Here is a 114,614-nt window from a genome sequence, read left to right as displayed (position 1 = left end):
GCCGTGGTGCTGAGCGTGGTCCAGGCGTTCGCACCCGAGGCCGCGCGGCAACTCCACGACGTGCCCGTCGGCGTCGCTGCCATGTGCCTGACCATCTACATGGTGTGCGGCGCGGCGGGCATGGTGCTGGGGGGCTTTCTCGCCGCGGATCCGGAGCGCTGCGAACGCATCGTCGGTATCGGCTTCGGCGCGGCGGCGCTGGTCGCCCTGCTGATCGGCATCGGGCCGGTGCCGGCCTTCGCTGTCCCCGTGCTGTTCGGAGCAATGGGGTTCGCCAGCGGCATCGCGGCGCCGTCGCGCGACCTGCTGGTGAAGAAGTCGACGCCCGAGAACGCCACCGGCCGCGTGTACGGCGTGGTGTATTCGGGCCTGGACATCGGGCAGGCGCTGGCGCCGCTCTTCTTCGGCGCGCTGATGGATCACCACCGGTACGTCGGCGTGTGGATCGGCCTGGTCGTGATGCAAGGCGTGCTGATCACGAGCGCGTTCAACGTCCGGCGGGTGCGCAGGACCGCATTGGCACCCGCCTGAGGCGGCGGTTATGCTTGGGCCATGTACGCCGCGTACTTCGGCCTGAAGAGCCCGCCGTTCTCGATCGCGCCGGACCCGCATTACCTGTTCATGAGCGAGCGGCACCGCGAGGCGCTCGCTCATCTGTTGTACGGTCTGGGCGGGGGCGGTGGCTTCGTGCTGCTCACGGGCGAGATCGGCACGGGCAAGACGACGCTGTGCCGGCTGTTCCTCGAGCAGATTCCGCCCGACTGCAACGTCGCCTACATCTTCAACCCGAAGCTGACGGCCTTCGAGCTGCTGCAGTCGATCTGCGAGGAGTTCCGCATCGCGGTGCCGCAGACGGGCGCGGCGCCGACGGTGAAGGTGTACGTCGACCGCCTGAACGACTTCCTGCTGCAGCAGCACGCGGCCGGCCGCAACAACGTGCTGATCATCGACGAGGCGCAGAACCTCTCGGCCGAGGTGCTGGAGCAACTGCGGCTGCTCACGAACCTAGAGACGCGGGAGCGCAAGCTCCTGCAGATCATCCTGATCGGGCAACCCGAGCTTCGCCAGATGCTGGCGCGGCCGGAGCTCGAGCAGCTCGCGCAACGCGTGATCGCACGTTTTCACCTGGGCGCGCTCACGCCGGCGGAGACCGACCAGTACATCCGCCATCGCATGGACGTGGCGGGCCTGGAGCGGCCGTTTCCCTTCGAGACCCGGGCCATTCGCCGCATCCACGAGATCTCGCGCGGCGTGCCGCGACGCATCAACCTGTTGTGCGACCGCGCGTTGCTGGGTGCCTTTGCCACTTCGCGCGCGACGGTGGATCGCAAGGTGGTGAACCAGGCGGGCGAGGAGGTCTTCGGCCGCCCCGCACTGGCCACGCCGGTGCGCCAGCCCACGGCACTCGTGATCGGCCTCTGGCTGGTGATGGGGGCAGGCCTTTATGCGGCCGTGACCCATCTGCTCGCGCTGGACGACAAAGCCCCGGTGCGGCCTGTAGCCCAAGCGCCGGCGGCGGCGGCGTCGGTGGTCCGCGTAGCGGCGAGTGCGGCCGTGCCCGCTGTCGCCGTGGCTTCGGTACCGGCTGCGCCGCCCGCACCGCCCAGGCTGCTGGCCGATCCCGATGAAGCCTGGCGCGAGCTCGCCGCCGCATGGAAAGCCGACGCGCTCGAAGGCGAGCCGTGCTCCGCGCTCGCGAAGCAGCGACTGCAATGCTTCACGAAGACGATGAACCTGGCGCTGATCCGGGAACTCGGCCGACCCGGCATCGTCACGCTCGACGCGGAAAAGGGCAAGCCCCGCTACGCCGTGCTCACCGCGCTCACGCGCGACACGGCGACGCTGCGGGCGGCCGGTACCGAGCAGACCGTCACGCTCACGGCGCTGGCCTCGCGCTGGCAAGGCGAGTTCGCGACGATCTGGAAGGCGCCGCCCGGCTATTCGCCCGGTGAGCTGCGGGCCGAAACGCTCGACTGGATCGCCGCGCAGCTTGCCGCTGCCGATGGCCGGCCGGCGCCGACGGGCCATGCGGCCTTCGATGCGCAACTGAAGTCGAAGCTGCGGGCGTTCCAGCTGGCGCGGGGCGTGCCGAGCGACGGCCAGCCGGGCCCCATGACCTACATGCAACTCAATCGCGCAGGCGGCGCGGACGAACCACGCCTCGCGATGCAACCCTGACCGCCCATGTCGTACATCCTCGACGCCCTCCGCAAGGCCGATGCGCAGCGCGAAAGCGGCTCCTCGCGCGGCATCCACGCGCACCCCACGCCGCTCGGCCCGTCGGACACATCCAGTGCGCGCCCGCTGTGGTGGTGGGCCGTGGGCGCCGTGGTGCTTGCATTGGTCGGATGGGGCGGCTGGTCCCTGCTGAAGGACAAGGGCGTCCCCGCGACATCCGTCATGGCGAGTGCTCCGCCGGAAGCGGCACCGTCCGCGGGCGCCGTGGTCAGGACCCCGCCGCCCGCGCCCGCACCGGCCGCGGCCATCGAGCCGCCACCGCCTGCCGCCGAGGTGGTCGCGCCGCCTCCGGAGATGCGCGCGCCGCGGCCACGGCAGACCGTCCTCGCTCCCGGGATGGGTGCTCCGCCCATGACGTCGCCCGCACGCATTGCACCGCCGCCTGCTGCGCCGGCGGCGACCGCGGCCGGATCGGCGCCTGTCTCCACGGTATCGGGCCTGCCGCCCGATGCGCCGCGCGTGGCGATCAGCGGCGGCGTCTACTCACCGAATCCGGTACAGCGCATGCTGATCGTCAACGGCCAGGTGTTCAACGAGGGCAGCGAAGTGGCGCCCGGCCTGGCCATCGACGAGATCAAGCCGCGCACGGCGATCCTGAAGTTTCGCGGCGCGCGCTACACGGTCACTTACTGAGCCTGCGGCGGCTGGTAGATCGACCAGTGGCCGTTCTTGAACAGGTAGAGGGCCGATGACACGCGGGCGCCGCCCGCGCCCGCGTACAGCGCCGCCGCGGAAAAGCGCAGGTTGGCGATGGCATCCTCGTCGCCCGCCGAGCCGAACACCAGGCCGCCCCGCTGCGGCACCGCGGCGACGACGCCTTCCGGGTGTTCGCGCAGCACGCCCAGCCAGAACTCGCGGTCCAGGAAATAGCTGCTGGCCAGGTCCGGCGCGCCGCCCTGCACCTGCATCAGGCCGCCCGTCCACGGTTTCGCCGAGGGCGCCCCGTACATCCGTCTCAGGTTGCGCACCGCGACGTCCAACGCATCCTCTGGCGTGAGCTTCAGGCGCTCGAGGTCGTTGGGCGCGGCGCTTTGCAGCGACTGGCCGCCGTCGAACACCAGCCGGATGTGCATGTCGCCGAGGTACTGGTACCAGCTGGTGGCCAGTTCGACGCGGCGCCCGTCCGGCATCTTCGCCGTCACGCGGCCATACGGTTGCAGCGTCTCGTCCTGCTTGTTCTCGCCGCGCGATTCGCGCAGCACGACGATCAGGTTCGACGCCGACGTGTCCATCGTATCGGCGGGCGGGGGCGGCGTGGCGGCCCCTGCGGATACGCATGCGATAGTGGCAGCGACGGTGACGCAAAGCCCCGCAAGGCGCTGGCGAAAGCCCATGTGAATCCCCTCTGGTGTCGGGCCACTGTGCCCGCACGACATTCGCCGCGCAACGGCTCTTTACGTTCGACGCGAAATTTGTCTCACATGCGTGTCGTCGAGTCGGTACGCGGCCACGAATTCGGTTACCGAACTTGCGTTCTTCGACTTTGCAGGCGGCTAGGTCGTCCGTAGCATCGGCAGCTCTTCTTCTTCAAAGCCCATCTTTCTTCAGGAAGTACCCCATGGCACTGCAATCCCCCTTCTTCAACAAGCGCGAGGAAAACACGAACGTGCGCGGCACCACCAGCCCCAATGCCGCCGCCGCGAGCGGCCACACCGGCATCGTCGCGGCCACGGCCGCCCCGGCGACCCCCGCGGCCAACACCGCGCCCGGCAAGGAAGGCGAGAGCAAGCTGACCGTCGGCCCGAACATCAAGCTGAAGGGCGTCGAGATCACCGATTGCGACACGCTCGTGGTCGAGGGTTCGGTCGAAGCCACGATGGATTCGCGCGTGATCCAGATTTCCGAGCGCGGTTCGTTCAAGGGGTCCTGCGAGATCGACGTTGCGGAAATCCGCGGCCAGTTCGAAGGCAACCTCACCGTGCGCCAGAAGCTCACGATCTTCTCGACCGGCAAGGTCACCGGCAAGATCCGCTACGGCAAGGTCGTGATCGAAGAGGGCGGCCAGCTGTCCGGCGAGATCGAGGCGGGTGCCACCGCCACGCGCGCGGCCGACAGCAAGAACCTGCGCGTCGCGAACGCGTAAGTCAAACAGCGGTGTTGTGCCGCTGGATGCAGGTGTCGAGCACTTCGCCGTGCTCGCGCTGCCACCAGTTGCGCTCGGAGAAGATCTCCACCTCGCTGTAGCCGTCGAACCCGGCGGCTTCCACCCAGCCGCGGATGCGGCGGATGTCGAGGACACCGTCGCCCATCATGCCGCGGTCGAGCAGCAGGTCGGTGGTGGGAACCAGCCAGTCGCAGACGTGGAACGCCAGCAGGCGTTCCCGGCCGGCGCGCGCGATCTGTGCCTGCAGTTTCGGATCCCACCACACGTGATAGACATCGCACGCGACGCCGAGCGCGCCGCTGCGTGACGGGTCGAGGGCGTCGCAGATGTCGAGTGCCTGCTCCATCGTGTTGACGCAGGCGCGGTCGGCCGCGTACATGGGGTGCAGAGGCTCGATGGCGAGCGGCATGCCGGCCGAACGCGAGTATTCCAGCAGCGTGGCGATGCCGTCGCGCACCTGCGTGCGAGCGCCGGCGATGTCCTTGCTCTCGGCCTTGCCCGCCATCGCGCCCGGCAGCCCGCCGACCACCAGCACCAGGCATTTCGCATTCAGCTCGCGCGCTTCGTCCACCGCGCGCCGGTTGTCGTCGTGCGCCGCGCGCAGGCCTTCCGGCGTGGACGCGGGGAACATGCCGCCGCGGCAATAGCCCGACAGTTCCAGGCCGTGCGCCTTCACGAGCTTCGAGACGTTCGCGAGGCCCGCGGCCTGCACCTGGTCGCGCCAGGGCGAGATCGCGCGGATGCCGCGCCTGACGCAGGACTCGATGATGTCGGGCAGGGGCAGCTCGATGCCCCCGCTTTTGCGGATCGTCGCCGTGTTGATCGAGAGCCAGCGGTGATCGTTGGAAAAGTCACGCATGTTTTTTCAGCAGCCGCAGCAGGATGGCTGCGTTGTCGAGTTCGCCCTCGCCCGCGGCGACGGCTTCGCGCATCAGGCGCGCGTGGGTTTCGGAAAAGGGCAGGGCCAGGCCGGCTTGTCGCGCGGCAACCAGCATCAGGTCGACGTCCTTGAGGTGCTGGCGCACGCGCGAACGCGGCGCGAAGTCGCGCGCCACCATCAGCGGCCCCTTCACCTCGGCGGCGGCCGACCTCGCCGGCGTCGCCAGCACGAGTTTCAGGAACAACGCGGGTTCGATGCCCAGCGCCTCGGCGAAAGCCATGCCTTCGGCGAGCACCGCGCGATTGAGGCCCAGCACGAGGTTGGTTGCGAGCTTGGCGCGAGCGCCGGCGCCCGCGGCGCCCACATGGATCCGTTGCATCGAGAGGCTAGAGAGCAGGTCGGCGTGGCGCGCGATGACTTCGCCATCGCCGCCCAGCAGTGCGACCGCCTCGCCGGCGGCGATCTGCTCGCTGGAGCCGGAGAGCGGCGACTCGATCAAGTCGATGTTCCGCGCGGCCAGGCGGCTGGCGAGCTGCTCGAGTTCGTCGGGCGAGCCGGTGGAGCAATCGACGACGCCTTCCACGCAATGGCCGGCGTCGAGCAGTGCACCGGGTGACTCGAGCACGTCGATCACACCGCGCGTGTCGAACACGGCCAGGACCACTTCGCTGCAAGTGCGGCCCAGATCCTTCAGCGATTTCGCGACCTCGCCGCCCGCGGCCTTGAACGCATCGCAGGCTTCGGCGCGAACATCGAACCCTGTCGTGCGCCAGCCTTGCTCACGCAGGCGTTTGCCAAGCGCCTGGCCCACGAGCCCCAGCCCGACGAGACCGACGTTGCGTTTGCCCGCCATGTCACGCCCCCAGCGACGAGCCGCCGCAGACGTTGATCTCCTGGCCGGTGATCGCGGCGGCAGCGGGCGACAGAAGGTACGCGACGAGCGAGGCGACCTCTTCGGGTTCGATCAAGCGGCCGATCGGCGGCAGTTGCGGCGTGACGGACTGGCGCTTGGGGTCCTGCAACATGCCCGTGCGCGTCGCGGCGGGCGAGACGACGTTCACCGTCACGCCTTGCGGCGCGAGTTCGATCGCCCAGCTGCGCGCCATCGCAACCAGCGCCGCCTTCGTCGCGGCGTACTGGCTGCGGCCCGGGCTGCCTCGCGCAACGCGGCTGCCCACGAGCACGACGCGACCCATGCGCGCCTGTGCCATGGCCGGCAGCAGCACGTTCGCCAGCCGCGCCGCGGCGTCGACGTGCAAACGCCACATCAGCGCGCCGTGGTCCGGGTCCAACTCGCCGGCGCGTCCGGTGCGCAGCACGCCGGCCGCGTGCACGAAGCCTTGTGCGCCCGATACGGCATGCGCCGCCGCGTCGACGGCCACGCCGCCCGTGAGATCGACCGTGCGATGTTCGAAGCCCCGGGCCTCGAGCGAGGGCGGCGCGACATCCAGCCCCTGCACGTGCCAGCCTTGCGCGATCAACGCCCGCGCGATGGCACGGCCGATGCCGGAGCTCGTCCCGGTCACGACCGCGCGCATCGGCTCACTCGACACGGATGTGGCCTTCGGTGATGATCTTCTGCGACCTCGCCATGTCTTCCTTCTGGAAACGCGCGAAGTCGTCCACGGAACCCGGCGTGAGCACGAGGCCTTGCTGCACGAGCTTGTCGCGCATGTCGGTCGCCAGCGCCTTGTTCACTTCGGCGTTCAGGCGCTTGACGATCTCGGGCGAGACCTTCGCCGGCGCCCACAGGCCGTACCAGCTGTAGAACTCGTAGCCGGGGATCGTTTCGCCGACCGTGGGGACGTCGGGCAGGCTGGCTGCGCGTGCGCCGGAGGTCACCGCGATCACGCGCAGCATGCCGCTCTTGTGGTACTGAAGCGAGCCGAGGATCGGGTCGATGAAGCCGGCGATCTGGCCGCCGATCAGGTCCTGGAAGGCGGGCGCCGTGCCCTTGTAGGGGACGACGGTGTAGTCGATGCCCGTGCTCTTCTTGAGCAGCTCGGTGGCGAGGTGGCCCGCCGAGCCGACCGAGCCGACGGCGAACGTCATCTTGCCCGGGTTCGCCTTGCCGTAAGCGATCAGCGACTTGATGTCCTTGACGGGCAGGTCCTTGTTGATCGCGACCGACAGCGGCGCTTTCGCGACGAGCGCGACGGGAGCGAAGTCGCGAGTGACGTCATAAGGCACCGACTTCATCGTCATCGGCGCCGTCACGAAGGTGGACGCGTTGAACAGCAGCGTGTAGCCGTCCGGCTGCGACTTGGAGACGACGTCGGCGCCGATGATGCCGTTGCCCCCCGGCCGGTTCTCCACGATGAAGGGCTGGCCCAGCTGGCTCTGGAGCTTCTCCGCCAGCATCCGGCCGACCGTGTCGAGCGTGCCGCCGGGCGGGAAGGGAATGACCATCTTCACGGGCCGCGCGGGCCATGTCTGCGCGCCGGCACCGAAGGCGAGGGCCAGGCCGAGCGCCAGCAGGGCGCGTTTCGTTCGATCCATCATCCGGGGTCTCCTTGGGTGGGATTCAGTTCTCGACGCCGTGCAACGCGAGCAGCGTGGTCATGCGTTTGACGGCCAGGTCGGGTTGTTCCAGCAGGTTCGCGCGGTCGGCCAGGCGGAACAGCTCGGCGAAATGCACGATCGACCGGGTGCTCTGCTGGCCGCCCACCATCGTGAAGTGCGACTGGTGGCCATTGAGCCAGGCCATGAACACCACGCCCGTCTTGTAGAAGCGCGTGGGCGCCTGGAAGATGTGGCGCGACAGCCGCACCGTGGGTCCGAGGATCGCGTGGAACTTGTCGACGTTGCCTTGCGCGAGTTCGCCCAGGGCGGCGCTCGCGGCGGGCGCGATCGCGTCGAAGATGCCGAGCAGCGCGTGGCTGCCGGTCTCGATCAGCTCGGCGTAATTGAAATCGTCGCCCGTGTACATGCGCACGGCCGCGGGCAGGCGCGATCGCATGGCGATCTCCTTGTCCTTGTCCAGCAGCGAGATCTTGATGCCATCCACCTTGGACGCGTGCGCGGTGATGATGCCCAGCGCGGTCTGCATCGCCGCATCGACATCCCTGGAACCCCAGTAACCGGCGAGCGCGGGGTCGAACATGTCGCCCAGCCAGTGCAGGACGACCGGCTGCTTCGCCTGGGTGAGGACCCGTTCGTACACCCGTTCGTAATCGGCGGGCGACTTCGCCACGCGTGCCAGCGCGCGGCTGGCCATCACGATCAACTTGCCGCCGAGTTTTTCGATGGCGGCCATCTGCTCCTCGTAGCCGCGGATCACGTCGTCGACCGACTTCACCTCGTCGAGGTTGAGGTGGTCGGTGCCGCAGCCCGAAGCGATGATCGCGCCGGGCACGTCGCGCGCCGCATCGAGCGAGCGGCGAATCAGTTCGAGCGACGTCGGCCAGTCCAGGCCCATGCCGCGCTGCGCCGTGTCCATGGCTTCGGCCACGCCGAGCCCGAGCGACCACAGGTGCCTGCGATAGCCGATGGTCGCGTCCCAATCCACCGCGCACTGCAGCCACGGATCGATCGCGGCTTTGGGGTCCGCCACGACGTGCGCGGCCGAATACGCGATGCGGTTGAACTTGACGCCCTCGGGCGGGCGTACCGGCGTCGTGCCGGTGAGCGTGTAGCGTTCGATGCGCCCGTTGGCCGCGGGCAGGTAGAGCGAGCTCGTCATCGCCGCCTCAGACGTTCAGGGCCGGCACGTCGACCCAGCGCCGCTCGTGCCAGCTTTGCAGGGCCGCCTCGACCAGCTGCACGCCCTTCGCACCTTCGGGCAGCGTCCACTTGTAAGGCGCGTTCTCCACGACGTGGCGGATGAAGTGCTCCCACTGGATCTTGAAGCCGTTGTCGTAGACCTGGCTGTCCGGCACTTCCTGCCACTGGTCGAAGAAGTTCATCGTCTGCTTGATGTCCGGGTTCCACACCGGCCGCGGCGTCGTCACGCGCGATTGCGCGACACAGCTTTGCAAGCCCGCCACCGCGGAGCCGTGCGTGCCGTCGACATGGAAGGTGACCAGGTCGTCGCGGCGCACGCGCGTGGCCCACGACATGTTCAGCTGCGCGATCACCGGCTCGCCGTTGTGGCCCACGAGTTCGGCCGTCGCGTAGGCGGCGTCGTCCGCCGTGGCGACGTACGGCTTGCCGGCTTCGTCCCAGCGTTGCGGGATGTGGGTCGCGGCGATGCAGGAGATGGACTTCACCTCGCCGAACAGGTTGTCCAGCACGTAGCGCCAGTGGCACATCATGTCCAGGATCATCCCGCCGCCGTCTTCGGTGCGGTAGTTCCAGCTCGGGCGCTGGATGGGCTGCAGGTCGCCTTCGAACACCCAGTAGCCGAACTCCAGGCGCAGCGACAGCATGCGGCCGAAGAAGCCGGCGCGACGCAGCATGTCCAGCTTGCGCAGGCCGGGCAGGAACAGCTTGTCCTGCACGGCACCGTGCTTCAGGCCCGATTGCTGCGCGAGACGGGCGATCTCCACGGCTTCATTCAGGTTCGTCGCGATCGGCTTCTCGCAGTAGACGTGCTTGCCGGCGCGGATCGCCTTGGCGAGCAGGGCAGGGCGCATCTGCGTCGTGCCCGCGTCGAAGAAGATGGTGTCGTCGGGGTTCTTGAGCGCCTGGTCGAGGTCGGTGGACCAGCGCTCGATGCCTTGCGACTTCGCCAGGGCGGCGATCTTCTCGGCGTTGCGGCCGATCAGGATCGGGTCGGGCATCACCTTGTCGCCATTGGAGAGCGCGACACCGCCTTCCTTGCGGATCGCGACGATGGAGCGAATGAGGTGCTGGTTCATGCCCATGCGTCCGGTGACGCCGTGCATGATGATTCCGAGACGCTGGGTGGGCATGGGGTTCCTGCGGTGCTTAATTCACTAGATGGTGAATTATAGGTAAAGCTTCGCCGCACACAAGAGGCGAAGGGTGGAATCACGACCTCAGCACGTAGCCGAGGATCACGTCGCACATGTGCGACAGGCGCTCGCTCCTGGCCTTGGTGGACATCAGGTCGCGGCCGAAGATCGCCGAGAGCGTGTAGTTGTTGGAAAGGTAGAAGTACGACAGGCCCGCGATCGAGACATAAAGCTGCACCGGGTCCACGCCGCCGCGGAAGGTGCCTTCGCGCCGGCCGCGCTCGAGGATCTGCCCCAGTGTTTCGATGAGCGGCGAGTTCAGCTCGCGCGCCCGCCGGGACTCGGCGAGGTGCCGGGCCTTGTGCAGGTTCGCACTGTTGAGCAGGGTGAGGAACTCGGGATGCGCGAGGTAGTAGTTCCAGGTGAACTCCACGAGCTTGCGCAGCGCTTCGGCGGGTTGCAGGTCCAGCAGGTGGAGCCTGCGTTCCTCTTCGCGGATGTCGAGGTAAGCCTGTTCCAGCACGGCTTCGAAGAGCTTCTCCTTGTCCTCGAAGTAGTAGTAGATCAGCCGCTTGTTCACGCCGGCGCGTTCGGCAATGCGGTCCACCCGCGCGCCGCCCAGGCCCAGCTCGGCGAACTCGTCGCGTGCCGCCGCTAAGATGGCGCCTTGCGAGCGGTCGGCATCGCGCTGGCGCTCCTCGGCGGCGGGGGCAGTGTCTCTCGTCATGCGCCGATAATTCACCATACGGTTAATAAAGTCAATATGCAGATCGCCGGCCACCTCATCGTCGAATGCCTTGTCGCCCAGGGCGTCACCCACGCGTTCGGGGTGCCGGGCGAGAGCTACCTCGCGGTGCTCGATGGCTTCCACGCGTATCGCGACAGGATCAAGTTCATTGTCAACAGGCAGGAGGGCGGCGCGGCCTACATGGCCGAGGCGCAAGGCAAGCTCACGGGGCGCCCGGGCATCTGCTTCGTCACGCGCGGGCCCGGCGCGACGAATGCGTCCATCGGCGTGCACACGGCATTCCAGGATTCGACGCCGATGGTGCTCTTCGTCGGCGACGTCGCGAGCGACCAGCGCGACCGCGAGGCCTTCCAGGAAGTCGATTACGAGAGCTTCTTCGGCCCGAGCACGAAGGGCATGGCCAAGCGGGTCGAGCGCATCGACGATCCCGACCGCATCCCCGAGTACGTCGCGCGTGCGTTTGCCACGGCGATGAACGGGCGGCCCGGGCCCGTCGTGCTCGTGCTGCCCGAGGACATGCTCACGAAGGCGACGTCGGCGCGGCCCACGCCCCGTGTGGAGCCGGTGCAGGCCTGGAGCGATCCGGGCGCCTTGCGTGAGCTGCGCGAGCTGCTGTTGCGGGCCAGGCAGCCGTTCGTGATCGCCGGTGGCGGCGGCTGGACGGCGCAGGCCGCGCAAGCGCTGCAGCGTTTCGCCGAGAACTGGAAGCTGCCCGTGGGCAACGCCTTCCGCTTCCAGGACACCTTCGACAACCACCATCCGCTGTACGCCGGCGATGTGGGGATCGGCCTCAATCCGAAGCTCGCCGCGCGCATCAAGGAGGCGGACCTCGTCATCGCGATCGGCCCGCGTCTGGGGGAAATGACCACGAGCGGTTACACGCTGCTCACGCCGCCGAAGCCGAAGCAGAAGCTGGTGCACATCCACGCGAGCGCGGAAGAACTCAATCGCGTGTACCAGGCCGATCTCGCGATCAACGCGACGATGAACGCGGCGGCGCGGTCGCTCGAGGTGTTGGCGGCGCCCACCGACATCCCGTGGGCCGCGTGGACCGAAGCCGCCCATGCCGACTACGAAGCGAACCTCGTGCCCCAAAAGCTGCCGGGCGATATCGACATGCCGGCCATCGTCGCCGTCCTGCAAAAGCACCTGCCCGAAGACGCCGTGCTCACGAACGGCGCCGGCAACTTCGCGAGCTGGGTGCATCGCTTTTTCAGGCATCACGGGCTCGCCAAAGGATTCAAGACGCAGCTCGCGCCGACGGTGGGCGCCATGGGCTACGGTGTGCCCGCGGGCATCGCGGCGAACATCGTCAGCGGCCGCACCGCCTTCACGATCGCGGGTGACGGCGATTTCCTGATGAACGGCCAGGAGCTCGCGACGGCCGCGCAGTTCGGTGCGAAGAGCATCATCGTGCTGCTGAACAACGGCACCTACGGCACCATCCGGATGCACCAGGAGCGCGAGTTCCCCGGCCACGTGAGCGGCTCGGACCTCGCGAACCCCGACTTCGCCGCGCTCGCGCGTGCCTACGGCTGGGCCGGCGTGCGCATCGCGAAGACCGAGCAGTTCGAGCCCGAGTTCATCGCGGCGCTCGAGCGCAGGCAGGGCACCCTGATCGAGGTGATGCTCGATGCGGAGGTCATCACCACGCGCGGGACGCTCAGTGCGATCCGCGAGGCCGCGCTGCAAAAGCTCAAAGCGTGAAGCGGAAGCCTTCGACGATGGCGCCGGGTGCCGTCACGCTGCGCAGCGCGCGCTGGCCATAGGTCGAGTTGTCCGGCACCAGTTCGGCGTCGTGCGTCAGCGCCACGAGCCCTTCGCCGAACATGCGCAGCAGCGAATCATCGAATCGCATCACGCCGATCGGCGCCGCGATGCGCCCGTTCTCCACCCAGAAGCAGGCGAAGCGGGTCATCCCGGTCATCCGGCAGGCCTGGCGATCGCTGTAGTTCAGGTAGTGCAGGTCGCTGATGTACACGCCTGTGCCCAATGCTTCGAGCGCGTCGCCGGCAGCGAGGGTGCCGCCGGCCATCGCGAGCGATTCGGGGCTCTCGTAGGAATTGGCGCCATTCGCCGGCACGCCGTATTCGCGTGCGCTGCGAGGCGAGACGAGCGTCTGCGCGACCTCGCCGCCGTTCACGAGCGTCACGGACGCGGGCTTGACGAAACCGTCCGGCTGGAAGCGCGGCGCGATGCCTTCGCCCGCCGCCTCGACCAGCGTCACCGCTTCGTTGAACTTCGCCTGCCCGCGATGCGCGCGGACCAGGGTGCTGACGCCGGTCTGCAGATCCTTATGGCCGAAGCCACCCCAGCTCAAGGTGCCGAGCAGGTCGGCGACGGCGACCGGGCTGAAGTACACGCGGTAGTTGCCCGGCGCGAGCGTCTTCACCGGCCGGCCGAGCAGGGCCAGTTGCTCGCGTGCCGCCGACATGCGCGCGGCGAGCGCCGTCTCGTCCCACATGGTGCCGGCGTACGACGACTTCACCGCCTGGTCACCCGAGCGGTACAGGCACCACTCGAAGTGGAAGCTTTCCACGCGATGCCAGTTGCGCTGGCCGCGGCTGTCGGCGAAGCCGCGGGCGATCGGCCCGCCGGCGTAGAAGCCGACGAGGTCCGTCTCCCTGCCGTGCAGCGCCACAGCGTCGATCACCTGGCGCGCATCGGGCAGGCGGCCGGCCGCATCGCGCTCGGTGTTGTTGATCTCTTCGGGCAGCAGCAGGTACGGGTCCTCGGGCACGAGAGGCAGTTCCTCGATGAGGCGCTCGCGCTGGGCCAGCAGGGCCTGCGTGTCCGCTTGCAGGTCGCCGGACAGGCTGACGCACACCGTGGCCTGCCGCGCGCCGCGCACAACGGATACCGTCCCGTAACGCTGAGCGACGTGGGTGGCCTGCCGCACCTGCGCGTGGTTGAAGCGGATGAAGTCGCTGGCTTCAGCGGCCCAGTGCAGCATCGTGCGGTCGACCGCCGCGTCCTGTACGCAGACGGCCGTCGCGAGCTGTTCGAACTCCCTGCGCATCAGTGGGCTCCCCCGAACACGGCGACCTTCCCGAACTTGCACGCCGGCGCCGCGTGGCCCACGCGGATCACCTGGTTGGGTTCGCCCTTGCCGCAGTACGGCGTGCCCATCACCTCGAACGTGCCCTCGTTGCCGACCATCGCGAGCGAGCGCCAGAAGCTGGACGAGATGCCCCGGTAGTTGGGGCGCTTCACCACTTCGGCGAGCCGGCCCTTGCGGATCATCCGGCCGTATTCGCAGCCGAACTGGAACTTGTTGCGCGAGTCGTCGATGCTCCACGACGAGTTGGTGTGCATCATCACGCCTTGGTCGATGCTCGCGATCATCTCCTCGAGCGTCGACGTGCCCGGCTCGATGTTGAGGTTGCTCATGCGGTCGATGGGCGGGCGGTTCCAGCTGCTCGCGCGCGCCGTGGACACGCCCGAAATGCCCGCGCGCAGTTCCTTCGCGCGCGCCTGCGACACCGTGCCGCCCAGCGGACGCAGCAGGATGCCGTCCTTGATGATCCATTCGCGCTTCGCGGGCGCGCCGTCGTCGTCGAAGGCGAAGCTCGCGAACTGGGCGTGCACGTCGGGCGCGTAGCTCACGTTCAGCAGCAGGCTGCCGTACTGGAAGTGGCCGAACATGTCGAGCGTGACGAAGCTCGTGCCGGCGAAGTTGCGTTCGTCGCCCAGGATGCGATCGAGTTCCAGCGGGTGCCCGATGCTCTCGTGGATCTGCAGCATCATCTGGTCGGGCATCAGCAGCACATCCATCTCGCCCGAGGGGCAGTTGGGCGCGTGAACGAGCTCGATCGCCTCGCGCGCGACCCGCGGGCCATCGGAGAGAAAACGCGCGCGCTCGAGCACCTCGAGGCCGCCCTGCTGGCAGAAGCCGTTGTATTGCCCGGCGGAGCTGCGCACCTGCGTGTCGCCGTCGGCGCTGGCCACGGCCATGATGGTGGGAATGACGAAATCCCAGGTCTGTTCGATGCGTCCGCCGTCCGGCGTGAGGTACAGCTGTTCGGTGTGCATGGTCCACAGGCTCGCCGTGCGGTCGACGATCTCGTCACCGAGGTTGGCGCTGGCGCAGACCTCGCGCAGCATGTCGAACTTCTCGCCCAGCGAGAGACTCGCGGTGGGCCGCTCGTTCGGCGACCGGTACCGGCCCTGCAAGTGCGGCCGGTCCACCTTGCGGTAGTCGAACACGCTGCGGCCCGCACTGGCGCGGGCCAGATCCTGCGCACGCGCGAACGCGGCCCGCAGGCCCGCCTCGGAGATGTCGCTGGTCGCGCTGTAGCCCAGCGCCCCTTCGATGACTACGCTCACCATGACACCGTTGTCGCGCTCACGTTGCGGCGATTGCGGCACGTCGCGCCGCACCTGCAGCTGCTCGGATTGCTGGGTCACCAGTCGCACGGACCAGTCATCGGCCGCGGGCGCGCAGCGCCGGGCCAGTTCCTCGAATGAATGCATGGCGTGATTGTGCAGAAACGAAAAAGGCCGGTTCGCACCGGCCTTGGTGGAAGCGCAGGCGCCTCGTTTACTTCACGTGCTTGCCGATCAGGCCGGCCATCTCGAACATCGAGACCTGGGCCTTGCCGAAGATCGCGCGCAGCTTCTCGTCGGCGTTGACCATGCGCTTGTTCACGTTGTCCTGCAGCTTGTTCTTCTTGATGTAGGCCCACAGCTTGCTGACCACTTCCGTGCGCGGCATCGGGCTGTTGCCCACCACGGCCGCGAGTTGCGGGCTGGGGGTCAGCGGCTTCATGAACGCGGCGTTCGGGGTGCGCTTCTTCGCAGGAGCCTTCTTCTTGGCGGGCGCGGCCTTCTTGGCAGCAGCCTTCTTGGCGGGCGCGGCCTTCTTCGCCGGGGCCTTCTTGGCGGCGGCCTTCTTCGCCGGGGCCTTCTTCGCCGGAGCCTTCTTCGCAGCGGCCTTCTTGGCCGGGGCCTTCTTCGCAGCTTTCTTCGCAGTTGCCATGACTTGATTTCCTTCTAGAAGTTGATTGACCACCTTCGAGAGCGTCCGCCCCCTCCGGCAGTGCGGATGCTACTGGAGAAAAAACGCGTTTCCAAGGGGAAAAAGCGGTTTTCTCCTCTGGCGTCGCGTTTTTCTCACTCTGGAGAAGGCTCGATTTCCCTCTGGGGAGGGAGCCAGAGGCAGAGCCACACGAGGCGGCGAGGGCTCCAGCGCCACTGGCGCATGCTCACGCACTGCGGGAGAAACGGCCATCAACACCGCGCCGCCACACGCTTTTTCACCTGGGCAGCGTGGCGAGCACCACGCCCGCGAGCGCCAGCAGGAAGGCGAAGGCCTGCACACTCGTGAACGGCTCGCCGAGCGCCACCACGCCCACCAGCGCCGCCGCCACGGGCAACATCACCGTGAACACGCCGCCCTGCGATGCGGGTACGACCTTCAGGCCCGTCATCCACAGCCACACCGTCCACACGCTCGCCGCGAGCGAATAGAACAGCAGCAGCACCCATGTCCAGCCCCGGATCGCGCCGAAGTCGAAGTGCCAGGCCTGGTACAGGCCGAACGGCGCGACCAGCGCGAACCCCCACAGGTTGATGAGCGAAGTGATGCGGCGCGGTGAGAGGGCGCCGGTGAGCTTCTTGCCGATCACTGCATAGGACGCTTCGCACACCACCGCGCCGAAGACGAGCAGGTTGCCGAGCCAGTGGCTCGCCGCCGCCCCGCCTTCCTGAGCCGGTTTCGTGAACGCCAGCAATGCGATCCCGCCGGCCGCGCAGGCGACCGCACCCCACACGCGCCCGCTCACGCGCTCGCGCAGGAAGGCCCAGGAGAGCAGGGCGACCACGGCCGGGATCGCGGCCATGATCACGCCGGCCGACACCGCGCTCGTCATGCTGACGCCGAACAGCATGCAGATCGAGAAGAGGAAATTTCCCAGGAAGGATTCGAGGAACAGCAGCCGCTTCGTCTGCGCCGTCATCGGCAGTTCGTTGAAAGGCTTGCGCAGCCAGTGCAGCATCGCCGCGCCGCCGATGCCGAAACGCAGCCACGCGAGCAGGAAGACGGGAATGGCCGCCGCCAGCGGCTTCGAAAGGGCGACGTAGCTGCCGACGAGCGACATGCTCAGGGCCAGGCATGCATACGCGGCAAGGCGCTGGGCCCGGGTGCTCATTCGATGAAAATGGCGGATTCCAAAACGAGGGCGATCATGCCTGAAGGCACGACGCGGCACGTGTTCGTCTACGGCACCTTGCGCCGGGGCGGGCGCAACGACATCAACCGGCTCTCGCCCGCGCCGCGCTACGTCGGGATGGGCGAAGTGAAAGGGAGCCTCTATCACCTCGACTGGTACCCGGGCCTGGCGCTCGGCGGCGAGGAAGCCGTGACGGTGGTCGGCGAGGTGTACGAGGTGACGCCGCAACTCGAAGCCGTGCTCGACGGGATCGAAGGCATCGTGCCCGGCGAGGACAGCGAGTACTTCAAGCGCGACCTGGAGATCGAGGTGGGCGGCCGGCCGATGCAGTGCTTCCTCTACGAGATCAATCCCGTGCGGGTGCAAGGCCGGCAGCGCATCGGGCATGGCGACTGGATCCTGTTTCATTCATCGTGAAATGCCTTTCGCATCGCGAAACTTTGATCTTGCTGCACCGCGCCAAATTTTCTCAATACAAGAAATCATTTCCCGCATCGCGATAATCGCCGGCAAGTCATTGATTTTGAAGGGAAGATTTTTTGTCTTGTATAAGACACAAGAGCTTCACAAGGTCTTGTAGAAGACCTAGAGTTGTCCCCAACGGCGTCGCCCTTCGTCCCGCGGCGGCGCCGACCGGTTTGGCAACAACTTTGGAGTGAACGCATGACTTCCTGGACCCACCTCACCCGCGAACAGCAGATCGCCCAGCTCGAAAGGGACTGGGCCGAGAACCCGCGCTGGAAAGGCATCAAGCGCGGCTACAGCGCCGCCGACGTCGTGAAGCTGCGCGGCTCGCTGGCCATCGAGCACACGCTGGCGAAGCGCGGCGCCGAGAAGCTGTGGAATTCGATCAACACCGAGCCCTTCGTCAACACGCTGGGCGCGCTGACGGGCAACCAGGCCATGCAGCAGGTCAAGGCCGGCCTGAAGGGCATCTACCTCTCGGGCTGGCAGGTGGCGGGCGACGCCAACAGCAACGGCGAGATGTATCCCGACCAGTCGCTGTATTCGGTGGACTCCGTGCCGAAGGTCGTGAAGAAGATCAACAACACCTTCGCGCGCGCCGACCAGATCCAGTGGAGCGAGGGCAAGAACCCGGGCGACGACGGCTGGGTCGACTACTTCCAGCCGATCGTGGCGGACGCCGAAGCGGGCTTCGGTGGCGTGCTCAACGCCTTCGAGCTGATGAAGGCCATGATCGAGGCGGGCGCCGCGGGCGTGCACTTCGAGGACCAGCTCGCGTCCGTGAAGAAGTGCGGCCACATGGGCGGCAAGGTGCTGGTGCCCACGCGTGAAGCCGTCGCCAAGCTGGTGGCCGCGCGCCTGGCTGCCGACGTGATGGGCACGCCCACCATCCTGCTGGCCCGCACCGACGCGGAAGCCGCCGACCTGGTGACCAGCGACGTGGACCCGATCGACCAGCCGTTCTGCACCGGCGAGCGCACGGTGGAAGGCTTCTACCGCACGCGCAAGGGCTTCGACCAGGCGGTGAGCCGCGGCCTCGCCTACGCCGAGTATGCGGACCTGATCTGGTGCGAGACCGGCACGCCCGACCTGAAGTTCGCGAAGGATTTCGCCGACGCGATCCACGCGAAGTTCCCGGGCAAGCTGCTGGCGTACAACTGCTCGCCGTCGTTCAACTGGAAGAAGAACCTCGACGACGCGACCATCGCCAAGTTCCAGAAGGAGCTGGGCGCGATGGGCTACAAGTTCCAGTTCATCACGCTGGCCGGCTTCCACAGCCTCAATTACTCGATGTTCGAGCTGGCCTACGGCTATGCGCGCAACAACATGAGCGCCTTCGTGGACCTGCAGCAGAAGGAGTTCGCCGCGGCCGACAAGGGCTTCACGGCGGTGAAGCACCAGCGCGAAGTGGGCACGGGGTACTTCGACGCCGTGACCACGACCATCGAGGCCAATGCTTCGACGGCCGCGCTCAAGGGCTCGACCGAGGACGAGCAGTTCTTCGACCAGAAGAAGGCGGCCTGACAGGCACACCAAGGGATACCGAGGAGACAAGGGGCCCCGCCGGCGCAAGCCGGCGGGGTTTCTTCTTTCGGGCGTTTCGATTTAGAGTCGGGGCTCATCCACGGAGGGCTCAGGATGGGCGATACCAACGACAGGACGGGCGTCTTCGACGCGAGCAAGCTCAACCAGCAGAAGTGCCCGGACTGCCAGGGCACGGGCGAGATCCGCTTCGACAGCGAGAACATCAACGAAAACTTCGAGGTCGAGAAGCAGGTGGTGATCACGCCGTGCACGCGCTGCGGGAGCTCGGGGTTCATCCCGGCAGGCTAGAATCGGGGCGAGAAAGGCACGATGGGTTATGACACCGCGAACTACCCCGGAAGGTTCCACGACCCTTTAGGAGGTCGGTCGTCGCGCGTGCACTGAAAAGCTCACCCCCCCAGAAAAGCGCGGCTGCCGGTCGCGCTTTTTTGTTTGTGAATTGCCCCTGAACACCATGATCCAGATCACGCTTCCCGATGGTTCGAAACGCGAATTTCCCGGCCCCGTGAGAGTCGCCGAGATCGCCGCGTCCATCGGCTCCGGCCTGGCGAAGGCCGCGTTGGCCGGCAAGGTCGATGGCAAGGTCGTCGACACGGCGTACACGGTCGATCGCGACGCGCCCGTGTCCATCATCACGGCCAAGGACCCGGAAGGCCTGGAAGTCATTCGCCATTCGACGGCGCACCTCCTGGCGTACGCCGTGAAGGAGCTGTTCCCCGAGGCGCAGGTCACGATCGGGCCGGTCATCGAGAACGGCTTCTACTACGACTTCTCGTACAAGCGGCCTTTCACGCCGGAGGACCTGCAGGCGATCGAGAAGCGCATGGCCGAACTCGCCGCGAAGGACGAGCCCGTCACGCGCCGCGTGCTGCCGCGCGACGAGGCGGTGCAGCACTTCAAGGGCCTGGGCGAGAACTACAAGGCGGAGATCATCGCGAGCATCCCCGCGAACGAGGATGTGTCGCTGTACCGCGAAGGCGGTTTCGAGGATTTGTGCCGCGGCCCGCACGTGCCGTCGACGGGCAAGCTCAGACATTTCAAGCTGATGAAGGTCGCAGGCGCCTACTGGCGCGGCGACCACCGCAACGAGATGCTGCAGCGCATCTACGGGACGGCCTGGGCGACGAAGGAGGAGCTGCAGCAGTACCTCACGATGCTCGAGGAGGCCGAGAAGCGCGACCACCGGCGCCTCGGGCGCGAACTGGACCTGTTCCACATCGACGATCACGCGCCCGGTGTCGTCTTCTGGCATCCGAAGGGCTGGTCGGTGTGGCAGGAGGTCGAGCAGTACATGCGCCGCGTGTACCGCGACAACGGCTACCAGGAAGTGAAGGGCCCCCAGCTGCTGGACAAGTCTCTGTGGGAGAAGACGGGCCACTGGGACAAGTACCGCGAGAACATGTTCACGACGGAATCGGAAAAGCGCGACTACGCGCTCAAGCCGATGAACTGCCCGGGCCACATCCTGATCTTCAAGCAGGGCATCCGCAGCTACCGCGACCTGCCGCTGCGCTACGGCGAATTCGGCCAGTGTCACCGCAACGAACCGACGGGCGGCCTGCACGGCATCATGCGCGTGCGCGGCTTCACGCAGGACGACGGCCACATCTTCTGCACGGAGGACATGATCCTGCCCGAGTGCACGGCCTACACGGCGCTGCTGCAGAAGGTCTACCGCGATTTCGGCTTCACGAACATCATCTACAAGATCGCCACGCGCCCCGACCAGCGCATCGGCTCCGACGAGAGCTGGGACAAGGCCGAGAACGCGTTGATGGAGAGCCTGCGCGCGTCGGGCTGCGAGTTCGAGATCGCCCCGGGCGAGGGCGCCTTCTACGGCCCGAAGATCGAGTACACGCTCAAGGACGCGATCGGCCGGCAGTGGCAGTGCGGCACGATGCAGGTCGATTTCTCGATGCCCGAGCGGCTGGATGCCGAGTACGTGGGCGAAGACGGCGCCCGCCACCGCCCGGTGATGCTCCACCGTGCCATCGTGGGCAGCCTCGAGCGCTTCATCGGGATTTTGATCGAGCAGCACGGCGGGGCGCTGCCGGTTTGGCTCGCGCCGGTGCAGGTGGCCGTGCTCAATATCACGGACTCGCAGGCCGATTACGCCCGGGAAGTTGCCAAAACGCTGCGAAATCAAGGGCTTAGAGTCGAGCTCGACCTGCGCAACGAGAAGATTACGTATAAAATACGGGAGCATTCGATGCAGAAGCTGCCTTACATCCTCGTCGTGGGCGAGAAGGAGAAGGCAGCAGGTGCCGTCGCAGTGCGCGCCCGGGGCAACCAGGATCTCGGTGCGATGCCGCTGGCAGCGTTCTCGGAACGCCTCGCCTCCGACATCCAGGCCAAAAGCTGATTTTTGAGGAAATCACGCGGCAGGCGGCGCGCAAAGCGGCGGTTTCGCTATCTTTGTGATAGCAAATTGTTGAACGAGGATTCAAGACCATCGCTACAGAATTTCGCGACCGCCGCCAGCGCGAGGAACGCAAGCACCGCCTGAACCGGGAAATCATGGCCCCGGAAGTCCGCCTGAGCGGACCCAACAACGAGCCCCTGGGCATCGTCAGTTTGCAGGAAGCCCTGCGAATGGCAGGCGAGCTGGATGTGGACTTGGTCGAAATTGCCGCGACTGCCAGCCCGCCGGTGTGCCGGCTGATGGACTACGGCAAGTTCAAGTACCAGGAACAGAAGAAGGCGGCGGAAGCGAAAGCCAAGCAGACGGTCATCGAGATCAAGGAAGTCAAGTTCCGGCCGGGCACGGACGAGGGCGACTACAACATCAAGATGCGCAACATCCGCCGTTTCCTGGCGGAGGGCGACAAGGTGAAGATCACGCTGCGCTTCCGCGGCCGCGAGATCACGCACCAGGAGCTGGGGATGGCCCTGCTGAACCGCATCCGCGACGAGCTGGTCGACCTCATCGTCGTCGAGCAGTTCCCGAAGCTGGAAGGCCGCCAGATGATCATGATGATCGCGCCGGGCAAGAAGAAGCCGGTGGCGAAGCCGGCGCCGGTCGAACAGGCGGCGCAGGCGTGAAGAACAAGGCACCCGCAAGGGTGCATTGAAGGGCGGTGAGAGTCCGCCCGAACAAGTGGCTCGGGGCCATCAAGACGCGAACGATTCGCGGCGCCTCACGAGCACAAATCGAAGAGAAAGCAGGAGCATTCACATGCCCAAGATGAAGACCAAGAGCGGAGCGAAGAAGCGCTTCCGCGTCCGTCCCGGCGGCACCGTCAAGCGCGGCCAGGCCTTCAAGCGTCACATCCTGACCAAGAAGTCCACCAAGAACAAGCGCCACCTGCGCGGCCCCGTGGGCGTTCATGAGACCAACATGGGTCACATGGCCGCCATGCTGCCGTTCGCCGGCCTTTAATCACCACCGACAAGGAGAAATCACATGCCTCGCGTCAAACGTGGTGTAACGGCCCGCGCCCGCCACAAGAAGGTTCTCGCCCTCGCCAAGGGCTTCCGCGGCCGCCGCGGCAACGTCTTCCGCATCGCCAAGGAAGCGGTGATGAAGGCGGGCCAGTATGCGTACCGCGACCGCCGCACCAAGAAGCGCGTGTTCCGCCAGCTGTGGATCGCGCGTATCAACGCCGCGGCCCGCGCCAACGGCCTGACGTACAGCCAGTTCGCCAACGGCATCCGCAAGGCCGGCATCGAGATCGACCGCAAGGTCCTGGCCGACATCGCCGTGAACGACCCGGCTGCCTTTGCGGGCATCGTGGAGCAAGTCAAGGCCAAGCTGGCTGCTTGAGTTCACGACAGCGCTCGCGCTGTTGCAACATGCAAGGACAGGGCTAGGGCCGCAGGCTCTAGCCCTGTTTTCCGTTTATGAATACCACAGAGCTCGAAACCATCGTCGAATCCGCGCGCGCAGCGTTCGCCAGGGCCGGCACGCCCGCCGACCTTGAAAACGCCAAGGCGCAATTCATCGGCAAGTCCGGCCGCATCACGGAGCTGATGAAGGGGCTCGCCGCGCTTTCCGTCGAGGAGAAAAAGACCCGCGGCGCGGCGATCAACGTGGCGAAGCAGTCGATCGAGGGGCTGCTCGCCGAGCGGCGCCAGGCGCTGGCGGACGCCGAGCTCGAGGTGCAACTGAAGGCCGAGGCGCTCGACGTCTCGCTGCCCGGGCGCCAGCGCGAACCCGGCGGCCTCCACCCGGTGAGCCGCACGATGGAGCGCATCGAGCAGATCTTCGCCAGCATGGGATTCGACGTGGCCGACGGCCCCGAGCTCGAAAGCGACTGGCACAGTTTCACGTCGCTGAACAACCCGCCGAACCATCCCGCGCGCTCGATGCAGGACACGTTCTACGTGGACATCAACGGCGACGACGGCATCCCCTACAACCTGCGCCCGCACACCAGCCCGATGCAGGTGCGCTACGCGCAGTCGCACGTCAGGAAGTATGCGGGCCGGGAAATGCCCGAGATCCGCGTCATCGCGCCGGGCCGCACGTACCGCGTGGACAGCGACGCGACGCACTCGCCGATGTTCCACCAGTGCGAAGGCCTGTGGCTGGGCGAGAACGTGAGCTTCAAGGACTTGAAGGTCATCTTCACGGACTTCTGCCGCACGTTTTTCGAGACCGACGACCTCGCACTGCGCTTCCGACCCAGCTTCTTCCCGTTCACGGAGCCGAGCGCCGAGATCGACATCCAGTTCCGGAGCGGCCCGCTCGCAGGCCGCTGGCTCGAGGTGGCGGGCTCCGGCCAGGTGCACCCGCAGGTGGTGCGCAACATGGGCCTGGACCCCGAGAAGTACATCGGCTTCGCCTTCGGCATGGGGCCGGACCGGCTCACGATGCTGCGCTATGGCGTGAACGACCTGCGCCTGTATTTCGACGGCGACATCCGCTTCCTGCGCCAGTTCCGATAAGAAGAGAAGAAGATGCAATTCCCCGAGTCCTGGCTGCGCGAGTTCTGCAACCCGCCGCTCACAGCCGAGCAGATCGCCGAGACGCTCACGATGGGCGGCCTCGAGGTTGAAGAACTGCGCCCCGTCGCCCCGCCGTTCGAGAAGGTGGTGGTGGGCGAGATCAAGGAATGCGTGCAACACCCCAACGCCGATCGCCTGCGCGTGTGCCAGGTCGATATTGGTGATGCGGCGCAAGCGCCGCGGGGGCAGGGCGCGCTGCTGACCATCGTCTGCGGTGCGCCGAACGCGCGCGTGGGCATCAAGGTGCCGACAGCCCTGGTCGGCGCGGTGCTGCCGCCGGGTGACGACGGCAAGCCGTTCGAGATCAAGGTGGGCAAGCTGCGCGGCGTGGAAAGCCAGGGCATGCTGTGCTCCGCCCGCGAGCTGAAGCTGAGCGAGGACCACGCCGGCCTGCTCGAACTCGATGCGGCCACGCCCGTGGGCAAGAACGTACGCGACGTGCTGCAGCTGGATGACCACGTCTTCACGCTCAAGCTCACGCCGAACCTGGCGCATGCGCTGTCGGTGTACGGCGTCGCGCGCGAACTCTCTGCGCTCACCGGCGCGCCGCTGAAGGAGCCGAAGTTCCAGCCCGTGCCGCCGAAGCACGATGCGAAGCTGAAGGTGAAGGTCAGTGCGCCCGAGCTGTGCGGCCGCTTCTCGGGCCGCATCGTGCGCAATGTGGACACGAAGGCGAAGACGCCGCGATGGATGGTCGACCGCCTGGCGCGCTGCGGCCAGCGCAGCGTGACGGCGCTGGTGGACATCTCGAACTACGTCATGTTCGAGTTCGGACGGCCTTCGCACATCTTCGACTACGACAAGATCCATGGCGCGCTCGACGTGCGCTGGGGCAGGCCGGGCGAGCAGCTGAAGCTGCTGAACGGCAACACCGTGACGGTGGACGAGAAGGTCGGTGTGATCGCTGATGATCGCGAGGTCGAGTCGCTCGCCGGCATCATGGGCGGGGACGCGACGGCGGTGTCGGACGACACGCGCAACGTCTATGTGGAGGCCGCGTTCTGGTGGCCCGAGGCGATCCAGGGGCGCTCCCGCCGCTACAACTTCTCGACCGACGCCGGCCACCGCTTCGAGCGCGGCGTGGACCCGAGCCAGACGGTGGAGCACATCGAGCACATCACGCGCCTGGTCATCGACATCTGCGGCGGCGAGGCGGGCCCGATGGACGACCAGGTCGCGAAGCTGCCCGAGCGCAAGCCCGTGTCGCTGCGCGTCGCGCGTGCGTCGAAGGTGATCGGCATGCCCCTGACCGAGGCGCAGTGCCTGGACGCGTTCAGGCGCCTGGGCCTGCCCGCGCAGGCGAAGGAGGGCGTCATCACCGTTGCGCCGCCGCCATACCGCTTCGACTTGGCGATCGAGGAAGACCTGATCGAGGAGGTGGCGCGCATCGTCGGCTACAACAACCTGCCGACGACGCCACCACTGGCGCCGATCACCGCGCGTGTGCGGCCGGAGTCGCAGCGCAGCCGGTTCGCCGTGCGCCGGCAGCTGGCGGACCTCGGCTACTTCGAGACGATCAACTTCAGCTTCGTCGAGGAGAGCTGGGAGAAGGATCTCGCCGGCAATGCCAACCCGGTGAAACTGCTCAACCCGATCGCCAGCCAGATGAGCGTGATGCGCTCTTCGCTCGTCGGATCGCTGTTGCAGGTTCTGAAGTTCAACCTGGACCGTAAGGCCGAACGCGTGCGCGTGTTCGAGATCGGCCGCGTGTTCCTGCGCGATGCGTCGGTGCAGACGACCGACAGCACGGTGCGCGGCGTGCGCCAGCCGATGCGCGTCGCGGCGCTCGCGTACGGCGATGCGGACGGCCTGCAGTGGGGCCGCAAGGAGACCCCGGTCGATTTCTACGACGTCAAGGGCGACCTCGAATCGCTGCTCGCACCGAAGAAGGCGCGCTTCGAGCCAGCCCAGCATCCCGCGATGCACCCGGGCCGCTGCGCCAGCGTGTGGCTGGACGGCCGCAACATCGGCGTGGTGGGCGAGCTGCATCCGCGCTGGCGCCAGCAGTGGGAGCTCGCCCATGCGCCGGTGCTGTTCGAACTGGATCTCGATGCCGTCACCGAGCGCGACGTCCCCAGGTTCGAGCCGGTGCCGCGCTTCCAGCCGGCCGAGCGCGACGTCGCGCTGGTGGTGAAGGATTCGGTGACGCACGACGCGGTGATCGCGGCCGTGCATGCAGCCGCCACGGGCGGGCTCCTGCGTGACGCATTCCTCTTCGACGTGTACAAGCCCCAGCAGGCCGTGCACGGCATTGCGCCCGATGAAAAGAGCTTCGCCCTTCGCTTGACGCTCGCCAGCAACGACGCCACACTGACCGATGAACAGATCGAGGCTGCCGTCCGGGCCATCGTCGTTGAAGTCGCGAGCCGCACCGGCGGCCGCCTGAGGGGATGAGATGCACGCCGTGACAACAAACAAGCCGGAAGACATCATCGAGTTCGCCGTCGAAAGCCTCGAGACGCCCGCTCTCACGAAGGCTCAACTCGCGGAGCTGCTGTTCGAGCAGATCGGCCTGAACAAGCGCGAATCGAAGGACATGATCGACGCCTTCTTCGACCTGATCTCGGCCAGCCTGGTCGACGGCCAGGACGTGAAGATCTCCGGCTTCGGGAATTTCCAGATTCGCACCAAGGCGCCGCGTCCGGGCCGCAACCCGCGCACCGGCGAGGCGATCCCGATCGAGGCCCGCCGCGTGGTCACGTTTCATGCCAGCCACAAGCTCAAAGAACAGATCCAGGGCGCCGGCGACACCGGCGACTAGCCGTCTTCGTGAAATCCGGCGCCGTTCGGGCGCCAAAACGCAACGCCTGTCCGCAGGCTGCTTTGCGCGTCCGCGTTTCTTAGAGTAACCTTGAGCTTTCTCTCCTACAACATTGATTTCAATGGAGAAAGCCCTCCCAGCCATACCGGCGAAGCGCTACTTCACCATCGGTGAGGTCAGCGAGCTGTGTGGCGTCAAGCCTCACGTGCTACGGTATTGGGAGCAGGAGTTCACGCAGCTGCGGCCGATGAAGCGCCGCGGCAACCGGCGCTACTACCAGCACCACGAGGTGCTGATGATCCGCCGCATCCGCGACCTGCTGTACGACCAGGGCTTCACCATCAGCGGCGCGCGCAACAAGCTGCAGGAGATCGTGCAGGTGGAGCGCGACAAGCGCCGCGCCGGCGAGGTGATGCTCGAAGGCGTGGAGGTGATCGAGGTGGAAGATTCGAGCTTCGAGGATTTCGAGGACAGCGCCCCGCCCGAAGAAGAACTCGACCACTTTTCGCAGAAGATCCTGCTCGTGCGCCGCGAGCTGTTCGAGATCCGCGACCTGCTCACTCAAACGCACTGAGTGCGCGGGTTATAATCTGCGGCTCGGCGTGTAGCGCAGCCTGGTAGCGCACTTGCATGGGGTGCAAGGGGTCGCGAGTTCGAATCCCGCCACGCCGACCAAACGATGGAAAGCCCGGGACCTGAAAAGGTCCGGGCTTTTTTGCTTTTGGAGCTCATCCGCGGCTCGCCGCGAATCGATCAGGACAAAGTCGGGATGTTTGTCCCGGTCCAACTCGCGCGCGCACGAGTCAAATTGCTCTCGCGAACGGCGGCCGGGGAGTCCGGCCGGCGGCAGAACGCGACATCGGACAAGGAGACTGACATGGATCGCATCGAAAGACGAGCGCGTGCCTGGAGACGGTCGCGTGCATGGGCAGCAGGCGTCGCCTTCGCGGCCTTCGCATGCGGCGCGCACGCCCAGCCGGAAGTCGCGGGGCAGGGCCCCACCGCCACCGGCGGACCGGTGCCCAAGAACGTCTCGGTGCCGCAGGCGCGGCTGGACGCGGCCGCTCGCGACACCAGCAACTTCCTGCTGACCAACGGCGACTACGCGCAGACGCGCTATTACCCGGCGACCCAGATCAACACGTCCAATGTCGCCCGCCTGAAGCCCGCGTTCATCTTCCAGACCGAGGTGGTCGAGTCGATGGAAACGGCGCCCGTCGTGGTGGACGGGGTGATGTACGTCACCACCTCCTACAACCACCTGTACGCGCTGGACGCGGCCACGGGCAACGAGTTCTGGCACTACAGGCACAAGCAGGGTCCGGTGACCACCTTCTGCTGCGGGCCCAACAACCGCGGCGTGGCCGTGATGAACGACCGCGTGTACATGGCCACGCTCGATGCGAAGCTGATGGCCTTCGATGCCAAGACGGGCAAGGTGCTGTGGTCCACGCAGATCGCGGACCCGGAGGCCGGTTATTCGGAGACCATGGCGCCGGTGGCGGTCGACGGCAAGGTGTTGATCGGCACCAACGGCGGCGAGTACGGCATCCGCGGCTTCGTGAAAGCCTACGACGCGAACAGCGGCAAGGAGCTGTGGACCTTCTACACGATTCCCGAGCGCGGGCACGAGGGCGTCTGGGCGGTCAAGGACGCCACCGGCCGCGACATGCATCGCGACATCGCCGCGGAGAAGAAGGCCCTGGCCGACAAGGGCGGCGACTTCTACAAGACCCTGGGCGGCGGCGTGTGGATGCCGCCGGCAGTGGACCGCGAGACCAAGACCATCTATTTCGTCGTGGGCAACCCCAGCCCGGACCTGTACGGCGCCGAGCGGCCCGGGGACAACCTGTACACCGACTCGATGGTGGCGCTCGACCTCGACACCGGCAAGCTCAAGTGGTACTACCAGTACATCGCGCACGACGTGTGGGACCTCGACGCGGCCTCGCCGGTGATCCTCACCGAGGCCGCCGGCAAGGACGGCAAGATGCGCAAGGTGGCCATCCACGGCGGCAAGACCGGGCACGTGTACGTGCACGATCGCGCCACCGGCGAGCTGATCCGCTTCAGCGAGGCGATGATCCCGCAGGAGAACATGTGGGTGCTGCCGACCAAGGAGGGCGCGCGCATGCTGCCGGGCGCCAACGGCGGCGTGGAATGGAGCCCCATGGCGATCAACCCGCAGCTGCACCTGGCCTATGCCGCGAACCTGCACCAGCCCATGACGTACCACGTCGAGGAGGCCAAGTACCCGGGCGGCAAGCTGTGGCTGGGTGGCGCGTTCAAGGTGATCCCGTCCGAGAAGCAAGCGGGCCGCCTGGTCGCCGTCAATATCGATACGGGCAAGGTCGCGTGGAAGTTCGACACCGAGCAGCCGCTGATCGGCGGCGTGCTGGCCACGGCGGGCGGGCTGGTGTTCAACGGCGAGGGCAACGGCCTGTTCCGCGCCTTCGATGCGAAGACCGGCAAGATGCTGTGGCAGTACCAGTGCGGTGCGGGCGTCAACGCGCCGGCCGTGTCGTACACGGTGAACGGCAAGCAGTACGTGGCCGTGGCCGCCGGCGGCAACACGCAGATCGACTTCAAGCGCGGCAATTCGGTGGTCGTGTTCGCGCTGCCATGACGAGGAAGGGCCGGTGTTGGGTGGCGACGGCGGCCTTGGCCGCCGCTGCGGCGCTGGCGCAGCCCGCCGCGCCACCGACCAAGGCGCAGGCCTGCGCGGCCTGCCACGGGATCGACGGCAATTCCACCAATCCGCTGTATCCCGTGCTGGCGGGGCAGACCTCGCGCTACCTCTACCTGCAGCTGCGCGATTTCCAGGAGGGCCGCCGAAGCAACGAGCTCATGAGCCCGATGGCGGCCGGCCTGACGCGCGACGAGTTGCGCGAGCTCGCCGACTGGTTCGCCGGACAGAAACCCAAGCCCACCGGGTTCAAGCCTGACCCCGAAAAGGCGCGCCTGGGCAAGCTCAAGGCGGACGAGACGCTGTGCACCATGTGCCACCTGGGCGGCTTCGCCGGGCAGAACGAGATCCCGCGCGTGGCCGGCCAGCACCACGACTACATCGTCAAGCAGCTCACCGACTTCAAGCTGCGCAAGCGCACCAACGACGCGGGCAACATGACGAGCGTGGCTGCCACGTTGAACGAGAAGGACATCGAGAACCTGGCGAACTACCTGGCCGGGCTGTAGCGCTCAGTGTGCTGGCGTGTCCAGCAGCGCCGCCACCTCGGCATGACCCGCCTGGCGGGCGATGTCGGCAGCGGTCAGACCGCGATCGTCGCGCAGGTCGCGCCGGGCGCCGCGCGCGAGCAGCAGGCGCACGGCGTCGGGCTGGCCCTGGCCCGCTGCCCACATCAGCGGCGTGAGCTTGTGCTCTGCCGGCGCGTTGATGTCGGCGCCGGAATCGAGCAGCGCGGCCAGCACGTCCGCATGGCCCAGCGCCGCGGCGTAGACGATGGCCGGTTTCTTCATGTGGTCGACCGGCTCGGCGCGCGCGCCCGCCGCGAGCAGGCGGCGCACGACGGCCGCATGGCCGCCATAGCTGGCCCCCATCAGCGCCGTCACGCCTTCGACGGATGCGGCATTGACGTCCGCCCCGGACTTGAGCATCAGCTCCACGATCCGCAGCTGGCCCTTTTCGGCCGCGAGCATCAATGCGGTCTTGCCGAAGCGGTTGCGCGAGTCGGGTGCCGCGCCCAGCGACAGCAGGCGTTCGACGGCGGCCGCATCCGACTGGCGGGCGGCCGCGAGCAGTTGCGCATTCGGGTTGGGGTGGCTGGGCGCCTGCGCCGCCGCCCAGGGCGACGCCAGGGCCAGGCACAGGAGGGCGGATCGAAGACAGGCCATGATGCTCCTTCGGCAATATCGCGCACGCACCGTCACCCCACGACTCTAGCTCGCATCCCTCGCCGCCACACGTGTCAAATCGGCCAAAGAACGCGGGACATTTGTCCCGGACGGCGAGCGCCTTTTTGCCTTCGGGCAACGCGCCACCATAGAATGGCTCAACCATGGCGACCGTCGTCTTTGCAGACCTTGTCGGTAGCACCGGCATCTTCGAGCGGCTCGGCGACGAAACGGCCGGCCGCTTCGTCACGCACTTGACGGCGGCGCTCTCCAAGACCTTCGAGCAGCACAGTGGACGGGTCGTGAAGCTGCTGGGCGACGGCGTCTTCACCGTGTTCCAGTCGGAATCGCACGCCATCGCCGCGTGCCTGGAGATCCAGGCACGCCTGAAGGAGAGGCCCGTGTACCCGGGCGGCCGCGGCAGCCCGGTGCAGATGCAGATGGGCGTGGAGTCGGGCGAGGTCGTGGAGATCGAGGGCGATTGCTACGGTGACGCGGTGAACTGCGCTGCGCGCCTGGCCGACCTCGCCGGCGCCGACCAGGTCCTCACCACCGCGCGCGTGCGCGACGCCTTGCCGTCCGGGCAGCAGGCGCAGATGCGCCGCCTCGGGCCGATGTACCTGCGCGGAAAGCAGGAGGCCACGGAGGTGTTCCGCGTCGACTGGCAGGTCGAGCGCGACACCGAGGCCACGGTGATGGGTGCCTTGATGTTCAAGCCGGGCAAGGACACGGTGCTGGAACTCTCGGGGTTCGGGCAGAGGCTGCACCTGGAACCGCGCGCGGAGAAACTGACCGTGGGGCGGTCGGCCACCGCGACGCTCACGATCAATGACGGCCGCGTATCGCGCGAGCATGCCACCGCGGAATGGCGCGGCGGCCACTTCGTGCTGGGCGACACCTCCAGTTTCGGCACCTGGGTGTACTTCGGCAACCAGGCCGAGCCGGTGGTGCTGCGCCGCACCGAGTGCTACCTGGTCGGCTCGGGCCAGATCGCGCTGGGATGCGAGCGCGAAGCCGAGGGCGCGCCCCTCGTGCAGTTCAACGTCCGAGGCTGACGACCGCGCTCATGACGATGGCGCTCGAAATCCACATCGCAGGCCCGGGCCTCGACGCGACGCGGCGCCTGTCCCCCGGCGACCCCGAACTGGTGCTGGGTCGCGATGCGGAATGCGATGTCTGCCTGCCCGACCCGGAGCGGACGGTGTCGCGCCGCCACCTGGCGTTGTGGGCCGTGGGCGGCGAACTGCACTTCCACGTCGTCTCCACCGTGAACGGCATCGAGATGGCGTTCGGCGAAGCGCCGCCCGGTGCCCGGGGCGTGCTGCCCGGCGGGCAATCGCTCAAGGTCGGCGACTACGTGGTGCACGCCGCGAAAGAGGAGGACCCGTGGGCGGTGCTCGAGCGCGAGGCCTGCGCCGGCGCCACGCAAGCGGCCGCCGTGCCGAAGCACGAAGACGACCCGTTCGGCGACTGGGGCTTCCAGACCACGTTCGGCCCGATGAACGCCGGCGGCGCGCTCGAAGCCGGTTCGCTCGAGGCGGGCGATGTCTCTTCCTTCTTCCGCGGGCTGGGCGTGGACCCGGGCATCATGAGCAAGGGCGAGCTCGAAGCGATGGGCCGGCTCGTGCGGCTGCTGGTGCTGGGCGTGCTGGATCTGCACTCGACCGTCACGGGCATGAGGCAGGACGTCCGGTCCGAGGATCGCACGATGGCCGCTGCGCGTGACAACAACCCGCTCAAGACCGGCTGGCCCGGCGACACGAAGCTGCGCTACCTGTTCGGTGGCCGCCTCGCGGCAGCAGGCGATGTCTCGCAGGAAGGTGCCCTGCGCGAGGTCCTGGCCGAACTCGTGGCGAAGACGTCAAGGTAGAAGCCGGAAGCACTGATTTACCCTTGGCTCCATGGCGAAGGCTGCCGCTAGAATGGGCTTTCAGTTTTCGCGCAGGCGCGCAGTCCCGTGAGTCTCAAGAAACTCGGCCGCTATGAGCTCGTTCGCGTCCTTGGCAAGGGGGCGATGGGCATCGTGTACGAGGGACGCGACCCGAACCTCGACCGCCGCGTCGCGATCAAGACCGTGAAGGTGGAGAACCTCTCCGAGGAAGCCGCCACCGAGTACGAGCATCGCTTCCGCACCGAGGCCCGTTCCGCCGCACGCCTGCAGCATCCCCACATCGTCAGCGTCTACGATTCCGACCGGGACGGCGACAACGCCTTCCTCGTCATGGAATACATCCAGGGCGATGACCTGAAGCACCACCTGGACAGGGGCGTGCGCTACACGCTGGAGCAGTCGCTGCGAATGATCCGCGACCTGCTCTCGGCGCTGGACTATGCCCACAAGCAGGGCATCGTGCACCGCGACATCAAGCCCGCGAACCTGTTGATCGAGCCGGGTGGCCGCGTGAAGCTCACGGACTTCGGCGTGGCCCGCATCCAGGATTCGGGGGAGGCCACGCGTACGCAGGGCAACATGGTCGGCACGCTCAAGTACATGGCGCCCGAGCAGGTGCAAGGCCAGAAGATCGATTCGCGCGCGGACCTGTTTTCGGTCGGCGTGGTGCTCTACCAGCTGCTCACCGACAAGCGGCCCTTCGACGGCGACAACGATTTCTCGATCATCCACCAGATCATCGGCCATCACCCCCCGCCGCCCAGCTCGATCAACCCGCGCCTGCCCACGGCCATCGACGCGGTCGTCGCCCGGGCGCTGACGAAGAGCCGCGACGAGCGCTTCGCCACGGCGCGCGATTTCGCGAGCGCGCTGCAATCCGCCATTCGCCGGGCCGAGGATGTGACGGTCATCCCGGCGCCCAACCCGCTCAGGAATGCCGAAAGCGCGGGCAATGCTTCACGCGGCGCCGTCACGAGCCCGTCCACGGTGACGCAGGAAGTGGAGCTCGTGTACTGGAAGGACATCAAGGACTCCACCGACCCGGAGGAATTCCAGGCTTTCCTCGACCGGTTCCCCGCCGGCATCTACGCCGAACTCGCGCGCCGCCGCCTGCGCAAGCTCACGAGCGGCAGCTCGCCGCCCGACCAGACTATGCTGAGTGGCGCGGACCTCGAAGCCACGCGGCTGCGCACCGGCACCCAGCCATCCGCGGTCGCGCCCGTGGAGCCGCCCGCCGAGGTGGAGCGGACCGTTTCCGGCTTCCCGAGCACGATCCCGCTGGCGGGCGCCATGACCGCCGCTTCGGTTCCGGCGCCGCCGCCGGCAGAGAGCGGTCCCCGCGCACCTGCGCCACCCCTCGAACCTGCGCCGACCCCGGCCGAGCCCGTGCCCATCGTGACGCGCAGGAAGGCGCCACTCGCCGCGGTCGCCGGTGTGGGCGCGCTGGTGCTGGTCGGCATCGCGGCATTCGCTTTCGTGGGGCGGGGCTCGTCGACCGCTCCCGCCAGCGCGGCGGCGACCTCGCTCGCTGCACCGTCACCCGTCCCCGCGGTGGCCGCAACGCCCAAGGCAACGCCCGAGGCAACGACCGACCAGCCGGTCGCGAGCGTGACGCCTGCCGTGGCCGCCAGCGCCGCCGCTGCGCCCAAGCACGTTGCGGCATCCCGACCCGCGGGCAGGGCGAAGCTCGCGGCCTCGGGGCCTGGATCCGAGCTTTCGCACCCGGCCGTTGCCGCTTCCCCGTCCACACGCGGGTCGACGAGGCCCGTGTCCGCGTCGGGCGCCTACGGCGCGGCGGATGCGTGCAAGGACCGCGTCTTCCTCGGGCGCGAACTGTGCCTGGCCGATGCGTGCGAGAAGCCCGCAGCGCGCAACCATCCGCTGTGCGTGCAGTGGCGAGAAGACAAGCGGCTGCGCGAGGGCAACCGGCCCTGAAACCGGGCCCGCGGGCTCAGACGATGTCGATCGTGTGCACGCTGAAGGCGCCCGCGCGGCGATCGGCGAAGTAGCACTTGAGCGTCTCGTGCACGGTCCTGAACGCGATCTCGTCCCACGGGATCTCGTCCTCCGTGAAGAGGCGCGCCTCGATCGTCTCGTGCCCCGGGTCGAACCGGTCCGACAGCAGCTTCGCGCGCCAGTACATGTGCACCTGGCCCACGCGCGGCACGGAGAGTACCGTGATCAGGTCTTCCAGCTCGATCTGCGCGCCCGCTTCCTCGTCGGTTTCGCGCACGGCGCCTTGCGCGGCCGTCTCGCCCAGTTCCATGAAGCCGGCGGGCAGGGTCCACTTGCCCCAGCGCGGCTCGATGTTGCGCTTGCACAGCAGCACCTTGTCGCCCAGGTGCGGCACCGTGCCCACCACGTTCAGCGGGTTCTCGTAATGGATCGTGTCGCAGGCCGGGCAGACGGCGCGTTGGCGCGTGTCGCCGTCGTCGGGCACGCGGTACACGACTGCGGCGCCGCAGTTGCGGCAATGCTTGATGGGGGTGCGAAAGGGGACTGGCACGAGGGGGAAGTATGCCAGCCGCCCCGTCCTCAGGTCTTCGTCGACCTGGTGTGCTTCTCGATCAGCGACTTGGCCGTGTCGAGGAGCTTGCGGCCGTCGAAGCCGCGCTTGCCCATGTCCTCGATCCACTCGACCTCGATCTGGCGCGAGCGGCGGCGGAATTCCTGCGCCTCGGCCGCGCTCACGGTGAAGATCGTGTTGCCGTGGTCCACGGCAGCCTTGCGGCCCGCCACGTCGCCGGCCTGCTGCACCTTGCCCAGCCAGCCGGACGTGGCCATGCCGGAATTCGCGTCGATGACTTTCCTGAGGTCCGGCGGCAGCGAGTTGTACTTCGCCTTGTTCATGCACATCACGAACGTCGTCGTGTAGAGCGCCCCGCCGGCGGGATCGAATTCCGCGTGGTACTTCGTCAGCTCGTGCACCTTGACCGAGGGCACCACTTCCCACGGGATCACGCAGCCGTTGATCGTGCCCTTCGAGAGCGAATCGGGAATCTGCGGCAGCGGCATGCCGACCGGCGTGGCACCGAGGGCAGCCAGCATCTTGTTCACCTGGCGGGTCGGCGCGCGCATCTTCAGGCCGCGCAGGTCGTTCACGGTGTGCACCGGCTTGTCGGCCGTGTGGATCACGCCCGGGCCGTGCACCTGCAACGCGATCACCTGCGTCTCCTTGAACTCGTCCGGCGCCACCGTCTGCACGTATTCCCAGTACGCCTTCGACGTGGCTTCCGCGTTGCTCATGATGAACGGCAGCTCGAACACCTCGACGCGCGGGAAGCGGCCGGTCGTGTTGCCGGGCAGCGTCCAGACCACGTCGACCACGCCGTCGCGCGCCTGGTCATAGAGCTGCACCGGCGTGCCACCCAGCTGCATGGCCGGGTAGGCCTCGAACCTGATGCGCCCGCCCGAATCCTTCTGCACCTTGTCCATCCACGCCTTGTGCATGTTCAGCCAGACGTTGGATGTCGGCGCCATGAAGGTGTGGAACTTCAGCGTGACGGTCTGCTGCGCGAAGCCCGGGACGGCCGGGCCGCCCAGGACCGCGGCCGCGGCGCCCGATTTCAGGAGTGTTCTGCGTCGGATCATTCGTTGTTCTCCATGTGAAGCCTGGACGGGACCATAGCCGGAATCGCCCGGCCGCCCCACCGGGCCATCCCTTATTTCGTCCCGATGAATTGCACCAGCCACAGCGCGATGCCGGGAAAGGCGAGCATCAGCGCGATGCGCACGAAATCGCTGATGAGGAAAGGCAGCACGCCGCGGAAGGTTTCGCCCAGTGGCACGTTCTTCGCCATGCCGTTCACGACATAAACGTTCAGGCCCATGGGCGGAACGAGCAGGCCGAAGGAGACCACCATCAGGATCAGGATGCCGAACCACAGGGCGAGCGACTCCTTGGGCATGCCGAAATCCAGGCTCATCACCACGGGGAAGAAGATGGGGATGGTGAGCAGCACGATCGACAGCTCCTCCGTCACGCAGCCAAGCAGGATGTGCAGGACCACGATGCCGACCATCACCCAGATCGGCGACACGTGCCAGCCCGTGACCAGCTGCACGAGGTGCGTCTGGATCTGCGTGAGCGCGAGCGCGGAGTTGAGCACGTCGGCGCCGATGAAGATCATGAAGATCATCGCCGTGCTCTCGGCCGTGGCCAGGAAGCAGTGGACGAACTTCTTCCACGTCAGCTCGCGCTTGCCGATGGCAGCGAGCAGGGCCGAGCCCGCGCCCACGCCGGCACCTTCGGTCGGCGAGAAGAATCCGCCGTAGATGCCGCCGAACACCAGCAGGAACACGAACGCGACCGGCGCCAGGCCGAGGAAGCTCGCCCACCGGAACGGCGGCGGGTTCTTCTCGAGCTCGGGCGCGTGGCCCGGCACCATCCGCACGTAGATCGCGATCACGATCATGTAGCCGATCATCGCGATGATGCCGGGCAGGGTGGCCGCGAGAAAGAGCTTGGCGATGTTCTGCTCGGTCAGGATCGCGTAGATGACGAGCGGCACCGAGGGCGGGATCAGGATGCCCAGCGTACCGGCCGTGGCGAGCGTGCCGGTGGTCAGACGCCCCGAGTAGCCGTGCCGCTTCATCTCGGGCAGCGCGACGCCGGTGATGGTCGCGGCCGTGGCCACGGACGATCCGCAGATCGCGCCGAAAGCTGCGCTGGCCATGACGGCCGCCATCGCAAGGCCGCCGCGCAGGCGCCCGACCACGGCGGCCGTGAACTCGAAGAGCGACTTGCTGATGCCGCCCTGCGTGGCGAAATGGCCCATCAGGATGAACAGCGGAATCACGGACAGGTCGTAGCTCGCGAAGCGCGCGAACGCCATGCTGTTCATGAAATTCGCGTACGGGCTCCAGCCTGTCTGCGCCACATAGGCGATCGAGCCCGAAAGGAACATGGCGATCGCGATGGGCGTGCGCAGCGCCATCAGCGCGAACATGAGGAGGATGGCGACGAGTGCGAGGGAGATGCCGCTCATGCTCAGACGCCTTCCTCGATGTGGGAAGGCGTCTCGAAGCCGGCGGCGGCTTGCCAGAATGCGATGACGGCCGTGAGCGCGAAGCCGGGCACCATGGGCGCGTAGGCGTACCACTCGGGCACACCGAGCAGCATGGTGGTCGATCCGGCCTGGTAGGAGCTCAGGCCGCCGAGCGCCGCGCGCCAGGAGAGGAGGGCGCAGCACAGGCCGAGCAGGAAGGCGCCGATGCGTTCGAGGACCGCGTTGAACGCGGGCGGGGCTTTCGCGGTGAAGACGTCCACCACGATGTTGCCGCGGTGGAACTGGCACAGCGGCATGAACAGGCCCACCGCCGCGCCGGTGGCGAGCGCCACGAGTTCGAAGTCCCCGGTCAGCGTGCGGCCGACGGTCTCGCGGCCGATGATGCTGCCGCAGGTGATGACCACCATCAGGCCCACCAGGGCGCCCGCGGCGAGCGCGCAGGCCTTGGCCAGGATTTCCAGGACGCGCAATCGACTCTCCTCTTGTTGTTCGTGGTGCGCGTCAGGGGTGGCCCGTCAGCGCGCCGCGGCGATTTTGACCGATAAAGTCCCGACGCCGCTCACACCGCCTTCCAGCACGTCGCCGGGCACGACGGCCGCCACGCCTTCGGGCGTGCCGGTGAAGATCAGGTCGCCGGGCGCGAGCTCCCACGCGGCCGACACATGCTCGATGATCTCGCCGATGTTCCAGATCAACTTGGAGACGTTGCTGCGCTGGCGGTCCTTGCCATTGACCTTGAGCCAGATCTCCGCGTTCTCGACGTCGCCGGCCTGCGCGGCGGGCACGATGGTGCCCATGGGCGCCGACTCGTCGAAGCCCTTGCCGATGCACCAGGGGCGGCCCTGCTTCTTCATTTCGCCCTGCAGGTCGCGCCGCGTCATGTCCAGGCCCACGCCGTAGCCCCAGATGTGCTTCTTCGCGTCGGCCGCCTTGATGTTGCGCCCGCCCGTGCCGATGGCGGCGACCAGCTCGATCTCGTGGTGCAGGTCCTTCGTGAGCGACGGGTAGGCGATCGAGCCCGTCTCGCCCTGCGGGATGGCGACGATCGCGTCGGCGGGCTTCAGGAAGAAGAACGGCGCCTCGCGGCCGGTGAAACCCATCTCCTTCGCATGCTCGACGTAATTGCGGCCGACGCAATAGACCCGGCGCACCGGGAAGCGGTCGCTGCTGCCGGCGACGGGCACGCTGGCGGTCACGGGGTTGAAGACGTAATTCATGGGAGCCTTTCTTCGTGATGGAGGCCCAGTGCTTCCTGCACGGGGCGGTCGGAGTAACTGAACAGCACACAGCCCTGGGCCGACGACAGGCGCGCAGTGTGCCATGAGGGGACGACGAAATGATCGCGCGGCGAGAAGGCGAATCGCAGTGTCTGCCCGCCGCCTTCGATCACCGCTTCGCCTTCGCCTTCGACCACGCTGTACACGGCGCCGTCGGTCTGGCGCCAGGGCTTGCCCGCGAAGCCCGCGGGCAGCTTCTGCATGAAGGTCTGCATGGTGGGCATCGGCGAGCCGCCGGTGAGCGGGTTGACGTAGCGCAGCTTCACGCCGTCCCATTCGTCGACGGGCGCATCGCGTTCGAGCTGTTCCAGCGCCTCGCGGCTGCGCTCGTAGGGATAGCTGAAGATCGGGGAGGTACCGCGGAAGGGGGCGGCGCCGCGCACCGGCGCCATATTGTGGCCGTAGCGGGCGTAGCTGGTGCCTTCGTTGCGCGTGACCACCTGGGAGCGTGCGGTGTTGTTTTCGGCGAAGCCCGCGTCGAGGAAGCGCACCAGGGGGATGTCCAGTCCATCCAGCCAGACCACCGGGACATCCGATTCGTTGCCGTGGTCGTGCCAGGTCCAGCTGGGCGTGATGATGAAGTCGCCCGGCCGCATGGTCGTGCGCTCGCCGTCGACTGCGGTGAAGGCACCGGAGCCTTCGACGATGAAGCGCAGCGCGCTTTGCGTGTGGCGGTGGCTGGGCGCGATTTCGCCGGGCAGGATCAGTTGCAGGCCCGCGTAGAGCGATTGCGTGATGCACGACTGGCCGCGCAGCGCCGGGTTCTCGAGGATCAGCACCCGCCGCACGGCTTCTTCGGCGCTGATGGCCTCGCCCGCACGCATGAGAAAGGGACGCACGTCCTCGTACTTCCAGTGCGCCGCCGCGCACGGGGTCGTCGGCTGTTGCGGAACGAGGGCGTGCAGCACCTCCCACAGCGGTGTGAGGTGCAGCGGTGCCATGTCGCGATAGAGCTGCTGGCGGGTCATCATGCTTCTCCTTGGCCGAGAAAGGCGCCCTCGGCGGCGAGCCGGGATTGAAGGTCGTGCACGTCGACACTTGCCGCCGGCACACCTTGCTTCAAGGCGAAGTGGGCGGCGGTGCCCGCCGCCTGGCCCATCACGAAGCAGGCGCCGGTCACGCGCGCGGCCGATTGGGCTTCGTGGGTCATGGAGGCACAGCGCCCGGCCACCCAGAGGTTGTCGAGCGAGGGTGTGACGGTCATGCGATAGGGCAGCTGGTTGAAGCCGCGCGATCCTTCGGCGGGCCAGCGCCACTGCACGTCGCCCTGCACGTGAAGCTCCAGCGGCCAGCCGTTGACGCCGATGGTGTCGTCGAAATCGGCGCAGTGCACCACATCGTTTTCCGTGAGCATGTACAGGCCCCGCACGCGGCGCGTCTCGCGGATGCCGACCTGCGGCGGGATGTCGACGATGTAGGCGTTCTCGAAGCCGGGCACTTCTTTCAGGAACCGCGCGACGCTGGCGACCTGTTGCCGGCCGAGCAGTTCGGCGTCGCTCAACTCGCGTGCATCGGTGCCGTCCATCGCCCGGCCGCGCGCGTTGGCGAGCTGCGTGACGTTGACGCGCCACTCGATGCCGCTCTTCTGCGGCCGCACGATCGCGCCTTTGCGCGGGAACTTGTGGCGGCCCGCGGCCTCGGCCTGTTCCATCAGCGCGGGAATCGATTTCCACGCTTCGCCGGCGCGCTGCGGATCGACGCCGTTCACGCGGAACATCGTGGAGGGAAAGAGCAGGTGGCCGTGCGCATCGCCTTTCTCCCACTCGGCGCCGGCCCACACGGCCAGGTCGCCGTCGCCGGAGCAATCGATGAAGGCGTGCGCCTTCACGGCGATGCGGCCGGACTTGGTTTCGAGCAGCAGCGCGGAGATCGTGCGCGGCGATTCCTTGATGACCCCGCAGGCGAGCGCATGAAAGAGCACCTGCGCGCCCGCCGAGGCCATGAGGTCGTCGGCCGCGATCTTGTAGGCGGCCGTGTCGTAGGCCTGCGCGGGGATGCGACCCAGGATCATGTGCGGCGCGTTCAGCCCGCCGAGCCGGGCTATGCGCGCCAGCAGGTCGCCGGCCACGCCGTGCACGACCTGCTTCATCTCGCCATGCACGTTGGCATGCAGGCCGCAAAAGTTGGTGACGCCCGCGGCCGTGCCCATGCCGCCGAGGAACCCGTAGCGCTCGACCAATAGCGTGGAGCAGCCCGCACGTGCGGCAGCGACGGCCGCGGCGATTCCCGCCGGCCCGCCGCCGAGCACGACGACGTCGTACTCGCCGAAGAGCGGCGTGTCGCGCGCCGGTTCGTGGACGAAGCCCGTCATGCGAAGAGGTTCCTGGGATCGATGCCTTCGTACATCCATTTCAGGCCCGCGAAGCCCGCGGACTCCTGGCCGCTCTGGAACAGGCGGTTACGCAGCTCGCGCGTGACGCCGCAGGCGTGGTAGATGTCGCCGTAGAAGCGGGCCGTGAGCTGCACGCGGCCCGTTCGCAGGTAGCGGGCCCGCTGGTATTTCTGGAACGCCGTGGCCACGTCGCCTTTCGTGAACGCGATCGCCTCGCCCAGCACGACCGAATCCTCGATCGCCTGGCCCGCGCCCTGCGCGAGGTACTGCAGCATCGGATGCGCGGCGTCGCCCAGCAGCGTGACGCGGCCGCGGCTCCAGTCCTTCACCGGCTCGCGGTCGCACAGCACCCACATCTTCCAGGTCTCGATCTTGCCGAGCAGCTCCTTCACCTGCGGCACGGCATGCGCGAAGCGCTCGTTCAGTTCCGCCGTGTCGCCGAACGTGTTCCAGCCCTCGTCGTACTTGTTGCTGTGGAACACCGCGACCAGGTTGAACAGCTCGCCGCGCCGCAGCGGGTAGTGCACCAGATGCGTCTTCTCGCCGCCCCAGAGCGTCACGTCGTCGCTCCACAGGTGCGTGGGCACGTCTTCGCGTTTGAGCACCGCCCGGTAGGCGATGTGACCCGAGACGCGCGGCCTGCCGTCGCCGACCACCGCCTCGCGAACGCGGCTCCACAACCCGTCGGCGCCGATGAGCGCATCGCCGCGCACCGATTCGCCCGATGCAAGATGCGCGGTCACCGAAACCGGGTCCTGCTCGAAGGACTGCACCTTGCTGGACGTGTGCAGCTCGATGTTCGGCAGCTTCCGGCAGGCTTGCAGGAAGACGTCGTGCAGGTCGGCCCGGTAGATCAGGCCGTACGGATAGCCGTAGGCGGACTTCGTTTCGCGCAGGTCCACGCGCACGACTTCCTCGCCGGTGCGCACGTCGTTCATGCCCATGCCGGGCGGGAAGAACGCCACCGGGTTGATCGCCTCCGTGAGGCCCAGGTAATCGAACATGCGGAAGATGTTCGGGCCCAGCTGGATGCCCGCGCCGATCTCGCCGAAGGCCGCCGATTGCTCCAGCACGGTGACGCGATGGCCGGCGCGTCCCAGCACATAGGCGGCGCAAAGCCCGCCGATGCCGCCGCCAGCAACGAGGAAATTCAGGGGAGCCGCCATGGGAAACGGAGTGGGCCGAAAATGCTAAGAATACATATTATTGCCGTGCCCAGCAAGCCGGCGAGCCCTCGTTACACTGCGCGCCATGCCCAAGAGCTTCGACTTCCGCCATGCGCCGGGCCACCTGATCCGGCGGGCTCACCAGCTGGCCGTGGCAGTCTTCATGGAAGAAACGGCCGACTTCGGCGTGACGCCGGTGCAGTTCGCGATCCTGAACGCGCTGATCGAAGACCCGGGCGAAGACCAGGTGACGCTCGCGGGCCGGGTGGCATTCGATGCCGCGACTTTCGGGTCGGTGATCGGCCGGCTCGAAGCCAAGGGCTGGGTCAGGCGCAAGCCCGACGCGCAGGACAGACGGCGCAAGCTGTTGTGGGTGACGCCCGAGGGCGAACGCGCGGCGCTGGCGATGAAGCGCGCCGTGGCGAAGGCGCAGGCGCGCATCCTGGGGCCGCTGGAGCCTGGCGAGCGCGATCAGTTGCTGAAACTACTCGATAAGCTGGTCAATCGCTCTTCGTCACCAGCGTGAAGTGCTCGACAAGCGGCGGGCTCGCGAAGAACGGCCCGATGAACGAGCGCCATTCCGTGAACAGCGGGCCCTGGCGGAAGCCGACGGTGTGGTCCTCGAGCGTCTCCCAGAAGATCTGCAGGATGTAGCGCTCCGGCGTTTCGATGCAGCGGTTCACCTTGTAGCCGTGCACCCCCTTGGCCTTGGGCAGCACCGTCTGCACGGCGCGCTGGATGGCTTCCTCGAATGCGGCCTGCTGGCCCGGCTGGATGCGGATGTCGGCGATTTCCAGGATCAAGACGTTCTCCTCAATGGCCCCGACAGTGTATGCGTAAGGGGATGCAACACCGGTCCACCTATCCTTCAGTCGGGCGCGAACGCCGGGCGCACGGGCTATCGTGCAAGCCTCCGATCAACTCAACCGGGAAAAGAAGATGAAACGACTCACCACCACCATGTTGTCCGCGGCCACCGCCATCGCGCTGGCCGGCTGCGCAGCCGACGGCACCATGAGCGACACGGGCCGCAACAGCGCGATCGGCGCTGGTCTCGGCGCGCTCGCCGGTGCGGCGATCGGCGGCAATTCGAAGGGGGCACTGATCGGTGCCGGCGTGGGCGCGGCGGGCGGCTACGTCTGGTCGAAGCACATGGAAGAAAAGAAGGCCGCGATGGAGCGCGCGACGGCCGGCACCGGGGTCGCGGTGGCGCAGACGGCGGACAACCGCCTGAAGGTCGACGTACCGGCGGACGCCGGGTTCGCCACCGGCCGCGCCGACATCAACCCGCGGCTGCGCCCGATCCTCGACCAGTTCGCGAGCGGGCTCGCCAGCCAGCCCGGCACCGATGTGCGCATCATCGGCCACACCGACAACACCGGTTCGGACGAGCTGAACGACCGCTTGTCGCTCGCTCGGGCGCAGGCCGTGCGCGACTACGTCGTTTCGCGCGGCGTGCGTCCCGAAGTGATCCAGATCGCAGGCCGCGGCGAGCATGAGCCGGTGGCCGACAACAGCACGGAAGCCGGCCGTGCGCGCAACCGCCGCGTGGAAATCTTCCTGGGCGATCGCGCCAACGTCGCCGCGCGCTGAGCCCGCGAATCAGAGGCGCGAAAAGTATTCGCGCCTCTGGAACTCGTCCTTGTCCTCGGCGGCATCGAAACGCGCGAGTTCCGACTGCTTGATCCGGGTGAAGTAATCGACGAACGTCGTGCCGAAGGCATTCACCAGTGTGGTGTCGGCGCGAAGCGCTTCGAGTGCTTCGCCCAGCGAGGTCGGGAGCATCGTCGCGGCCGTGCCGTAGGGCGCGTCGGTCGCAGCGGGCGGCTGCAATTTGCGCTCGATGCCGTCCAGCCCCGCGTGGATTTGCGACGCCACATAGAGATAGGGATTCGCCGCTGGTTCGCCGATCCGGTTCTCGATGCGCATCGTGCCTGTGCCGGGCTCGCCGATCACGCGCAGCATGGCGCCGCGGTTGTCGCGTCCCCAGACCACGGCCTGGGGTGCCAGCGCGTTGGGCCGGAAGCGACCGAAGCCATTGGCGGTGGGCGTGCAGAACACGGCCATCGCTCGCGCGTGCTCGAGCAGGCCGGCGAGGTAGTGCATGTTCGTGGCGTTCGCGCCGGTTCGCAGGTCCAGCAGTGATTGGTGAAGGTGCCAGCCGCTGGACATGATGTTCGGGAAGGGCGGGCGGCACATGAAGCTGGCGTGAAAGCCCCTGCGGCGCAGCGCCTGCTTCACGGCATTGCGGAACAGCACCATGTTGTCGGCCGCCGTGAGCGCATCGGTGGCGTCGAACACCGCCTCGACCTGGCTGGGCCCCAGTTCGATTTCGAGCGAACACAGCGGCAGGCCCAGGCCCTGCGCCGTGTGCTGCACGATGCGCAATGGTTCCTCGGCCATGTCGAACCAGGCCTCGTTGAGCAGGTTGTAGCCGGGGTGGATCATCGCCACTCCCGGCGGCGGGCCGGGCCATGCGGCCTGCTGCGGATCGAGCTGCGCAACGGTGTCCTGGATGCGGTAGATGTGGAACTCGATCTCCAGTCCGCACTTCATGCCGAGCCCCGCACCGGCGAGCCGCTCGAGCGCGGCCTGCAGGATGCGGCGCGTGTCGAGTTCGACGGGCCGGCCGTCCTGGAACCAGGGCTGCGCCTGCATCCAGCCCGTCGAAGGCGTCCACGGCAATTGGCGAAAGCTGTCCGGGTCCGGGCGCAGCACGAGGTTGCTCGCGAACTCGAAGCCGGGGAGACCGGCTGTACCGCCCGGCTCGAACACCTTGAACGCCGTGCGGTCGGAGGTGTCCTTGAGCATCAGCGTGCTGACCATGCCGACGCCTTCATCCAGCGCGCGGATGGCAGCCCTGGCGGTCAGCGTCTTGCCGCGCGTGACGCCGTGCAGGTCGCACCACACGATCCGCACGAGCTCCAGGCCCGCCGATCCGATCAGACGCGCAACGCGCTGCGCGGCTTCCGTCATGCGGCGACGGGAGTTTTCAACCAGGGCGCGTGCTCGCGCCTGGCGCGCACCTGTTCGCGCCACCAGGCCGGCCATTCGCCCGCCGGTGCGATGCCATCGACCGTGTCGGGGCCGACGAGCGCGCCGGCATTGGCCGGGTCGGCCGCGCCGGGCAGCACGCCCCCGGCCTGCACCGTCTCGATCGCCTTCACCAGCATCCGGCGGTTGGCGATGATCACCTTGTCGCTGGTGCCCAGGCGTTCGCGCGTGCGGTCGGCGATCGGCCCCATGCTTTCGACCGCCCACTGGTCGTGCACGTTGATGTCTTCCTCGCCCATGCCGAGGAAGGTGCGCGTGCGCTGCTCTTCGGGATTGAAGCCCCAGTCGTTGTGGCGGCCGGACTTCGGGATGTAGTCCGGCAGCGAGATGAATTGCAGCCGCTGCGCGCGCATCGCTTCCTTGTCGACCGGGCCCGCGAAGCTGGTGAAGATCGAATACCAGTAGGTATGCGTGTCGTCCACCGGGAGGTGCATCTGCGTGATCGTGAGCGTCTCCGACAGCGGGATGACGAAGGTGTGCGGAAAGATCGCCTGTGTCACGCGCACGTGCGTGAGCTGCTCGGTCATGGGCCGCAGCGCCGTGAGCTGCAGGCCCCAAGGCATGCTCTCGTAGCTGATCTCGGGCCGATGGAACTCGCGCATGATGCGCGTCATCGGCCAGCGCTCGCCGCCGATGTCGCCCGCGGCCGCGCTGCGGAACTGCTTGCCGGCGGGGTTCTCGCCGATCGCATCCAGCGGCTCGTCGGACAGGAACCGGTGCAGGAACGAGGGGTGCGCGGGGTCGATGCCGACTTCGAACGCCTGCAGCCAGTTGCAGTTCCACAAGCCCTTGAAGGCGAAGGTGTGCGACGACGGCGCGGCGAAGCAATCGAAGCCGGGAAAGGGCGGCGGCGTCGATCCTTCCGCGCCCAGCCACGCGAACAGGATGCCGCTCATTTCCACCACCGGGTAATTGCGATGCTTCACGCCTTCGCAGAACTTGCTGCCCGGCGGTTCCGCAGGCGTTTCGAGGCAACGTCCCGCGACGTCGAACTTCCAGCCGTGGAACGGGCAGCGCAGCCCGTCGCCTTCGTTGCGGCCGAACGAGAGGTCGGCGCCGCGATGCGGGCAATTGCGATCCAGCAGCCCCCAGCGCGCCTGCGCATCACGGAAGAGCACCAGGTCCTGGCCGAGCACGCGGACGGCCTTCACGGGCCGCGCTGCCATGCGCGCATCGAGCCTGGGATCGAACTCGTCGACCAGCGCCACCGGTTGCCAGTAGCTGCGCATGACCGCGCCGCATGCGGTGCCGGGACCGATGCGCGTGAGCAGTTCGTTCTGTTCGGCCTTCATCGGATCAGTTTATCCTTGGCGGTGCCATGAAGCTATACAACTACTTCCGCTCGTCCGCGTCGTTCCGCGTTCGCATCGCGCTGCAACTCAAGGGGCTGCCCTACGAGTACGTGCCGGTGCACATCGCCAAGGGCGAACACAAGAAGGAAGCATACGCCGCGATCTCGCCGGCGACCCTCGTGCCCACGCTCGTCACCGATGACGGCGAGCGGCTCGAACAGTCGATGGCGATCATCGAATACCTCGACGAGACGCACCCCGAGCCGCCGATGCTGCCGCGGGATCCCCTGGCGCGTGCGCAGGTGCGGGCGCTGTCGCAGCTGATCGCCTGCGAGATCCATCCGCTCAACAACCTGCGGGTATTGAAGTACCTCGTGCGCGAGATGGGCGTGGACGACGACAAGAAGGCCACCTGGTACCGGCACTGGGTGCGCGACGGCCTGGAAGCGTTCGAGCGTGAACTGGCGCGCTTGCCGCAATCGACCTACTGCTTCGGCGAGACACCGACCATGGCGGACTGCTGCCTGGTGCCGCAGATCTTCAACGGCAAGCGCTTCGACACGAACTTCGACGGCCTCACGCGCACGATGGCCGTCTTCGACAACTGCATGAAGCACCCGGCGTTCCAGCAGGCGCAGCCTTCGAGCTGCCCGGACAACGAGCCCTGATGATGCATCCGGCCGACTGGCTCGTTCCCGACTGGCCCGCGCCGGCGAACGTGCGCGCCGTGTGCTCGACGCGCACGGGCGGGTGTTCGAGCGGCGCGTACGAGAGCCTGAACCTCGGCGATCATGTCGGCGATGACCGCGAGCGCGTCGCTCGCAACCGCGCGATCTTCGAGCGGGCGATCGCTGCACGGCCGGTCTACATGAAGCAGGTGCATGGCACGGCCGGGGTCGTCGCGCTGGATGGACTCAGCGAAGACGGTGTCGAAGGCGATGGCTGCGTGACCCAGGTTCCCGGCGTCGCGTGCACGATCATGGTGGCCGACTGCCTGCCGGTCCTCTTCGCGGCGCAGGACGGATCGCGTGTCGGCGCATCGCATGCGGGATGGCGCGGGCTCGCCGGCGGCATCGTCGAAGCGACGGCTGCGCAGCTTGCGCCGGCAAGCGAGTTGATCGCGTGGCTGGGCCCGTGCATCGGTCCCGAGGCATTCGAGGTCGGGCCCGAAGTGAAAGCGGCATTCGAGGCACACGATCCCGCGGCGGCACGTCACTTCGAGCCGTATGGAGCAGGCAAGTGGCTGGCCGACTTGCCCGCACTGGCGCGCATGCGCCTCCGAGCGCTCGGCGTCACCCGCATGCACGGCAACGACGGCTCGCGCGCGTGGTGCACGGTGGCGAACCCTGCGAGGTTCTTTTCGCACCGGCGGGACCGCGTCAGCGGGCGTTTCGCCGCCGCTGTCTGGCTCGCCTGATACACCGCTCGCAAGACAGGCGGCGCTCCTAGGAGTACAACCCGAACGCAAGGATCGGCGACAGCGAGCGGCTGAATGTTGCACTGCAACATCAATCGTGTGATACTCGGGTTAACCCGGAAAACAAGGGTACCCAGGAGACAAGGATGAATTCAGTGCCGGATTGGGCGCAGAACGCCCAGCAATTCCAGAAGAGCTTGGGCGATCACTGGGTCCAGGCGCTGCAGTCCTTCGGCGGACTGGCAAGCGGCGCTGCGCTGCCGGCGTTGCCCAGCCTCCCGGATTTCCCGCACATCACCTTCTCCCCGGAAAAGCTCGAGGCCCTGCAACAGGCCTACCTGAAGGAAGCCGCCGAGCTCTGGAACACCGGCCTGACGACGAACCTCGCGCGGGACAAGCGCTTCTCGTCCGACGCATGGGCGCAGAACCCCATGGCGGCGTACACGGCCGCGATGTACTTGCTCAACGCGCGCACGCTGCTGGGCATGGTCGAGGCCGCGGAAACGGACCCGAAGACCAAGGCGCGCCTGCGCTTCGCCGTCGAGCAATGGATGGCGGCGTCGGCGCCGAGCAATTTCATGGCGCTGAATGCCGAGGCGCAGAAGAGGGCGCTCGACACCAAGGGCGAAAGCATCGCCAAGGGCATGCAGAACCTGCTGAACGACATCCAGCAGGGCCATGTCTCGATGACCGACGAAAGCGTCTTCGAAGTCGGCAAGAACGTCGCGACGACCGAAGGCGCCGTGGTCTACGAGAACGACCTGTTCCAGCTGATCGAATACAAGCCGCTCACGAAGCAGGTGTACGAGCGCCCCTTCCTCGTCATCCCGCCTTGCATCAACAAGTTCTATATCCTCGACCTGCAGCCCGACAACTCGCTCGTGCGCTATCTCGTGGAGCAAGGCCATCGCACCTTCGTCATGAGCTGGCGCAATCCCGACGAGTCGCTCGAAGGCAAGACCTGGGACGACTACATCGACGAGGGCCCGATCGAGGCGATCGGCGTCGTGCGCGAGATTACGCAGGCCAAGCAGATCAACGCGCTGGGCTTCTGCGTCGGCGGCACCATCCTCGGCACCGCACTCGCCGTGCTTGCCGCGCGCGGCGAGAAGCCGCTGGCTTCGGCCACCTTCCTCACCGCGCTGCTGGACTTCAAGGAAACGGGCGTGCTCGATGTCTTCATCGACGAGAGCTTCGTCAAGTTCCGTGAGATGCAGATGGGCAAGAGCGGCCTGCTCAAGGGCCAGGAGCTCGCGTCCACCTTCAGCTTCCTGCGCCCGAACGACCTCGTGTGGAACTACGTCGTCGGCAACTACCTGAAGGGCGAGACGCCGCCGCCGTTCGATCTGCTTTACTGGAACAGCGATTCCACGAACCTGCCGGGGCCGATGTACGCCTGGTACCTGCGCAATACCTACCTCGAGAACAATCTGGTGAAGCCCGGCAAGGCGACGGTGTGCGGCGAAAAGGTGGACCTGCGCAAGATCGACATCCCGGCCTACATCTACGGCTCGCGCGAAGACCATATCGTGCCGATCGGCGGTGCGTATGCATCGACGCAGGTGCTGCCGGGCAAGAAGCGCTTCGTGATGGGCGCGTCGGGCCACATCGCGGGGGTGATCAACCCGCCGTCCAAGAACAAGCGCTCGTACTGGACCAATGACAAGCTGCCCAGGACGCATGCGGAATGGCTGGCGGGCGCAAAGGAGCATCCCGGCAGCTGGTGGACCGACTGGGCTGCGTGGCTGAAGTCCCACGCGGGCAAGCAAGTCGCGGCGCCGAAGAACTTCGGCCGCGGCAAGTACAAGGTGATCGAGCCCGCGCCGGGCCGGTATGTGAAGGCGAAAGCTTAAGGAGAGACCTGAATGGAAGACATCGTCATCGTTTCCGCCGTGCGCACGGCGGTGGGCAAGTTCGGCGGCACGCTCGCCAAGACCCCGGCGCCCGAGCTCGGCGCGATCGTGATCAAGGAGGCGCTCGAGCGTGCCAAGGTCAAGCCTGAGCAGGTGAGCGAAGTGATCATGGGCCAGGTGCTCGCGGCCGGCGCGGGCCAGAACCCCGCGCGCCAGGCGCTGCTGAAGGCCGGCCTGCCGAAGGAAGTGCCGGGCCTGACGATCAACGCCGTCTGCGGCTCGGGCCTGAAGGCCGTGATGCTCGCGGCACAGGCGATTGCCTGGGGCGACGCGGAGATCGTCGTTGCCGGCGGCCAGGAGAACATGAGCGCCGCGCCGCACGTTCTGATGAACTCCCGCGAAGGCCAACGCATGGGCGACTGGAAGATGATCGATTCGATGATCGTGGACGGCCTGTGGGACGTCTACAACCAGTACCACATGGGCGTCACCGCCGAGAACGTGGCGAAGAAGTTCGAAGTCTCGCGCGAACAGCAGGACGCGCTGGCACTCGCCAGCCAGCAGAAGGCCGCGGCCGCGCAGGAAGCCGGCAAGTTCAAGGAAGAGATCGTGCCGGTCACGATCCCGCAGAAGAAGGGCGACCCCATCGTCTTCGCTGCGGATGAGTTCATCAACAAGAAGACCAGCGCCGAAGCGCTGGCCGGCCTGCGCCCCGCTTTCGACAAGAGCGGCACGGTGACGGCGGGCAACGCGTCGGGCATCAATGATGGCGCCGCAGCCGTGGTGGTGATGAGCGCGAAGAAGGCGAAGGAGCTGGGCCTCACGCCGCTGGCCCGCATCGTGTCGTTCGGCACCAGCGGGCTCGATCCCGCCACGATGGGCATGGGCCCGGTGCCCGCGACGAAGAAGGCGCTGCAGCGCGCCGGCTGGAGCGCGGCCGACGTGAACCTGTTCGAGCTGAACGAAGCTTTCGCCGCGCAGGCGTGCGCAGTGAACAAGGAGCTTGGCATCGATCCTGCGAAGGTCAATGTCAATGGCGGCGCGATCGCCATCGGGCACCCGATCGGTGCGTCCGGCTGCCGCATCCTCGTCACGCTTCTGCATGAAATGAAACGGCGCGAAGCGAAGAAGGGCGTGGCCGCGCTGTGCATCGGCGGCGGCATGGGGGTTTCCCTCGCCGTGGAGCGCGCCTGAAAGAGTACAAGAACAAGTCGCACACACACCCAGGAGCACAACGATGAGCCAACAGAAAGTCGCCTACGTCACCGGTGGCATGGGCGGGATCGGCACCGCGATCTGCCAGCGCCTGCACAAGGAAGGTTTCAAGGTGATCGCGGGTTGCGGCCCGAGCCGCGACTACACGAAATGGCTGAACGAGCAGAGCGCGCTGGGCTTCACCTTCTACGCGTCGGTCGGCAACGTGAGCAGCTGGGAATCCACCGTCGAAGCCTTCAGCAAGGCCAAGGCGGAACACGGCCCCATCGACGTGCTCGTGAATAACGCCGGCATCACGCGCGACCGCCTGTTCATCAAGATGACGCGCGAGGACTGGGACGCGGTGATCGACACCAACCTCAATTCGATGTTCAACGTCACCAAGCAGGTGGTGGGCGACATGGTCGAGCGCGGCTTCGGCCGCATCATCAACATCAGCTCGGTGAACGGCGAGAAGGGCCAGGCCGGCCAGACCAACTACTCGGCGGCCAAGGCCGGCATGCACGGCTTCACGATGGCGCTGGCGCAGGAGCTCGCGAGCAAGGGCGTCACGGTGAACACCGTGAGCCCCGGCTACATCGGCACCGACATGGTCAAGGCCGTGCGTCCCGACGTGCTCGAGAAGATCGTGGCGACCATTCCGGTCAAGCGCCTCGGCGAGCCCGGCGAGATCGCGTCCATCGTCGCGTGGCTGGCGTCCGAAGAAGCGGGCTACTCGACCGGGGCGGACTTCTCCGTCAACGGCGGGCTGCACATGGGCTGACCGCCCGGACACCCAAAGCAAGGCCCGCTTCATGCGGGCCTTGCTTTTTGAGCGTCATCCGTGCTGGCAAAGCCGCATGCGGGCGGACCCCGGCGCGCGGTCGGCTCGTCCGCCTCGCGCACCTGTCGGCGCACTCGGCGGCAAACCTGCACCAGCCGCTCCTGCGGCCCGCGCGGGGCAACTCGTCTGGAGTTGGGGGCGCACCCCCAACTCCAGACTCAAACAATCCCCGCGAGCCAGAAACGAGCGCATCGCTCGATTCGCTGCGCTCTCGCAAGCGATGCTGGGTCCGCAGGAGCAGCCGGCGCAGGCGAGCCGCCCTGATGGCGCGCCGGGGTCCGCCCGCACGCGGCTTTGCTTTAAGCGCCCGGGGTGTCCGGTCGATCGCCAACGGCTGTGTCCAGCAAATCGGTGCGTGGGTGGGCCGTCTCGCGCGATCGGGGCGCTGCGCCTGCGCTGGATGCCTCTTGCGGCGCAGCGCGGCTTGCGAGAGCGAAGCGGATCGAGCCGAGGCGACTGTTTCTGGCTGCGGGAGATTGTTTGAGTCTGGAGTTTGCCGGTGCGCCGGCAAACTCCAGACGAGTTGCTCCCGCGCGCCGCAAGAGGCGTCCAGCGCAGGGACCCGGCCGCCAGGCCGGCGCAGCGACCGCGCGGGACGGCCCGCCCACGCGCCGATTTGCCATCTATCGATCCGTGACGAGATCCTCGATCACGAAGTGCCGGTACTTCTGGGCGTACGAGATCTTCGCGTCCTTCAGCGCATCCATCACGCGTTCGGTGTCTTTCGCCGAGGGCGCCGGCACGAGCAGCGCGTGATGCCCCTCGCGCGCGAGCTCCTCGTAGTGGCGCGCGGTCTCGCCTTCCGTGCCGGGCGAAGGCAGCCCTTCCTCGTGCAGGACGGTGAATGCCACCTTGTCGTGGATGTCCTGCGGCGTGAGCAGGCAGATCGAGCCACCGTCGTAGCCGGAACTGATCAGCTTCCTTTCCGCATCCAGCGCGTCCTGCGCGGTGGGGAACATGAGGACGACATGGCCTGTGGGATAGAACACGCCTCCCAGCGTGAACATCCTCGATTCGGGTGAAAAGGACTTCATGCGTCCAGCTTCCCCCCGGGCCATGGCCTTGTCAATCGGCCGGGAGCCCTTCCTCCAGCCCATCCGTCAGGGCGAGCCGTCTCCGGCATGATGGGACAATCGGGGGCAGTGACTTCCGCCCCGCATCCCGCCCCCGATCACTGGCGCCTGAGCGTCGCCCCGATGATGGACTGGACGGACCGGCATTGCCGGTTCTTCCATCGCCTGCTGACGCGCCGCGCTGTGCTCTACACCGAGATGGTCACCCAAGGCGCGCTCGTGCATGGCGACGTGCCGCGCCATCTGGACTTCGATCCGCAAGAGCATCCCGTCGCGCTGCAGCTCGGCGGCAGCGACACGCATGAGCTCGCCCACAGCGCGCGCCTGGGCGAGCAATGGGGCTACGACGAGATCAACCTCAATTGCGGCTGCCCCAGCGAGCGGGTCCAGCGCGGATCGTTCGGCGCCTGCCTCATGGCCGAGCCGCAGCTCGTCGCCGACTGCGTCAAGGCGATGCACGATGCCGTGAACGTCCCTGTCACCGTGAAGCACCGGATCGGCATCGACAAGACCGAGAGCTACGAGTTCGTGCGCGATTTCGTCGGCACGGTGAGCGAGGCCGGCTGCAAGGTCTTCTTCGTCCATGCGCGCAACGCATGGCTGAAGGGCCTGTCGCCCAAGGAAAACCGCGAGGTGCCGCCGCTGCGCTACGAGCTGGTGTACCGGCTCAAGCGCGACTTCCCGCACCTGGTGTTCTCGCTCAACGGCGGGATCACGGCGGATGACCACGTGCGCGAGGCGCTGGCCAACGTGGATGGCGCGATGATCGGCCGCGAGGCCTACCACAACCCCTGGTGGCTCGCCTCGTGGGATCACGCCTTCTATGGCGACCCCGAGCGGGACATCACGCGCGAGTCGGTCGAGATCGCGATGGCCGACTACATGGCGCGCGAGGCCAAGGCGCATGGCACGCCCTGGTCCAGCATCGCCCGGCACATGCTGGGCCTGCGTAACGGTCTGCCGGGCGCGCGCCGCTGGCGCCAGGTGTGGAGCGACCACAAGCTGCGCGAGTCCGATCCGCATGACGTGATGGCCCTGGCGAACGAGCAGCTGGCCCGGGCGGCCTGAGGCCCCGCTGGCTTGCACCGAGTGACAGGATCCGGCCAAATGCTTTAAACTTAAATTATCTAGGTCTGGAGCAATCATGAAGATCGTCTGCATCGGCGGCGGCCCGGCAGGGCTGTATTTCGCGCTCCTGATGAAGAAGCAGGACCCCCGGCACGAGATCACGGTGGTCGAGCGCAACCGGCCGTACGACACATTCGGCTGGGGTGTGGTGTTCTCGGACCAGACGCTGGGCAACCTGAAGGCCGCCGACGCGCCCACCGCGGACGAGATCCTCGACGCGTTCAACCACTGGGACGACATCGAGGTCCACATTCGCGGTCACCGGGTCCGCTCGGGTGGCCACGGCTTTGCCGGCATCGGGCGCAAGCGGCTGCTGAACATCCTGCAGCGCCGCTGCGAAGGGCTGGGCGTCAAGCTCGTGTTCGAGACCGACGTGCAGGGCGACGAGCAATTTCCCGAGGCCGACCTCGTCATCGCCAGCGACGGCCTGAACAGCCGCATCCGCACGAAATACACGGCCACCTACCAGCCCGACGTCGACCTGCGCAAATGCCGCTTCGTCTGGCTGGGCACGCACAGGAAGTTCGAGGCGTTCACGTTCGCCTTCGAGGAGACCGAGCACGGCTGGTTCCAGGCGCACGCCTACCAGTTCGACGGCGACACCTCGACCTTCATCGTGGAGACACCCGAGGAGGTCTGGCTGAAGGCGGGCATCGACAAGATGTCGAAGGAGGAGTCGATCGCGTACTGCGAGAAGCTCTTCGCCAGGTATCTCGACGGGCACAAGCTGATGTCGAACGCATCGCACCTGCGCGGCTCGGCGCAGTGGATCCGGTTTCCGCGCGTGGTGTGCAAGACCTGGGTACACCACAACGGCCGCGCGCCTGTCGTGCTGATGGGCGATGCGGCGCACACGGCGCACTTCTCGGTCGGCTCGGGGACGAAGCTGGCGCTGGAGGACGCGATCGAGCTCGCGCGCTGCGTCGCCCGATCGAACGGCGACCTGGCGCAGGCCCTGCGCGACTACGAAGCCGTGCGCAGTGTCGAGGTGCTCAAGATCCAGAACGCCGCGCGCAACTCCACCGAATGGTTCGAGAACGTCGCGCGCTACGTGAACCTGCCGCCGGAGCAGTTCGCGTATTCGCTGCTCACGCGCAGCCAGCGCATCAGCCACGAGAACCTGCGGCTGCGCGACAGGGACTATGTCGAGGACTACGAGGACTGGATCGCCGAACGCGCTGGCCTGCAGCGCGCGCCTGCGCAGCAGCCGGTGCCGCCGATGTTCACGCCCTTCACCGTGCGCGGCGTGACGCTGAAGAACCGGGTCGTGGTGTCGCCGATGGCCCAGTATTCGTGCGTGGACGGCGTGCCGGGCGACTACCACCTGGTGCACCTGGGCTCGCGGGCGATGGGCGGGGCGGGGCTCGTGTTCGTGGAGATGACCTGCCCGACGGCCGACGCGCGCATCACGCCCGGCTGCCCGGGCCTGTGGAACGAGCAGCAGCGCGATGGCTTCAAGCGCATAGTCGACTATGTGCATCGGTGGTCGGACGCCAGGATCGGCATGCAGCTCGGTCACGCGGGCCCGAAAGGCTCGACGCGGGTGCCGTGGGAAGGCGAGGACCAGCCGCTCGCCTCGGGCAACTGGCCGCTGATTTCCGCTTCCCCGGAGCAGTACATCGATGGCGTGAGCGACTGGTCACGCGCCATGAACCGCACCGACATGGACCGCGTGCGCGACGACTTCGTTCGCAGTACGCGCTATGCGGTCGAGGCCGGGTTCGACTGGCTCGAGCTGCACTGCGCCCACGGCTACCTGCTGTCGAGCTTCATCTCGCCGCTCACGAACCTGCGCACCGACGAATACGGCGGCTCGCTCGAGAACCGGCTGCTTTACCCGCTCGAAGTGTTCGAAGCCATGCGCGCCGTCTGGCCCCAGCACCTGCCGATGTCCGTGCGCATCTCGGCCCACGACTGGGTGGAAGGCGGCATCACGCCGGATGACGCGGTGGAGATCGCGAAGATGTTCAAGGCGGCGGGCGCCGACATGATCGACTGCTCCTCGGGGCAGGTGAGCAGGAAGCAAAAGCCCGTGTACGGCCGGATGTACCAGACGCCGTTCGCCGACCGCATCCGCAACGAGGCGGGCATCGCGACGATCGCCGTCGGCGCGATCTCCGAAGCAGACCACGTCAACAGCATCATCGCCGCCGGCCGGGCCGACCTGTGCGCGATCGCGCGGCCGCACCTCGCGAATCCGCAATGGACCCTGCTGGAGGCCGCGAAGATCGGCTACCACGACCTGCGCTGGCCGGTGCAGTACCTGTCGGGCAAGTCGCAGCTCGAACGCAACCTCGAACGCGAAAAACAGATGGCGGCGCAAGCCGCGGAGACAGCGAATGAACGATTCAACTGAACGCGCCGACGATCGTGTGTCGCCGGCGCTGGTCGCGGGCAACCGCAAGCAGCTCGCGGGCTACCGCGCCACGCATTTCAAGTGGGAAGCGAGCGGCGCGGTCGCGACGATCACGCTCGACCGGCCCGAGCGCAAGAACCCGCTGACGTTCGACTCGTACGCCGAACTGCGCGATTTGTTCGGTCAATTGAAGTACGCGACGGATATCCACGCCGTCGTGATCGTCGGCGCGGGCGACAACTTCTGCTCCGGCGGCGATGTGCACGAGATCATCGGCCCGCTGGTGAAATTGAAGGCACCGGAACTGCTGATGTTCACGCGCATGACGGGCGACCTGGTGAAGGCGATGCGCGCCTGCCCGCAGCCGATCGTCGCCGCGATCGACGGCGTCTGTGCCGGCGCCGGCGCGATCATCGCGATGGCGTCCGACCTGCGACTGGGCACGGCGCGCAGCAAGACGGCGTTCCTGTTCAACCGCGTGGGCCTCGCCGGCTGCGACATGGGCGCGTGCGCGATGCTGCCCCGGATCATCGGGCAGGGCCGGGCGAGCGAGTTGCTCTATACCGGCCGCTCGCTCGGCGGCGAGGAGGCGGAGCGCTGGGGATTCCTGAACCGGCTCGCCGAACCCGGTGCCTTGCTCGCCGAGGCGCAGAAGCTCGCCGCCGACCTGGCGCAGGGACCGACCTTCGCCAACGGCATCACCAAGACGATGCTCCACCAGGAATGGGCGATGACGATCGAGCAGGCGATCGAAGCCGAGGCGCAGGCCCAGGCCATCTGCATGATGACCGAGGACTTCACGCGGGCGTACGACGCCTTCGTCGCGAAGGGCAGGCCGAAGTTCGAGGGCAACTGACATGGCCGACGAGAGCTACCTCGACTGGCCGTTTTTCGAAGAGCGGCACCGGCAACTCGCGCGCGAGCTCGACACCTGGGCGGCGCGGAACGTGGCCGACCACCATGGCGGCGATGTCGATGATCAATGCCGCACACTCGTGCGCAAGCTCGGGACCGCGGGCTGGCTGCGACACGCGGTGGGCGAGAAGATCGACACGCGGGCGATCTGCCTGATCCGCGAAACGCTGGCGCGCCACAACGGCCTGGCGGACTTCGCCTTTGCCATGCAAGGATTGGGCAGCGGCGCCATCACGCTGCAAGGCACTTCCGGGCAGAAGGCGCGGTACTTGCCGCGAGTCGCCAAAGGCGAGGCGATCGCCGCTTTCGCGCTCTCCGAGCCGGAAGCCGGATCGGACGTGGCCGCGATGCAGTGCAGTGCCCACATCGACGGCGATCACGCGGTGATCAACGGCGAGAAGACCTGGATCTCCAACGGCGGCATCGCGGACTTCTACGTCGTGTTCTGCCGCACGGGCGAGGCGCCGGGCGCGCGGGGCATCTCCGCCTTCATCGTCGACGCGGGCACGCCCGGCTTCGAGATCGCGGAGCGAATCGACGTGATCGCGCCGCACCCACTGGCGCGCCTCAAGTTCACGAATTGCCGCGTGCCTCTGTCGCAACGCGTCGGTGAGGCGGGGGAGGGCTTCAAGGTGGCGATGCGCACGCTCGACGTGTTCCGCACGTCGGTCGCCGCCGCGGCGCTCGGCTTCGCGCGCCGCGCGCTCGAGGAGGCGCTCGCGCGCGCGACCACGCGCAAGATGTTCAACCAGTCGCTGGCCGACTTCCAGCTGACGCAGGCGAAACTCGCGCAGATGGCGACGACGATCGACGGCTCCGCGCTGCTCATCTACCGCGCGGCCTGGCAGCGCGACCAGGGGCGCGGCGTGACGAAGGAGGCCGCCATGGCCAAACTCACGGCCACCGAAGGCGCGCAGCAGGTGATCGACGCCGCCGTGCAGATCTTCGGCGGCATGGGCGTGCAGAGCGACAACGTGGTCGAGCGGCTGTATCGCGAGATCCGGCCGCTGCGCATCTACGAAGGCGCCAGCGAGGTGCAGCAACTCATCATCGCGCGCGAACTCTTGAAAGAAGGCCAGCCATGAGCCACGAAGCGATCCTCCCGGCCGGCTGGCCGCGGCCCAAGGGCTATGCGAACGGCGTCGTGGCGACGGGCCGCATGCTGTTCATCGCCGGCATGATCGGCTGGGACGCACAAGGCGTGTTCCATACGGACGACTTCGCCGGGCAGGCCCGGCAGGCGCTGCGCAATGTCGCCGATGTGCTCCGCGAAGCGGGCGGTCGGCCCGACAATATCGTGCGTATGACCTGGTATGTGACCGACAAGCGCGAGTACCTGGCCGCCTCCGGGGAGATCGGCCGGGCCTTCCGCGAGATCATCGGCTGCTACGACATCGCGATGACGGCGGTGGAGGTGAAGGCGCTCATCGAAGATCGCGCGAAGGTGGAGATCGAGGCGACGGCGGTTCTCTCCCAATGAGGGAGCGCAGCGCCTGGCCCATGCTGCTGGTGCTGATCAGCGGCTTCGCGCTCAGCCAGGCGTTCCGCACGGCTGCCGCAATCATGGCGCCTGCACTGTCGCAGGCGTTCCAGCTTTCCAAGCAGCAACTGGGCCTGTTCGCGGCGGCCTTCCACTTTTCGTTCGCGGGCCTGCAGCTCTTCATGGGCATGGGCATCGACGTTTATGGGCCGCGCAAGACCATCGTTACGGTCTTTCCGCTGGCGATTGCCGGTGCGCTGGTCACCGCATCCGCGCAGGACTTCGGCACGCTGGTGCTCGGGCAGGTCCTGACCGGTATCGGGTGCGCGCCGGCCTTCCTCGTCTGTACCGTGTTCATCGCGCGCCACTTCCCGACCGGGCGCTTCGCCGCCGTCAACGGCGCGGCGCTGGGCATCGGCTCGGTGGGCCTGCTGCTCACGGGCACGCCGCTCGCGTGGGTGATCGAGCGGTTCTCGTGGCGCTGGGGCTTCATCGCACTCGCGGCGCTGGCACTGCTCGCGTGGATTGCGATCTTCCTGTTCGTGCGCGAAGGATCGGCGGCCCCGGAGCGGCACAAGCTGGACGTAGCTGCGGCTCTGCGCGGCTACGGCGAGCTCTTCCGCCTGCCGCACACGATCGGCATCTTCGCGCTGGCGCTGACGACCTATTCGTCGTTCATGACCTTGCGCGGCCTGTGGCTGGCGCCCATGCTGATCGACCGGCACGCCTTCAGCCTCGTGGAGACGGGCAACGTCGCCATCGCGATCTCCGTCATCGGCATGTTCGCCGCGCCGCTGTTCGGCCGGCTGGACCCGGGCGAAGCGCGGCGCCGCCAGTGGATCGTCACGTTCGCGCTCGCCAACGCCGCCTGCTTCGCGGTCATGGCCTTCAGCCCCGGCGCTGCGGTCGAGGTCGCGCTGGCCATGGCCGTGGGCCTGATGTCCGGCTTCGGCAGCCTGCAGTACGCCGACGTGCGCTCGGCCTACCCGCCGCACATGACCGGCCGCGCCATGGCCGTGTTCACCATGGCGATGTTCCTCGGCGTCGCCGTGATGCAATGGTTCACCGGCGGCGTGGCGTCCGCCGCGAGTGCCATGCACATCGAACCCTATGCCGCGGTGCTGGGCGCCATCGCGACTTCGCTGTGCCTCGGGTGCACCGCATTCCGGGCGTTGCCGGCGCCCGCGACTAAACTCGTGAAATCCTAGGAGAACATCATGGCTGCCAAAGCCGCCTTCAATTGGGCCGACCCGCTGCTGCTGGATGCGCAGATCACCGACGACGAACGCGCCGTGCGCGACGCCGCGCATGCCTATTGCCAGGAGAAGCTCGCGCCACGCGTGCTCGAGTCCTTCCGCAACGAAACGACCGACCCGGCGATCTTCCGTGAGATGGGCGCGCTGGGCCTGCTCGGCCCGACCATCCCCGAGCAGTACGGCGGCGCGGGCCTGAACTACGTGTGCTACGGCCTGGTCGCGCGCGAGGTCGAGCGCATCGATTCGGGCTACCGCTCCATGATGAGCGTGCAGTCGTCGCTCGTGATGGTGCCGATCTTCGAATTCGGCAACGAGGCGACCAGGCAGAAGTACCTGCCGAAGCTGGCGACCGGCGAGTGGATCGGCTGCTTCGGCCTGACCGAACCGAACCATGGGTCGGATCCCGGCAGCATGATCACGAGGGCGCGCAGGGCGGACGGCGGCTACAAGCTGACCGGATCGAAGATGTGGATCACCAACTCGCCGATCGCCGATGTCTTCGTGGTCTGGGCCAAGGACGACGAGGGTTCCATCCGCGGCTTCGTGCTGGAGAAGGGCTGGAAGGGCCTGACGACACCGAAGATCCACGGCAAGGTGGGCCTGCGCACCTCGATCACCGGCGAGATCGTGATGGACGACGTGTTCTGCCCCGAGGAGAACGCTTTCCCCGAAGTGCGGGGACTCAAGGGCCCCTTCACGTGCCTGAACTCCGCGCGCTACGGCATTGCCTGGGGCGCGCTGGGGGCTGCGGAGGACTGCTGGCATCGCGCCCGCCAATACGTGCTCGATCGCAAGCAGTTCGGCAAGCCGCTGGCGGCGAACCAGCTGGTCCAGAAGAAACTCGCCGACATGCAGACCGAGATCACGCTCGGCCTGCAAGGGTGCCTGCGCCTCGGGCGCATGAAGGACGAGGGCACGGCGTCGGTGGAAATCACGTCCATCATGAAACGCAATTCCTGTGGCAAGGCGTTGGACATCGCCCGCACCGCGCGCGACATGCTCGGAGGCAACGGCATCAGCGACGAATTCGGCGTGGCGCGCCACCTGGTGAACCTCGAAGTGGTGAACACCTACGAGGGCACGCACGACGTGCACGCGCTCATTCTCGGAAGGGCGCAGACGGGGATTTCGGCGTTTTGATTTGTCTTGTCGCCGTGGTAGCCTTTTCGGCACTCAACACTGGAGTGCACCATGGGACTTCTGGATTCGCTCGGCGGCCAACTGGTCAGCGCGCTGCAACAAGGGCAGGGTGGAGGCCAGCATGGCGGCCTGATGGATGTCGTGATCGGCCTTGTGAACAACCCGCAGACGGGCGGCCTCGCGGGGCTGGTCGAGAAATTCCAGGCCGGCGGGCTCGGCGACGCCGTTTCGTCCTGGGTCGGCACCGGCCAGAACCTGCCGGTATCGGGCGACCAAATCGCCTCGGTACTCGGCAACGGGCAGCTGCAGGAGATCGCGCAGAAGCTGGGCCTGGATCCGAACATGGTGTCCGGCCAGCTTGCGCAGATGCTGCCGCAGGTGGTGGACAAGCTCACGCCGAACGGCCAGTTGCCCGACACGGGCAGCCTCGGCGGCCTGCTGGGCGCGCTGACCGGCCGCGCGACCTGAGCGAGACGCGGGTGGACCGCGCTACGCCGCGGCCTTCAATCCGTTCCTGAAATGCTCCTGCATCCGCTTCATCGCGGCGCGTGAATCGCGCTGCGCGATCGCCTCCATGATCGCGCGGTGTTCGAGCATCGATTCCTTGACCCGGCCGGCCTTGAGCAGGGAATTGTGGCGATTGAGCTTCATCACCTTGCGCAGGTCGGCCACCATCTGGTCGCGCCAGCGATTGCCGGCGAGCTCCAGCAGCCGCATGTGGAAGCGCTCGTTGATCGCGAAGAACCTGTCGCGATTGTTCTGCGCGGCTTCCAGCTCCTTCTGAAGCTGCTGCAGCTCCTTCACCTGCTCGTCGGTGGCCTTGTGCGCCACCACGCCCGCGGCATCGCTCTCCAGCAGCGAAAGCAGGTGGTACACGTCGGCCAGGTCCGTTTCCGAGACTTCGGTGACGTAGGCACCGCGTCGCACCTTCATCGTCACCAGCCCTTCGGCCGCCAGCACCTTCAGCGCCTCGCGCAGCGGCGTGCGGCTGATGCCGAACTCCTGGGCGATCTTCACCTCGTCGATCCAGCTGCCCGGCTCCAGTTCGCGCCGGAAGATGCGCTGGCGCAATTGCTCCGCGACCTCCTCGTAGAGGGCGCGCGGCGCCAGGGTGACCGGGGACATGACAGCAGAAGCCATGGCGCGATTCTACGGACCTTCGCATTCTTTATCAATAATTATGAATGCGGTATGATGCAACCATGAACCAGCCCAGCCCCGAATTCGCTGCCGCCGACCTCGATGCGTGGCGCAAAGCCGCGGCCAGGTCCGCGCCTGGCGGCAACGTCGCCGCGCTCGACTGGCCCACGCCGGACGGCATCGCCGTGAAGCCGCTCTACACGAGCGAGGACACCCAGGGCCTGCCCTACGCGAACACCTTGCCCGGCTTCGAGCCCTTCGTGCGCGGTCCGCAGGCGACGATGTACGCGGCGCGCCCGTGGACCATCCGCCAGTACGCGGGCTTCTCGACGGCCGAGGAGTCGAACGCGTTCTATCGGAAGGGGCTCGCCGGCGGCGGGCAAGGCGTGTCGGTGGCGTTCGACCTCGCCACGCATCGCGGCTACGACAGCGACCATCCGCGCGTGAAGGGCGACGTCGGCAAGGCGGGCGTGGCGATCGACTCGGTCGAGGACATGAAGATCCTGTTCGACGGCATCCCGCTCGACAAGGTCTCGGTGTCGATGACCATGAACGGCGCCGTGCTGCCGATCCTCGCGGGCTACGTGGTCGCGGCGGAAGAGCAGGGCGTTGCGCAGGACAAGCTCTCGGGGACCATCCAGAACGACATCCTCAAGGAGTTCATGGTCCGCAACACGTACATCTACCCGCCGCAGCCCTCGATGCGGATCGTCGGCGACATCATCGAGTACACGGCGAAGAACATGCCGAAGTTCAACTCGATCTCGATCTCCGGCTACCACATGCAGGAGGCGGGCGCGAACCAGGCGCTGGAACTCGCCTTCACGCTCGCCGACGGCAAGGAGTACGTCAAGACCGCGATGGCCAAGGGCCTGGACGTCGACGATTTCGCGGGGCGCCTGTCGTTCTTCTGGGCGATCGGGATGAACTTCTATCTGGAGATCGCCAAGATGCGCGCGGCGCGCCTCTTGTGGTGCCGGATCATGAAGGGCTTCGGCGCGAAGAACCCCAAGAGCCTGATGCTGCGCACGCACTGCCAGACCTCGGGCTGGTCGCTCACCGAGCAGGACCCGTACAACAACATCGTGCGCACGACCATCGAGGCGATGGCGGCGGTGTTCGGCGGCACGCAGTCGCTGCACACCAACTCGTTCGATGAAGCCATCGCGCTGCCCACCGAGTTCTCCTCGCGCATCGCCCGCAACACGCAGCTCATCATCCAGGAGGAATCGCACATCACGAACGTGATCGATCCCTGGGGGGGCAGCTACATGATGGAGAGGCTGACGCAGGAGATGGCCGACGCGGCCAGTGCCATCATCGAGGAGGTCGACGCGATGGGAGGCATGACCCGCGCCGTCGATTCCGGTTGGGCGAAATTGAAGATCGAAGCCGCCGCCGCCGAGAAACAGGCGCGCATCGATTCGGGCAAGGACGTGATCGTCGGCGTCAACAAGTACAGGCTCGAGAAGGAAGATGTGCACGACATCCTCGAGGTCGACAACAACAAGGTGCGCGAGCAGCAGGTGGCGCGCCTGCAGAAGATCCGCGCGACGCGCGATGCCGCGAAGGTGCAGGCCGCCCTCGCCGCGTTGACCAAATGCGCGGAATCGGGCGAAGGCAACCTGCTGGACCTCAGCATCCAGGCGATCCGCCTGCGTGCGACGGTCGGCGAAGTGTCCGACGCATTGGAGAAGGTCTTCGGGCGCCATCGCGCCGATACGCAAAAGGTGACCGGCGTGTATGCAGCTGCCTACGACTCGGCCGAGGGCTGGGACAAACTGAAGAACGAAATCGAGGGCTTCGCGCGCGAGCAGGGCCGCCGTCCCCGCGTGATGATCGCCAAGCTCGGGCAGGACGGGCATGACCGTGGCGCGAAGGTCGTCGCCACGGCCTTCGCGGACCTCGGTTTCGACGTCGACATGGGCCCGCTGTTCCAGACGCCGGAGGAATGCGCGCGCCAGGCGATCGAGAACGACGTGCATGCGGTGGGTGTCTCCACGCTGGCCGCGGGCCACAAGACCCTGGTGCCGGCGATCATCGACGAGCTGAAGAAGCAGGGCGCGGATGACATCGTCGTCTTCGTCGGCGGCGTGATCCCGCAGCAGGATTACGACTTCCTCTACGAAGCGGGTGTGAAGGGCATTTACGGACCCGGCACGCCGATCCCCGCGAGCGCGAAGGACGTGCTCGAGCAGATCCGGAAAGTGCAGAAAGCGTGAGCCTCGCCGAGCAGATCCTCGCGGGGCCGGGTGCTGCCCAGCGCCGGGCCATCGCGAAGGCCATCACGCTGCTCGAATCCACGCGCGCCGACCATCGCACCCAGGGCGACGAGCTGCTGACCCGACTCCTTCCGGCGAGCGGCAAATCGTTCCGCCTCGGCATCAGCGGCGTGCCGGGGGTGGGCAAGAGCACCTTCATCGAGGCGCTGGGCCTGTACCTGATCGGCAAAGGCCATCGCGTCGCAGTCCTGGCGGTTGATCCTTCTTCGAGCGTCTCGGGCGGTTCGATCCTCGGCGACAAGACGCGCATGGAGCATCTCTCGGTCAACGAGAACGCCTACATCCGCCCCAGTCCCTCCAGCGGCACGCTGGGTGGCGTGGCGGAGAAGACGCGCGAGGCGATGCTGGTGTGCGAGGCCGCCGGCTACGACATCGTCATCGTCGAGACGGTGGGCGTGGGCCAGAGCGAAACGGCGGTCGCGGGCATGACCGACATGTTCGTGCTGATGCAGCTGCCCAATGCGGGAGACGACCTGCAGGCGATCAAGAAGGGCGTGATGGAGCTGGCGGACCTGGTCGTCATCAACAAGGCGGACATCGACGCCGATGCGGCCACGCGCGCGCAGGCCCAGGTCACGAGCGCGATGCGCATCTTCACGCAGCAGGGCCGCGCGCGCGAGTGGTCGCCGCAAGTCATCCAGCTCAGTGCGTTGAAAGGCGACGGGCTGGACCGTTTCTGGCAGGCCGTGACGCAGTTCCGCGAGGCGCGCACGGCCAGCGGCCAGCTCGCGGCGCGCCGCCAGCACCAGGCGCTTGCATGGATGTGGGAACGGATCGACGCGGGCCTGAAGCACGATTTCCGTGAGCAGCGGGCCGTGCGCTCGCTGCTGCCGCAACTCACGAGCGACGTCGAGGCCGGGCGTGTGCCGGCCTCCGCGGCCGCGCGCCAGCTGCTGGACGTGTGGCGAAACCAATAACGAAGGACCCGGAGAGACTCATGCACGACATCCTCGAGCAACTGGAGAAGAAGCGCGAGGCCGCCCGCCTGGGCGGCGGCGTGAAACGCATCGAAGCCCAGCACAAGAAGGGCAAGCTCACCGCTCGCGAGCGGCTGGAGCTGCTGCTGGACGAAGGCACGTTCGAGGAATGGGACATGTTCGTCGAGCACCGCTCGGTGGACTTCGGCATGGCCGAGAACAAGATTCCCGGCGATGGCGTGGTGACCGGCTACGGGATGATCAACGGCCGGCTGGTGTTCGTCTTCAGCCAGGACTTCACGGTGTTCGGCGGCGCGCTGTCGGAAGCGCATGCCGAGAAGATCTGCAAGGTGATGGACCAGGCCATGAAGATCGGCGCGCCGGTCATCGGCCTGAACGACTCCGGCGGCGCGCGCATCCAGGAGGGCGTCGCATCGCTCGGCGGTTACGCCGACGTGTTCCAGCGCAACGTGATGGCCTCGGGGGTGATCCCGCAGATCAGCATGATCATGGGCCCGTGTGCGGGCGGCGCCGTGTACTCGCCGGCGATGACCGACTTCATCTTCATGGTGAAGGACTCGAGCTACATGTTCGTCACCGGCCCGGAAGTGGTGAAGACGGTGACGCACGAGGAGGTCACGGCCGAGGAGCTGGGCGGCGCGATCTCGCACACGACGCGCAGCGGTGTCGCCGACCTCGCGTTCGAGAACGACGTCGAGGCGCTGCTGATGCTGCGCCGCCTGTACAACTACCTGCCCCTGAACAACCGCGAGAAGCCGCCGATCCGCCCGAGCAACGATCCGGCCGACCGCATGGACATGTCGCTCGACACGCTGGTGCCCGACAACCCGAACAAGCCCTACGACATGAAGGAGCTGATCGCGAAGACGGTGGACGACGGCGATTTCTTCGAACTGCAGCCCGATTACGCGAAGAACATCATCGTCGGCTTCGGGCGCATGGAGGGCCAGACGGTGGGCATCGTCGCCAACCAGCCGCTGGTGCTGGCCGGCTGCCTGGACATCAAGAGCTCGATCAAGGCGGCTCGCTTCGTGCGCTTCTGCGACGCCTTCAACATCCCGGTGATCACGTTCGTCGACGTGCCGGGTTTCATGCCGGGCACCAGCCAGGAATACGGCGGCATCATCAAGCACGGCGCGAAGCTGCTCTACGCGTATGCCGAATGCACGGTGCCCAAGGTCACCGTGATCACGCGCAAGGCCTACGGCGGCGCCTACGACGTGATGAGCTCCAAGCACCTGCGCGGCGACGTGAACTTCGCGTGGCCGAACGCGGAGATCGCGGTGATGGGTGCGAAAGGCGCGGTGGAGATCATCTTCCGCGAGGACAAGGGCGACCCGGCCAAGCTCGCGGCGCGCGAGGCCGAATACAAGGCGCGCTTCGCCAATCCCTTCGTCGCCGGCGCGCGCGGCTTCATCGACGACGTGATCCTGCCGCACGAAACACGCAAGCGCATCTGCCGCTCGCTCGTGATGCTGCGCGACAAGAAGCTCGAGAACCCGTGGCGCAAGCACGGGAACATTCCCCTGTAAGAGGACCCACCATGTTCGACAAGATCCTCATCGCCAACCGCGGCGAAATCGCCTGCCGCGTGATCAAGACGGCGAAGAAGATGGGCATCAAGACGGTGGCCGTCCATTCCGAAGCCGACAAGGACGCGCGCCACGTCGAGCTGGCCGACGAAGCCGTGCACATCGGCGCCGCGCCCAGCCGCGAGTCGTATCTGCGGATGGACAAGATCATCGAGGCGTGCAAGCGCACCGGCGCGCAGGCGGTGCACCCGGGCTACGGTTTCCTCTCGGAAAACGAGGAGTTCGCGAAGAAGGTCGAGGAAGAAGGCATCGTCTTCATCGGCCCGAAGCACTACTCGATCGCGGCGATGGGCGACAAGATCGCTTCCAAGAAGCTGGCGAAGGAAGCCCGCGTCAATACCATTCCGGGCTGGAACGACGCGATCGAATCGGCCGAACAGGCGGTGAAGATCGCCCGTGACGTCGGGTACCCGGTGATGATCAAGGCGTCGGCCGGCGGCGGCGGCAAGGGCCTGCGCGTGGCCTTCAACGACAAGGAAGCCCGCGAAGGCTTCGACTCCTGCCGCAACGAGGCGCGCAACAGCTTCGGCGATGACCGCGTCTTCATCGAGAAGTTCGTCGAGGAGCCGCGCCACATCGAGATCCAGGTGCTGGGCGACGCCCACGGCAACGTGATCTACCTGAACGAGCGCGAGTGCTCGATCCAGCGTCGGCACCAGAAGGTGATCGAGGAAGCACCTTCGCCCTTCATCAGCGACGAGACGCGCAAGGCCATGGGCGAGCAGGCCGTGGCGCTCGCGAGGGCGGTGAAGTACCAGTCGGCGGGCACGGTGGAGTTCGTGGTCGGCAAGGACCAGTCGTTCTACTTCCTCGAGATGAACACGCGCCTGCAGGTGGAGCACCCGGTGACGGAATGCATCACCGGGCTCGACCTCGTCGAGTTGATGATTCGCGTTGCGGCCGGAGAGAAGCTGCCGATCGCGCAGGCTGATGTGAAGCGCAACGGCTGGGCGATCGAATGCCGCATCAATGCGGAAGATCCGTTCCGCAATTTCCTGCCGTCCACGGGCCGGCTCGTGCGCTTCCAGGCGCCGAAGGAATCGATGTGGGCCTCGGACACGGAGCACCTCGACGGGGTGCGCGTGGACACCGGCGTGCAGGAGGGCGGCGAGATCCCGATGTTCTACGACTCGATGATCGCCAAGCTGATCGTGCACGGCACGGATCGCAACGACGCGATCGCGAAGATGCGCGAGGCGCTCAACGGATTCGTGATCCGCGGCATCTCGAGCAACATCCCGTTCCAGGCCGCGCTGCTCGCGCACCCGAAGTTCGTGGCCGGCGACTTCAACACCGGCTTCATCGCGGAGCATTACGGCAAGGGCTTTCACCCGGAGGACGTGCCGCATGCCGATCGCAACTTCCTCGTTGCGGTCGCGGCCTACGTGAACCGGCGCGCGCTGCAACGCGCGGCCGGCATCAGCGGGCAGATGCGCGGCCACGAGTACAAGGTCGGCGAGGATTTCGTCGCGGTGATGCTCGACGGCCAAGGCGGGTACGCTCGTCAACCGGTGAAGGTCGGCGACTTCCAGGCCGTGTCCGGCTCGAGCGTGGTCGAAACGGGCGGCAAACGCTACGAAATCTGTAGCAACTGGCATCTGGGTGCGGCGCGCATCCGGGGGACCTGCAACGGCCAGCCGTTCACGGCCCAGGTCGAGCGCGGCCTGCCCAGGAACCCGCTGGCCATGCGGATCATGCACAACGGAACGCGCCTCGATGCGATGGTGCTCACGCCGCGCGCGGCCGATCTGCACGCGCTGATGCCGCACAAGCCGCCGGCGGACATGAGCCGCTATGTGCTGTCGCCGATGCCCGGGCTGTTGGTCGACATCGCCGTCCAGCCCGGCCAGAAGGTGCAGGCGGGCGAACGGGTCGCGGTGATCGAAGCGATGAAGATGGAGAACGTGCTGTTCGCCGCGGCGGATGGCGTGGTGGCGAAGGTCCTGGCGGGCAAGGGCGAAAGCCTCGTGGTGGACCAGCCGATCGTGGAGTTCGAATGATGGATCGGCCTTTCAAAGTCCTCGGCATCCAGCAGGTCGCCATTGGCGGTCCCGACAAGCAGCGCCTGGCGAAACTCTGGGTCGACATGTTCGGCCTCGAAGTCACGGGCACCTTCCGCAGCGAACGCGAGAACGTGGACGAGGACATCTGCGCGATGGGCGCGGGGCCCTTCAAGGTGGAAGTGGACCTGATGCAGCCGCTCGATCCGGACAGGAAGCCGGCGGTGCACCAGACGCCGCTCAACCACATCGGCCTGTGGATCGACGACCTGCCCAGGGCCGTCGAGTGGCTCGCGGCCCAGGGGGTGCGCTTCGCGCCCGGCGGCATCCGCAAGGGCGCGGCGGGCTTCGACATCTGCTTCGTCCATCCCAAGGGCAGCGAGGAAAGCCCGGTCGGCGGCGAAGGCGTGCTGATCGAGCTGGTCCAGGCGCCCCCTGAAGTCGTTTCGGCGTTTGCCCGGCTGGCTTCGGCCGGCAGCTGAGCAGTCCCGGGGTAACCCTAGCATCGTCTTTTTGCGCGCCGGGCGTAGACTGGCCCGCGAGGCTCGGCATGCCCGGCTTGGGCCTCGCAGCGCGAGGAGACAAGCTTGCAGCGCACAGCCAACGCTAACCCGGCGTACTTCCACAAGGTCGTCGATTGCCAATGGGCGTGTCCGGCCCACACCCCCGTTCCCGAATACATCCGCCTGATCGCGCAGGGCCGCTACAGCGACGCCTACATGGTCAACTGGGTGTCCAACGTCTTCCCCGGCATCCTCGGGCGAACGTGCGACCGGCCCTGCGAGCCGGCGTGCCGCCGCGGGCGGGTGGAGGACCACAACCTCGCGAAGCCGGAGCCGGTGGCGATCTGCCGCCTCAAGCGGGTGACGGCCGACTTCAAGGATGAGGACGACGTCGCCTCGCGCATGCCGAAGGTGGCGCCGGCCAATGGCAAGCGCATCGCCTGCGTGGGTGCAGGTCCCGCGTCGCTGACGGTCGCGCGTGACCTCGCGCCGTTGGGCTATGAAGTCACGGTGTTCGACGGCGAGGCCAAGGCCGGCGGCTTCATGTGGACGCAGATCCCGCGCTTCCGCCTGCCCGAATCGGTGATCGAGGAGGAGACCGGCTACATCCTCGACATGGGGGTGAAGTTCGTCGCCGGCCAGCGCATCGAGTCGATGAAGGCTCTGATGAGGCAGGGGTTCGACGCGATCTTCGTCGGTTGCGGCGCGCCGCGCGGACGCGATCTGGACATCCCCGGCCGCAAGGAAGCGGCGAAACACATCCACATCGGCATCGAGTGGCTCGCGTCCGTGTCGTTCGGCCATGTCGACAAGATCGGCAAGCGCGTGATCGTGCTGGGCGGCGGCAACACGGCGATGGACTGCTGCCGCTCCGCCCGCCGCCTCGGCGGCGAGGACGTGAAGGTGATCGTGCGCAGCGGCTTCGAGGAGATGAAGGCCTCGCCGTGGGAGAAGGAAGACGCGATGCACGAGGGCATCCCGTTCATCAACTACCACGTGCCGAAGGCGTTCGTGCATGACAACGGCAAGCTCAAGGGCATGACCTTCGAGGTCGTACGCGCCGAGTACGACGACAAGGGCAACCGCAAGCTCGTGCCCACGGGCGAGCCCGATCCGTTCTTCGAGTGCGACGAGGTGCTGGTGGCGGTCGGCCAGGAGAATGCTTTCCCCTGGATAGAGCGCGACTGCGGCGTCTCCTTCGACAAGTGGGGCCTGCCGGTGCTGCACAAGGACACCTTCCAGTCCACCATGCCGAACGTGTTTTTCGGCGGCGACGCGGCCTTCGGGCCGAAGAACATCATCACGGCGGTCGCGCACGGCCATGAGGCAGCGGTCTCGATCGATCGGCTGCTGAACGGCGAGGACCCGGCGGTCCGGCCCGCGCCCTTCGCCAACCTCGTGTCGCAGAAGATGGGCATCCACGAGTGGAGCTACGACAACGACCCGACGCTCGATGCGCGCTTCAAGGTGCCGTGGGCCAAGGCCGAGAAGGCGCTGGCGAGCATCAAGGTCGAGGTGGAACTGGGCTTCGATCCCGCGACGGCCTTCAAGGAGGCGCACCGCTGCCTCAATTGCGACGTGCAGACGGTGTTCACGGACAACCTGTGCATCGAGTGCGACGCCTGCATGGACATCTGCCCGATGGACTGCATCACCTTCACGCAGGACGATCCGGAACCCGCACTGCGCCAGCATCTGAAGGCGCCCGCGCTCAACCTGGCACAGGACCTGTACGTGTCCGGCCAGCTGAAGACCGGGCGGGTGATGGTGAAGGACGAGGACGTCTGCCTGCATTGCGGGCTCTGCGCCGAGCGCTGCCCCACCGGCGCGTGGGACATGCAGAAGTTCCTGCTGAAGACGACGCAGGCCGGGCCCGCCGGCCGCAACAAGGCGAAGGAGGGAGTCGCGGCATGAAACCCATCGAAGCGATCAACGATTTCGTCGTCAAGTTCGCGAACGTCAACGGCTCGGGCTCGGCGAGCGCGAACGAGCTGTTCGCCAAGGCGATCCTGCGCATGGGCGTGCCGGTGAGCCCGCGCAATATCTTCCCCAGCAACATCCAGGGCTTGCCCACGTGGTACGAGGTGCGCGTCACCGAGCAGGGCTGGCTGGGGCGGCGCGGCGGCATCGACATGATGGTCGCGATGAACCCGCAGACCTGGGATGCGGACGTCGCGGAGATCGATCCGGGGGGCTACCTCTTCTACGACAGCACGCGGCCGCTGCCGCCGTCGAAGTTCCGCGAGGACATCAACGTGATCGGGATGCCGCTCACCGAGATCTGCAACGCGGTCTACACCGATGCGCGCCAGCGGCAGCTGTTCAAGAACATCGTGTATGTCGGCGCGCTGTCGGTGCTGCTGGAGATCGACCCGCAGGTGATCGAGAAGCTCTTCGGCGAACAGTACAAGGGCAAGGAGAAGCTGCTGGCCTCCAACGTGCAGGCGCTGCATCTCGGGCGCGATTTCGCGAAGGAGCACCTGAAGTGGCCGATCGGCCTGCGGGTGAAGCGTGCCGACAAGGTCGGCAACCGCATCTTCGTCGACGGCAACAATGCGGCGGCACTGGGCTGCGTGTACGGCGGCGCCACGGTAGCGGCCTGGTACCCGATCACGCCGTCGTCCTCGTGCGCCGAGGCATTCCAGAAGCACTGCATGAAGTTGCGCGTGGACCCTGCCACGGGCCAGAACAAGTTCGCGATCGTGCAGGCCGAAGACGAGATCGCGTCGATCGGCATGGTGGTGGGCGCCGGCTGGAACGGCGCGCGCGCCTTCACCGCGACGTCCGGGCCGGGCATCTCGCTGATGACCGAGTTCATCGGCCTGGCGTACTTCGCGGAGATCCCGGTCACGATCATCGACGTGCAGCGCGGCGGGCCTTCGACCGGCATGCCCACGCGCACGCAGCAGGCCGATATCCTCGCCTGTGCGTATGCGTCGCACGGCGACACCAAGCACGTGCTGCTGTTCCCCGAGGACCCCCGCGAATGCTTCGACCATGCGGCCGCGGCGCTGGACCTGGCCGAGCGGCTGCAGACCCCCGTGTTCGTGATGACCGACCTCGATATCGGCATGAACCAGCGGCTGTGCGAGCCGTTCCAGTGGGAAGAGGGCCGGCAGTACGACCGCGGCAAGGTGATGACGGCGCAGGAGCTCGAAGCCGGCAAGGATTTCGGCCGCTACAAGGACGTGGATGGCGACGGGATTCCCTGGCGCACGCTGCCCGGCGCGCACCCGACCAAGGGCTCGTACTTCACCCGCGGCACCACGCGCGACCCGTACGCGCGCTATTCCGAGCGCGGACCCGATTACGTCTACAACGTCGATCGGCTGCTCAAGAAATTCAAGACGGCGGCGAAGCTGGTGCCCCAGCCCGTGGTCCGCGTCGCGCAGGAGCCGTCCCGGCTGGGCGTCATCTACTTCGGATCGACGAGCCCGGCGATGGACGAGGCGCTGGAGGTGCTCGAGTCCGAAGGCGTGCACCTGGACGCGATGCGGCTGCGGGCCTTTCCGTTCCCGGACAGCGTGGCGAAATTCATCGCCGCTCACGACGCTGTCTTCGTCGTCGAGCAGAACCGCGATGCCCAGATGCGCACGCTGCTCGTCAACGAGCTGGAGATCGACCCCAAGAAGCTGGTGAAGGTGCTGCACTTCGACGGCACGCCGATCACGGCGCGCTTCATCACGAGGGCCATCCTGCAGCACGCGCGGGTGGAAGACAAAGTGGAGAAAGTGGCATGAGCCGCACGGCCGCTCCGAAGGCTCATAGCACCGCAGCACGCAGTGCGGAGGTTTCACAATGACCTACATCGCCAAGCCGCCGCTGCGCCACCCGACGCTGGAGACGAACAAGGTCGGCTACACCCGGCGCGACTACGAGGGCAAGATCTCGACGCTGTGCGCGGGTTGCGGGCACGATTCGATCTCGGCCGCGATCATCCAGGCCTGCTGGGAGCTGGACATCGAGCCGCACCGCGTCGCCAAGCTGTCGGGCATCGGCTGCAGCTCGAAGACGCCCGACTATTTCCTCGGCGCCTCGCACGGGTTCAACACCGTCCACGGCCGCATGCCGTCGGTGCTGACGGGCGCGAACCTCGCCAACCGCGAACTGCTTTACCTCGGCGTCTCGGGCGACGGCGACTCGGCGTCCATCGGGCTCGGGCAGTTCGCGCATGCGATGCGGCGCGGCGTGCGCATGGCCTACATCGTCGAGAACAACGGCGTCTACGGGCTCACCAAAGGGCAGTTCTCGGCGACGGCGGACCAGGGCAGCAAGAGCAAGAAGGGCGTGGTCAACAGCGACAGCCCGGTGGACCTGGTCGGCATCGCGCTGCAGCTCGGCGCGACCTATGTCGGCCGCGGATTCTCGGGCAACAAGGCGCAGCTCGTTCCGCTCATCAAGGGCGCGATCACGCACGGCGGCGCCGCGTTCATCGACGTCATCAGCCCCTGCGTGGCCTTCAACAACCACCCGGGCAGCACCAAGAGCTACGACTACGTGCGCGAGCACAACGAGGCGGTGAGCCGGATCGACTTCATCACGAGCCGCGAGGAGATCGTCAGCGAGTACGCACCGGGCGAGGTGGTCGATGTGCGCCAGCACGACGGCACGATCCTGCGCCTGCGCAGCCTGCACGCCGACTACGACCCGACCGACCGCGCGGCGGCGATGGCCTACATGCAGGAGCACCAGGCCCGCGGCGAGGTCGCGACCGGACTGCTGTATGTCGATCCACTTGCGACCGACCTGCATACGGCGTTGAATACGAGCAGCAAGCCGCTGAACGGGCTGGGTGCCGCCGAGCTGTGCCCGGGAACCGCGGCGCTGGAGAAGATCAACGCGTCCCTGCGCTAGAAGGAGGTCATCATGGCCGAGCGCACCGTTTTCCAGTCGATCCCGCAAAAGCACGTCCTGACGGTGCCGCCGCAGGCGACGGTGCGCCAGGCCGCGTGCGTGATGACGCGCGCCAACTGCGGGAGCGTGCTCGTGATCGAGCCGCCCGATGTGCTGCTGGGCATCGTCACCGAGCGCGACCTGATGACCCGCGTGCTGGCGCGCGGCCTGGATGCCGACTTCGCGACGGCACGCGAGGTGATGACGCCGCAGCCGACCTGCGTGCCGCCCGACATGCGCGTGTCGGATGCGCTGGTGATCATGCTGGAGCGTGGCTTCCGGCACCTGCCCATCGTGCAGGGCACGCGCATCCTGGGCGTGTTCTCGATCCGCGACGCACTGCCGCGCGAGCTGGGCGCGGCCTTCGCGATCTCCGAATTCAACGAGCAGTTGAATGACGCGCTCGGATGAGCGTTGCTGTGCCCCGGGTGCTCGCACCAGGCGGTGCCCGTCAGTCCTCATCTAGAAATCGGCCAGCCGGGCACCGCCTGGCGCGAGTGACGCGCGGCGCTTGATCGACCCTCTCCGAATACCAGCGATGCAGGGTTGACCGCCAACCCGGAGCACGAGGGCGTAGCGGACGGTCAGCTGCGCTTCGCGCGGGCCCGAGCGAGCGCGGCTTCGATGACGGCGCGCTTGCGGTCCAGCTCCGGACCCTCGGCCTGCTTCGTGAGCTCCGGCAGATTGGCGAGCTTCTCGCGGGCCTTGGCTTGCAGCCGCTCTTCGTGTTCCTGCGCCTCGCGCGCAAGCCGTTGCCGCCGCCACTCATAGCGCTCCAGAGCCTCGTCCGCCTGGGGCTGCGACCATGCGGCCCAGCCCGTGCGCTCGCCCGTCACGTTCTCGAGCGAGATGCAATCGACCGGGCACACCGGCACGCACAGCTCGCAGCCGGTGCAGTACGGCTCGATCACCGTGTGCATGCGCTTGTTCGTGCCGAGGATCGCGTCCGTCGGGCAGGCCTCGATGCACAGCGTGCAGCCGATGCACCAGTTCTCGTCGATCACCGCAACCGTGCGCGGGCCTTCGAAGCCGTTGGCGGGATTCAGCGGCATCGGCTCGCGCCCCGTGAGCTGCGCGAGGCGTACGACGCCTTGCGCTCCGCCCGGCGGGCACTGGTTGATCTGCGCCTGCCCGTCAGCGATCGCCTGTGCGTAGCCGGCGCAATCCGGGTAGCCGCAGCGCGTGCACTGCGTCTGGGGCAGGGCGGCGTGGATGCGTCGGGCTTCGGGCGTCACTCAGGCCGCGAGGGCCGTGCGGCGGGATTTCTTCGCCGGCGCCTTCTGCGCGCCGCCCACCTGCGGGCCATCGTTGAACTGCTTGATGAAGTCGCGCACCTGCGGGTACACGATCTCGCGCCAGCGGCGGCCGCTGAAGATGCCGTAGTGGCCGGCGCCCTTCACCTCGATGTGCTTCTGGCGCGACTTCGGAACGCCGACGCACAGCTCGTGCGCGGCCTCGGTCTGGCCGGCGCCGGAGATGTCGTCCAGCTCGCCTTCCACCGTCAAGTGCGCCGTGGTCTTGATGTCTTCCGGCCGCACGCGCTCGAGCTCACCGTCCTCGCTGATCACGTCCCAGCTGCCGTTCACCAGCGCGAACTCCTGGAAGACGATGCGGATCGTGTCGAGGTAATAGTCCGCATCCATGTCCAGCACCGCGTTGTACTCGTCGTAGAACTGGCGGTGCGCCTCGGCGCTCGCATCGTCACCGCGGATCAGGTTCTTGAAGTAGTCGTAGTGCGAGGACAGGTGCCGGTCCGGGTTCATCGCGACGAAGCCGGTGTACTGCAGGAAGCCCGGGTACACGCGACGGCCCGCGCCGGCGAAGTTCGGCGGCACGCGGTAGATCACGTTGTTCTCGAACCATTCGTAGCTCTTGTTCATCGCCAGGTTGTTCACGGCCGTCGGCGACCTGCGCGCATCGATGGGGCCGCCCATCATGGTCATCGTGAGCGGCGTGACTTCGCCGCGCGACGCCATCAGGGACACGGCTGCAAGCACCGGCACCGTGGGCTGGCACACGCTGATCACGTGGCAGTTGCCGTAGGTGTTCTGCAGGTGCCGGATGAATTCCTCGACGTAGTGCACGTAATCGTCGAGGTGGAACTCGCCCGCTTCGAGCGGCACATCGCGCGCGTTCTTCCAGTCGGTGATGTAGACCTTGTGGTCCTTGAGCATCGTGCGCACGGTGTCGCGCAACAGCGTGGCGTAATGGCCGGAAAGCGGCGCGACGATCAGCACGGCCGGCTGGGCCTTGAGCCTGTCCAGCGTTTCGGGATCGTCCGAAAAGCGCTTGAAGCGGCGCAGCTCGCAGAAGGCTTTGTCGATCTCGACGCGCTCGTGGATCGCGATGTCCACGCCATCCACGTCCACCGTCGTGATGCCGAACGCCGGCTTGTCGTAGTCCTTCCACAGCCGGTACACCAGGTCGTAGCCGGCGGACAGGCGCTGGGCGAAAGGGGTCTGCCCGAGCGGAGTGAGCGGGTTGCTGTAAAGCTTCGACGCCGCCTGGGCGAAGTCCGCGAAGGGCTCCATCAGGTTGCGGTTCGCTTCGTAGATCTGGTAAAGCATGATTCGGGCCCCGTCCTTGTGCAGTGCAATATAGCACCGGCACCCGCCTGACGGGTGAGGTGAAACCACCAATCCGGGCGTCAGCGGCTCGTCAGAGGACGGCCGCGATCGCCTTGGCGACGTAATCGATGTTCTTGCCGTTGAGCGCGGCCACGCAGATGCGGCCGCTATCGACGCCATAGACGCCGAAATCGCTGCGCAGACGCTCCATCTGCTGCTTGTTCAGGCCCGAGTAGCTGAACATGCCGACCTGGTCGACGATGAACCCGAAGTCCTGCTTCGCGCCGGCCGCCTTCAGCTTGTCGACCAGGGCGTGGCGCATCTGCTTGATGCGCGTGCGCATGCCGGCCAGCTCCTGCTCCCACTGGGCTCGCAGCTCAGGCGTGTTCAGCACGGTGGCCACCACCTGGGCGCCATGCGTCGGAGGGTTGCTGTAGTTGGTGCGAATGGCGATCTTCAGCTGCGACAGCACGCGCGCAGCCTCGTCCTTGTCGTTGCAGAGCACGGACAGGCCGCCCACGCGCTCGCCGTACAGGCTGAAGCTCTTGGAGAAAGAGGTCGCGACGAAGAAGCCCAGGCCCGCGGCGACGAACTTGCCGATCACGGCGCCGTCTTCGGCGATGCCCGAACCGAAGCCCTGGTAGGCCATGTCGAGGAAGGGCACGAGCTTGCGCTGCTTGACCGCGGCGATCACCTGGTCCCACTGCCCCGGCGCGAGGTCGTAACCGGTGGGGTTGTGGCAGCAGGCGTGCAGCACGACGATCGTGCCTTCGACCGCCACGCTGAGCGCGGTGAGCATGCCGTCGAAATCGACACCGCGCCTGGCCGCGTTGTAGTAGGGGTAGGCCTCGACCGGGAAGCCGGCCTGCGTGAAGAGGGCGCGGTGGTTTTCCCAGCTCGGGTCGCTGATCAGCACCTTGGCCTGGGGGTTCACCTTCTTCAGGAAATCGGCGCCGATCTTCAGCCCGCCCGTGCCGCCCAAGGCCTGCACCGTCGCCACGCGTTTGGCCTTGACCGGCTCGCTTTCGGCCCCAAATACGAGGCCTTGCACGGCGGCGTCGTACGCAGCGATACCGTCGATCGGGAGGTAGCCGCGCGCCTTGGGCGCGTCCATCATCTGCTTCTCCGCGGCCAGCACGCAGGCCAGCAGGGGGAGCTTGCCGTTCTCGTCGTAATACACGCCGACGCCCAGGTTCACCTTGTTCGGGTTCGGGTCGGCGTTGAATTGCTCGTTGAGACCCAGGATCGGGTCGCGCGGGGCCATTTCGACGGCGGAGAAGAGGGACATTGGCTTCCTTGAGATGTCAGTAGATGCGTGCACGGCGGGCCGGCGATGCGTTACGCTGTCCGGCTGCCCTCGATTTTAGGGGAAACCCGTAGCCAAATGCCCGAGCTTTCCGAAGTCACCACCGAGAGAACGAACCCAGGCGAGTTCGTCACCTTTCCCGGCTCGCCTTTCGAGCTGTTCCTGCCGTACCCGCCGGCGGGCGACCAGCCCACGGCCATCGAAAAGCTCGTCGAAGGCGTGAACGACGGCGAGGTGTTCCAGACCCTGCTGGGAGTCACGGGCTCGGGCAAGACCTTCACCATGGCCAACGTGATCGCGCGGCTCGGGCGGCCGGCGATCGTGTTCGCGCCGAACAAGACGCTCGCGGCGCAGCTCTATGCCGAATTCCGCGAGTTCTTCCCGCGCAATGCCATCGAGTACTTCGTCAGCTATTACGACTACTACCAGCCGGAGGCCTACGTCCCCCAGCGCGACCTGTTCATCGAGAAGGACAGCTCGATCAACGAGCACATCGAGCAGATGCGGCTGTCGGCCACCAAGAGCGTGCTGGAGCGGCGCGACACGGTGATCGTCGCGACGGTCTCGGCGATCTACGGCATCGGCGCGCCGGAGGACTACACGCAGATGCGGTTCATCTGCCGGGTGGGCGACAGGATCGGCCAGCGCGACATCATCGGCCAGCTCATTCGCATGCAGTACACGCGCAACGAGCAGGACTTCGCGCGCGGCACGTTCCGCGTGCGCGGCGACACGATCGACGTGTTCCCGGCCGAGCACAGCGAGCTCGCGGTGCGCATCGAGCTGTTCGACGACGAGATCGAAGCGTTGCAGCTGTTCGACCCGCTCACGGGCCGCATCCGCCAGAAAGTGCCGCGTTTCACGGTCTATCCCTCCAGCCACTACGTCACGCCGCGCGAGAAGACGCTGGCGGCCGTGGAAACCATCAAGATCGAACTGGACGAGCGCCTGAAGGAGCTGGTCGCGGCGGGCAAGTTGGTCGAGGCGCAGCGGCTGGAGCAGCGCACCCGCTTCGACCTCGAGATGCTCAGCGAAGTGGGCCATTGCAAGGGCATCGAGAACTACACGCGGCACCTGTCGGGCTCGCCGCCGGGCGCGCCGCCGTCGACGCTCACCGACTACCTGCCCAAGGACTCGATCATGTTTCTCGACGAGAGCCACCAGATGATCGGGCAGCTCGGGGCGATGTACAACGGCGACCGCGCGCGCAAATTGACGCTGGTCGAGTACGGTTTCCGCCTCCCGTCCGCGCTGGACAACCGGCCGCTGAAGTTCGAGGAGTTCGAATCGCGCATGCACCAGGTGGTCTTCGTGTCGGCGACGCCGGCGGAATACGAGCGCACGCATGCGGGCCAGGTGGTGGAACAGGTCGTTCGGCCCACGGGCCTGGTCGATCCCGACGTGGAGGTGCGGCCGGCGACGCACCAGGTCGACGACGTGCTGCAGGAGATCCGCATCCGCACGGAGAAGAACGAGCGCGTGCTGATCACGACGCTGACCAAGCGCATGGCGGAGCAGCTCACCGATTACCTCGCCGACAACGGCGTGAAGGTGCGCTACCTGCACAGCGACATCGACACCGTGGAGCGCGTGGAGATCATCCGCGACCTGCGCCTGGGCCAGTTCGACGTGCTGGTGGGCATCAACCTGCTGCGCGAGGGGCTGGACATTCCCGAGGTGTCGCTGGTGGCGATCCTCGACGCGGACAAGGAGGGCTTCCTGCGGGCCGAGCGCTCACTGATCCAGACGATCGGCCGCGCCGCCCGCCACGTGAGCGGCAAGGCGATCCTGTACGCCGACCAGGTCACCGAATCGATGAAGAAGGCGATCGGCGAAACGGAGCGCCGGCGCGCCAAGCAGATCGCGTACAACGAGGCGCACGGCATCACGCCCCGCGGCATCGTGAAGCAGGTGCGCGACCTGATCGATGGCGTGTACAGCGCGGCCGCGAGCAAGGAGATGGAGAAGCAGGAGCTTCAGCGCGCAATGGTCGAGGACATGTCCGAGAAGGACGTGGCGAAGGAGATCAAGCGGCTCGAGAAGCAGATGCTCGAGCATGCGCGCAACCTCGAGTTCGAGAAGGCCGCGCGGGTGCGCGACCAGCTGGCCGTGCTCAAGGAGCAGGCCTTCGGCGCCGTCGTGCATGACAACGTGGTGCCCATCCAGGCCGGCAAGAAGGCATGAGCGACCGGGAGCCGTTCTCGATCCTGATGGTCTGCATGGGCAACATCTGCCGCAGCCCCACGGCCGAGGCGGTGCTGCGCCACATGATTCGGGAGGCAGAGCTCGCCGATGCCGTGCGCATCGACTCGGCCGGCACGCTGGACTACCACGCCGGCGAGCCGCCGGACGCGCGAAGCCAGCAGCACGCAGCACGGCGCGGCTATGACTTGTCCCAGCTGCGTGCCCGGCAGGTGCGGGCCGAGGACTTCGAGCAGTTCGACCTGGTCCTGGCGATGGACTGGCAGAACCTGCGCGAGCTCGACGAGCTGTGCCCACCTCAGCACAAGCACAAGCTGAAGCGGCTGATGGAATTCGCGCCATCGGGCGCCCACGATGTCGTGCCCGACCCGTACAGCGGCGGGCCACAGATGTTCGAGCGTGTTCTCGACCAGATCGAGCAGGCCTGCCGCGGCCTGCTGGTCTACCTGCGGGGCCGGCTGGCGGCTGCCTGACAGCGCGGTCCATTACCCGAGCGTCCCGTCGGGTTTTCTGGTAAACTTGACGAAAACAGTCAGGAACAACCGGAAAGAGGATCGGGGAAAACCCGAAAGAAATCTTGGCCTTGCCATGTGGCTGGGCCGCAAGGAGCTTGCATGAGACTCACCACCAAAGGCCGCTTTGCCGTCACCGCGATGATCGACCTGGCCCTGCGCCAGAACAACGGTCCCGTCACGCTGGCGGCGATCAGTCAGCGCCAGCAGATTTCGCTGTCTTACCTGGAGCAGCTGTTCGGCAAGCTGCGCCGTCACGAGCTGGTCGAATCCACCCGTGGGCCCGGCGGCGGCTACACGCTCGGTCGCAAGGCCACGGACATCACCGTGGCCGACATCATCGTGTCGGTCGATGAGCCCATCGATGCGACGCACTGCGGCGGCAAGGAAAACTGCGGTGCCGATGGTGGCCGCTGCATGACGCACGAGCTGTGGGCGCAACTCAACCAGCGTATGGTCGAGTTCCTCGATTCCGTGACGCTGCAGAAACTGGTCGACGACCAGCTGGCCAAGGGCATCCAGATCGAAGACAAGCCCGCCGTGAAGCGGGCGATCTCGCCGCAGCCCGTGGTCAAGCCGATCCGCGTGAACGCGCCGAACTCGGTCTTCGCGCTCGGAAACTCCTTCGCGAAGAGCTGAGCGCGATCAATCCCGTCTCTGGAAGAACCCTGAAAAACTGATGGACATGACCCCGCATTTCCCCATCTACATGGACTACGGCGCGACGACGCCGGTGGACCCGCGCGTCGTCGACGCGATGATTCCGTGGTTGCGCGAGCACTTCGGCAACCCGGCGTCGCGAAGTCACGCCTGGGGCTGGGAAGCGGAAGAAGCCGTCGAGAAGGCGCGCCAGCAGGTTGCGGACCTGATCAATGCGGACCCTCGCGAAATCGTGTGGACTTCCGGCGCGACCGAATCGGACAACCTGGCCATCAAGGGCGCCGCGCATTTCTACAAGACGCGCGGCAAGCACCTGATCACCGTCAAGACCGAGCACAAGGCTGTGCTCGACACGATGCGCGAGCTGGAGCGCCAGGGCTTCGAGGTGACCTACCTCGAGGTGAAGGAAGACGGCCTGTTGGACCTCGACGCGCTGAAGGCCGCGATCCGGCCCGACACCATCCTGATCTCGGTGATGTACGTGAACAACGAGATCGGCGTGATCCAGGACATCCCCACGATCGGCGCGCTGTGCCGCGAGAAGGGGATCATCTTCCACGTCGATGCCGCGCAGGCGACGGGCAAGGTGCAGATCGACGTCAGGAAGACGCCGATCGACCTGATGAGCCTGGCCTCGCACAAGACCTACGGACCCAAGGGCATCGGCGCGCTGTACGTGTGCCGCAAGCCCCGCGTGCGGATCGAGCCGCAGATGCACGGCGGCGGCCACGAGCGCGGCATGCGCTCGGGTACGCTGCCCACGCACCAGATCGTCGGCATGGGCGAGGCGTTCCGCCTGGCCAAGCTCGAGATGGCGAAGGACGGCGAGAAGGCGCATGCGTTGCAGACGCGCCTGCTCGAAGGCCTGAAGGACATCGAGCAGGTGTTCATCAACGGCAGCATGGAGCCGGGACGCCGGGTGCCGCACAACCTGAACATCAGCTTCAATTTCGTCGAAGGCGAATCGCTGATCATGGGCATCAAGGGCGTGGCGGTGTCGTCGGGCTCCGCCTGCACGTCCGCGTCGCTGGAGCCGAGCTACGTGCTGCGCGCGCTGGGGCGCAGCGACGAGCTCGCCCATTCGAGCCTGCGCATGACCATCGGCCGCTTCACGACCGAGGAAGAGATCGATTACGCCGTCAAGGCCATCCGCGAGACCGTCGCTCGCCTGCGCGAACTCTCTCCGTTGTGGGAGATGTACCAGGACGGCGTGGACATCTCCACGATCCAGTGGACGGCGCATTGACGCACAGAAGTTAGGAGAACAGACATGGCTTATTCCGAGAAGGTCGTTGATCACTACGAAAACCCGCGCAACGTCGGTTCCTTCGACAAGGGCGACGAGACCGTGGGCACCGGCATGGTGGGCGCGCCGGCCTGCGGCGACGTGATGAAGCTGCAGATCAAGGTGGACCCGAGGACCGGCGTCATCGAAGATGCGCGCTTCAAGACCTACGGCTGCGGCTCGGCGATCGCGTCCAGCTCGCTCGTGACCGAGTGGGTGAAGGGCAAGACGCTGGATGAAGCCGCTACGCTGAAGAACAGCCAGATTGCCGAGGAACTCGCGCTGCCGCCGGTGAAGATTCACTGCTCGATCCTGGCCGAAGACGCGATCAAGGCGGCCGTCGCCGACTACAAGAAAAAACATGCGGCCTGACCAATCGGTCCGTCTGGAAAAGATGGCGATCACCTTGACCGAGGCGGCGGCGCGCCACGTCACGAAGTACCTGGCCAAACGCGGCAAGGGCTTCGGCGTGCGCCTGGGCGTGAAGACCACCGGCTGCTCGGGCCTGGCCTACAAGCTCGAGTACGTCGATGAGCCCGCCCCCGAGGACCTCGTGTTCGAGCAGCACGGCGTCAAGGTGCTGGTCGATCCCAAGAGCCTCGCCTACATCGACGGCACGCAGCTGGACTTCGTGCGCGAGGGCCTGAACGAGGGCTTCAAGTTCAACAACCCGAACGAGCGCGATCGTTGTGGCTGCGGAGAGTCGTTCCGGGTGTGAATCTCCAGGCCAGTGATTACGAGCTCTTCGGCCTTCCCGAACGGTTCGCGCAGGACGCTTCGACCATCGACGCGCGCTGGAAGGAGTTGCAACGCGAGGCGCATCCCGACCGTTTCGCGGCGCAGGGCCAGGCTGCGCAGCGCATCGCGATGCAGTGGTCGGTGCGGATCAACGAGGCCTACAAGCGCCTGAAGGACCCGCTCAGGCGGGCCGCCTATCTGTGCGAGCTGCGCGGCTCGCCGATCGAGGCGGAGAACAACACGGCGATGCCGCCCGAGTTCCTGGTGGAGCAGATGGCGTGGCGCGAGGAGCTGGACGAGGCGCACGACGCCGAGGACCTGGACCGGCTCGACGAGGAACTGCATGCCGCACGGCGCGAAGCGCTGCAGCGCATCGAGGAGGCGCTGGACCGCGAGCACGACGCACGGGCTGCGGCGCAACAGGTGAGAGCCCTCATGTTCATCGAGCGTTTCGGCCACGACGTGCAGGCGCGCTTCGAGCAACTGGGACAATAGAGGCGATGTCGCTCCTGCAGATTTCCGAACCCGGCCAGTCGCCCGACCCCCACCAGCGGCGGATTGCCGTGGGCATCGACCTGGGCACCACGCACTCGCTCGTCGCAGCCGTGCGCAATGGGGTCGCCGAATGCCTGCCGGACAACGATGGCCGCGTGCTGCTGCCGTCGGCCGTGCGCTATCTCGAGCACGGCAAGCGCGAGATCGGCTACGACGCGCTGCAGTCCCAGTCCGATGACGCAGAGAACACGATCGTGTCGGTCAAGCGCTTCATGGGGCGGGGTCTGGCGGACATCGCGAACCGCGACAAGTTGCCCTATCGCTTCGTCGACAAGCCGGGGATGGTGGTCCTCGACACGCGCGAAGGCGAGAAATCGCCCGTCGAGGTGAGCGCCGAAATCCTCGCGACGCTGCGTTACCGCGCCGAGGACACGTTCAACGACGACCTGTACGGCGCGGTGATCACCGTGCCCGCGTACTTCGACGATGCGCAGCGTCAAGCCACGAAGGACGCGGCAAAGCTTGCCGGCATCAACGTCCTGCGCCTGATCAACGAGCCGACGGCGGCGGCCATCGCGTATGGCCTGGACAACGCCTCCGAGGGCGTTTACGCCGTGTACGACCTGGGCGGCGGCACCTTCGACATCTCGATCCTGCGCCTCACGAAGGGCGTGTTCGAGGTGATCGCGACGGGTGGCGATTCGGCCCTGGGCGGCGACGATTACGACCGCGCGCTGGCGGATTGGTTGCTGGCGAAAGCGGGCGTTCCGGCGACCCGTGCGCGCGACAAGTCGGCCGTGAAGGTCGCGGCGCGCACGGCCAAGGAGAAGTTGTCGGGCGAAACGTCTGTCGTCGCGCACATCGACGTGGACGGCCGCGGGTACGACATCGAGGTACACCGCACTGATTTCGAGTCGGTGACGCGCGAGCTCACGGCGCGCACCATTGCCGCCGTGCGCAAGGCGTTGCGCGATGCCAAGCTGTCGAAGGACGAGGTCAAGGGCGTCGTGCTGGTCGGCGGCGCCACGCGCATGCCGCAGATCCGCGCGGCCGTGGCACAGTTCTTCGGCCGGGAGCCGCTGACCAACCTCAACCCGGACGAGGTCGTGGCACTGGGCGCCGCGATCCAGGCCAACCAGCTCGCTGGCAACAACGCTTCGGGCGACCTGCTGCTGCTCGACGTGATCCCGCTCTCGCTCGGCATCGAGACGATGGGCGGGCTGGTGGAGCGCATCGTCCACCGCAACGAGACCATTCCCACCGCCAAGGCGCAGGACTTCACCACCTACAAGGACGGCCAGACCGCGATGGCGATCCACGTGGTGCAGGGCGAGCGCGACCTGGTGCAGGACTGCCGCAGCCTGGCGCGGTTCGAGCTGCGCGGCATTCCGCCGATGGCCGCCGGCGCGGCCCGCATTCGCGTGACCTTCACGGTCGATGCGGACGGCTTGCTGTCCGTCAGCGCGAAGGAACAGGCCAGCGGCGTCGAGGCGCGCATCGACGTGAAGCCTTCGTATGGCCTGTCGGACGACGAGATCGCGCGCATGCTCAAGGACAGCTTCGCGACCGCCGAGCAGGATATGAAGGCGAGGGCGCTGGCGGAAGCGAAGGTCGAGGCCGAGCGAATGCTGCTGGCGACCCGGAGTGCACTCGGCGCCGATGGCCACCTGCTGACGCCGGAAGAACGGGCCCATGTCGACGCGTTGATGGCATCGCTGCGCGCCATCGCCGAGAACTCCACCGAGGCGGAAGCGATCGAGGCAGCTACGCAGGCCTTGGCCAAGGGCACGGAAGAATTCGCGGCAAGACGCATGAACAACAGCATCCAGAAAGCGCTGGCGGGCAAGAACGTGGAAGCGATCTGAACATGGCCACCATCAAGATCCTTCCGCACGCCGAATACTGTCCCGAGGGCGCCGAAGTCAAGGCGCCGCCGGGCACGTCGATCTGCGAGGCGCTCCTGGACAACGGCATCGCGATCGAGCATGCCTGCGACATGAGCTGCGCCTGCACGACCTGCCACGTCATCGTGCGTGAAGGTTTCAATTCCCTGAACGAGATGGACGAAAACGAGGAAGACCTGCTCGATCGCGCCTGGGGCCTGGAGCCGAACTCGCGGCTTTCGTGCCAGGCGATCGTCGCGCAGAAGGACCTGGTCGTCGAGATCCCGAAGTATTCGATCAACCACGCGAAAGAAAAGCACTGACGCGGCCATAATCGCGCGGTGCGCCAGATCGTCCTCGACACCGAAACCACGGGCCTTTCCGCCGAGGCCGGCGACCGGATCATCGAAATCGGCTGCGTCGAGCTCGTCGCCCGCAAGCTCACGGGCAACAACAAGCATTTCTACCTGAACCCGGAGCGCGACAGCCACGAGGATGCGCTCAAGGTGCACGGCATCAGCAACGAATTCCTGCGCGACAAGCCGAAGTTCGCGCAAGTCGCCGACGAACTGCTCGAATACCTCGCCGGCGCGGAAATCATCATCCACAACGCGGCATTCGACGTCTCGTTCCTGAACAAGGAGCTGGAGTTGCTCGGGCGCAGCCCGATCACGGGCCTCGTGGGCCGGGTGACCGACACGCTGGCGATGGCCAAGGAGCTGTATCCCGGCAAGCGCAACAGCCTCGATGCGCTGTGCGACCGGCTCGGTGTCGACAACTCCGGCCGCACGCTGCACGGCGCGCTGCTGGATGCGGAGCTGCTGGCCGACGTCTACATCAACATGACGCGGGGCCAGGACGCGCTGCTGATCGACGTGGCCGCGGACAGCGCGATTGCCGGCATTCACACGCGCGTGGACCTGCGCCAGTTCACGTTGCCCGTGCTGCTCGCGAACGACCAGGAGTCCGCGGCGCACGAAGAGGTGCTGAAGCAGTTGGACAAGGCGAGCGGCGGCAAGACCCTGTGGCGGAATCCTGCCCAGCCTATGGCATAATGCGGGGCTCTCGCGCAAGCGAAACGGGTGATTAGCTCAGCGGTAGAGCACTGCCTTCACACGGCAGGGGTCACATGTTCGATCCATGTATCACCCACCATAAAAATCAATAACTTACGGCACCTTTAGGTGCCGTTTTCGTTTGCGGTACGGAAACCGTATGGAATCGAGCTACTGGTTTGACCGCTGCAGTGGTCCAAGCCCGGTGGCCCGTAAAGGGCGCGTTGAGGTCGGTCCACGATGACCAAGCCGCTTTCGACCCTGTTGCGCCCGACGCTCAGCGCAGTGGGGGACGAGATGTCATTCGCTGGCCTCGAGCGCATGCAGCTTGCCGGCCGCAGGCGATGAGTGATTCAGCGATGGAAGTGCAAGCCGATGACATTCGTGAACGTGCAGCGGCCACAGGCGAAATGCCTGGCTGAGACATGGCGTTGGGTGTGAAGGTGCGCACGACGTCGACTGGGCAGCGGATTGTCGTCAAGGCAGCGGCCAAGTAGCGCTCCTCAGCGCTGCCGCGACATGTGGGGTTCGCGACGCAACGCCCGCTGAGCGGCCCACCAAAGAGGCAAAGGCTTTCCGGGGGAGGCTTTTGAAAGTCAAGCATTTGTCTGCGTTGGTGGCCCCCGACTCAGACGAAAATCGGTACAGGAACTAGAGATCGAGGCTCCCTAGGCAGAGGGTGCAGTGGGAGCAGATGCTGCACTTGTTGAATCAGTTTTAGCACTCGTTCCTCGCACAGTGCTCAGAGCCTTCTCGGCCAATTTCAGGATGCTGTCCTTGAAGTTGGGTACTGTCTGTAGAGCGTCCCGAACTGTCGGCGAGTTAATCGCTTCATGTGCGGGGCTCCCGTAATCGCTGTGATCGGTTACTAGTCTCAGCGGGGGTTCTTCAAGGCGAGTTAGGGCAGAACTGAACAAGCGTTTCTCAAGTTCCTGGTCTAGTCGCGCGGCCTCGCGCCTATAGCCCTCATAAGCTTTGGCGACAGATGCCTTGAAGCCATAGTCCTCAGCCAAACGGAACCGCTGCGCGATCTGTTTCGTTGCCACCCAACCGAACCACAGAGGTGCTCCGACGCTGAGGAGGGACAAGATCGCCTGCATGAGGATGATCCCCCACTTCGGGTCTGTGCCCGCCATCGAGTCCGATAGAACCTTCACTCGCTCCGCACCGAGATATGTGGCGGCAATAAGCGCGGCGAGGAGTCCTAGTACCCATACCCACATCGAGAATGCGATCTTGAAGGCTCGCTGATCGAATGCAGCTGCGAGACCCTTGGTCGTAGTGATTCGGTACGCCTGCTCACACTGCTCGACCAGTTTCGCGGCTTCTTCTTCTTTTGCCTTTACTTGCGCCGCGAGCTGAGTGACCTCCTTGGCTCGCTCGTCTAGTTTCCCATACAGCTCAGCCGCGTCACTGGCAAATCTATCAACCTTTTTTCGCGCCTCGGCTAGATCGTGCAAGTCCGTCGGGAGATGTTCGGCCGCTTCTGTCGCGGCCTCGATCTGGGAGATCTGCGCGCGCAGACGTTCGGCATCAGGCGCGAGCGAGTCGATAGTGGCTTGATAAGTCCGAAGGCGACGAGCCATCGGCGCAGGCATCGCCCTGTTTTCAGGATTCGGTGCCCAGCCGACTAAAGGCCTCAATAACCCCGTGAGGCCGACAAGCGTCTCAACATAGGGTGGAATAGCTTGAATCCCGTTCCCGTTGAACATGTGCGGAACGGTGTCGGTATGGAGCAACTTCAAGCGTCGCGGAAAATCTTCCAAGGTCGTTGCAAGCGGCTCGTCCACATCTTCTGAGCCAGCATCCCGGATGCTTTGGGCGAGCCCCGAGGCTAGCGCTGCGAGATCATGACGTGTCAGAGCAGGGTACTGCCATCCCTGAACTTCCTTAAGCGTTCGATTTTCGGTCCAGGAAGCGAGCACGCGTGCAGATAGTTCGTCGAGCGCATCGCATAGAGTTTCAAGATTCGGATCCACTACCGCCCCCCTTTTTTTCGCCCCCGGCCAAGTAACACGGGGGCCTACAAATACAAACACCTTGATGGTAGAGGATCGCGAGCCGTAGGTCATCCGCAGCTTGTAGGGACTCCGGCGTCGCGATGGAGGATCTCGCGCGGCCCGCGCACGAAACTGCTGATGGTGCAACCGGAGCCACGAAGCGGTACTTGCGCTGGTTCGTAGGCGACGCTCGGGCGGCTTGCGGTGATTCGCGGGAAAGAGGCGCACTGCTGGCGGCAGTAGCAGAAAGGAAATGGGCACCGCGCAGGTGCCCATTTCTAGTCATGTTTGGCTCCCCGACCTGGGCTCGAACGACGGACCTACGGATCCGCCCTGCCGCTTACTGCAAGCGGCCAGGGCGGATCCGCACCAACCGATGGCAGATCCGCCGTCTGCGGCTTGACCAAGGCAGGCCAGGCGCGACACTCCCGGCATGTACGAATTCACTCCCTGCCTCCTGCCAGCAGGGATGGCGAGAGCGCCCATCTCTGAGGCGTCGTGCGAGTACGCACAGAGTACGGTGCTGCCGGGTGAGTCTGCCCCATCTGCTCGAACAGTTCGACGATGTTCGGGTCGAGACCCGTTGGCAGCCATCTCGACGCATCCAGAGTTAGATTGGCGCGGCCGCCCCCCAGGCGGGAGATGCAATTCCGGTACAAGCCGCAGCAGTCGCCAAACTCCACTCGGCTGTCAAAGCGGGAGGTGGTCGAGCGCTTTGAAAAATTCTGAAGGCCTCATCTCCAAGGCACGAATGATCTTGAAGATGTTCAGCAAGGCCAGGTTGTGCTCGCCGCGCTCAATGCCGCCCATGTAGCTGCGATCGATACCACACAGGTCTCCGAACGCCTCTTGCGAGTAGCCCCGCTTCTGCCTGGCTGCTCTAACAGCGCTGCCAAAAGCCACGAGCTCCTTGCGCCTGCTCTTCGCTTCGGGGTCCCGGGATGCCATCCCGAATCATTGGCCGTTGCGCGTTAAATAACCACGGGCTATCATTACACGGGATATAGTTACCTGTACACCATCATGACGAGCGAAGCGACCTCCGAAAATCACGCTACTCCGGCAGCAATACTGTGGGGCCGTCACATAGTTGGAATCGTCGCAGTGTCTGCCGCAGCCCACGCGGTGACATACGGCCAGCTCCTTGGTTCGGCGGGGCTTGATTGGATCATCAAGCTCGGGCTTCTTCTCGCGAGCGCAGCCGCCGGGGCCGGCCTATGGCACCTGTTCTTCACGGAAAGAAGCAGGGGGCACTTTCCAGCAAATTGGGCGCGCCTCGCCTGGGTTTTTGTGGTGCTGGTGGCCATAGGCGATTGGAAATCCACCGAACCACGGATTGCCCGCCAATCGGCCTTTGGTCACGAACCCCTCGGCGCTTCCGCTCACGCAACGCCAGCGAGAGGAGAACGAAAGGTCGACGAAGTGCGCCGCCTGAAACCGGCGTATCAAGGCCTCTCAGATGCAGAAATTGTTCGCGCCGTGTCGATGGAATATCCAGACGTTCCGATTGAGAAGATCGCTGCCGATCTCGGAGTTTCTATGCCACCGAATCGGTGAGTAGCCCGAGACGCCAACTCTTGAGCCGCAGTGGGATCCAGGGAACCAGCATTCCCGGCCTGCCTTGAGCGATAGGGAAACCTTGAAGCCCAACGGCCTTGCGTGGCGAGCATTCCCCGCGCAGGGGACGCATTCGAAAAGCGGAACTCGATCGCGTCAGGGTTTGATCACGAACGCCCAATCCGAATACGTCTGGGCGTTCTCAAACCGCTCATACGCTGCCGCAAACCCCGCCGCCCTCAACGGTTGCTGCGACGATCGGCTGCGCACTCCGATGATTCCTCCCGGGCCAGCCACAACGTCCCAGTCCGCAGCTCCCGTCATCGGATCCGGATGTAGCCGGCGCAAATGTTGGCGCGGCGTTGCAAAGCGCTGATCCACAAGCAATGCCTCCAGCGAAGGTGGCAGGCTGCGCGAACCACCCGGCGGAACGGTGTTGTAGTAGGCCAGGATCGCCCGGCGGAACTGGTCGCCAACGAATAGCAACTGTTCTTCCTTCTCGCGCCGGCGAGCTTGCTGGTAGGAGCTGACGAGGCTGCTGGCCGCCAATGTGGTCACCAGGATGAACACCAGCATGGCCAGAAGGACGAGGCCCGAGGAGCCGGAGCGCGGCGCTCGCTGCATGGCGTTCACCAGTCCGCCACGCGGCTGCCATCCAGCGCTGTCTTCGCAGACCGCGAGGCCACATCGAACACATCGCTGCCACCCGTGAAGTCGTCCGGGGATGCACCGTAGCTGCGCGTGCGCCAGGTCTGCGCATCGGAGGCCGATGCGTCTTCGAAAAAGGGATCGCGCGGCAGGCGCCGCAGGAACATGACGGGTGTCGAGTTCGCCGCGAAGGCCGCCGATCGCGGCACGCCCGTGACCAGGACGTCCAGGCTGCGCGGGTAGCCGGACGAACCGGTGGGTTTGTCGATCAAGCCTGAATCCGCGGCGGCCTTGTATTCGTCCAAGGCATGACGGATGGTGCGAAGTGCGACCCGCAGCTGTGCCTCTTTCGCGCGCTGCTCCATGACGGTCGCCATCGGCAGGACGATGGCCGCGGCGATCCCCACCAGTGCGAGCGTGACCAGCAGCTCGATCAGGCTGAAGCCGCGCTGATTCATGGGGTGCTCGAGGCAGCAGGCATCGCGGCGGGCGCGGCCACGTCGTACACGCCGGCCTCGCCCGCTGGCGAGGCCACGGCAGTCCATCCGTCCGTGCCGGACACCGGGTCGCGCGGGACGGCGCGCAGGTAGCCGCGCTGCACCAGCTCGGGCAATTCCTTCGGATAGCGGCCCTGGTCGGCCCGGAACTTGTCGATGGCGTCACGCAAAGTCGACAGGTTCTGCGCGCGCACTTTTTCCTTGGCGGTCTCGGTGCTGCCAAGCAAGCGCGGCACGGCGATCGTGAGCAGCAGCGCGATGAGTGCGAACACGATCAGCAGTTCGATCAGCGTGAAACCTCGCGTTCTTCGCACAGGCTCACCTCGACGCCGGAGATCTCGGCACCATGGCCGGAGGCGGCGGCAAGGGCGAGCCGGCGGGTGCGTACGTCCCACCTGGTCCCGCTGCGGGTGCTGGCGTCGGTGCTGGATTGAACAGCACGCCATTTGCCGCTCCTGGTTGCGCACCCGCGGAACCGGGCATAGGCAACGGGGCGGGAATGCCAGCGGGCGCCGCGGCCGCTCCCCCCTGCGCCGGCACGTATTTCAGCTGCGACAGCGGCTCGGCGAGGATCGGCTTGTCGCGCAGAACGTTCAAGGTCCCCGAGAACATGCTGCGCGCTTCCGGCGACCGGTCCGGCAGGTTGCGCACGATGCGAGGGGTGATCGCCAGGACGATCTCGCTGTTCGTGCTGGAGCCCTCGTTGTTCCCGAAGAGCCGCCCCACGATCGGCAGGTGTCCCAAGCCCGGAATTTTGGACGCCGTGTTGCGGTCCTGGTCGGTGATCAGGCCGCCCAGGATCTGGGTCTCCCCATCCTTGAGCCGCAGGTTGGTATTGGCGTTGCGCGTGCCGATCTGGTAGGAGCGGCTGCCTTGGCTGTCCGTGAACTCCGCGGCGATGTTGCTCACCTCGAGCGAGACCTTGATGCCCACTTCGTTGTCGGCATAGACCTGTGGCTCGAACTCCAGCTTCAGGCCCACATCCTGGTAGCTCACGCTGCCCGTGACGACCGACGAGCCGGTGGTCAAGGGCGTGACGGTATTGGTGATCGTGGGCACGCGGTCGCCGATCATGATCTTGGCCTTCTCGCGATTGCGCGCGCGGATGCGTGGACTGGCCAGCAGCTTGGCGTCGATGTCCTGCAACTTGAAATTCAGCGTGGCCGCCAGCGGGGTCACCAGCAGGTCGTTCGTGCGCAGCGCCTTGAGCGCACCCAGCGTGAGCGAGCCGGCGCTGCCCGGCGTCGAGACCGTGAAGGTGGTGGGCGGCTGGATGCCCAGGTTGCTGCTGCGCGTGCTGCTCACTTCCAGGATCTCGACCTCCAGCATGATTTCCGGGTCGGCCACGTCGTGTACGGCGATCAGTTTGGCCGCCAGATTGAGCTTTTCCGGGGTGTCGCGGATCACGAGCACGCCGCTGCGCTCATCGGCCGCCACCTCGCGCAGCTTGAGCATGGACTTCAGCATGGTGCTCAGGTAGCGGATGTCGGCATTCGTGATCTGGAAGGAGCGGATCGACAGGTCCTCGTACTCGGCCTTCTTGGAGTCGGTGGAGGGGTAGACGATCACGGTGTTGCCGTTCATCAGGCGCCGCTCCAGCTGGTTCTGCATCAGGATGAAGTCGATCGCGTCGGCGACGGCGATGTCCTTCACGAAGATAGTGACCGGCACGTTGGGCTTGACCTCGCGATCGAGCAGCACGTTCAGTCCGGTGGCGCGCGACAGCGACTCGAAGACCGTGCGCAGTGGCGCATTGTTGAACTGCAGCGTGACCGGTTTTTCCAGCAGGGGCTTGGCCGCCAGCGCCTTGGCGCGTTCGATCTCGCTGGCGCTCAGCGCGTCCGCGGCGGCTTCCTTCAGCTTGCGTGCGCGAGCGTTGTCCGCATGGGTCTCCAACACCTGCCTGGCCCGGTCCAGAGCGAGTTCCGCCTTGCCTTGCGTCAGGTACGTTTCGCCATCGGCCAAGAGCTTCACATTGCGAACGTCCTGCGGAATCTGGGCCAAGCCTGCCAGCGCCTTGGCGTTGCCGCGGTCCATCTTGGCGGCCCGCTCCAAGGCCGCCTGGGCTTCGGCAAGCTTGCCCTGGTTGCGCAGGGCCTGCGCATTGGCGAGCACGTCCTGCACGGTGTCCTCTCGGCGCAGCAGGTAGTCGAGCTTGTATTCCGCGTTGGTTGGCGCCAGGCGCGTGGCCTTCTCGAGCGACTCGATGCCTTCGTCGGGCTTGTCCACCTTCAGCTGCAGCTGGCCTTTGGCGTGTTCGTAGCTGGCGCAGCTGGCCAGGGCGGCCGCACAGGCGGCGGCGAGGATCGTCGGAAACGGCGCAGGAAGGCGCGGGAGATGGGGCATGGTGTTAGGGAGCGAGCGGCAGCGACTGGCGCTGCATCAACGGCAGGTAGGTGAACTCGATGCGCTGTGGCGTGATCGATTCCACCCGGTAGGTATTGCCCAGCGACTGTCCCGCGCGCACGACGAGCAGCTCTTCGCGCTGCTGCAGAAAGGCCACGGGCTGGCCCCCGGTGACATCCGCGCCCGCGAGCGATCCGATCGCCACAAAGGGCAGCGGTGGCGCCATCGGCGCCGGAGGAGGTGGCGGCGGGGGCGGTGCGGCGACCACTTGCTTCACTTTCCTGGACGGCGGCTTGGCAGCGGGAGCGATGGGCGCGCCGAGCGCGGCCGGTGCACCCAGGTTCAGCGTCCCGAAGGGATTGAAGGCCACTTGCGCATCGAGCCTGACGGGCTGCGCGGGCGGTCCCGGCAATTGAGCAGCTTGAGGTGAGGACGCCGTCTTCGCCGCCGCACGTACGGCGGGCGCGACCACCTCGTCATCCAGGTCGGCGGCATGGGGTGCGCGCAGGGCCACGCCCACGCCGAATGCGGCGATCGCGGCCGCTGCGGCGATGCCGGCCTTCTGCCATTTGGCCATCCCCGTCACGGGCCCGTCCCCGAAGCTTTGAGCGCCGATTCGCCCGCGTCCATGCGATAAACCAGGGCCAGCTTGATCGTGGCCTGGATCTTCGGGGCGGGCTGGGTGGCCGCCGATTGTTCGATCTGGATCTCTTCCAGTTGCGAGTGCGGCAGCGATCGCAGCAGCTCGGCGACGAAGGCTTTGATCCCGGGGTACTCGCCCTCTGCGTGAAGCACCACGTGCTTGAGCAGCGCACCAGCGGGCCGATTGGCTTCGGACTGGTAGTCGACGGCGGTGAGGGACAGGCGCTTTTCGGCGGCGAGCTTGAGCAAGGCGCGCACATCCCCCAAGTACATCCCGGCCGGCGGCGCGTCGATCCCCGTTGAGAGATCGGCCCCTGGCGAAGTCTGGTTGGCGATCGCGGGAGTTGGTGCCGCGGAGCCCGCGGTAGCGATGCGACCCGCTTGCTTGTGCACCCATGCCGCGCCGCCCAGCATGGCCAGTCCCAGGACCATGGCCACTCCCGCCGCCAGCAAGGGCCAGCGCACGGGGCGGAAGGCGAAGAGGTCGCCGCGGATCACGGCAGCGGCTCCCAAACCAGCGAGATGCGAAAGCGCGCGACGGGCGTGGTGCCGCTTTGCGCCAGTTGCTGGCTGGTGAGCACGGCATCGCGCACGTGCGGCTCCTGCTGCAGGGCCTCCACATACTCCAGCAGGACATCGTTCGAAAGCGCCAGGCCCGTGATGCCGACTTCCGCCCCGCCCGCTTCGTTCTTCGCAGGGGTCAGCGAGGTGATCGTCACCCGGCCCTCGACCTTGCGTGCCGCATGCTCGAGAGCATCGAACAGGCTCGACCAGGACAGGCGCAGCTTGCGCTGCAGCTCCTGTTGCGCGCGCAGCTTCTCGCGGCTGGCCGGATCGTTGGCCCGTTCGCGGGCCGCAGCATCGACCTGCGCCTGCGCACGCTGAGCCAACTCGCGTGACCTCGCCCCCTCCTTGGCGCCGTGCAAGGCGACGAGGCTGCGCTGGAGCATCGATGCCGCGAATGCGGCGAAGAGGATGCTCAACGCGAACAGCAGCCAGGCCGCACGGGTGGGACGCCGTGCGGCCGGGGCGATGTCGAAGGGGTCGCGTGTCAACATGGTGGCTGCGTCACTCGGATACCACCGGCGGCCAATGCACACTGGTGCGGCCCGCGGGCCCGCCAGTCTCCGACTCGAGCCGCGCCACCATGGCATCCAGCTCCTCGTCCGCATCAATCGCAGGCGGCAGCCAGCCTCGCCACGTTGCCACCAGACCGCGAGCCCGGAAGCGCAACAGCTGCACGCAGGGGTGACGGGCGGCGGCACCGTCTTCCGTCCAGACCACGGTGAGGTTGTCCGCGTCGGCGGCAGGTGACATCTGCTTCACCGCGTCGATGGCGGCAAAAACCGCCGGTCGGCAGCTTGCCAGCCGGGCGGCCGCATCCTTGCACGCACGCTCCAGGTCCTCGGCGATGGCGCGTGCCACGCATGACACGAGCACCTGGCGCGGATCCGCCAGGGCACGCCAGCGGATGACCTGGTCGCTCGCAGTGACATGCAGCATTTCGGCAGCCCAGGCATGCACGAGGCTTTCCTGTTTCGCTGCGGGGATGGAGACCAGCCCGCCGTCCTGGTCGATGATCATCATCGCGACCCGGGCGTGGTCGGCACCCAACTGCGCGTGCACGTCCAGCGTGTCACGCGGGTTCTGCGCTCGCGACAGCGCCAGCGCTTCCGACAAGGCGCTGCGCCAATCCCCGCCGTGAACCGGCACCCGAAATTCGTGAGCCCCGCGTGCGAGCACGTGCGAACCGGTGAGAGAAATGGACAGTGGCCGTCGCATGTCATTCGGCGGGGGCCACCCGGTCGATTTCTTCGGTCGTCGTGACGCCGCGTGCGGCCAGCGCTTCGGCCGCCTCGCGCAGAGAGCGGAAGCCGCCCTCGCGCGCATGACGCTTCACCGCGGAGATCGGCGCGTGCTGCACCAGCAGGTCTTTCATGTCGTCGTCGATCGCCAGGGTCTCCGCGATCGCGATGCGGCCCTTGTAGCCGGTGCCACGGCAGGTGGGGCAGCCCACCGCCTTCATTGCGCCGGCACGCGGCTGCGCGCAATCCTGGCACAGCGTGCGCACCAGCCGTTGGGCCATGATGCCGGTGAGCGCCGCCACCAGACTGTAGCTGTCCACGCCCATGTTGGAGAAGCGCCCGATCACGTCGAAGACGTTGTTGGCGTGCACGGTCGTGAACACCTGGTGCCCCGTGAGCGCGGCCTGCACGGCGATCTGCGCGGTCTCGCTGTCGCGGATCTCGCCGACCATGATCTTGTCGGGGTCGTGGCGCAGGATCGAGCGCAATCCCTTGGCGAAGGTCAGGCCTTTCTTCTCGTTCACGGGGATCTGCAGCACGCCGGGCAGCTGGTACTCGATCGGGTCTTCGATCGTGATGATCTTGTCCAGGCCGGTGTTGATCTCGGTGATAGCGGCGTACAGGGTCGTTGTTTTGCCGCTGCCGGTCGGGCCCGTGACCAACAGCAGGCCATAGGGCAGTTTGGAGCCGCGGCGCACGAAGGCTTTCACTTCCTCATCCAGCCGCAGGCTGTCCAGCGTGAGCGACTGGAACTGACCGGTTAGATGCTTGCGATCCAGCACCCGCAGCACCGCGTCTTCGTCGGTCACGTTCGGCATGATGGAGACCCGGAAATCGATCTCGCGCTGGTCCAGCACCACCCGAAAACGTCCGTCCTGCGGGACGCGCCGCTCGGCGATGTCCAAGTCCGCGAGCACCTTGATGCGCGAGATCACCTGCTGCGCGGTCTCCAGGCTTTCTACCCGGCGGATCGGCTGCAGCACGCCGTCCAGGCGATACTTGATCTGCAGCGCCTTGTGCTGCACCTCGAGGTGGATGTCCGAGGCGCCAAGCTTGAGCGCGTCGTACAAGGTGGAGTCCACCAGCCGCACCGTGGGGTTCTGGGCGGACTGGATCGATGCGAGCGACAAGACGAGAATCTGCGAGGGCGCCGAAGCGCTGTCGGCGGGCTCGTCCAGCGCCAGCGAATCCATCGCGCGCAATCCCTCCTCGGCACCCGTAAGAAAGTCGGCAAATGCGTCGCGCGCAACGACAGCGCGAATCAGCCGGGCGGGTGCCGCGCGTTCGAGGAGGGGCTCGAACCACATCTGGGCCTGCAGCCCCAGATCCTCTTCACGAATGAAGTAGAGCGCATTGTCAGATTCGGTGGCGCGTGCCTGGCGCGCGATCACGCCGCCGCGAGCCCGGCACTGCGCCAGACCCGCCAATGCGAAATCAGGCGTCATATTCCCCAGATCGGCCGCGGTGAGCTGCAGTTCGGCCATGCGCGTCAGGAAATGCTGGCCGCCAGATCGAAGATCGGCAGGTACATCAGCAGCACGATGCCGCCGATCAGGATGCCGAACACGATCATCAGCACCGGCTCGATCAGACGCGTGACGATGTCGATGCTGCGTTGCAGGGAGCGCTCGTAGCTGTCGGCGATGCGATCGAGCATCTCCGACAAGGCCCCGCTTTTCTCGGCCACCGTCAGCATGCTGGTGGCCATGGCATCGGCCAGGCCGCAGCCGGAGAGGGCGGCGCTGATCGAGGCGCCTTCGCGGATGCGCGAGAGTGCCCCGCCCAGGCGCTCACGGTCGGCGGGGCCGAGCAGGTCGGCGCCGAGTTCCAAGGAGCGGTGCAAGGGGATGCCGCCGGAGGTGAGGATGGCCGTGGTGCGATACAGCTGCAGGTGCTGGAACTCGCGGGCCACCTTGGCGACGCCCGGAATCCTTTGGGCCCAGCGCCTGCGGGCCTGCGGATTTCTGGCCTGCGAGATGAGGAACAGGGCGAGGGTCACCGCCAGGGCCAGCATCACGGCCGGCACCGCCGGGTGCGCATCGGCGAACTGGCCCCATCCCAGCAGGAGCTTGGACAGCAACGGCAGCTCGCGGCCCTGGCTGTCCAGCAGTTTCGAGAAGCGCGGCACCACGATCCCCAGCAGCAGGAGAACAACCAGCGAGCCCACGGCGAGTAGCAGCATCGGATAGACCGACGCACCGATCACGCGATCGCGGACCGTGCGCAAACTCTCTTGATGCCTGGCATAGCGGAACAGGCCGACCGCCAGGTCACCGGTTTGTTCACTCGCGGCAACCGTGGCGACGAGCAGCTCGGGGAAGGCGCCGCTTTGCTGCAACGCGCCTGACAAGCTCAGGCCATGCGACATGGCCTCAGCCAGCTCCATCAGGATGGCCTGCTTGCTCGTCGCCGATTCCTTTCGGGCCAGCGCCAATACGGAGTCGCGCACCGGCACACCCGCCTGGATGAGCGTGGCCATGTCCTGGGCGAAGGCGAGCACGTCGATGCGCTCGCGCGGTGAATGCACGAAGCGAGTCCACCAGCCGATGCGCCGGCCCGCAGTCTCGAGGCGCGCGCATTCGATGACGACGCCCGCGTCACCGGCCAGCTGCCGCGCTTGTGCCAGCGTGGTCGCTTCGATCTGCCGCGTGGACATGCGGCCCTGACGGTCCAAGACGACAGCCGTGAAGAGAGAACTGTGCGTCTCGTTCATCACGCTCAATTGGGCGCCAGCAGCGAAATGTCCTTCGCCTCGCCATCTCCCCCGGGCTGGCCGTCGGCGCCATAGGAGATCACGTCCGCATCGCGTCCGGTTTGCGAGAGCTTGTAGATGTAGGCGTGGCCCCAGGGGTCGGGCGGCACGGCCTTCTTCAGGTACGGGCCTTGCCAGTTCGCGACGCCCGGTGGCGCGGTGATCAGGGCTGCGAGTCCCTGCTCGTTGGCGGGCAGGCTGCCCACGTCCAGGCGGTATTGCTCCAGCGCCTTCTCGAACGCGTCGAGCTGGGCGCGGGCAATCTTGGTCTTGGACTTCTCCAGGGTGTCGAAGTAGCGCGGTACGACCAGGCCAGCAAGCAGGCCGATGATCACGACGACGACGAGCAGTTCGAGAAGCGTGAAGCCCGCAATGCGCGGCCAACGAGGGATGCCCCGCTTGCGGCGGTAAGAGGCCGGAAAGTTCATCTGTCGTCGCTTGTTGTTCGCCGCTACGCGCATTGCGCGGGTAGCTTCCCCCTGGTATCCATCGCATGCAAGGGCGGCCCCTCGCACAAGGCGCCGAATATACCTGCGCCTTCGCCGCGCCGTAAGCGGACCGTCGTCGTGTGTTCAAAACGCGACATGAGCCATCAGGGTGAGTGCATTTGCTTGCACGCTCGCTAACAATGGCGCCAGCCCAACTGCCTGGGCCGCGCTCACGAACTACAGAAGAAGAGGCAGGGAGGAAAATCCGATGTTCACGCTTTTGCGTGCGTTCTTCACGCACGCGGTCAAGTACGTTCGTCGCGCCATCGGCGCGTCAGCCGAATGCAACGGGTCAATCAAGAGCTTCCGCTTACCGGCCTTAGCGTTCCTGTCACTCGTCCTCGCCGGCCCTGCCTTGGCCGACTTTGCTGCGTCGGCAGTGGATAGCGCCCAGAGACCCGTTCAGCCGCCTTTCTGTGCCAATGCCGATTACGGCCTGCAACCGAATCCGGGGAACCCGGACTTCACCACCACGAAATACTGTGTGCCACTTGCGGCGGCTGGAACGGCCTACGCCTATGACTACGAATTTGGTTGGTCACAGGCATCGGCGGTTTATGGCTGGCCGGGGGTGTCCTTCCCTTGCGGCAATGCCAGCTGCCCAACTGGCAACGCCAAGTTCGGCGTTGGCGTGATCTGGGTTGGCTGCCCGGCCAACGCGTCGATCGTCGCGGGCGACCAGTGCCACTGCAACAGCGGCTATACGGACAACACCCAGACGCACAACTCATGTTCTGCTCTGGTGGTGACCGAAGAAGCCTTGGCTCCCCAGTCCTGCACGACCTGCTTCGGCAACCCGATCTTTCCGCTCACGGGCGTCAAGCGCGAGCCTGTCCACACGGGAGTTGTGATCGGCGGCGTGGAACTCGTGCTGCTGTACGACTCCTCCACCGGGCTGCGCCCGCCGGTGGAGGGCAATGCCACCGCGCTTTCTGAGCCCCCGGCCTTCGGGGCACTGTGGAAGTCGAACTTCCACCAGAAGCTGCAAATCGCGGTCGGTGCCACAAGGGCGCTGCTTTCGCTGGGAAACGGTCAGGTTCTGACCTTCACGGGTGATGGCGCCGGCAACTACTCTGCCTACGGGTACAACAGGGACAAACTGACGACCATCAGCGGCGGCTGGCGGCTTGCCCGAACGGACGGAACGATCGAGACCTTCGACTCCAATGGCAACTTGGCAACTCTGATCAGGCCTGAAGGTGAAGTACTGAGCTTCTCCTACTCTGGTGCCCAGCTTCAGAGCGTTCAAAGCAGTGAAGGCCGCATGCTGCTGTTCACATACACCGGTAACCTGGTCACGTCTATCCGCGGCCCCGATGCGCGCGCCACTGCCGTGGCTTACGACGCGAACGGAAATCTGACTTCGCTGACCTGGCCGGACAGCCGCACCAAGACCTTCCTCTACGAAAACGCCGCACTTCCATGGGCCTTGACCGGGGTGGTCGATGAGAACAACTCGCGGTATTCGAGCTTCACGTACGACAGTTCCGGCCACGTCCTGAGCACGGAACACTCGGGCGGGGTGGACAGGTATTCGGTCAGCTATGGCGCCAGCGCCCCTGTCTGGGTGATCGCCGATACCTTCGACAGTGCGAGCAACACGGTCTATCGCAAACACAGCTGGCAGCCGCCGAGCGGCACCGTGCTGACACGACCGAACGGAGAGTCATCGAGCCTTGACGCGCAAGCGGTCATCGGTGTTCCATCCGTGACCTCGGAGTTGCAAGCAGCCGGCTCCGGCTCGCAGCCTGCGAGCACCAGCACGACTTACGACGGCAGCGGCAACGTCGCGTCCCGCGTTGATGCAACGGGCGTGCGAACCTGCTACATGTACGATTCAAACAACCGGGAAGTGGCGAGATTCGAAGCCGCTACGGTGACATGCGACCAGGCAACAGCTGCCAACTCGCGTCTGATCACCACGAACTGGCATCCGGACTGGAAGCTGCCCACGGTGATCACCGAGCCGCTGAAGAAGACCACGATCGTCTATCACGGCCAGCCCGATCCCTTCAACGGCAACGCTGCGGCCAGCTGCACCAGCGCACCCAATCGCGCCGACGGCAAACCCGTTCCGCTCGTGTGCAAGCAGGTCGAGCAGGCGCTGCTTCCCGTCAGTGGTGGCGCCGGTGCCTCCGTGGATCCCTATTTCGACGAAGTCGTGCTGCTGCTGCACGCAGACGGCACCAACGGATCGACTTCCATCACCGACAGCAGCCCGGTTCGAAACCCGATCACCGTCAACGGCGGCGCTCAGCTCACGACTTCGCAGTTCAAATACGGCACGGCTGCGGCAAGCTTCAACGGCACCAGTGCGTGGCTGCGCGCGCCCCAGTCAGCAAACTTCCAGATATTTGGCGGAGATTTCACGGTCGAATGGTGGGCCAATTTCGCCGGCGTGACATCCACCGGGATCATGGTGCAGTTGGACGCAGGCGCCACGAATCGCGCCGTCGTCGGTCTATCCACGGGCAATCTCGTGCTCTATACGGAGATCGGCGGGAACTACGGTTTCCGAATCTCTGCGCCTGTGTCCTCTGACAATACCTGGCACCACATTGCCTTGACCCGCTCGGGCGGCACGATCACGCTCTGGATGGACGGGACTGCCATCGGCTCGACGACTACTTGGCTGCTGCCTACCGGCAATCTTTACTGTTCGATCGGATCGGACGCGAACGTCGGTGGCCACACATACTTCAAGGGCTACATCGACGACCTGCGCATCACCAAGGGCGTCGCGCGCTACGCAGCGAACTTCACGCCGCCTGCGCAGAGTTTTCCCGACCAGGACGGAAGCATGCGCACCGTGGATACGACGGTACCGGCGCGAGTGAGCACCTATACCTATGACGCGGGCGGCCGTGTTCTGACCGAGACCGATGCCAAAGGTCACTCGACAAGCCGCGCCTACTTCAACGACACCGTCCTCTCGGGCAACTATGACCTGAACTTCGACAAGGTGAAATTGCTGCTGCACGGTAACGGCTCGAACGGATCCACTTCGATGGTGGACAGCAGCCTGCGCAGCCAGACGGTGAGTGTCTTCGGCAACGCGAGTATCAGCAGCGCACAAAGCGCGTTTGGTGGAGCGGCGATGGCATTCGACGGCACCGGCGACTATCTGCAGGTCACCAACAGCTCCGACTTTGCAATCACCTTCGGCGACTTCACATTGGAGGCCTGGATTTACATCACCGGCGATGCACCGGCAAACAGCAGCGGAACCCGTGACATGGGTTTGATGACGGGCAACTTGGCGTCAAGTGGCGTGTCATACAACGCCTGGACGTGGGGCATCGGTGGCACCGCCTCATCCAGCGGCACCTCTATCGGCTTCTCAAGCACTGATACAGGGGGCAATTGGGCCGGAGCCGGGGCGAACTACACGTTTGCCAAGAACACGTGGTACCACATTGCCACGGTGCGCGGCAGTGCGGGAATTCGGCATTACGTCAACGGCGTGCAATTGGCCAACAGCTCCGATTCCATTGGTACGGCGACCCGGACAACGTACGGCACGACGGTTCCAGTCACCGTGGGGCGCACGGGGTACACCGGCAATCTGGGCGAGTTCAACGGCTACATCGACGATTTGCGCGTGAGCAAAGGCATTGCTCGCTATACAGCCAACTTCACGCCACTTGCGGCGCAGCTTCCCGACACTGGCCCGGACATGAACGCGGTGGGTCACACGGTGGGGGACCTGCAGGGCGTGACGAACGCGGCCGGTCAGGTGACGCAGTACACCCTGTACGACCCGGCAGGGCGCGTGCGGCAGATGGTCGATCACAAGGGCATCACCACCGACATCACCTACACGCCGCGTGGCTGGATCAGCACCGTGAGCGTGACTCCTCCCGGCGGTTCGGTTCGCACGACCACCTACACCTACGACGGTGTTGGCCAGATGACGGGGGTGAGCTTGCCCGACGGCACGAGCCTGGCGTACAGCTACGACGCGGCGCACCGCCTGACGGGAGTGACGGACACGCTGGGCAACAGCGTGGCGTACACGCTGGATGCAGCGGGCAACCGCACGGGCGAGGACCTGCGCGATGCGACTGGCGCCTTGCGCCGCTCGATCGCCAGATCGTTCGATGCCTTGAACCGGCTGCAGCAGGTCACGGGCGCTGCCCAATAACGAGGGGGAAAGAACATGATGCAAGCAATAAGGCGCGCCGGCCGACAGCTTCACCGGGCGGCGTGCAGTATCAGGGAACAGGGCAGTACACGGGAGTGGAGTGCGACCGCTCTCAGCCCTCGACCCCAACGGGGTGACAGGCAGTTCCCCGACAGTGCCGTCATTGGCGAGCCGGCGGTGCAATGGCTGAGGCGCTGCGATACGAGCGCCTCGACCGCGGCTTCGGGTCCGGCGCTGTCTTCCTCGAAGGGCTCGTCGCCGTCCGTGGTGCCGTCCAGCACGATCAACACCAGCAGCGCGCAATTCAATTCCCGCGAAGCGCCCGGTGTGGCGTCACTGTGCGTCGCGGATCAGACGCTTCTGGTGCTGGGGCGGTCGGCTAGGTTTGAGTTTTCGCGCGTGTGCCCTGCGATGGCGCGGCTCGGGGTGGTGCTCCACGGCATCGCGTTCTTGGTGGCAATGAGGATCCTGTTTAGGAGGACAGCGTACGCGGTCGGGGTCGCTGCGCTTTTTTCGTTACTGGTGTTGTCGGGCCCCGCTTTTGCTGTAGTGCCGATGGCGCTATACCCGGACGAGGCGGGCGTCACGTATGCGGCGGCGCAGGCGTACAACACCTGTCAGAATTTTCCGAGGCCACCAGGGGCGACGAAGGACTGCCAAGGGCCGTCGCGTTGCGAGGGCGTGTGTACGCTCTACCCCGGCACGGGTCAGGTGGGGGCGCATCAGACGGGCGTTGGCTACAAGTGGACTAACTGGTACGTGCCGGAGCCGGCCTACTCGGGAATCTTGGTGAACTATGCGTACAGCTGCCCTCCGAATTCCTCGGCGTCGGGCTCATCGTGTACCTGCAACACGGGCTACGCAGAGGATTCGACTCACACGACGTGCGTCGCCTCGTCGCCGACCCTATGCACTCCCGCAGTCATTTCAGACTTCAATGCGAGCTGCGTGAGCACGGGCAATTACGTGGCTTCGTTGGAAGCGACCTGCGTGGCCAACGCTGGCGGAAGTCACTATGGGTGCGGCTACTACCCTTGGCCATCTCGGGTGCGCCAAATAGAGAGCGGCTACGCGTGCGAGGTCTACTGGATCCGCTCTCCGTCGGGTGTCGAAAGCCCGGTACCCGAGAGCATTAGCACGTATTCCACGTTGAGCTGCGGCTGTCCGGCGGGCAAGGTGAAGGGCATTGCTGGTGACGACAGGTGCGTCGATCCACCAAAAAACTCGGGGCCAACGTGTCCGTCAACGCCAAATCCGATCAACATCGCGACTGGCAACAAGTGGCTGAGCGAGCAGGACCTGGAGATTGGCGCGCTCAAACTCAGGCGCTACTACAACAGTGATCCGAACAACGTGGACTCCATGTTTGGAGCGCGCTGGTCGGGAGACTACACGCAGCGGCTCACAGTGCAATCGGCGATGGTGGCTGCCCACCGCCCTGAAGGCAAGGCTTACGCCTTCACAGTCTCGGGCTCCACGTTAGTTCCCGATGGCGACGTATCTTTCCGGCTGTATAGGGAAGTCGATGCCAGCGGCAATTTGACTGGCTACAGGCTGGACGCGCCCGATGGCACCATCGAAAAGTATGACGCGACCGGCCATCTACTGTGGATCACCGATGTGCGCGGGCAGAAGGTCTCGCTGGTCTACGACTCGGATAACTTGCTCCTAAGGGTCGTTGACGAGGCGAGCGGCAGGCAGCTGCGTTTCGCCTACGACACTCGCCGGCGGGTGACCACGCTTAGCGACTCCATGGGTCGACAGGTAAGCTACTTGTACGACGGAGATGGGAACCTCACAGCCGTAACCTATCCTGACAACAGGACTCGCACGTACTACTACAACGAATCAACCTACACCGGTGGTGCAAATCTGCCCAACGCGCTGACAGGGGTCGGCGACGAGAATGGCAGCCGATTTGCCACCTACACCTATGACAGCAGTGGGCGCGCCGTAAGCGAGAGTCTCACCGGTGGCGCGGCGAGCTACCAGCTCTCATTCAACGGCAGCAGCACAACCGTCACGGACGGCAACGGCGTGCCGCGCGAGTACGGTTTCCAGACAGTCCTTGGAGTTCCTCACGACACCGGCAGGTCATCGCCCGCCGGTAGCGGCTGTGGCGCAGCATCATCCGCAGCCACTTACGACGCGTCCGGCAACGCGCTCTCGCGCGACGACTTCCAGGGAAGCCGCGTTTGCTATTCGTATGACAACCGGAACCGCGAGACCGTACGCGTCGAGGGCCTGGCCAATACGGTGGACTGCGCCACCGTCACCCCCACCAACGCCACGCTGCCCGCAGGAGCACGCAGGATCGCAACAAGCTGGCACCCGGACTGGAAGCTGCCCACGGCGATCACCGAGCCGCTGAAGAAAACGACGATCGTCTATCACGGTCAGCCCGACCCCTTCAACGGCAATGCCACGACCAACTGCACCAGCGCGCCCAACCGCGCTGACGGCAAGCCGGTCCCGCTCGTGTGCAAGCAGGTCGAACAGGCGTTGCTGGCCAGCGGCTCCGTAGATGCGTCCGTGTCTGCCGCAACAACGACCTACACATACGACACGGCGGGGCGCGCGCTGACGGCCACGGACGCGAGGAGCCACTCCACCGCTTATAGCTATTACCCAGGCACTTCGTTTGCGGGCGCGGGTGACAGCGACTTCGACAAGACCGTGCTGCTTCTGCACGGCAACGGCGCGAACGGATTGACAACAGTCACTGATAGCAGCAGCAGCAAACAAGCGGTCACGATTGCAGGTAATGCGAAGATCAGCACCGCCCAGAGCATGTTCGGCGGAGCGTCCATCGCCTTCGACGGAGCGGGCGACTATCTGACCATCCCCTACAACGCGGATTTCTCGTTCGGCAGCGGCGACTTCACCATCGAGACCTATGTCTTCAAAAACGCCAACAACAGCAACACGAGCAGGATCTGGAATCCAAGCGGCGATTACTACGACGGCGTATACCTCAACATCGACGCGTCGGGCAACTTCGTGGTCGCCGCCTCGACCGCGTGCAGCAGCTGGAATTACGTGTCGGTGGTTGCCAATCTTGCCAATGGCCAGTGGTATCACCTTGCGTTCGTGCGCAGCGGCGGGTCGCTGTTCGCGTTCGTCAATGGAACGAAATATGTGGTGACCACTGCCTTGGGGACGACCGCGCTGTGCGCGGATACGGTGCACGCGCGTGTGATCGGCGGCCAAGGTGGTGTGAACCGGGCATTGAACGGCTACATCGACGAGTTTCGTATCACCAAGGGAGTCGCGCGGTACACGGCGAGCTTCACGCCGCCTGCTGCGGCGTTTCCGGACACAGGCCCGGATATGAACGCGGTAGGCCACAAGGTGGGAGACCTGCAAACCGTCACGAACGCTGCGGGCCAAGTGACGCAGTACACCCAGTACGACCCGGCGGGCCGGGTGCGGCAGACGGTCGATCCGAAGGGCATCACCACCGACATCACCTACACCCCGCGCGGGTGGGTGAGCACCGTGACGGTGACCCCGCCTGGAGGTTCAGCGCGCACCACCAGCTACAGCTACGACGGTGTCGGCCAGATGACGGGGGTGGCGCTTCCCGACGGCACGAGCCTGGCGTACAGCTATGACGCGGCGCACCGCCTGACGGGCGTGACGGACACGCTGGGCAACAGCGTGACGTACACGCTGGATGCGGCGGGCAACCGAACGGGCGAGGACCTGCGCGATGGCACGGGCGCGCTGCGCCGCTCGATCGCGAGATCGTTCGATGCCTTGAACCGGCTGCAGCAAGTCACGGGCGCTGCCCAATAACCGAGGGGTAAAGAAGAATGACTCGAACCATCCAGGGCGCGCTCGTGCGCGCAAGAATCGGCGCACGAGGGGTGCTGCTGGCCGGCTTGGCCCTGCTGGCGTTGAACGCGCTGGGGCAGACCACCAGCAGCACGGTGCTCACCAGCAGCGCCAACCCGGCCGCCTACGGCCAGAGCGTCACCCTCACAGCCACCGTGACGGGCGCCACCCCCACCGGCAACGTCGACTTCCTGGATGGCAGCACGGTACTGGGGAGTAGTAGCGTGAACGCCTCCGGCGTGGCGACCCTGGCGACCAGCACCCTGGCCGTAGGCAGCCACAGTCTCACCGCCAGCTACGCGGGTGATGCCAACAACACTGCCAGCACCTCCGCGGCGCTTGCCCAGACCATCAACAAGGCGGCCAGCACCACCACGGTCGCCAGCAGCGCCAACCCGGCCATCTACTCTCAGAGCGTCACCTTCACCGCCAGCGTCACGGGCGTGGCCCCCAGCGGCAGCGTCACCTTCAAGGACGGGGCCACCACGCTGGGCACCGGCACACTGGCTGGCAGCGGCAACACCCTCACAGCCAGCTTCGTGGCCAGCAGCCTGGCCGTGGGCAGCCACACGATCAGTGCGGTGTACGCGGGCGATGCGAACAACGCCACCAGCACCTCGGCCAACCTCACGCAAACCATCAACAAGGCCAGCCCGGCCATCGCCGTCGTCTCGGGCACCAACCCCTCCACCTACGCCCAGAGCGTCACCTTCACCGCCACCGTCACGGGCGGGGTGAGCCCCACCGGCACGGTGACCTTCAAGGATGGCACCACCAGCCTGGCCACCCAGACCCTGGCCGCAGGCAGCGCCAGCTACAGCAGCGCGGCCCTGGCCACCGGCAGCCACAGCATCACGGCCGTGTACAACGGCGACGCCAACAACAACACCGCCACCTCGGGCGCGCTCACGCAGACCGTGAACAAGGCCGCCGCGGGCAGCGCCTTGAGCACCAGTGTGAACCCCTCCGTCTGGGGCCAGAGCGTCACGCTCACGGCCACGGTGACCGGCGCCAGCCCCAGCGGCACCGTCAGCTTCAAGGACGGCGCCACCACCTTGGCCACCCAGGCCTTGAGTGGCGGCGCAGCGAGTTACACCACGCGGCAGCTCGCGCTGGGCGCGCACAGCCTCACCGCCGTGTACTCGGGCGACGCCAACAACACCGCCAGCACCTCCGGCGCCGTCACGCAAACGGTGAACCAGGCCACAACGACCTTGGCCCTGACCGCCAGCCCGGTGAGCGCCACGGTCGGCGAGAACGTCACCCTCAGCGCCACGCTGGGCGGCAGCTACAGCGCCACGGGCAGCGTCACCTTCAGCGACGCCGGCGCGGCGCTGGGCACGGTGAGCGTCGCGGGCGCCGCCGCCAGCTTCAGCACGGCGGCCCTGGCCCAGGGCAGCCACACCCTCACGGCCACTTACACGGGCGATGCGAACCACAGCGCCTCCAGCTCCTTGGGCGTCACCGTCACGGTGGGCACGCGAGGCGCGATGGTGTGGCAATACGGCTATGACGCGATGGGGCGCATCAACACGCAGGTGGACCCCAACAGCCAGACGAGCTACTTCTACTACGACAGCCTGGGCCGGCGCATCCGCAACCAGCAGCCGGCCAACACGGGATCGAGCAGCCCGACGCTGATCGACTTCGGCTGGGACGGCATGGACACGCTCACCAGCGTGATCGACCCCCGAAGCCTGACCACCACCTACACCGTCACCGGTCTGGGCACCGTGACCAACCTGGCCAGCCCCGACAGCGGCTCAAGCGGCTACACCTACGACGCCAACGGCAACGTGCTCACCCGAACCGATGCTCGCGGCAAGGTGACCAGCTACAGCTACGACAGCCTGGACCGCATCACCGGCATCAGCTACCCCACCGGAGCGGCCACCACCTTCGAGTACGACGGCGGCGCGGCCAAGCCGGCCAACGAAGCCGGCGAGCTCACCAAGATCACCGACGAATCGGGGCAGACCGTCTACACCCATGACGCGATGGGGCGCCTGAGCACCAAGACCGTGACCATCGGAACCAGGACCTTCACCGTGAGCTACGGCTGGGGCGACAGCGGAAGTGCCCTGGACAAGCTCACCTCCATCACCTACCCCAGCGGCAACAGGATCAACTACAGCTACGGCAGCAACGGGGCGGTGAGCGCCATCACGGTGAACGCGGTGAACCCCAGCGGAGTAGGCCAAAGCGGCACGGCCCAGACGCTGCTGACAAGCCTCGCCTACAACGTGGACGGCCGCGCACAGAGCTGGCTGTGGAGCGACGGCAAGCAACGCACGATCGGCTACGACAGCTACGGGCAGGTGGCAAGCTACACGCTGGGCGACCCGAGCGGCAGCGGCACGGCCGCAGGAGTGCTGCGCACGCTCGCGCGCGATGCGGCGGGGCGCATCACCGGCTACACGCACACCAACAACGCCGTGAGCCAAGCCGCGCTGGACCAGGGCTTCGCCTACGACAACCTCGATCGCCTGACCAGCCACACGCTGAGCAGCACCAGCTATGCCTACAGCTACGACGCCACAGGCAACCGCACGAGCAAGATCGTGGGCGGCACCACCTACACGAATACCATCGATCCCGCGAGCAACAAGCTCACGCAGGTGCAGGATGTGACCGGAACCGTGAGCGTCGCCTACGACAGCGCGGGCAAAGTGACGGGCGACGGTGCCAACACCTACGGCTACAGCGACCGCGGGCGCATGACGAGTGCGACCACCCCCAGCGGCAGCGTCAGCTTCACCTACAACGGGCTGGAGCAGCGCGCGAGCAAGACCAGCACCGCCGGAGCGAGCTATTACGTGTACGACGAGCAAGGGCAGCTGCTGGGTGAGTACGACGCCAGCGGCAGCCCGATCTACGAGACGGTGTACCTCGAATCGACTCCCGTGGGCGTGCTCAAGACGACAGGGACAGCCAGCAACAGCACGCTGGCGGTGACGATCTACAACGTCTCATCCGACCAGATCGACACGCCGCGCGTGATCACCCAGCAGGATCACCAGATCGTGTGGAGGTGGGACACCGCCGAGGCCTTCGGCGCAACGGCGCCCGACCAGAACCCCAGCTCCTTGGGAACCTTCGCCTACAACCCGCGCTTCCCGGGGCAGGTGTTTGATGCAGAGACCGGGCTCAACCAGAACTGGAATCGCGAGTACAACGCGCGAACGGGAAGGTACATTGAAAGTGATCCGATTGGACTGGAGGGTGGGATCAATACGTTCAGCTACGTCAGGAACAATCCGACCTGGGCCGTTGACCCGCGAGGTTTGTTCGATCTACGCGACTGGCTTCCAGCAGATGCGCCCTTGTCGAAAATGGGAAATGCCTTTGGAGCGGAGGCGGCATACATCATCGGATCGCTGACCGGCGATAAACATCTGGCTGATGCCGGGATGGAAGGTCTTCAGTGCAGCCGTGCTGACAATATCGATCTTCTCGTATTGATGATGTCAATGGGGCGCGGCGGGCGAAAACTAGGCCCGATCACAGATGCTGCTGGCCCACACACCGTGTGGAAGACCGACAGCATGGGAAGAATCACTCGGCACGAGACATACGTTCCCAACGAAAATCCATTAGATCCGAATGACTGGGTAAAGGCACAAAGCACAGACATTACAGGCGCAGCGCACTTCAATAAGACCACGGGCCAGTATGTGCCAACACCCCATACTCAAGGTCCGAGAATCGAGGGCGGCGTTCGCCCAGCGTATCCCAGTGAACTTCCCCGCAACTAGGAGACTCCGCATGAAAGTACTTCAAGAATTGACGTCCTGGTTTGCGAGCCAATGCGATGGCGATTGGGAGCACACCTACGGAATAAAGATTGCGACTCTGGACAATCCCGGCTGGGAGGTGCGAATTGACCTTACTGACACCAACCTAGCGGGAAAGCGCTTTGATCCCGTTGAGCGCAATGGAGCCGAGGACGATTGGATTCGCTGCCGCTTGGAGGGCGCATCGTTCGCGGCCTATGGCGGGATCTACAACCTCGAAGAAATGGTTCGCGTGTTCTTGCGATGGGCGGAGGAAAGCGAGCAGCCGCAGGAACGCGAGTGACCGCCGTGGAGATCGTGTATGGCTCGTTTGTGCTCCTGCACTTCAGAACTGGAATCGCGAGTACAACGCGAGGCTGGGGAGGTATGCACAAAGCGACCCCATCGGGCTTGAGGGCGGTATCAACACGTTCCTCTATGTTGGCGGGAGCCCCCTGTGGGCTGTTGACCCTGAAGGCCTCGTTGAAGTTTATCGGTCAGGTGGTGTGACCTTCAACGCATATCCCGGTCCTCCCGCAGGTGGCAACGAGCATGCGCGCGCGGGCGCAGGCGAGGCCTATCACATGCACATGCGGGATAGCCAAGGAAGAGAGGCGCGTATGTCTACCGAAACTTGGACGCCGCTGACCGAGGAAGATGATCGAATCTTCCGCAGCAGCAAGCAGATGCAAAAGGCTTGTGAAGACCTGACCCAAGGCCAGAAGAAATTCCTCGACAGGGTGAATCGACAAGTGTTCCACCGCGGTATGCCTACGATCAACCAGCAGCTGAAGATGATGGAGATGCGTAGCGGCGGTAGATTCCGAGCTGGTGGTGGGACCGAGTAGCAGGGCATGAGTCGATCGGAGCAATTTGCTGCGGCGATGGAAGCCTATGACCAGGGCCGCACTTCGGATGCGCTGCGGCTGATGGAAAGCTGCGCGGCTCAAGGTGATCCCATTGCCTGCTATCTCACAGCGCTTTGGTATCACGACGGGGAAGGAGCTGCACCAGACGCGAAGAAGAGTGAACATTGGATGAAGGAGCTGAGGCGTCTTGCGGAAGGCGGTGATGCGGAGGCTCAGTGGGAATTGAGCAGCCACTACCGATGGGGGAATCTGCTTCCTGTCGATCACGCCGAAGCGAACGACTGGCTTGAGCGCGCAGCCGGAAACGGCTGGGGTGACGCGCAGCATCACCTTGCGTGGTATCTCGAAACCGGCCAATACGGCTACGCCGTGGACCGCGAAGCTAGTGAGATGTGGTATCGGCGCGCGTTCCAGCAGGAGCATCCTGAGACGCTCTACACCTTCGCGCTGCGCGAGTTCAAGGACGGCAAGATCACAGAGAAGGCGATTGCCTTGCTGACCAAGGCAGCCGACAAGGGGTTCAAGCAAGCGGCTCACGTGCTGCGTGAGCACAGGCATTGAACTCTCTCGAGAGAAACCCTCTCGCTAACTCCTTAGCCGCTAAGGCTGGAGTTCAAGCGCGGCCGATGCCGCAAGCATCCAACCGTATACGAAGCAACGCAGGTGAGTGCAGGCAAGATAAAAGGACGCGGCACTGCGGCGCGTCGAAAGCCAGTCTGCACGTGGGTTGGGCGCGGCACCGCAGTTTGCCCGCTGCGTGCCGTCGCTGTGCGCAAAGCGTGATGGCATCGAGCTTGCCCGCGTGCCGTCTACGATGCGCTACGCCGGAGTTTGATGGTGTGGCCGTGGACGAAGCGTTGCAGGCGGACGCGCTGACCGCGCGCCGCTGAACGCCAGACGCGCGAGACGCACTGGCACCTTGACCGCTCTCGTCACGCAGCTTGCGAGTCCTGGGCGATCGAGCGGTGCGGGCGTGCTGCAAGCTGCGCGCCGTCGCTACACCCGGGCCGCGTTCGAGCGGAGTTGGTGTGCCGGCGCCGAGAAGTCAAAGCCAGGCGCTTCGCGCAGCATAGGAATGCAGGCTGGTCCGGGCATCGAGCCCGGCCCAACCTGGCAGGCGCCGCGGGGTGAATTGCGCGAAGCGCAATTCAACATAACGGGCGATTGCCATCAAGTGGCGCCAGTCGCGCGCAGAGCGCGCTTGGTGTCGCCACCTCGGCACGCGGCGCGTCGCGCCGCTTCGCCGGCCCTTCGGGTTGATGGCAATCCCCGTTATGTCTTGCGCCCCGCGTCGCCTGCGCGCGCGGTCAGCAGGCTCACGCGGTGTAGCCTGCTCACCGCGCGCTCGAAGGCATTGGTCAGTGCGGTATCGGCTGCGCCGAAACCGCAGGTCACATAGCCAGCGCGCCTGCGGCGCGAGCATCACGAACACAATGCCCGCCCACCCCGGGCCGCGCTCTGCGCAGCGGCTCGCCGTCCTCGCCGCCGCGCTGCGCGCGGCCCTCCCCAAGAGCGCTACGCGCGGCTTCGCCGCGCTCGCGGACAGCCAGCAGCTAAGAGGAAAAGCGATCCCCGGCCAGCGTGCGCGCGTCGGGCAGAATGTGCCTCTAGGAAAAAATTTGCTCACCCAGGGAGAGCCGTCTTCGTCTTAGCCGCCCAACTCGTTGATGCGCCTCAGGAAAAGTCCTGCGGTTACGGTGCGCTCGTGTCGGAGGCAATGCTTCAGAACTGGAATAGAGAATATCAATCCAGGTGGGGCCGGTACGTCGAATCCGATCCGATTGGCCTCGGCGGCGGCGTCAACACGTTCAGCTATGTCAGGGGCAATCCAACCTGGGCCGTCGATCCGCGAGGGTTGTTCGATCTGCGCGACTACCTTCCCAAAGATGCGCCGCTGTCGGCAATGGGAAATGCGTATGGTGCTCTGGGTGCGTACCTCATTGGTTCACTGACTGGGGACAA

Annotated in this window: 105 protein-coding genes, 2 tRNA genes and 1 pseudogene (2 of these 108 cut by a window edge); 66 read left to right on the top strand and 42 right to left on the bottom strand. The window is 66.2% G+C overall.

Going from position 1 to position 114,614, the window contains the following annotated elements:
* The 3 genes in view from AC3EF3_RS11020 to AC3EF3_RS11010 are tightly spaced (at most 21 nt apart) and all read left to right on the top strand, a layout consistent with a single transcriptional unit that may run on beyond the window.
* On the top strand, window positions 1-531 hold the final stretch of the coding sequence (locus tag AC3EF3_RS11020; RefSeq protein ID WP_488532194.1) for an MFS transporter. 699 nt of this gene lie to the left of the window's left edge; only the last 531 of its 1,230 coding nucleotides appear in the window; its start codon lies beyond the left edge, outside the window; it ends in the stop codon at window positions 529-531.
* A 21-nt stretch (window positions 532-552) separates the two neighbouring features.
* The gene (locus AC3EF3_RS11015) at window positions 553-2,178 is read left to right on the top strand and encodes an ExeA family protein (protein ID WP_488532193.1); all 1,626 of its coding nucleotides are present in this window, start codon (window positions 553-555) and stop codon (window positions 2,176-2,178) included.
* A 6-nt stretch (window positions 2,179-2,184) separates the two neighbouring features.
* On the top strand, window positions 2,185-2,871 hold the full coding sequence (locus tag AC3EF3_RS11010; protein WP_488532192.1) for a general secretion pathway protein GspB: 687 nt from the start codon (window positions 2,185-2,187) through the stop codon (window positions 2,869-2,871).
* Here AC3EF3_RS11010 and AC3EF3_RS11005 read toward each other — a convergent pair.
* Window positions 2,865-3,470: a hypothetical protein gene (locus AC3EF3_RS11005; protein ID WP_488532191.1), complete on the bottom strand. Its 606-nt coding sequence runs from the start codon at window positions 3,468-3,470 to the stop codon at window positions 2,865-2,867. The genes AC3EF3_RS11010 and AC3EF3_RS11005 overlap by 7 nt on opposite strands.
* A 326-nt stretch (window positions 3,471-3,796) precedes the next feature.
* Here AC3EF3_RS11005 and AC3EF3_RS11000 point away from each other — a divergent pair, with 326 nt between their 5' ends.
* Window positions 3,797-4,321 carry a bactofilin family protein gene (locus tag AC3EF3_RS11000; RefSeq protein ID WP_488532190.1) on the top strand — a complete coding sequence of 175 codons (525 nt, stop codon included), beginning with the start codon at window positions 3,797-3,799 and terminating at the stop codon, window positions 4,319-4,321.
* Between the two features lies 1 nt (window position 4,322).
* On the opposite strand, the gene AC3EF3_RS10995 is transcribed toward AC3EF3_RS11000, so the two are convergent.
* From AC3EF3_RS10995 to AC3EF3_RS10965, 7 genes are all read right to left on the bottom strand, one after another.
* Window positions 4,323-5,201: a sugar phosphate isomerase/epimerase family protein gene (locus AC3EF3_RS10995; RefSeq protein WP_488532189.1), complete on the bottom strand. Its 879-nt coding sequence runs from the start codon at window positions 5,199-5,201 to the stop codon at window positions 4,323-4,325.
* Window positions 5,194-6,075 (bottom strand): NAD(P)-dependent oxidoreductase, encoded by an 882-nt coding sequence (locus tag AC3EF3_RS10990; protein WP_488532188.1) that lies wholly within the window; start codon window positions 6,073-6,075, stop codon window positions 5,194-5,196. Before AC3EF3_RS10990 ends, AC3EF3_RS10995 begins: the two co-directional genes overlap by 8 nt.
* A gap of 1 nt (window position 6,076) precedes the next feature.
* On the bottom strand, window positions 6,077-6,760 hold the full coding sequence (locus AC3EF3_RS10985) for an SDR family NAD(P)-dependent oxidoreductase (protein WP_488532187.1): 684 nt from the start codon (window positions 6,758-6,760) through the stop codon (window positions 6,077-6,079).
* 4 nt (window positions 6,761-6,764) lie between these two features.
* The gene (locus AC3EF3_RS10980; RefSeq protein WP_488532186.1) at window positions 6,765-7,724 is read right to left on the bottom strand and encodes a Bug family tripartite tricarboxylate transporter substrate binding protein; all 960 of its coding nucleotides are present in this window, start codon (window positions 7,722-7,724) and stop codon (window positions 6,765-6,767) included.
* Between the two features lie 22 nt (window positions 7,725-7,746).
* A complete protein-coding gene (locus AC3EF3_RS10975) occupies window positions 7,747-8,904 on the bottom strand; it encodes a dihydrodipicolinate synthase family protein (protein ID WP_488532185.1) in 1,158 nt (385 codons plus the stop codon).
* 7 nt (window positions 8,905-8,911) lie between these two features.
* On the bottom strand, window positions 8,912-10,075 hold the full coding sequence (locus tag AC3EF3_RS10970; RefSeq protein WP_488532184.1) for a Gfo/Idh/MocA family protein: 1,164 nt from the start codon (window positions 10,073-10,075) through the stop codon (window positions 8,912-8,914).
* Window positions 10,076-10,154: 79 nt separating this feature from the next.
* The gene (locus AC3EF3_RS10965; protein WP_488532183.1) at window positions 10,155-10,805 is read right to left on the bottom strand and encodes a TetR/AcrR family transcriptional regulator; all 651 of its coding nucleotides are present in this window, start codon (window positions 10,803-10,805) and stop codon (window positions 10,155-10,157) included.
* 36 nt (window positions 10,806-10,841) lie between these two features.
* On the opposite strand from AC3EF3_RS10965, the gene AC3EF3_RS10960 reads away from it, so the two are divergent.
* The gene (locus tag AC3EF3_RS10960; RefSeq protein WP_488532182.1) at window positions 10,842-12,533 is read left to right on the top strand and encodes a thiamine pyrophosphate-binding protein; all 1,692 of its coding nucleotides are present in this window, start codon (window positions 10,842-10,844) and stop codon (window positions 12,531-12,533) included.
* On the opposite strand, the gene AC3EF3_RS10955 is transcribed toward AC3EF3_RS10960, so the two are convergent.
* The 4 genes from AC3EF3_RS10955 to AC3EF3_RS10940 form a co-directional block, all read right to left on the bottom strand.
* A complete protein-coding gene (locus AC3EF3_RS10955; protein WP_488532181.1) occupies window positions 12,523-13,845 on the bottom strand; it encodes a metallopeptidase TldD-related protein in 1,323 nt (440 codons plus the stop codon). The genes AC3EF3_RS10960 and AC3EF3_RS10955 overlap by 11 nt on opposite strands.
* Window positions 13,845-15,299: a TldD/PmbA family protein gene (locus tag AC3EF3_RS10950; RefSeq protein WP_488532180.1), complete on the bottom strand. Its 1,455-nt coding sequence runs from the start codon at window positions 15,297-15,299 to the stop codon at window positions 13,845-13,847. The genes AC3EF3_RS10955 and AC3EF3_RS10950 overlap by 1 nt, the downstream gene beginning before the upstream one ends.
* A gap of 67 nt (window positions 15,300-15,366) precedes the next feature.
* Window positions 15,367-15,804, bottom strand: coding sequence for an SWIB/MDM2 domain-containing protein (locus AC3EF3_RS10945; RefSeq protein WP_488532179.1), 438 nt, complete (start codon window positions 15,802-15,804; stop codon window positions 15,367-15,369).
* A 277-nt stretch (window positions 15,805-16,081) separates the two neighbouring features.
* Window positions 16,082-16,975, bottom strand: coding sequence for a DMT family transporter (locus AC3EF3_RS10940; protein WP_488532178.1), 894 nt, complete (start codon window positions 16,973-16,975; stop codon window positions 16,082-16,084).
* Between the two features lie 36 nt (window positions 16,976-17,011).
* On the opposite strand from AC3EF3_RS10940, the gene AC3EF3_RS10935 reads away from it, so the two are divergent.
* From AC3EF3_RS10935 to AC3EF3_RS10870, 14 genes are all read left to right on the top strand, one after another.
* Window positions 17,012-17,413, top strand: a complete 402-nt coding sequence (locus tag AC3EF3_RS10935; protein WP_488532177.1) for a gamma-glutamylcyclotransferase family protein — start codon at window positions 17,012-17,014, stop codon at window positions 17,411-17,413.
* 246 nt (window positions 17,414-17,659) lie between these two features.
* Window positions 17,660-18,985, top strand: a complete 1,326-nt coding sequence (gene aceA / locus AC3EF3_RS10930; RefSeq protein WP_488532176.1) for an isocitrate lyase — start codon at window positions 17,660-17,662, stop codon at window positions 18,983-18,985.
* 114 nt (window positions 18,986-19,099) lie between these two features.
* On the top strand, window positions 19,100-19,294 hold the full coding sequence (locus AC3EF3_RS10925) for a hypothetical protein (protein ID WP_488532175.1): 195 nt from the start codon (window positions 19,100-19,102) through the stop codon (window positions 19,292-19,294).
* A gap of 166 nt (window positions 19,295-19,460) precedes the next feature.
* On the top strand, window positions 19,461-21,368 hold the full coding sequence (gene thrS / locus AC3EF3_RS10920; RefSeq protein WP_488532174.1) for a threonine--tRNA ligase: 1,908 nt from the start codon (window positions 19,461-19,463) through the stop codon (window positions 21,366-21,368).
* Between the two features lie 89 nt (window positions 21,369-21,457).
* Window positions 21,458-22,048 (top strand): translation initiation factor IF-3, encoded by a 591-nt coding sequence (gene infC, locus AC3EF3_RS10915; RefSeq protein WP_488533774.1) that lies wholly within the window; start codon window positions 21,458-21,460, stop codon window positions 22,046-22,048.
* Between the two features lie 133 nt (window positions 22,049-22,181).
* Window positions 22,182-22,385, top strand: coding sequence for a 50S ribosomal protein L35 (rpmI, locus tag AC3EF3_RS10910; protein ID WP_325547273.1), 204 nt, complete (start codon window positions 22,182-22,184; stop codon window positions 22,383-22,385).
* A 24-nt stretch (window positions 22,386-22,409) separates the two neighbouring features.
* The gene (gene rplT, locus AC3EF3_RS10905; protein ID WP_488532173.1) at window positions 22,410-22,769 is read left to right on the top strand and encodes a 50S ribosomal protein L20; all 360 of its coding nucleotides are present in this window, start codon (window positions 22,410-22,412) and stop codon (window positions 22,767-22,769) included.
* Window positions 22,770-22,846: 77 nt separating this feature from the next.
* A complete protein-coding gene (gene pheS, locus AC3EF3_RS10900; RefSeq protein ID WP_488532172.1) occupies window positions 22,847-23,893 on the top strand; it encodes a phenylalanine--tRNA ligase subunit alpha in 1,047 nt (348 codons plus the stop codon).
* Between the two features lie 12 nt (window positions 23,894-23,905).
* Window positions 23,906-26,347, top strand: a complete 2,442-nt coding sequence (pheT, locus tag AC3EF3_RS10895) for a phenylalanine--tRNA ligase subunit beta (protein ID WP_488532171.1) — start codon at window positions 23,906-23,908, stop codon at window positions 26,345-26,347.
* Between the two features lie 37 nt (window positions 26,348-26,384).
* Window positions 26,385-26,714, top strand: a complete 330-nt coding sequence (locus AC3EF3_RS10890; RefSeq protein WP_488533773.1) for an integration host factor subunit alpha — start codon at window positions 26,385-26,387, stop codon at window positions 26,712-26,714.
* 121 nt (window positions 26,715-26,835) lie between these two features.
* Window positions 26,836-27,288: a MerR family transcriptional regulator gene (locus AC3EF3_RS10885; protein ID WP_488532170.1), complete on the top strand. Its 453-nt coding sequence runs from the start codon at window positions 26,836-26,838 to the stop codon at window positions 27,286-27,288.
* Between the two features lie 24 nt (window positions 27,289-27,312).
* Window positions 27,313-27,389: transfer RNA gene (locus tag AC3EF3_RS10880), tRNA-Pro, on the top strand.
* 202 nt (window positions 27,390-27,591) lie between these two features.
* A complete protein-coding gene (locus tag AC3EF3_RS10875) occupies window positions 27,592-29,340 on the top strand; it encodes a PQQ-dependent dehydrogenase, methanol/ethanol family (RefSeq protein WP_488532169.1) in 1,749 nt (582 codons plus the stop codon).
* Complete coding sequence (locus AC3EF3_RS10870; RefSeq protein WP_488532168.1) at window positions 29,337-29,909, top strand: c-type cytochrome; 573 nt, start codon at window positions 29,337-29,339, stop codon at window positions 29,907-29,909. The genes AC3EF3_RS10875 and AC3EF3_RS10870 overlap by 4 nt, the downstream gene beginning before the upstream one ends.
* A 3-nt stretch (window positions 29,910-29,912) precedes the next feature.
* Here the strand turns inward: AC3EF3_RS10870 and AC3EF3_RS10865 are convergent, their stop codons facing one another.
* Window positions 29,913-30,566, bottom strand: a complete 654-nt coding sequence (locus AC3EF3_RS10865) for an ankyrin repeat domain-containing protein (protein ID WP_488532167.1) — start codon at window positions 30,564-30,566, stop codon at window positions 29,913-29,915.
* 164 nt (window positions 30,567-30,730) lie between these two features.
* On the opposite strand from AC3EF3_RS10865, the gene AC3EF3_RS10860 reads away from it, so the two are divergent.
* From AC3EF3_RS10860 to AC3EF3_RS10850, 3 genes are all read left to right on the top strand, one after another.
* Window positions 30,731-31,621 carry an adenylate/guanylate cyclase domain-containing protein gene (locus AC3EF3_RS10860; RefSeq protein WP_488532166.1) on the top strand — a complete coding sequence of 297 codons (891 nt, stop codon included), beginning with the start codon at window positions 30,731-30,733 and terminating at the stop codon, window positions 31,619-31,621.
* 11 nt (window positions 31,622-31,632) lie between these two features.
* Entirely contained in the window at window positions 31,633-32,436 is an 804-nt protein-coding gene (locus AC3EF3_RS10855; RefSeq protein ID WP_488532165.1) for a type VI secretion system-associated FHA domain protein, read from the top strand.
* Between the two features lie 87 nt (window positions 32,437-32,523).
* Window positions 32,524-34,392, top strand: coding sequence for a serine/threonine-protein kinase (locus AC3EF3_RS10850; protein ID WP_488532164.1), 1,869 nt, complete (start codon window positions 32,524-32,526; stop codon window positions 34,390-34,392).
* Between the two features lie 16 nt (window positions 34,393-34,408).
* Here the strand turns inward: AC3EF3_RS10850 and AC3EF3_RS10845 are convergent, their stop codons facing one another.
* From AC3EF3_RS10845 to AC3EF3_RS10810, 8 genes are all read right to left on the bottom strand, one after another.
* Window positions 34,409-34,963, bottom strand: coding sequence for an NUDIX hydrolase (locus AC3EF3_RS10845; protein WP_488532163.1), 555 nt, complete (start codon window positions 34,961-34,963; stop codon window positions 34,409-34,411).
* 29 nt (window positions 34,964-34,992) lie between these two features.
* A complete protein-coding gene (locus AC3EF3_RS10840; protein WP_488532162.1) occupies window positions 34,993-36,048 on the bottom strand; it encodes a TRAP transporter substrate-binding protein in 1,056 nt (351 codons plus the stop codon).
* Between the two features lie 71 nt (window positions 36,049-36,119).
* Window positions 36,120-37,445 carry a TRAP transporter large permease gene (locus AC3EF3_RS10835; protein ID WP_488532161.1) on the bottom strand — a complete coding sequence of 442 codons (1,326 nt, stop codon included), beginning with the start codon at window positions 37,443-37,445 and terminating at the stop codon, window positions 36,120-36,122.
* Window positions 37,446-37,447: 2 nt separating this feature from the next.
* Window positions 37,448-37,936, bottom strand: a complete 489-nt coding sequence (locus AC3EF3_RS10830; protein WP_488532160.1) for a TRAP transporter small permease — start codon at window positions 37,934-37,936, stop codon at window positions 37,448-37,450.
* Between the two features lie 45 nt (window positions 37,937-37,981).
* Entirely contained in the window at window positions 37,982-38,683 is a 702-nt protein-coding gene (locus tag AC3EF3_RS10825) for a fumarylacetoacetate hydrolase family protein (RefSeq protein WP_488532159.1), read from the bottom strand.
* Window positions 38,680-39,714: a gentisate 1,2-dioxygenase gene (gene gtdA / locus AC3EF3_RS10820; RefSeq protein ID WP_488532158.1), complete on the bottom strand. Its 1,035-nt coding sequence runs from the start codon at window positions 39,712-39,714 to the stop codon at window positions 38,680-38,682. The genes AC3EF3_RS10825 and gtdA overlap by 4 nt, the downstream gene beginning before the upstream one ends.
* On the bottom strand, window positions 39,711-41,054 hold the full coding sequence (locus AC3EF3_RS10815; RefSeq protein WP_488532157.1) for an FAD-dependent oxidoreductase: 1,344 nt from the start codon (window positions 41,052-41,054) through the stop codon (window positions 39,711-39,713). Before AC3EF3_RS10815 ends, gtdA begins: the two co-directional genes overlap by 4 nt.
* Entirely contained in the window at window positions 41,051-42,241 is a 1,191-nt protein-coding gene (locus AC3EF3_RS10810) for a 3-hydroxybenzoate 6-monooxygenase (RefSeq protein WP_488532156.1), read from the bottom strand. The genes AC3EF3_RS10815 and AC3EF3_RS10810 overlap by 4 nt, the downstream gene beginning before the upstream one ends.
* Window positions 42,242-42,326: 85 nt before the next feature.
* Here AC3EF3_RS10810 and AC3EF3_RS10805 point away from each other — a divergent pair, with 85 nt between their 5' ends.
* A complete protein-coding gene (locus AC3EF3_RS10805; protein ID WP_488532155.1) occupies window positions 42,327-42,767 on the top strand; it encodes a MarR family winged helix-turn-helix transcriptional regulator in 441 nt (146 codons plus the stop codon).
* Here AC3EF3_RS10805 and AC3EF3_RS10800 read toward each other — a convergent pair.
* Window positions 42,742-43,044, bottom strand: coding sequence for an antibiotic biosynthesis monooxygenase family protein (locus tag AC3EF3_RS10800; protein WP_488532154.1), 303 nt, complete (start codon window positions 43,042-43,044; stop codon window positions 42,742-42,744). The genes AC3EF3_RS10805 and AC3EF3_RS10800 overlap by 26 nt on opposite strands.
* A 136-nt stretch (window positions 43,045-43,180) precedes the next feature.
* Between AC3EF3_RS10800 and AC3EF3_RS10795 the strand changes: the two genes are divergently transcribed.
* The gene (locus AC3EF3_RS10795; protein ID WP_488532153.1) at window positions 43,181-43,834 is read left to right on the top strand and encodes a YiaD family glycine zipper/OmpA-like lipoprotein; all 654 of its coding nucleotides are present in this window, start codon (window positions 43,181-43,183) and stop codon (window positions 43,832-43,834) included.
* Window positions 43,835-43,843: 9 nt separating this feature from the next.
* Here the strand turns inward: AC3EF3_RS10795 and AC3EF3_RS10790 are convergent, their stop codons facing one another.
* Both AC3EF3_RS10790 and AC3EF3_RS10785 read right to left on the bottom strand, forming a co-directional pair.
* Window positions 43,844-45,217 carry a glutamine synthetase family protein gene (locus tag AC3EF3_RS10790; RefSeq protein ID WP_488532152.1) on the bottom strand — a complete coding sequence of 458 codons (1,374 nt, stop codon included), beginning with the start codon at window positions 45,215-45,217 and terminating at the stop codon, window positions 43,844-43,846.
* Complete coding sequence (locus AC3EF3_RS10785) at window positions 45,214-46,587, bottom strand: Rieske 2Fe-2S domain-containing protein (protein WP_488532151.1); 1,374 nt, start codon at window positions 46,585-46,587, stop codon at window positions 45,214-45,216. Before AC3EF3_RS10785 ends, AC3EF3_RS10790 begins: the two co-directional genes overlap by 4 nt.
* Window positions 46,588-46,613: 26 nt before the next feature.
* Here AC3EF3_RS10785 and maiA point away from each other — a divergent pair, with 26 nt between their 5' ends.
* The 5 genes from maiA to phbB all read left to right on the top strand — a co-directional run bounded on the left by maiA (window position 46,614) and on the right by phbB (window position 51,835).
* Window positions 46,614-47,255, top strand: a complete 642-nt coding sequence (maiA, locus tag AC3EF3_RS10780) for a maleylacetoacetate isomerase (RefSeq protein WP_488532150.1) — start codon at window positions 46,614-46,616, stop codon at window positions 47,253-47,255.
* A gap of 2 nt (window positions 47,256-47,257) precedes the next feature.
* A complete protein-coding gene (gene pgeF, locus AC3EF3_RS10775) occupies window positions 47,258-48,004 on the top strand; it encodes a peptidoglycan editing factor PgeF (protein WP_488533772.1) in 747 nt (248 codons plus the stop codon).
* A gap of 146 nt (window positions 48,005-48,150) precedes the next feature.
* Complete coding sequence (locus tag AC3EF3_RS10770) at window positions 48,151-49,857, top strand: PHA/PHB synthase family protein (RefSeq protein ID WP_488532149.1); 1,707 nt, start codon at window positions 48,151-48,153, stop codon at window positions 49,855-49,857.
* 12 nt (window positions 49,858-49,869) lie between these two features.
* Window positions 49,870-51,051, top strand: coding sequence for an acetyl-CoA C-acetyltransferase (locus tag AC3EF3_RS10765; RefSeq protein ID WP_488532148.1), 1,182 nt, complete (start codon window positions 49,870-49,872; stop codon window positions 51,049-51,051).
* A 43-nt stretch (window positions 51,052-51,094) separates the two neighbouring features.
* A complete protein-coding gene (gene phbB / locus AC3EF3_RS10760) occupies window positions 51,095-51,835 on the top strand; it encodes an acetoacetyl-CoA reductase (protein ID WP_488532147.1) in 741 nt (246 codons plus the stop codon).
* Between the two features lie 683 nt (window positions 51,836-52,518).
* Here the strand turns inward: phbB and AC3EF3_RS10755 are convergent.
* Complete coding sequence (locus tag AC3EF3_RS10755; RefSeq protein ID WP_488532146.1) at window positions 52,519-52,929, bottom strand: RNA-binding protein; 411 nt, start codon at window positions 52,927-52,929, stop codon at window positions 52,519-52,521.
* A 90-nt stretch (window positions 52,930-53,019) separates the two neighbouring features.
* Here AC3EF3_RS10755 and dusA point away from each other — a divergent pair, with 90 nt between their 5' ends.
* From dusA to AC3EF3_RS10715, 8 genes are all read left to right on the top strand, one after another.
* A complete protein-coding gene (dusA, locus tag AC3EF3_RS10750; RefSeq protein WP_488533771.1) occupies window positions 53,020-54,036 on the top strand; it encodes a tRNA dihydrouridine(20/20a) synthase DusA in 1,017 nt (338 codons plus the stop codon).
* A 76-nt stretch (window positions 54,037-54,112) separates the two neighbouring features.
* Window positions 54,113-56,452 (top strand): bifunctional salicylyl-CoA 5-hydroxylase/oxidoreductase, encoded by a 2,340-nt coding sequence (locus tag AC3EF3_RS10745; RefSeq protein ID WP_488532145.1) that lies wholly within the window; start codon window positions 54,113-54,115, stop codon window positions 56,450-56,452.
* Window positions 56,436-57,308 carry an enoyl-CoA hydratase family protein gene (locus tag AC3EF3_RS10740; protein WP_488532144.1) on the top strand — a complete coding sequence of 291 codons (873 nt, stop codon included), beginning with the start codon at window positions 56,436-56,438 and terminating at the stop codon, window positions 57,306-57,308. The genes AC3EF3_RS10745 and AC3EF3_RS10740 overlap by 17 nt, the downstream gene beginning before the upstream one ends.
* A 1-nt stretch (window position 57,309) precedes the next feature.
* The gene (locus tag AC3EF3_RS10735) at window positions 57,310-58,452 is read left to right on the top strand and encodes an acyl-CoA dehydrogenase family protein (RefSeq protein ID WP_488532143.1); all 1,143 of its coding nucleotides are present in this window, start codon (window positions 57,310-57,312) and stop codon (window positions 58,450-58,452) included.
* On the top strand, window positions 58,449-58,847 hold the full coding sequence (locus AC3EF3_RS10730) for a RidA family protein (RefSeq protein ID WP_488532142.1): 399 nt from the start codon (window positions 58,449-58,451) through the stop codon (window positions 58,845-58,847). Before AC3EF3_RS10735 ends, AC3EF3_RS10730 begins: the two co-directional genes overlap by 4 nt.
* A complete protein-coding gene (locus AC3EF3_RS10725) occupies window positions 58,844-60,055 on the top strand; it encodes an MFS transporter (RefSeq protein WP_488532141.1) in 1,212 nt (403 codons plus the stop codon). The genes AC3EF3_RS10730 and AC3EF3_RS10725 overlap by 4 nt, the downstream gene beginning before the upstream one ends.
* A 9-nt stretch (window positions 60,056-60,064) precedes the next feature.
* Window positions 60,065-61,243: an acyl-CoA dehydrogenase gene (locus AC3EF3_RS10720; protein ID WP_488532140.1), complete on the top strand. Its 1,179-nt coding sequence runs from the start codon at window positions 60,065-60,067 to the stop codon at window positions 61,241-61,243.
* Between the two features lie 51 nt (window positions 61,244-61,294).
* A complete protein-coding gene (locus tag AC3EF3_RS10715; protein WP_488532139.1) occupies window positions 61,295-61,711 on the top strand; it encodes a YidB family protein in 417 nt (138 codons plus the stop codon).
* Window positions 61,712-61,732: 21 nt separating this feature from the next.
* Here the strand turns inward: AC3EF3_RS10715 and AC3EF3_RS10710 are convergent, their stop codons facing one another.
* Window positions 61,733-62,368: a GntR family transcriptional regulator gene (locus AC3EF3_RS10710; protein ID WP_488533770.1), complete on the bottom strand. Its 636-nt coding sequence runs from the start codon at window positions 62,366-62,368 to the stop codon at window positions 61,733-61,735.
* 77 nt (window positions 62,369-62,445) lie between these two features.
* On the opposite strand from AC3EF3_RS10710, the gene scpA reads away from it, so the two are divergent.
* From scpA to AC3EF3_RS10665, 9 genes are all read left to right on the top strand, one after another.
* The gene (gene scpA / locus AC3EF3_RS10705; RefSeq protein WP_488532138.1) at window positions 62,446-64,605 is read left to right on the top strand and encodes a methylmalonyl-CoA mutase; all 2,160 of its coding nucleotides are present in this window, start codon (window positions 62,446-62,448) and stop codon (window positions 64,603-64,605) included.
* On the top strand, window positions 64,602-65,582 hold the full coding sequence (gene meaB / locus AC3EF3_RS10700) for a methylmalonyl Co-A mutase-associated GTPase MeaB (RefSeq protein WP_488532137.1): 981 nt from the start codon (window positions 64,602-64,604) through the stop codon (window positions 65,580-65,582). Before scpA ends, meaB begins: the two co-directional genes overlap by 4 nt.
* A 20-nt stretch (window positions 65,583-65,602) precedes the next feature.
* Window positions 65,603-67,135 carry an acyl-CoA carboxylase subunit beta gene (locus AC3EF3_RS10695; protein ID WP_488532136.1) on the top strand — a complete coding sequence of 511 codons (1,533 nt, stop codon included), beginning with the start codon at window positions 65,603-65,605 and terminating at the stop codon, window positions 67,133-67,135.
* A gap of 11 nt (window positions 67,136-67,146) precedes the next feature.
* Window positions 67,147-69,195: an acetyl-CoA carboxylase biotin carboxylase subunit gene (locus AC3EF3_RS10690; protein WP_488532135.1), complete on the top strand. Its 2,049-nt coding sequence runs from the start codon at window positions 67,147-67,149 to the stop codon at window positions 69,193-69,195.
* Complete coding sequence (locus tag AC3EF3_RS10685; protein WP_488533769.1) at window positions 69,195-69,677, top strand: VOC family protein; 483 nt, start codon at window positions 69,195-69,197, stop codon at window positions 69,675-69,677. The genes AC3EF3_RS10690 and AC3EF3_RS10685 overlap by 1 nt, the downstream gene beginning before the upstream one ends.
* Before the next feature lie 105 nt (window positions 69,678-69,782).
* Complete coding sequence (locus AC3EF3_RS10680) at window positions 69,783-71,612, top strand: FAD-dependent oxidoreductase (RefSeq protein WP_488532134.1); 1,830 nt, start codon at window positions 69,783-69,785, stop codon at window positions 71,610-71,612.
* Entirely contained in the window at window positions 71,609-73,438 is a 1,830-nt protein-coding gene (locus AC3EF3_RS10675; protein ID WP_488532133.1) for a 2-oxoacid:acceptor oxidoreductase subunit alpha, read from the top strand. Before AC3EF3_RS10680 ends, AC3EF3_RS10675 begins: the two co-directional genes overlap by 4 nt.
* Window positions 73,439-73,496: 58 nt before the next feature.
* The gene (locus tag AC3EF3_RS10670) at window positions 73,497-74,552 is read left to right on the top strand and encodes a 2-oxoacid:ferredoxin oxidoreductase subunit beta (protein ID WP_488532132.1); all 1,056 of its coding nucleotides are present in this window, start codon (window positions 73,497-73,499) and stop codon (window positions 74,550-74,552) included.
* A 12-nt stretch (window positions 74,553-74,564) separates the two neighbouring features.
* On the top strand, window positions 74,565-75,002 hold the full coding sequence (locus AC3EF3_RS10665; protein ID WP_488532131.1) for a CBS domain-containing protein: 438 nt from the start codon (window positions 74,565-74,567) through the stop codon (window positions 75,000-75,002).
* 173 nt (window positions 75,003-75,175) lie between these two features.
* Here AC3EF3_RS10665 and rsxB read toward each other — a convergent pair whose 3' ends face one another.
* The 3 genes from rsxB to AC3EF3_RS10650 all read right to left on the bottom strand — a co-directional run bounded on the left by rsxB (window position 75,176) and on the right by AC3EF3_RS10650 (window position 78,446).
* Window positions 75,176-75,826, bottom strand: a complete 651-nt coding sequence (rsxB, locus tag AC3EF3_RS10660) for an electron transport complex subunit RsxB (RefSeq protein ID WP_488532130.1) — start codon at window positions 75,824-75,826, stop codon at window positions 75,176-75,178.
* Window positions 75,827-77,158, bottom strand: coding sequence for a polyhydroxyalkanoate depolymerase (locus AC3EF3_RS10655; RefSeq protein WP_488532129.1), 1,332 nt, complete (start codon window positions 77,156-77,158; stop codon window positions 75,827-75,829).
* A 91-nt stretch (window positions 77,159-77,249) separates the two neighbouring features.
* Window positions 77,250-78,446, bottom strand: coding sequence for an amino acid aminotransferase (locus AC3EF3_RS10650; protein ID WP_488532128.1), 1,197 nt, complete (start codon window positions 78,444-78,446; stop codon window positions 77,250-77,252).
* A gap of 96 nt (window positions 78,447-78,542) precedes the next feature.
* Between AC3EF3_RS10650 and uvrB the strand changes: the two genes are divergently transcribed.
* The 11 genes from uvrB (at window position 78,543) to AC3EF3_RS10595 (ending at window position 87,394) form a co-directional block, all read left to right on the top strand.
* Window positions 78,543-80,648, top strand: coding sequence for an excinuclease ABC subunit UvrB (uvrB, locus tag AC3EF3_RS10645; protein WP_488532127.1), 2,106 nt, complete (start codon window positions 78,543-78,545; stop codon window positions 80,646-80,648).
* Complete coding sequence (locus AC3EF3_RS10640) at window positions 80,645-81,139, top strand: low molecular weight protein-tyrosine-phosphatase (RefSeq protein WP_488532126.1); 495 nt, start codon at window positions 80,645-80,647, stop codon at window positions 81,137-81,139. The genes uvrB and AC3EF3_RS10640 overlap by 4 nt, the downstream gene beginning before the upstream one ends.
* Before the next feature lie 141 nt (window positions 81,140-81,280).
* Window positions 81,281-81,817 (top strand): Fe-S cluster assembly transcriptional regulator IscR, encoded by a 537-nt coding sequence (gene iscR, locus AC3EF3_RS10635; RefSeq protein WP_488532125.1) that lies wholly within the window; start codon window positions 81,281-81,283, stop codon window positions 81,815-81,817.
* Between the two features lie 40 nt (window positions 81,818-81,857).
* Entirely contained in the window at window positions 81,858-83,084 is a 1,227-nt protein-coding gene (locus AC3EF3_RS10630) for an IscS subfamily cysteine desulfurase (protein ID WP_488532124.1), read from the top strand.
* Window positions 83,085-83,108: 24 nt separating this feature from the next.
* Window positions 83,109-83,495: a Fe-S cluster assembly scaffold IscU gene (iscU, locus tag AC3EF3_RS10625; protein WP_488532123.1), complete on the top strand. Its 387-nt coding sequence runs from the start codon at window positions 83,109-83,111 to the stop codon at window positions 83,493-83,495.
* Between the two features lie 22 nt (window positions 83,496-83,517).
* Entirely contained in the window at window positions 83,518-83,841 is a 324-nt protein-coding gene (iscA, locus tag AC3EF3_RS10620; protein WP_488533768.1) for an iron-sulfur cluster assembly protein IscA, read from the top strand.
* Entirely contained in the window at window positions 83,838-84,356 is a 519-nt protein-coding gene (gene hscB, locus AC3EF3_RS10615) for a Fe-S protein assembly co-chaperone HscB (protein ID WP_488532122.1), read from the top strand. The genes iscA and hscB overlap by 4 nt, the downstream gene beginning before the upstream one ends.
* Before the next feature lie 5 nt (window positions 84,357-84,361).
* Window positions 84,362-86,221 (top strand): Fe-S protein assembly chaperone HscA, encoded by a 1,860-nt coding sequence (hscA, locus tag AC3EF3_RS10610; RefSeq protein WP_488532121.1) that lies wholly within the window; start codon window positions 84,362-84,364, stop codon window positions 86,219-86,221.
* A 2-nt stretch (window positions 86,222-86,223) separates the two neighbouring features.
* Complete coding sequence (gene fdx, locus AC3EF3_RS10605; protein WP_488532120.1) at window positions 86,224-86,562, top strand: ISC system 2Fe-2S type ferredoxin; 339 nt, start codon at window positions 86,224-86,226, stop codon at window positions 86,560-86,562.
* Window positions 86,563-86,580: 18 nt separating this feature from the next.
* Entirely contained in the window at window positions 86,581-87,294 is a 714-nt protein-coding gene (gene dnaQ, locus AC3EF3_RS10600; RefSeq protein ID WP_488532119.1) for a DNA polymerase III subunit epsilon, read from the top strand.
* Window positions 87,295-87,319: 25 nt separating this feature from the next.
* Window positions 87,320-87,394 (top strand) — tRNA-Val (locus tag AC3EF3_RS10595).
* Between the two features lie 568 nt (window positions 87,395-87,962).
* Here AC3EF3_RS10595 and AC3EF3_RS10590 read toward each other — a convergent pair.
* Window positions 87,963-89,366, bottom strand: a complete 1,404-nt coding sequence (locus tag AC3EF3_RS10590) for a hypothetical protein (RefSeq protein ID WP_488532118.1) — start codon at window positions 89,364-89,366, stop codon at window positions 87,963-87,965.
* A 618-nt stretch (window positions 89,367-89,984) separates the two neighbouring features.
* Window positions 89,985-90,242 (bottom strand): helix-turn-helix domain-containing protein, encoded by a 258-nt coding sequence (locus AC3EF3_RS10585; RefSeq protein WP_488532117.1) that lies wholly within the window; start codon window positions 90,240-90,242, stop codon window positions 89,985-89,987.
* Between the two features lie 156 nt (window positions 90,243-90,398).
* On the opposite strand from AC3EF3_RS10585, the gene AC3EF3_RS10580 reads away from it, so the two are divergent.
* Window positions 90,399-90,851, top strand: a complete 453-nt coding sequence (locus tag AC3EF3_RS10580) for a hypothetical protein (RefSeq protein WP_488532116.1) — start codon at window positions 90,399-90,401, stop codon at window positions 90,849-90,851.
* 156 nt (window positions 90,852-91,007) lie between these two features.
* Here the strand turns inward: AC3EF3_RS10580 and AC3EF3_RS10575 are convergent, their stop codons facing one another.
* The 11 genes from AC3EF3_RS10575 to gspG all read right to left on the bottom strand — a co-directional run bounded on the left by AC3EF3_RS10575 (window position 91,008) and on the right by gspG (window position 99,969).
* Complete coding sequence (locus tag AC3EF3_RS10575; RefSeq protein ID WP_488532115.1) at window positions 91,008-91,484, bottom strand: type II secretion system protein; 477 nt, start codon at window positions 91,482-91,484, stop codon at window positions 91,008-91,010.
* Complete coding sequence (locus AC3EF3_RS10570) at window positions 91,481-91,957, bottom strand: type II secretion system protein (protein WP_488532114.1); 477 nt, start codon at window positions 91,955-91,957, stop codon at window positions 91,481-91,483. The genes AC3EF3_RS10575 and AC3EF3_RS10570 overlap by 4 nt, the downstream gene beginning before the upstream one ends.
* On the bottom strand, window positions 91,954-92,310 hold the full coding sequence (locus tag AC3EF3_RS10565; RefSeq protein ID WP_488532113.1) for a competence type IV pilus major pilin ComGC: 357 nt from the start codon (window positions 92,308-92,310) through the stop codon (window positions 91,954-91,956). The genes AC3EF3_RS10570 and AC3EF3_RS10565 overlap by 4 nt, the downstream gene beginning before the upstream one ends.
* A gap of 4 nt (window positions 92,311-92,314) precedes the next feature.
* On the bottom strand, window positions 92,315-94,342 hold the full coding sequence (locus AC3EF3_RS10560; protein ID WP_488532112.1) for a secretin N-terminal domain-containing protein: 2,028 nt from the start codon (window positions 94,340-94,342) through the stop codon (window positions 92,315-92,317).
* A gap of 4 nt (window positions 94,343-94,346) precedes the next feature.
* A complete protein-coding gene (locus AC3EF3_RS10555; protein ID WP_488532111.1) occupies window positions 94,347-94,919 on the bottom strand; it encodes a hypothetical protein in 573 nt (190 codons plus the stop codon).
* 5 nt (window positions 94,920-94,924) lie between these two features.
* Window positions 94,925-95,482 (bottom strand): hypothetical protein, encoded by a 558-nt coding sequence (locus tag AC3EF3_RS10550; protein ID WP_488532110.1) that lies wholly within the window; start codon window positions 95,480-95,482, stop codon window positions 94,925-94,927.
* Complete coding sequence (locus AC3EF3_RS10545) at window positions 95,479-96,042, bottom strand: PilN domain-containing protein (protein WP_488532109.1); 564 nt, start codon at window positions 96,040-96,042, stop codon at window positions 95,479-95,481. Before AC3EF3_RS10545 ends, AC3EF3_RS10550 begins: the two co-directional genes overlap by 4 nt.
* 10 nt (window positions 96,043-96,052) lie before the next feature.
* The gene (locus tag AC3EF3_RS10540; RefSeq protein ID WP_488532108.1) at window positions 96,053-96,664 is read right to left on the bottom strand and encodes a hypothetical protein; all 612 of its coding nucleotides are present in this window, start codon (window positions 96,662-96,664) and stop codon (window positions 96,053-96,055) included.
* 103 nt (window positions 96,665-96,767) lie between these two features.
* A complete protein-coding gene (locus tag AC3EF3_RS10535) occupies window positions 96,768-98,273 on the bottom strand; it encodes a GspE/PulE family protein (RefSeq protein WP_488532107.1) in 1,506 nt (501 codons plus the stop codon).
* Window positions 98,274-98,278: 5 nt separating this feature from the next.
* Window positions 98,279-99,445, bottom strand: a complete 1,167-nt coding sequence (locus AC3EF3_RS10530; RefSeq protein WP_488532106.1) for a type II secretion system F family protein — start codon at window positions 99,443-99,445, stop codon at window positions 98,279-98,281.
* 62 nt (window positions 99,446-99,507) lie between these two features.
* Entirely contained in the window at window positions 99,508-99,969 is a 462-nt protein-coding gene (gene gspG / locus AC3EF3_RS10525) for a type II secretion system major pseudopilin GspG (RefSeq protein WP_488532105.1), read from the bottom strand.
* Between the two features lie 268 nt (window positions 99,970-100,237).
* Here gspG and AC3EF3_RS10520 point away from each other — a divergent pair, with 268 nt between their 5' ends.
* From AC3EF3_RS10520 to AC3EF3_RS10485, 8 genes and pseudogenes are all read left to right on the top strand, one after another.
* Complete coding sequence (locus tag AC3EF3_RS10520) at window positions 100,238-104,173, top strand: LamG-like jellyroll fold domain-containing protein (RefSeq protein WP_488532104.1); 3,936 nt, start codon at window positions 100,238-100,240, stop codon at window positions 104,171-104,173.
* Window positions 104,174-105,121: 948 nt separating this feature from the next.
* Entirely contained in the window at window positions 105,122-107,971 is a 2,850-nt protein-coding gene (locus AC3EF3_RS10515) for a LamG-like jellyroll fold domain-containing protein (RefSeq protein ID WP_488532103.1), read from the top strand.
* 17 nt (window positions 107,972-107,988) lie between these two features.
* Window positions 107,989-111,765 carry an Ig-like domain repeat protein gene (locus AC3EF3_RS10510; RefSeq protein ID WP_488532102.1) on the top strand — a complete coding sequence of 1,259 codons (3,777 nt, stop codon included), beginning with the start codon at window positions 107,989-107,991 and terminating at the stop codon, window positions 111,763-111,765.
* A gap of 10 nt (window positions 111,766-111,775) precedes the next feature.
* Entirely contained in the window at window positions 111,776-112,087 is a 312-nt protein-coding gene (locus AC3EF3_RS10505) for an immunity 53 family protein (protein WP_488532101.1), read from the top strand.
* Window positions 112,002-112,253, top strand: a pseudogene (locus AC3EF3_RS10500) (RHS repeat-associated core domain-containing protein); the annotation flags it as partial. The gene AC3EF3_RS10505 and the pseudogene AC3EF3_RS10500, both read left to right, overlap by 86 nt.
* Before the next feature lie 36 nt (window positions 112,254-112,289).
* Complete coding sequence (locus AC3EF3_RS10495) at window positions 112,290-112,631, top strand: hypothetical protein (RefSeq protein ID WP_488533831.1); 342 nt, start codon at window positions 112,290-112,292, stop codon at window positions 112,629-112,631.
* Window positions 112,632-112,637: 6 nt separating this feature from the next.
* Complete coding sequence (locus AC3EF3_RS10490) at window positions 112,638-113,213, top strand: tetratricopeptide repeat protein (RefSeq protein WP_488532100.1); 576 nt, start codon at window positions 112,638-112,640, stop codon at window positions 113,211-113,213.
* Between the two features lie 1,156 nt (window positions 113,214-114,369).
* On the top strand, window positions 114,370-114,614 hold the 5' end (the start) of the coding sequence (locus AC3EF3_RS10485; protein WP_488532099.1) for an RHS repeat-associated core domain-containing protein. The gene runs 358 nt beyond the window's last position; 245 of the gene's 603 nt are visible here — the first part of the coding sequence; it begins with the start codon at window positions 114,370-114,372; its stop codon lies off the right edge, out of view.

The organism is Ramlibacter sp. GS1-15 (assembly GCF_057785015.1).
Note: the sequence above shows the minus strand (reverse complement) of the source record. Positions and strands in the feature narration are given on the sequence as shown.

Coding starts and splice junctions, on each gene's coding strand:
- AC3EF3_RS10970 (WP_488532184.1), bottom strand. CDS start 10,075: ATGCCCACCCAGCGTCTCGGAATCATCATGCACGGCGTCACCGGACGC.
- phbB (WP_488532147.1), top strand. CDS start 51,095: ATGAGCCAACAGAAAGTCGCCTACGTCACCGGTGGCATGGGCGGGATC.
- AC3EF3_RS10755 (WP_488532146.1), bottom strand. CDS start 52,929: ATGAAGTCCTTTTCACCCGAATCGAGGATGTTCACGCTGGGAGGCGTG.
- uvrB (WP_488532127.1), top strand. CDS start 78,543: ATGCCCGAGCTTTCCGAAGTCACCACCGAGAGAACGAACCCAGGCGAG.
- AC3EF3_RS10490 (WP_488532100.1), top strand. CDS start 112,638: ATGAGTCGATCGGAGCAATTTGCTGCGGCGATGGAAGCCTATGACCAG.
- AC3EF3_RS10765 (WP_488532148.1), top strand. CDS start 49,870: ATGGAAGACATCGTCATCGTTTCCGCCGTGCGCACGGCGGTGGGCAAG.
- AC3EF3_RS10530 (WP_488532106.1), bottom strand. CDS start 99,445: ATGTCCACGCGGCAGATCGAAGCGACCACGCTGGCACAAGCGCGGCAG.
- AC3EF3_RS10590 (WP_488532118.1), bottom strand. CDS start 89,366: ATGACCTACGGCTCGCGATCCTCTACCATCAAGGTGTTTGTATTTGTA.
- AC3EF3_RS10740 (WP_488532144.1), top strand. CDS start 56,436: ATGAACGATTCAACTGAACGCGCCGACGATCGTGTGTCGCCGGCGCTG.
- AC3EF3_RS10980 (WP_488532186.1), bottom strand. CDS start 7,724: ATGATGGATCGAACGAAACGCGCCCTGCTGGCGCTCGGCCTGGCCCTC.
- AC3EF3_RS10815 (WP_488532157.1), bottom strand. CDS start 41,054: ATGACGGGCTTCGTCCACGAACCGGCGCGCGACACGCCGCTCTTCGGC.
- AC3EF3_RS10885 (WP_488532170.1), top strand. CDS start 26,836: ATGGAGAAAGCCCTCCCAGCCATACCGGCGAAGCGCTACTTCACCATC.
- AC3EF3_RS10535 (WP_488532107.1), bottom strand. CDS start 98,273: ATGGCCGAACTGCAGCTCACCGCGGCCGATCTGGGGAATATGACGCCT.
- AC3EF3_RS10745 (WP_488532145.1), top strand. CDS start 54,113: ATGAAGATCGTCTGCATCGGCGGCGGCCCGGCAGGGCTGTATTTCGCG.
- AC3EF3_RS10655 (WP_488532129.1), bottom strand. CDS start 77,158: ATGCTTTACCAGATCTACGAAGCGAACCGCAACCTGATGGAGCCCTTC.
- AC3EF3_RS10840 (WP_488532162.1), bottom strand. CDS start 36,048: ATGATCCGACGCAGAACACTCCTGAAATCGGGCGCCGCGGCCGCGGTC.
- AC3EF3_RS10825 (WP_488532159.1), bottom strand. CDS start 38,683: ATGAATTACGTCTTCAACCCCGTGACCGCCAGCGTGCCCGTCGCCGGC.
- pheT (WP_488532171.1), top strand. CDS start 23,906: ATGCAATTCCCCGAGTCCTGGCTGCGCGAGTTCTGCAACCCGCCGCTC.
- rplT (WP_488532173.1), top strand. CDS start 22,410: ATGCCTCGCGTCAAACGTGGTGTAACGGCCCGCGCCCGCCACAAGAAG.
- AC3EF3_RS10855 (WP_488532165.1), top strand. CDS start 31,633: ATGACGATGGCGCTCGAAATCCACATCGCAGGCCCGGGCCTCGACGCG.
- AC3EF3_RS10670 (WP_488532132.1), top strand. CDS start 73,497: ATGACCTACATCGCCAAGCCGCCGCTGCGCCACCCGACGCTGGAGACG.
- iscR (WP_488532125.1), top strand. CDS start 81,281: ATGAGACTCACCACCAAAGGCCGCTTTGCCGTCACCGCGATGATCGAC.
- thrS (WP_488532174.1), top strand. CDS start 19,461: ATGATCCAGATCACGCTTCCCGATGGTTCGAAACGCGAATTTCCCGGC.
- AC3EF3_RS10860 (WP_488532166.1), top strand. CDS start 30,731: ATGGCGACCGTCGTCTTTGCAGACCTTGTCGGTAGCACCGGCATCTTC.
- iscA (WP_488533768.1), top strand. CDS start 83,518: ATGGCGATCACCTTGACCGAGGCGGCGGCGCGCCACGTCACGAAGTAC.
- gspG (WP_488532105.1), bottom strand. CDS start 99,969: ATGAACTTTCCGGCCTCTTACCGCCGCAAGCGGGGCATCCCTCGTTGG.
- AC3EF3_RS10585 (WP_488532117.1), bottom strand. CDS start 90,242: ATGGCATCCCGGGACCCCGAAGCGAAGAGCAGGCGCAAGGAGCTCGTG.
- AC3EF3_RS10985 (WP_488532187.1), bottom strand. CDS start 6,760: ATGCGCGCGGTCGTGACCGGGACGAGCTCCGGCATCGGCCGTGCCATC.
- AC3EF3_RS10875 (WP_488532169.1), top strand. CDS start 27,592: ATGGATCGCATCGAAAGACGAGCGCGTGCCTGGAGACGGTCGCGTGCA.
- AC3EF3_RS10555 (WP_488532111.1), bottom strand. CDS start 94,919: ATGGCCAAATGGCAGAAGGCCGGCATCGCCGCAGCGGCCGCGATCGCC.
- pgeF (WP_488533772.1), top strand. CDS start 47,258: ATGCATCCGGCCGACTGGCTCGTTCCCGACTGGCCCGCGCCGGCGAAC.
- AC3EF3_RS10665 (WP_488532131.1), top strand. CDS start 74,565: ATGGCCGAGCGCACCGTTTTCCAGTCGATCCCGCAAAAGCACGTCCTG.
- AC3EF3_RS10725 (WP_488532141.1), top strand. CDS start 58,844: ATGAGGGAGCGCAGCGCCTGGCCCATGCTGCTGGTGCTGATCAGCGGC.
- AC3EF3_RS10965 (WP_488532183.1), bottom strand. CDS start 10,805: ATGACGAGAGACACTGCCCCCGCCGCCGAGGAGCGCCAGCGCGATGCC.
- AC3EF3_RS10950 (WP_488532180.1), bottom strand. CDS start 15,299: ATGCATTCATTCGAGGAACTGGCCCGGCGCTGCGCGCCCGCGGCCGAT.
- AC3EF3_RS11010 (WP_488532192.1), top strand. CDS start 2,185: ATGTCGTACATCCTCGACGCCCTCCGCAAGGCCGATGCGCAGCGCGAA.
- AC3EF3_RS10505 (WP_488532101.1), top strand. CDS start 111,776: ATGAAAGTACTTCAAGAATTGACGTCCTGGTTTGCGAGCCAATGCGAT.
- gtdA (WP_488532158.1), bottom strand. CDS start 39,714: ATGATGACCCGCCAGCAGCTCTATCGCGACATGGCACCGCTGCACCTC.
- AC3EF3_RS10630 (WP_488532124.1), top strand. CDS start 81,858: ATGGACATGACCCCGCATTTCCCCATCTACATGGACTACGGCGCGACG.
- iscU (WP_488532123.1), top strand. CDS start 83,109: ATGGCTTATTCCGAGAAGGTCGTTGATCACTACGAAAACCCGCGCAAC.
- AC3EF3_RS10510 (WP_488532102.1), top strand. CDS start 107,989: ATGACTCGAACCATCCAGGGCGCGCTCGTGCGCGCAAGAATCGGCGCA.
- AC3EF3_RS10790 (WP_488532152.1), bottom strand. CDS start 45,217: ATGACGGAAGCCGCGCAGCGCGTTGCGCGTCTGATCGGATCGGCGGGC.
- AC3EF3_RS10995 (WP_488532189.1), bottom strand. CDS start 5,201: ATGCGTGACTTTTCCAACGATCACCGCTGGCTCTCGATCAACACGGCG.
- dusA (WP_488533771.1), top strand. CDS start 53,020: ATGGGACAATCGGGGGCAGTGACTTCCGCCCCGCATCCCGCCCCCGAT.
- AC3EF3_RS10730 (WP_488532142.1), top strand. CDS start 58,449: ATGAGCCACGAAGCGATCCTCCCGGCCGGCTGGCCGCGGCCCAAGGGC.
- maiA (WP_488532150.1), top strand. CDS start 46,614: ATGAAGCTATACAACTACTTCCGCTCGTCCGCGTCGTTCCGCGTTCGC.
- AC3EF3_RS10935 (WP_488532177.1), top strand. CDS start 17,012: ATGCCTGAAGGCACGACGCGGCACGTGTTCGTCTACGGCACCTTGCGC.
- AC3EF3_RS10925 (WP_488532175.1), top strand. CDS start 19,100: ATGGGCGATACCAACGACAGGACGGGCGTCTTCGACGCGAGCAAGCTC.
- AC3EF3_RS10805 (WP_488532155.1), top strand. CDS start 42,327: ATGCCCAAGAGCTTCGACTTCCGCCATGCGCCGGGCCACCTGATCCGG.
- scpA (WP_488532138.1), top strand. CDS start 62,446: ATGAACCAGCCCAGCCCCGAATTCGCTGCCGCCGACCTCGATGCGTGG.
- AC3EF3_RS10735 (WP_488532143.1), top strand. CDS start 57,310: ATGGCCGACGAGAGCTACCTCGACTGGCCGTTTTTCGAAGAGCGGCAC.
- AC3EF3_RS10715 (WP_488532139.1), top strand. CDS start 61,295: ATGGGACTTCTGGATTCGCTCGGCGGCCAACTGGTCAGCGCGCTGCAA.
- AC3EF3_RS11005 (WP_488532191.1), bottom strand. CDS start 3,470: ATGGACACGTCGGCGTCGAACCTGATCGTCGTGCTGCGCGAATCGCGC.
- AC3EF3_RS10810 (WP_488532156.1), bottom strand. CDS start 42,241: ATGGCGGCTCCCCTGAATTTCCTCGTTGCTGGCGGCGGCATCGGCGGG.
- AC3EF3_RS10710 (WP_488533770.1), bottom strand. CDS start 62,368: ATGTCCCCGGTCACCCTGGCGCCGCGCGCCCTCTACGAGGAGGTCGCG.
- AC3EF3_RS10545 (WP_488532109.1), bottom strand. CDS start 96,042: ATGTTGACACGCGACCCCTTCGACATCGCCCCGGCCGCACGGCGTCCC.
- fdx (WP_488532120.1), top strand. CDS start 86,224: ATGGCCACCATCAAGATCCTTCCGCACGCCGAATACTGTCCCGAGGGC.
- AC3EF3_RS10955 (WP_488532181.1), bottom strand. CDS start 13,845: ATGCGCAGGGAGTTCGAACAGCTCGCGACGGCCGTCTGCGTACAGGAC.
- AC3EF3_RS10560 (WP_488532112.1), bottom strand. CDS start 94,342: ATGCCCCATCTCCCGCGCCTTCCTGCGCCGTTTCCGACGATCCTCGCC.
- AC3EF3_RS10870 (WP_488532168.1), top strand. CDS start 29,337: ATGACGAGGAAGGGCCGGTGTTGGGTGGCGACGGCGGCCTTGGCCGCC.
- AC3EF3_RS10520 (WP_488532104.1), top strand. CDS start 100,238: ATGTTCACGCTTTTGCGTGCGTTCTTCACGCACGCGGTCAAGTACGTT.
- AC3EF3_RS10835 (WP_488532161.1), bottom strand. CDS start 37,445: ATGAGCGGCATCTCCCTCGCACTCGTCGCCATCCTCCTCATGTTCGCG.
- AC3EF3_RS10945 (WP_488532179.1), bottom strand. CDS start 15,804: ATGGCAACTGCGAAGAAAGCTGCGAAGAAGGCCCCGGCCAAGAAGGCC.
- AC3EF3_RS10960 (WP_488532182.1), top strand. CDS start 10,842: ATGCAGATCGCCGGCCACCTCATCGTCGAATGCCTTGTCGCCCAGGGC.
- AC3EF3_RS10675 (WP_488532133.1), top strand. CDS start 71,609: ATGAAACCCATCGAAGCGATCAACGATTTCGTCGTCAAGTTCGCGAAC.
- AC3EF3_RS10640 (WP_488532126.1), top strand. CDS start 80,645: ATGAGCGACCGGGAGCCGTTCTCGATCCTGATGGTCTGCATGGGCAAC.
- AC3EF3_RS10940 (WP_488532178.1), bottom strand. CDS start 16,975: ATGAGCACCCGGGCCCAGCGCCTTGCCGCGTATGCATGCCTGGCCCTG.
- aceA (WP_488532176.1), top strand. CDS start 17,660: ATGACTTCCTGGACCCACCTCACCCGCGAACAGCAGATCGCCCAGCTC.
- AC3EF3_RS10785 (WP_488532151.1), bottom strand. CDS start 46,587: ATGAAGGCCGAACAGAACGAACTGCTCACGCGCATCGGTCCCGGCACC.
- AC3EF3_RS10975 (WP_488532185.1), bottom strand. CDS start 8,904: ATGACGAGCTCGCTCTACCTGCCCGCGGCCAACGGGCGCATCGAACGC.
- AC3EF3_RS10570 (WP_488532114.1), bottom strand. CDS start 91,957: ATGAATCAGCGCGGCTTCAGCCTGATCGAGCTGCTGGTCACGCTCGCA.
- AC3EF3_RS10695 (WP_488532136.1), top strand. CDS start 65,603: ATGCACGACATCCTCGAGCAACTGGAGAAGAAGCGCGAGGCCGCCCGC.
- AC3EF3_RS10685 (WP_488533769.1), top strand. CDS start 69,195: ATGGATCGGCCTTTCAAAGTCCTCGGCATCCAGCAGGTCGCCATTGGC.
- AC3EF3_RS10795 (WP_488532153.1), top strand. CDS start 43,181: ATGAAACGACTCACCACCACCATGTTGTCCGCGGCCACCGCCATCGCG.
- pheS (WP_488532172.1), top strand. CDS start 22,847: ATGAATACCACAGAGCTCGAAACCATCGTCGAATCCGCGCGCGCAGCG.
- AC3EF3_RS10720 (WP_488532140.1), top strand. CDS start 60,065: ATGGCTGCCAAAGCCGCCTTCAATTGGGCCGACCCGCTGCTGCTGGAT.
- AC3EF3_RS10650 (WP_488532128.1), bottom strand. CDS start 78,446: ATGTCCCTCTTCTCCGCCGTCGAAATGGCCCCGCGCGACCCGATCCTG.
- rpmI (WP_325547273.1), top strand. CDS start 22,182: ATGCCCAAGATGAAGACCAAGAGCGGAGCGAAGAAGCGCTTCCGCGTC.
- AC3EF3_RS10690 (WP_488532135.1), top strand. CDS start 67,147: ATGTTCGACAAGATCCTCATCGCCAACCGCGGCGAAATCGCCTGCCGC.
- hscA (WP_488532121.1), top strand. CDS start 84,362: ATGTCGCTCCTGCAGATTTCCGAACCCGGCCAGTCGCCCGACCCCCAC.
- AC3EF3_RS11015 (WP_488532193.1), top strand. CDS start 553: ATGTACGCCGCGTACTTCGGCCTGAAGAGCCCGCCGTTCTCGATCGCG.
- AC3EF3_RS11000 (WP_488532190.1), top strand. CDS start 3,797: ATGGCACTGCAATCCCCCTTCTTCAACAAGCGCGAGGAAAACACGAAC.
- AC3EF3_RS10990 (WP_488532188.1), bottom strand. CDS start 6,075: ATGGCGGGCAAACGCAACGTCGGTCTCGTCGGGCTGGGGCTCGTGGGC.
- AC3EF3_RS10865 (WP_488532167.1), bottom strand. CDS start 30,566: ATGGCCTGTCTTCGATCCGCCCTCCTGTGCCTGGCCCTGGCGTCGCCC.
- AC3EF3_RS10770 (WP_488532149.1), top strand. CDS start 48,151: ATGAATTCAGTGCCGGATTGGGCGCAGAACGCCCAGCAATTCCAGAAG.